This window comes from Spirochaetota bacterium (assembly GCA_017999915.1).
Classification (GTDB): domain Bacteria; phylum Spirochaetota; class UBA4802; order UBA4802; family UBA5550; genus RBG-16-49-21.
Genome location: JAGNKX010000003.1, coordinates 1 through 115343 on the forward strand (window position 1 = coordinate 1; position 115343 = coordinate 115343).

The following is a 115343-nucleotide window of genomic DNA, read 5'->3' on the forward strand; positions in this document are numbered from 1 at the left end:
TAGTAATGACGCTTAAAATATTTGGGGTAAAAAAGAAGGGGCGCGACTAAAATAAAAAACTTCTGAACATGTCAGGAGTTACCTGTGGGCGCTACTGGACTTGAACCAGTGACCCTCTGCTTGTAAGTTGTCCAATCAGAATTTTAGTAGTGTATGTCGTGATTCGTTGCAATGCGTTGATATGTTTTGCAATGAAAAGATAAACAAATTTCAGAAACTAAACCAATATCAGGGAAGGTCGTTGCTTTACGTTGCTATGAATGGTATTGAGTATGATCCGGCGGACAAAAAAGAGGTCAAAGAATGGATGATAATATTATCGATGTCAGACGACATAAATTTAAAAAAATAAAGGGTCAATTTGTTAAAGTACCCCACGTACTATTGAAATGGTGGTCGCCGTGGATGGAGAGGCAGTGTAAGGGGTCAAGCATGGCCTATATCCAAATGTTCACATTTATAAACAGGGATAGAAATAATCCTTTCTTTGGGTATGCTTATCCAACGCATAAGGAACTGAAGAGAAGAATGGCTATAAAAAGCGACAAGAAGATATGGCAGATAATGAAGTTTTTGGTCAGCATCCATTTTCTTGATAGGAAAAAAAGTGGGAGAAAATACTATTACAGGGTAAATGAAGTACCTGAGCCCACGAAGGAGGTTTTAGAATTACATGACGAGCTTAAAAGACTACGGGTGGCGGAAAGAGAGCAACAGTTCGAAAGAGTGAAAGCTATACGGGAAGCAATGCCAATTGATGAGGACTTTCTTTATGGGAAAACAAAATGAGGCGCTGAGACTTTCCATAAAGAACAAGCCGGGATAGATCATTTTCCGAAATACATTTCCATTATTTTTAATACCTTTCCCTTTGTGAATGATTTGTTTTCTTTTTCCCCAAAAATTGATTTCCTGGTCTTATACCCATTGTTTTCCTGAATTTATACAAAATATATAAAAGGGATTATATAAAAGAAATAAAAAAAGAAAAAAATGTGAGGGGGGTCTAATATCCCCATTATCTAAAATAAAAACGTATATGATGCGTTATGCGAAATAGAAAGGCACCCACACCTTTAATTTGTATATGCGGGGAGTTTCGGGCAAACAACATTTACAAAGCGGTGGCAGTTCACCGTTAGTAACTTTTTCTTGACAGAATTCATCATCTGTGCTATGTGATAAGAGGTTATGGGAAAAGTTAAGCTGACTAAAAAAATGTACAAGTGTGCGGCCTTACTAAAACCGGGTACGACCAATACCTTGATTTTAAAGAGCCAATGGGGTTGCAATTTCTGGACGGCACAATCCCGCTTGAAAAGATTGAAGAGTCTGAAAGTCATTGAAACAGAAATAGCACACGACCCCGTGACCGGCAGATTTTCCGGGATCGATATTATAAGAATCAATCCCTTCACCGAAAGAGGAGCTGACACAGAGGATGATTGAGCATTTGGAAATGGAGCTGGCGTCGATAAACCGATCCATTCGGCACCTTGCCGAGGTATTAGATGACAGGTCGCGGTTTGCCAAGAATGAGTGGGTAAGGAATCAAATGCGGATCATTACAATGGACATAAAAGAATTGATGGGCGTCAGGCATGACCTGTTGAAGCAAATTAAAAATGCGAAGGTGGAAGGAGGATGAGCAAGTTTTAGTAACAGGTAATAATCTGCTATAAGCAGAAGACATAACGATAGATTCAAAGGCGGAGTAGCACCCGCCGAATCAATCGGAGCAATCGGTCGCAGAAATAGACCACGCATATCAGGTGGTCTTGACTTTGATTTCGGGCGACCGATTGCTCAAGGAAAAGACCGTGCTACCCTGTATGCGTGGTCTTTTTATTTCGGAAAGGGAATATTGAAGCAAAGATAATTGAAGGAGCTCGGGTCATGAAAACAAGTGTAAAGTTAATCATCATGGTGATTTCAATGTTTATTGCAGTTGCTTTACTTACGAACTTTTCTCTGTCACTTAGTCTAGGGCTTTGGAGCCCGGCGGAATATGAAAAGTGTTTTGGCGGATGTGTTGATTCGATACAGAAGTATTTGCTGGAATTAGGTCTGACTAAAAAAGAAGTAATGGAAGTGACACGGGATTGTGCCATTAGGGAAAAATGCTCGAACATTTGTCAGGGGGCCTTAGAGTTGAAACAGTTGAGAAAAGAGGGTCATGGTGTTGAAAAAATAATAGAGTAAACTCCAATGTGGATCATGTAGTGGTTTTATTATTAAAAGAGGTATTTCGACAATGAAAAATCAATCCAGCAACGACCAAATTAATAAGTCAGGAATTTTTATTATAAGAATTATTCAATGGATTCTTGTGATATTTTGTTTATTTTTGGGTATTGGTTTTATTGCCGATGGACTGATAATATCAACGATCGTCACGTTCGCTTTATTACTATTTATTTTGCCTGCGATCGAAAGATTTTATAAAGCAAAACTGCCGTTCTTGCAACCATTCTATCGAAGATTTATAATTGGGGTTATTATTTTTATTGCTGGGTTAGGAATAGAGGCTAAAACAACAGGTTATGAGGCTGTCAAGCTTACGCTTGATAAAGAACCTGCTGAAATTATTTTTATGCCTGAGTATGTTTTTTCGGGTCAAGTCGGCGGCAATGAAACGCGATTAACTATGAATGGAAAAAAAATAGAAAGTTCCAATGGCAAATTCAGAATAACTGTCCCCTTAATAAAGGGCGAGAATAAATTTTATTTTATTTTAGAAGGTTATAGCCGCAACAACAGAAAGGGCATTGAGAAGATTGAAAAGTCATATAAAATAAAATATCTTACAACAGATGAATATTTTGAGAGCATTTATAATGCGGCTGAAAAGAGTTTTAGAAATAAGGAATATAATGAAGCGTTGAAAATTCTTACGAAAATTTCACAAAATTCAAAATACAATGAATCAGGTATTAAATTAAGAAAAATGATAGAGAAAGAAATTGAAAAAAATGAAAGTGTATCAAATGCAAAAATAATTCATGATGATAAGGTATGTGATGAAGTTGACTTGTATAAATCAATCAAGACCCTGAAGGATGCGTCAGGCCATGAGATGGGACATTCATGGGTTGAGAGACGCCTAAGCATCAATGAATGCAATAATAAAGAGATTATGTTTAGGGTGTTGGAAAAATATTATCGGGAAAAAATCGGTAAAGAGTATGGGAAACAACTAATATTTTTCTACACAACAAGATTTGCTAAGGCATGGAATTCAAATCAATTTTGTTGGATCGGGAGTATTCGGAGAATACCTGTTGGCAACGAGAAAATTCAATTGATATTCCAAACTGATTACGATGCCCAAACGAAAATGTACAATAACCAGCATGATAAATTTGTCGATGCTGATTAAAAAATTTACAAAAATATTTGCCGGTTTTAAGGAGTTTTAGTATATTTACTACATAACATTTCTTATGTAGTAAATAATAATGGGCAAAAAAGACGACAAAATTCCGGTAATTAGAGCGGCTGACATTCGGGTACAAAAGAAATCCCCGTTTAGAAATAAGGCCCTGAGCAAAAATTCTATTATCACTTACAGCGCTGCTGTAAAGGGGTTTGATAAGTTTGTAAAAGATATTCACGCCGATTATAACGTCGTCACAATCGATCAGTGGTTGAAGAAGTATCGGAACCCCAACACTTATAACCTGAAATTACAGGCCCTCAAAGAGTATATATTAAAGCAATATGAAGATGAACCACCGGAAGTTAAAATGAAGCTGGTGGAGGCCCTTGAATCAATAAAAAGACGGAAGCCACAAAAGGCAGTTATGGAAGATGACTATCTTTCCATTGAGAAGGTCGAGGAACTGGCGAGCCTTGCAAAGCCGCTAACTGCCTGTTTCATCCTGGCGTTGTTTTGGACCGGGTGCAGGGTATCTGAGCTAACCAATATCAAAATAATCGATTGTAGGGCAAATGGGAAGGTCTCAATAAGGATCAGACAGGGGAAGGGGAACAAAGAGCGCGAAGTTTATATGCCAAGAACCGTTTATGATCGCATCAGGGAAGAGTTTCAAGGAAAGGAATACCTCTTTGAAACCAGGGCAGGAACTCCTTATCACAGGCGAAATGTATCAAAAACAATCGCAAAAGAAGCGCGGGAAAAGATGGAGCTTGATATTTCTGCTCATACCCTGAGACATTCAAAGGCCATGTATTTAAAAAATGTGAGGGGTCTGTCAGCCGATCAGATCGCAAAAGCATTGGGGCATAGTAGCCCATTGACGACATTGCAGCATTATTTTCATGGCACACCGACGGCGGAGGAACAGGGTATTGAGTAGTAAAATTTCGTATATATGGGGAAGAAAGGTAACAGGTATGACATCCCTGAGCGGGTATGAAAATGGCATAAGGAGAATTAAGAAAGGTATAAGCTTTTCAATGAAAAATGAGTGAAAAAGCACAGTCTTTTAGGAGGCAAGAAAAATCAATTCTGAGCACTCTTGAATAGCCTTTGAATTTTAGGAAAGCCGAGACAGACCAAGCAGTATCGACGAAGTAGAACTCTCACTTTCCAATTTATCTTATTGTGAGGTAAGTTGTGAAAACTATTTCGTCGTGCAGTGACCTACCAGTTAATTCTCAAAAGAACAATTACTTACTTGTAGAGTCGGAACAGAAACCGGAAAAGATTTTTGTCACCTCAAGACAATTATCTGAAATGATCGGTATGCCGGTTTATACGATTCGCCAGAAAGCGCGGGAAGGTGTTTTCCCGGTGTATGGGGTGACAGAGAAAGGTTATTTATTTAAGGTTGCCGAGATTGTAAAAATCATCGAGGGTACTAAAATTAAGTTGAAATCAGGGGGCAACGTTGTGAAGATGCAAGAGCAACGTTGCAATGACCTTCCCGGTGGCAAGGGAGGTCAATAATGCCTTTTCTAGAACATAAGAATCAAAATCGGACTCATGGTAGAACGCGGTATCGTTTTTATTTGCAGCATAATAATAAAAAGTACCGTAATACGGTTGTAGTTTATCGGACAACCGTTGAAAGGGTTTACCATGAGTGGGTAAGGTCAATCATGGACGGCACGATTGTCAATCGTGACCGGAAGCTCTTTGAAATAATCGATTTATATTTGGCTTATATTGCAGAACGGAAGCCAGAGAAATATTTTAAATTGCATCGGAAAGAATTAACGCTTTTTGGACAATTCTTTCGGGACATTCATGAGGATGTAAAGGTCATTGAAATTAAACGTGCCCATATTAAAGATTTCAAAGAATGGCGCAGAAAGCATTCGCTTGTTCTTCACAAGAGGGAAATATCAGTCCGTGCGGTAAACGAATCAGTCAGCGTCCTGTCTGTCTTTTTCAACTGGTGCATTGATCGAGAGTATTACACCCGGTCGAATCCCGCCTCGCGGTGCAAAGATTCGGAAGATAATTTTAGGCTTGTCATTCTGAACCCGGCTCAGATTGCTGAGCTGCTCAGCAAGGCAAAGGACTGTAAAGATGGTTGGCTGTATACAGGGGTCGTGCTCGCTCTTTTTGCCGGGTTAAGAAAGAAAGAAGTTTTAGAGCTGCAATGGGGGGATATAGACCCGTATCAAGGTGTCATTAATCTCCGTGCAGTGGCGACAAAGAGCAAGAAGCAAAGGACGATTCCGCTCCCTGGGTTTCTTGAAAATCATCTATCAGGGATCGAGAGGGAAGGTGAGTGGGTTCTCATGGATCACGGCACAAGGGTCAGGGCGGATCGATTCTGGTACAAGTGGGAACGGTTTCGGGATTCCCTGTCATTCGCAACCCTTCCCAATGGGTTGACATTGACGTTTCATGACCTCAGGCACGTGTATGCCCAATCGCTCAGGGACGCAGGGGTCAACCTAGGAGACATCCAAGCCTATATGGGGCATTCGTCAGTCGAATTGACTATCAGGAGGTACGCACAGCGCGGTGGAGAAGATGGGAGGGCAAAGGTAGACAGATTGACCGAAGTCTATCATGTACACTAGGGGCTGAGCGGACAAAAAAGTGGACAACCAAAGGTATGAGAGGCTTTTTAGTGATGGGTCTGAAACTGTAACCCCTGAATTTATCAAGGGTTATCTGTGGGCGCTACTGGACTTGAACCAGTGACCCTCTGCTTGTAAGGCAGAAGTTTTCTCTCGTAACCCCTGAAAAAATCAAGGGTTACGATTTTCTTGTGACATTCTTGTGACGCGATTTAGAAAAGCAGGAGGTAAATTGTCAATTTACCTTGGGCTCAATGATATTGACGATACGGTTTACCTTGGAAACCCCGTCGAATCCACCTGCCTGTGCATATCGCATGTGTGTCACTACTGGCGAACTGTGTCCGAGAAAGTGCTGTACGTCATCCAGACTGACTCCCGAGTCACGCATAAGCCCTGCATAAATGTGTCGTAAGTCATGCACGGTTAAGCGATCAACTGTTAAATTGTCCTTGAAAGACAAGGTTTCTCGAAACTCTTTGAAATGTCTCTTTAGCGTAGAGTCTGAGATAGTAATCACTTTTTCGGATGTATGTTCGAGTTTGATAAGATAATCGAACAGCAGATCAGGCATAGGGATAGATCGCATTTTTTTCGATTTTGAATTTTCGGCACGAATTTCAATGTGCCTGGTCTCAAAATCAATATCATCCCATTTTAATCGCATCATTTCTCTTTTCCGTAAGCCTGTAAAAACACCAAGCATTACGACAGTATGAAGACCCCCGAATTGTACAGACTTTTTAAGGAGTTCGACAATCTGCGCTCCATTAAGTCTGACATGGCGAAAATTTTGTTCATTTTTTCTCAATTGAGTGCAGGGGCTTACTTTATTGTAATACTCATGCCGTATGCACCACGAAAAAAACGAACTCAAAATGTTCAGGTCTTTATTCAGTGTAGATCGAGAGACTTTTCCATTTCGCCCTTCTTGCTCAGCCCGCCATGCGAGATAGCGTTCGATATGGCATCGCTTGATTTCGATCAGATATTCGTTTTGAAAGAACTTTTTAAGCCTGTTGGCAAAAAAGACAACTTCGGTCTTGTACTGTTTGTTAGACTTATGTACCCGGACAAATTCTTGCAGGTAACGTTCGAACAATTCGAATAGTAAATTGTCTCCGCCACTACTTCCCGCCTGGCACATTTCGACCCATTCAGCGAATTTGCGGGGTGCTTCAATGCTTCGACAAACAACTCGTTCCCGAAAACGTTGACCATTGTAACTTGCATCGAAGTAGTATTTTGTTTTACCAGCAGGTACTCCTTTTTGGTTATGATCTTTATAGTAAGGCATAATCTCATTTCCTCCTTGGCGAGATTACACCATCAGCACCTATATTATAATAGGTATAGTGTTTATCGTCAATCAATTTTACCACTCTCTTTAATACAGTTAATTACTTCTTCTTTATCAAAGAGGAATGTGTTATTTACCTTATAGGCAGGTATTAATTTCCGTCTCGCCATTTTTCTGATAGTGTAGGGTGGTATTGATATTATTTCAGATAATTCATTTGTTTTAATTAATTGTTTTTTATCCATTACTGTACCTCATTTTATGTATTCTAAAGAATTTTTAATATTATTCTCCTGCATCTTCTTCTATTTTTGTTGGACCTTTATTGGATTCGCCAATAATGATGTTATACTCTCTGCATTTTTTATCAATTAAGTCATTAATTGCTTTTTCAATAAGCATCGGAAATGTTAGGGAGTATTTTGTTGTTTCCTGTTCTTTCTGTAATATTTTCGTTAGTGTAAGATAATTATCCATAATTGGACGTAAAACTGATTCTATAAAGCTACCAACACTCACTTTTTCAAATCCAGCAATCTTCAAAATAGTTTTTTTCCAAAATGGATTTAAACGAAATGTTAATAAGTCAGTTTTTTTCTGATTATCAGCGTCTTTGTTTATAACTTTTTTCTCTTTCATATAAACTCCTTATAAAAAAATCCTTGACGATGTATAACTAATGTATTACATTTGTAAACATAAGTTATACAATAAAAAATGTCAACAAAAAAACAGTGAAACTAATGCCATGATTCTAAATTATTATTTTAGGTTTCATAACACTTATCAGAATAATAACATTTTTGGATTCAATTTATTTGAATATACAAAAAATATAGCTGAATTGCCTAAAACAACTGATGAAGACTTTCAGTATGTTGATTTATTGATAAATAAAGAAAATTTTAAAATTCCAGGTGTTGTTATTACTAATCATAGGGGTACAGAAATCATACATGGTTATATTCCAGATAATGATTTTAAGAATTACGGACATGGTTGTATCCTTGATTCCAAGGATGCTGTAATAATAGTATTCGAAGAAAATTATTTGGAGTTGTATATAAGTAATAATAATAGACCGTATGAATTACAACTTTATCAATTACTTGTCAACGGTGATCTTGATAATGAGATTATAAAGTTAAAAAATAATAATATAATTACTATTACATCTTAATAAGATGGAAATAGTAACACTTTTTGCGACGAGGACTATCGAATGTACGATTTAATCAAAATAAGAATGTATACTAAAGAACCAGTATATAAAAGACTACCTAACATTATAACAGAATCAGATCCGTATGGTAGGATATCATATAAAACAAATATCAATCATTTGAGTTTCAGGCAAAATGACAACGAGATTTCTATAAATGGTAGTTTCCCCAAGTATTACTATAATACTAATGCTTGTGTATTAAACAGAGTAGATACAAAATTTATGATAGAACAATTGAGTGATTATTTATCAGTTAATATTGGTAAAGCAAATGTATGTCAGATTGAAATAACTAATAACTTAATTATGAAATATTCTATCGGCTTATATTTGGATTCCCTGGGCAGTTTGAGGTATTTTAAATGCATGAATATGGAAAATGAAACAAAGTATTATATCAATTCATTGCAAAAAGTTACTTTCTATGATAAAACTAAAGAACTAAAAAACAAACGTAAAATAGTACCAGAGATTTATTACGGAAGAAATGTATTGCGATATGAAATGCGAATAAAAAAGCGAATGAGCAATTATTTTAATATGAATGAGATAAAGATGGAAGATTTGTATTCATTTGAATTTTACAGTAAAGCGTTAAGTGCATGGCAAAGTACATATTTTGATATTGAAAAGGTAAAGAAGGTAAAACCAAATAATAAATACTTAACAAACGCAAAGAACTTAGAGATTTATTTGGCCGCTGAAGGTTTAAAAGCATTAGGATATAATGAAGTGCAATCTATAATTATGTTACATAAGATAGAAACTTCGAAATCAAACCATCACAGATTGATGAAAAAATTGAAATCTATTGCTGAAACACCATTTTGTACTGAAACAAAGGACGTGATTCAGGAGTTAGATAAAAAAATTAAATATTGTGCTGAGTCTTACATATAATTTAATATCATACAATTAGGAGGATGAAGAGATGATGGAAAAAAAATATTATGCGGTAGCAAAAGGGCGGAAACCAGGAATCTATAAAAAATGGTATGATGCCAAGTTGCAAGTTGATGGATATTCCGGTGCAATTTATAAGGGCTTTCCCAAATATGACTTAGCAAGGGAATGGATTAATAGATATAGAGGCAGCAATAAAAAAGTTATACAACCAGGTGTAATGTCAGTTGAGAACATTGAAGAAGTTACGACTTCCGTTGATGGTAAAATTATCATATATGCTGATGGCTCATGTAAGAATAATCCAGGACCTGGAGGTTATGGAATTATCCAGATTGCAAATGGAGAAGAGAAAGAGATTACAGGTGGTTATCGATATACTACTAACAATAGAATGGAATTGATGGCAGTTATTGTTGCTCTTGAAAATATTGATAATAAAGATTTTCCAGTAATAATATATACTGATTCCCAATATGTAGTAAATAGTATAAACAAAGGGTGGGCTAAAAAATGGAAAGCAAATAATTGGATAAAAAAAGATGGAAATCCTGCTTTAAATCGTGATCTTTGGGAAAAACTACTATTGATACTAAATAATCTCGATGTTTCATTTTATTGGATAATGGGGCATGCAGGTAATCCGATAAATGAAAAATGTGATAAATTAGCCATGATGGCTGCAAGAAAGAGTGAACTACTTGAAGATGTAGGTTATGTAGGATGATCGATAATCTTGAATTATGGACCACAATGCAATTGATATGTCATTATTTGTCATACATCAATTATTATATTTTTTCTAATTCAATAAAAAATCAGAATTCGATGCAGAAAATACGAATGTGAAATAGAATGATAGAATTAATCTAAAAAATATATAAATATTACTGAAGGTATTGACGATTTCATTTTAAATGATTATTATATATTGTTAACGCCGATTTGATCACAGCTTGCAGGCGTTCAAAAATATTGCTAAAGCGTGAGGCAAAACATGATACAAACAATCCTCTCCAACCATCTTCAAAGTTTTACCACATAATAACCTTTTTCTTGGTGTGTTCTTTTTGTTTATACATATCAAAGAGTAGAAATTGATTAAGTATCAGTTCTCATTCTTTGCGTCATAACATTAAGACACCTATCGCTTTAAATTGATAAATCCGGCAATAACCGGAACAGGCGAGCTATGCAGTAAAAGGAGCATCATTCAAGATGAGCATATTGAATGGCAAAGTAATATTATTTCATAATGAACGTCATGTGATCGTAATAAAGCATTCACTCAATAGTTTTGAAGAAAAAGTGCTTAATATTGAGATGGCAGATATTGATAAAGCCCTTCGTGAAGGCATCGATATCATTCTCGATGTCTTTAAAGATTCCAAGGGACACTTTATCATTATTTCCAAATCAAAGAAATTCGGCATTCAACTCGATTGGCGGAGAGACACATTCAACACCGAAGATAGGCGCAATCATGGTTATACCGCAACAACGCTTGATTCCGAAACGCAGAAGGAAGTGTATCGCCATGATACAAAGATATTCGTTGAAGACTTTGAAAAGCATGGAATCGCACAGTGGTTTGAAACCACTGACATAGATAAGATGATCGAGCAAACGGGATACTACGCAATCGAGATAAGCGAATGCCCTGGCTATAAGCGCTACATCAAGGAAGGAAAATTGTACGCAAACTTTGAGATCATTGAAGTGGAATAGGAGATTAGATATGAAAAGAACTATATCGCTATATAATCCTCAATCCTATCAACAGCAAGTCTCTAAAAAATATCGTGGGTCATATACAAAGCGTATGTACAACGAACACCAACAATATTGCGAAGATAAGTACATTGTTCCCGAATATTCTGAATCAGTCATATTCAGGCAATTCAATGAAGATTCGTTATCACGAATATGGCAACATGGACAAAAGGGATTTATCCTTGTATCGGCATTTCGGGGAGAGAATTCATTGGAAGAAAATTTAAAACGCCATGATAAACTGAAGGATATTGTTCAAAAAAGATTAGGAGGCTTTTCAGTGCTGGATGGCGTATGGATAGAAAACAGGGGAAAACCAGATGAAAAGCGTGTGTCTGAACTTTCATTGTTCATACCATATAATCAAAAAATGTCACCCGATGAATTTGTTGATTTCGCGGAAGAATTAAGAACCAAATTCGAACCCAATCAAGATGCTGTTGTTGTGCGTGATCCATCGAAGGAATTCTCTCATTTGATGATAATAAAAAAAGATGGAAGTGTTGAAATCCAAAAGGGAATATTTCTGCCTGATCAAGTCGCAGAGGCGTATTCACGATTCAAAACAGGCAATCATGCGGGAAGAACATTTGTGTTTGAGGGATTTGAAGTTCCTGGAAGCATGTTTTCGTACTATTTCATGAGAACACAAGGACATATTATTTTATAGGAAGGAAAACTGTACGCAAACTTTGAGATCATTGAAGTGGAATAATGGAGAACACCATGAAAGAATTTAAAGATTATATTGAAAAAGCACAAAACGAATCCAATGAAGAACAACCCTATCTTGAAAGTGGTCGTGCGCGTATGCTTCAGGTATTGAACGGAGTTGCGCCTAAAATATTCACCTTGGGTATCATAACCGCAGAGAATCCAATGGGAATGGCATTATCAAAAGAGGAAAATGAAAATCGAAATGAAGAATTATATAGTATGTTGCGTAGCGGATTCTTTGGAGTTAAACAGCATAAAGGAATGTATGGAAATCTCGAAAATCCATTCATGATATATAATATAACATTTGGTATATTGATTAAATACGCCAAAGAATACCATCAGGAGCAATTCATCTTTGGAGAAAAGCATTATAATAAAGAAAATCTGCCATATATGAAATTCTCTTTATATGAACAAGGACATCATATGGCAAACGGAAAGAAAATCGGAGATAACAAATTTAAAGTTATTTCAGAACGATATTTTTACAGGGATGAAAAAAACGCCAAAGACTATTATTCCGAATACAAAGGAAAGAAATTTGTTATACCGTTTTACGATAGTGATAATGGCTTCATACACGCTAAACGAATACATGGAAAATTTGGAAGATTATCATATGCTGAAGATGAATTGGATAACGAATTTCAAAAATATTGCGCGGAGGAAATTAATTATCTAATAGAAGATTCACTAAGAACTGTTGGATATACCTCATATAGCAAACGGGGGCAGATCAAAAATAAACTGGATGCTTTCCTGAAATTGTTAGATGAGAGATAGTTGAAGTGGAGTAGGAGGAGAAAATGAAAACCAAAAAACAAAAAGAAGTATTAAATCGCATCTATAAACGATGGGAAAAAGTTGCAGAGAATCCTCCCAACTCTGATGGCGATGTATATTTTATTGTGGAGAGTGATTTCGGACTTCATGGCGGAAGAGTTCTTCCAAACGGAAAACAATATTGGACAAATAAAGAATATCAACGGAAGAAATAATAATAGGATAACTATTATAGCCAGTATGGAGTTTGTAAATTAAACGAATCGAAAATAGTCAATATTTTTTGAAGAAGACTACTGAGATAAACAATATGTCATCAAAAAAAGCAAATCATCTACAGCAAGAAATTAGAAATATATTTCATGATGTAAAGTTTAATAAAGGCCAGATAGTTTTTAAAGAATCATCAATAAAATCAGAGGAGCAATTAGTGTTGTCTAAGGAAATTAACCGGCAAATAGCTTGTTATCTTATGCATGGTTATGAAGGCGGATATGCCAATTACATGTCCAAGGAAAGAATCAAAATGCTTATTAGAAATTATATTGATGTTAGAAGTAGAATAAAATGAATATGTTTAAAAAATATTCAGAAAAAGATGAATTTAAATAGGAGGAAATATCATGTCGAGATTTAAAAAGTATTTTAAAAAAACACAAATCGATATGAGAAACAATACAATTCAATTGGGATCACCCGAATATCTTCAAACTCATACCACGAAGCGTATTCTCAATGAAGAATGGGCATTCAATACCACAATGTCGAGAATGATGAGTTATGTTAATGAAAATGGATTATGTTTACTATCGGCGTTTCGTAATGACAAAGACAAAAATCAAAATATGAAACGTCATGTTATGATGAAGGAGCAATTCAGAAGGAAAAACGTGAAAGTTGTTGAAGTGGACGGAGTGTTTATTGAAAACAAAGGACAAGCCTCTGAAAAACACGTAGAGGAATTGTTTCTCGCTGCACCATTCTTCCCTGAAAATTGGAGCGATGAATATTCCGAAGAGGATAAAAACATTGCCGGAAGACTCATTTCAAATATATCCTTCGCGTCAACAAAAGACATGACTCCATTTGATAAATTCGTAAATTTCTGCATGAAGATAGGAGGCATTTTCAATCAAGACGCTGTTATTATCGCAAAACCTGGAGATGGCGTGTATCTGCAATATCGCACAGGAAATATTGAAAAAATCGGAACACACGCGACACCCGATAAGATAGGCGAGGCATACACGAGGCTGCGATATGGGATCGATTCAGGACGTACTTTTATCTTCGAGGGAACAAGATCGCCTCATAATCATATTGATGCTTACCGTTTGCAAGCCGAAGGGATATTGTTTTGAGATAAATATGAAGGAAAATAAATTCATGTCAAGATTTAAAGAATATTTAAGAAAATTAGGATTCATAGAATATAATGAATCTTCATTATCAAGAATATTAGTTCACAAAATATTCGAACACGATACCGGAACAATTACGGCATACAGAAACGAATATACTCATAAAGAAAATCAGCAACGAACTAAATCGCTGAAATTGAAATTATTGTCACTCAATTACCAGATCACCAGTGTTAAAGGATCATTTATTGAAAACTACAATAAACCTGGAGCAAAGGAAGTAGGCGAACATGTATTTTTTGTATGCGATTGGAAGAATAATAAACAACTCGAAAAACAACTTGTTGAATTAGGCGAGGAGTTTGAACAGGATTCCGTTTTGTATATACCGAAAGGAGGAAAAACATCTTTCCTTATTGGGACTAAAGAAGATGTTTTTCCTGGCTATCATGTGAAAAATGAATATCCCATAATAAAACTCGGCAAAGAAAATGAAATTATGACGCGAGTTAAAGGCAGACCATTCTTTTTTACGGAAGAGATAATCGGGGAATATGTTTGTGCCAACAACACATCACGTGGCTATCATAGTGTTGAGGCACGAAAGCATTGGAGCAAACTCGAAATTAGATAAGGAAAAAATTAAAATAACAAAACAAAAAAATATAATAGGAGTGAGTCATGAACATTAATCGGACAAAATATATTGAAGACTAAAAATATCGTATCGAAATTAATACAGCGAATTTAATACGTTGCGAACCGCAGTTTGCAATGTCAAAATCAAAGGGAAGATTTCGCATTAAAGAATTAAAACGTCAGGGATATGATTTCACATTATTTGAAATTGGAAGCGAAGGGCAATTGTCCCCTGCAAGAAGAAATAGTAACTATACATAAATATTATATAAAATGCCATTTCAAGGTGTGTTTAGATCAAATAATAAGTTTAAGTAGGAGGAAAATGTATGAAAAAGTTTATCACAATCGTTCTCGGCATCGTTCTTCTTTTTGGATGCAACGATAAGAAGAAGTTGAATGACAACCTGGCTATATTGGCTTTGCTTAGTGTGCTTTCCAATCCAACGTCCAATTACAAAGTGTATACGGATATTTCTTTCAGCAAAGTTGGGAATGCAGTTGCAGTTCCAAACCCCACTGCAAAATCAAGCAAGATGTCCATCGGCAATTCTGTACTTCCTTCAAGGGATGTAACAGATGGATTAACAAACACGATTTACATTATGGGAATCAGAGAAGGGGCGGGAACCATAATGCAAGAAATCAAGTATGTTAACAATGAAAAAACTGTAAGAACCTTGATTTTCAATTATGGGGAAACCAAAGATTATTATTCTGGACTCTACGAATTAACAAATATTCCGCCTTACTCAATTCCAACCGTTATTGAAAAGGAAGGAAAAAAATATCTTCTGTTTTATTCTATTACAGTACCGTATACTCTCGAAAACAGAATAGAATATGAAAGAATGTTTGAAGAAGAGCGAGAAAAGTTATTTCACTTCAACATGTGGGAATTGGAATCCGAAACGGAAACAACAGTACAATATAAGCTGATAACAACTTGGGATTTCAGCGCGATTGAAAATTATCTTGTGACTCTTAAAACAACGTATGGCAATTCCATAAGAGATGCATTAGTCTCTTCCCTTGATTACAATCCCGCAAGAAACACGCTGTATTTTGGAATACGTTATTTCCGAAGATATACTGTCGGAGGCGCGGGAAAAGATGAAGACGCTTTTTTTACGTCGAAACTTGACGGAACGACATTTTCAACCCCGACAAAGATAACCGGAGTAATTGATCCTCTTAATGGAATACATTACACGGATGGAATAACTCGTAATATCGAAGACTCAAAAATAAAGTATGGCACATCTTGTTTATCGGGACTTCATCTTTCCAATGACGGAACAAAGGCATATTTCACAGTATTGGGAGAAATGTGCGACCGTGATTATGTGAAAGTAAATGATGTATATTATTTCGATACGACCGATCCCCATTACTACTATTATCCCTATGTAGTTGTTGCGGATGTCGATGTGGATGGAAATATCACGAATCTTCAAAGAATGCCATCCGAAGTAAATGATAAAAACGCTAATTCTCTGACTGATATATCAAACGATGGAGCATATATCTATGTTGGGAAAATGGATATGTCAACCTGTAGCGTTATAGATGATTATGAAGGAATGGCTCCGTATGAGATTATGTATGGATTGAATGCAGTACCATTGAACAGTAACACATATTGGACAGGAAGTATTTGTATTTATAAGTACAACGGAACAAAATGGGAGATTGCAGATACGATAAGCCCCGTTCAATAAATTTAAAAAGAGTATTTTCTCAATAAAATCTCCTCTTGATATTTAATAAATCAAGAGGAGATTCATTAAGAAAGATTTAAGATAATTGCAGCTAAATAGATGTAAATTTTATGAAGTATTAATGATGGGGAGGTAATGTAATATGATCAAATTATTTAAAAAAATTCATGAGCGTGTACAAAATCGAAGAGCTTTATTGCAAGAATGTATGGATTTCTGTGTAAAGCATAATGAATTCATCACCTCAATCGCGAAAGAACCTCAAACTGAGGAAGAAATATTATCCGGATTTCAAAAGCTCCTCGATGCCGGATTATTATTCAAAATTGATTTTTATTACAGTCTGATGGGGCGGGGCTTGCTGCAAAGAGGACTTATTTTAATCAAGGATGGAAATAGAGTATATGATTCGGATGGAAAATTAATTATTGTTGATAAAATGGAATAACAGGACAGGCAATATATGAATTCAGAACCAAGAATTGAAGCATTTTGGATTACCCCTGGCGGAGAAATCATTCCTGTAAGTAAAACTCACATCCAAAAAGTTATAGAAAATCCTTTTTTGTTTCATTTAACTATTAAGGATGTCACTGATAAATATATTGCAGAGAATGAAGAGCTTGGAGTAGAGGGCAGAGCGAGGGAGCAGATTATCAAAGAATTAATTATGAAAAAATATATTAGAATACGATATTATCCCAAAAAAAGTACATGGACTATAAATACCATTGAATCTAATGAAGGAATATTAAAACTGTTAAAATCATGGGCGACTATGATTGTTAATAATGGATTTTCAAGATATGATCTACTAAATATTGATCTGCCTCAAAAGCAGGTCATTGTGTCAATTGATGAGTTATTAAATATGGATTCTATTCTTCTGGAAAGTTAAATAGGTCTTTGGGATGGATGTTCAATTTTTGGGAAATCTTTAAGAGTGTTTTTAGGGTAATATTTCTTTTGCCGTTTTCTATGCGTTGAAAATACTTATATTCAATAATGTCAGCCATATTTTCTTGTGTCAGACCGGCATTTTCACGATGCTTTTTAATCTGCTCACCAAGGCTTTTTAAAAATATCTGAAATTCTTTATCCGTTTTCATCCAGATATTTATTGCATATTATGATTGACTTTAACACCGTACTATATTACGGTGATTGGCGAATAACAGGGGGATGAGCGATGAAAATAAAAGATACTGAATTATTAGAAATTAACGATGATATTTTTAAGTTTTCTTTGAATAATGTGGATTGTTCTGTTCTATGGTTAAAATCGGGCTTGAGTGGTTTGTATTCCGATTGGATTCATGTATTCTTGCCAAAGATAAGTAAAATGAAATTACATGTAATTTCTGGTAGTCATATTTATGAAGGGTTGCCAGAAGAAATATTCTTGCATCCAGATCATCGTTTTTTTGAAATCTCTCCAGGATTTAATAAACTTAAATATTTGTATATATTTCCAAATAGTGAAAATACGTGGATTGATACCAAAACCATAAACACCATTCCGGAGTTAATTAACAACGCCCTGAATACGATAACAAAAACAACTATTAAGGATATAGCTTTTAATGGTATCCTGGGTTCTGGTGAACATGGTCACGATAAAAATGTAGATGATGAAATTGCAAAGAATATGATTTCATATATTAAGGATTGGTTGAATAAAAATAAAACATCGATAGAAAAAATATATCTTGTTAATAAAGTTGGCAGAGGATTTAATTTGGAATAATTAATATAAGATAAAGAAAAGATCGTTTTTAATCGTAAACGATTAGTTAGCCACGGATGGGAATGATTTGCAGTTATAACTTATAATAAAAATTTGATTTAATCTGACAGTCTCATCATTTAATTCATTCTGTTCCATTTCCACAATAAAATAATAAAAAGGTGTACTTCGTTTTCCATGGTTTATCAACTAAAAATTCAACTTTAACAGGATCACTTGATTTTCCATAATTTTTTATCTTAGTCTCTATTTTATCATCATATGAATTAATTTTCTGATATTTATCTATATTTATATTTAATTTCCATGGTACAATATACTTTTCAAACTGCTTTTTTTCATCTTGCCAATCTTGAATTATCAATATAAATAATTTTATTTTATTATATTTTGCATTTTTTCTTTTTACAATGTCGTTTTTAATTTTCTCAATATTCATTTTATTTTTAAAATCACCAGGGTATTGATATTTAATTTCAATCAAGAAATTATCATCATTATTCTTAGTGATAATTGATAAATCGACTGCTTGCCCATATTTCCCTCTGGGATATTCAGAAATAACTAAATAATTATTGTTTGATAATTCTTTATCTAATAGACTTACCAATAAATCCCTAATATGACGCTCTTGTTTAAGATTAAAAAACAACCTATTGATTTCTTTGATTCCATTAGTAAAATCAGTATTATCTTTATTTATGACTTTATTAATTGCCGTTTGAATTGATTTTATAAAATCCATCGATTATCTCCAATTAATATATTATTATATCACAATATGTTAATGCTTCACAATTAATTCATCCAATTAGTAATCCAATGTTCCAATATCATCACCATAGCCAATGTATCCAGCTCACAGTATTTTAAAAGTCCTTTAATTATATGACGACATTCAAGATCACTTACTTCAGAAAACTGCATCCGAGCATAAGCCATCATTGCAGTCCCGCCGTCTGCAATGAATTCATCTGAAATAAATAAATCCAATGAATCATCACCTATTCCTTCAAATATCGAGGGAAGCAATTTATATGGATCAACAATCTCGCCTTTAGCATTTGTCCGTACCCATCTCCAATCAGATGGATAATTCCTTGATGTGAAACCCGCTGGTATAGAATCAATAGGATTATTGTACTTCTCTTTTAAAAAGTCACAAGTACTAATAATTGCCGGGAATACAGCCTTTATTGAATTGGAGCCTTTTGTTGCTGGGTGATAATAATACTTTTTTACAAGTTCCAGCATATCCACCATATTCCTATCGCCTATCCATTTATCGTTGTTTTTATCGGACGATTGAGAGATGGTTTTAATCCAATGACATAATTCATTTTTATCAGGCTCGTCGGATCTTTGTAACTGACGGTATATATGATTAAGGATTGTATTCTCATGGCTGGCATAGCGAAAAATTGTTCCACTATCACTGCTTAAATCGGATTTCAATGCCCGAACAAAATCAAAGTTTGGGAATTTACCCCTTTCAGTATTAATATATTCTCCTATATGCTCTATGGAACCATCTTTATTGATTATATGATGGGAGAATTGAAATGCTATTGTCTCATAGGGCTTCATTCCTGAATTAAAGGGGATGGCCACAGCTGAGGTTTCAAAATCAATACAGTGGAGGGGATATTCCCAAGAATCCATCTCTTCCTTGAATCCATCTTTATCAAAATAAGGTGAAGGATCATTTTCCTGTATTTTTCTGATCTGAAGCCATTGGCGATTTTGTGTGTCGAGTCTACGTTGCTTATTATTCTCTGATTTTATAATGTCATTTTTACCAACATCCTTCATAAATACGGTGTTTTTATTCAATAAAGCATCCTTTCCTCTGAAATTCCAAATGTTAAATATCAGCGGTTGATCCAGCTCCTGTGGCTTAAGCCCAAATGCCCTTTGAAGACATTCTTTGAATCCATCTTTGTATTGCAATGCATCATCTTCACTGTTGCAGTGGAACTCACAATTTCCACATATTGAGGAAACTTTTGGATCAATACGTTTATCCTCGTTATAGGTTGCTGATAAGTAATCGATCCATTTGCTGAATTCTTTGTCACGTTTTTCTTTTGAATCACTGTTGTGAAATATTAGATCAATTATATCATCCACTCTTACTTTAGTCAATAATTCATTGCCGAAGGATGTTTTTGATATATCGCCTACAGTTTTTATATTTATCCTGTCTTGTTTTTTATTAATAATAAACCGCTGATTTAGTCCATCAACATTTGCTGTTGAATTCTTATTTGCCATCATCAGAAATGATCTAATCTTAAATTCAGGATAAGCTTTACTGATTACATATTTTTGGAAGGCTACATCATAAAGATAGGGACTCCATTTTCTTAAAATATATTTGCCATCTTTATCCAGAAAATTTCCATCTTCATCACTGCCATATGACTTTGATTTTACTTCAATTAGATCAATACCTGAACCATTCTTTATAATGATGTCTGTTCGGATAAAGAGGTTCTCATATTTGAATGCCCCTTCAAAAATAACAACTGAATCATTTTGCAACAACTCGATTGTCTTTGTCAGTGGTTTATTATATCCAGCATAATCAGAAAGATCAATGCCCTCTGGATAATAACACTTAGCCAAGGCTCCAACTTGATAGCCACCTTCTGCCAGAGCCTCAAGAAAGGCATCATCCAGCTTTGCATTGGAATACTCTTTTTTCTTGGCATAATATAGCTTAGTCTCACATTCACAGGCAGTTTTAAATAATGATTTTGTTAAATACCTTGGAGAATCCATTTCAAAGACCTAATATAGCAATCCCATTGCTTGCAATTTAATCTCATCATTATAATACTTTTTTAGTGAAATCCATCGTTTCCAGTCAGGATCATAAGCATACCACTCATTATCATCACAAAAACAGAGATAAACTGCATACTCGTCTTTAAAATGATCCATATGGAATGTTTCTTTAAGACAAGTTACTTCTGTATAGAATGAGAAATTTCTAAGTTTATGTTTGATAATATTGATGTTATCTTTACAATAAAATGAACGTCCAAATAACTTTGTATCTTTAGCTATATCGGGAACCTTTTCAATTATTCGGTTATAAAATAATAATCGTCCATTTTCCTCATAACCCACTATCAAAGCAAAGTGGTTTGGTTTCTTTTCATCTTCTGATGGAGAATATATATCAATCAACATCATGATTGTCAAGTTGTATAAACACTATGGCTTAATATCCAGTGAAAACAATTTATCAGCCAAATATCTAATACAATATCGTGATTGCTTTGCTTCTTCAATCGTTATGAAACCATTAGAAAGTCGTTCGTCAATGAACATTTGCATTCCATAGATACTATCTAATAACTCTGTTAATCGTTCTGATTCTTTGTTCATTGTTGATCTCCATTTGGATGAGTATTTATATCATTTTTTCAATTTAAAATATTTTAATATTATTTTGAATTCTTGTAAATACCCATAAGATTCTTTAATAATTTTATCATTTTAATTAATAGATACCCGACTCCATGATCAGAATAAATAAGAACAACAAAAATATTATTCAAGTTGGAAAACATTGGAGGTTCATAAAATTTAATTGTTTGGTAAGTCACGTTTATGTTTTATACCTTTGACCGACATGGCAATTCATGATGACATTCCCGTTTATTTCAAGCAGACCAATGTATCTGGAGTAATCAGATGAATATATTTAATAGTTTCTATTTACAATATATCAGGTAGTTAATTATAAGATACACCTTTAAGGTCTATCTTCTGGTTTATCGCACGGAGAAGCACCCGAAGATCAAAGTCTGATTTATGAACAGATCCAACAATATAAGAATAAGAAATAAAATGTCGCCATATCATAAAAGTCAGAGCAGTATAAAAAAGTAATATATCTATCAATATAAAACAAATGGAGCCCAGAAATAAGGATGATGGTAATACTTATCGGATCCCATAAATTATTTATGACAGTCGCTGGCAGATTAAGTAATAGGTTTTACAATTTGACCGTTTGTTATTTTGAAATTAATACAGTTCAAAATTTTGGATAAAAGAGGATCAGTATCGAGTAATTTTACTACTTTCGTTAAATACTCCTAATATAAAGAAAAAAATGCATTATATACATCATTTATATTCGTATTTGTTATACCATGGTATAAACGCAAATATGCAGTATAATCTTAAACAATATTGATTGCCATCCCCAGAAACAATTCAATATCATTTGGAATCATATCATTGCCTGGTACTTTGTACGGACCCATCAAATGATTTTCCTGAAATCGTGAAATCGTGTTTTCACTTAATGCAGAAATCAAATTATCAAGATCTTTCTGATTAACCGAATCTTGTCTCTGGTTGATTTTTTCAGTGACAAATTTTTCAATAATAAAAAAGGCATATTTAGCCTTTCTAATTTTCGCTTCAGCAAGGATGGAAGCAATACTATAAACTAATTGGTATCGCAATTCAAGATGTTTTATTGTAAATTTCTTCTGGAAAATCGCCTTTAATAATTCCTCAATTCTTGCGGGTACATTTGAATTTTCGCCATTCCATATATCTAATTGCTTTTGCAGTAAATATTCTTTTATAAGTTTATTTGAAAATGGCTCATCAACCTTAGCTTCAATACCGATTACAATTTTATCTTTATTCAATTGACCAATTATCAACAAATCATGTTTTCGACCGCTACCATATTTATCAAAACGTGTTTCAAATTCAGGAGAAACCATGATGAAATCTATCTTTGATTCAAAATATTGATTTATTAAATTATTAATTAATTCACCTTGTTTAGTAAAATCAGTAATCCAGGCCCGCCCCAACTCTTTAGCGTTCCGTCCATCTTTCCAATGTTCATCTTTTGCCGGCGGACATTTGGTTTCCCAATCCTTCAGGCTATTGATTATATCACTTTCATTTAAATCCTTACAAATAATCATACCATCCCCCAATATTAAAAATTATTTATACCAAAACCCTCGCACTCCAATTATCACAATACTACAGCAGCAATGTCCAGGGCACTTCATGGTGCGCCACAGAACTATTTTCTCTATATGCCACCCATCATGAAACCGAATCTCATGCGTTTCCTCAATGGTACACCTTTGGGGGGCAAATAAATTAAATTACGATAAATATATCTTCTATATTTGTGTTTTGATTTTCAATAAGCCAATTTCTTATAGAGAGCTTTAATTTATTTGTTATCAACTCTTTAACATTGATAGGAAAGCCTGCCTTATCTGTTTCACCCCATTCACCACTTATAGATATTTGCTTTATCTGATGCTTGTATACACGAGTCAAACAGTCATTAATTAAATCCTGGATACCATCAATATCTTTATCAAGAGGAATGTATCTTTCATTATTAAATAAGTATATATATTTTAGTTTTGAAAAACCTGGTTCTATATAATATAATCCATAGTGAGGATGGGCATTGATATTTTTAGGAAAGGAAATATCCTCATCATCAACATTGATTATTTCTGAACATTCCCGACCCTTGATTTTTGGTAAAAATTCATTTACCCATTGGTAATATGTTTTATTAAAATTCATTCTCAATAATAGGGCCATACAATCAGTATTAATTATACTAAATCGATAAATATCATCATGGATTTCTATTATATTGGTTTTATTTATAGTTTGAATTGTAAGTGGGTTAATGTTTTCGATATTACAACCTTTTGGTTTATCTGTCCTTGATTTTACCAAAGATTTTAAACCAGACTTGATAAAATGATAAGCATTATTAGTTTCTTTTGTATCACGATCAATAAGATTACTGTTTTGCCTATTTTTCATTCTCATGTAATCTTCGATTGAAATGGTTCCATCTTTGCCGCAAGATTGTCTGCTAAAACTCTCATTGAAATCATAATTTATGAATTTATCATAATAATCCTGAATTTCAATATCATTTCTCTTTGATTTATCCCAAAGGGTCTTGCTTACGTTTAATATTGATGTAGCCGGTGCGTTAAAAATAGTATATCTAATTTTATCATTTAGTTCTGGTTTCATAAGAACTACTTCATCTATATTCCTGACAATTCCCAGTTTGATATGATATTTTAATATATCATTAATGTATTCAATTTTCCCACCCTCTCCATGGATGATTATCCATTTAGTCAATATTTTCTGAAGTGTCATTTGATTATGTATTACAGAATAAAATTATTATTTCATCATAAGTAAAAGAGTCAACATGGAATGATTCAGGCTAATGAGAAAATTAGCAACTGAAACATTCTTCAAAAAAACACTTCAACTCCATTGATATAGGAGATTCCGGAATTTCGTTGAATAAATATTCATAAGACATCCAATGGAGGCTTAATTTTTCCGTTCTTTCTTCGATCATTTCTGGATAAAACCATTTATAATCCTTATCATTCTTAGCCAAACAGGACCTTTTGATATCATCAATGATATGGTTTGAGTTCTCCATATATTCCTGAAACTTGTATTGATATAATCGAGATTTATTTGTTGGGTTAATAAATATCTCTGGGGTTACGAGAGTAATAAAGATTTTATCAACGTAGGTGCCATTACGCTGGAATGATAAAGCAGCTTCTATTGCCCTTGCCAACTGATTTCTGTGAATGTCATTTGCGATACCATAAGAAATATCAGAGTACCATTTCATATCACAGAAACAGACCCATGAATTTTCAGCAATATCAAGCTCGATCAGCCTTTGTATATCATTTCTTAATGAAATATTACCAAGCGCCAAATCAATATGAAACCGTCCTTCATTTAATCGCGGACTTATCGGAATTGGTTTGAACCATAATTTATTATAGTGGAAGGAATTGTTTTTATTTGATGTAAGAATATCTGTAATTTTTTCAACGCCCGCTTCACCTATTATTGAATAGCCGCAAACAAGCAAGAAGGTTAATATTTGTTCATCACGTGAATCAATATCTATTGGATATATTTCATGTAGAGAATAATTCTCTATTTTATCTATCATGTTATCCCAATTGGAAAAGCCGAAATATGCATAACTACTAATATCATGCTTGTATTTTCTCAATAATTCAATTAACTTCATTTCTTGTATCACTCATGCTTGCATCAATAATATGTTATCAATCCTCAATTCCAGGCATTTACAAATTAAGGCGTTAATGTTCCGACACAGGCTTTACCAGCGGGCATGCGATAACCACTTCAGTCCCATCACTATTGTATCCGGTCATTCTTTGAATATATACCAGCTTGTAATCGCATAGCACATGTCCCGGATTGTATGAGATATGATAGTCGCAGACTATACATTCTTCCAACCTCTTCATTCTCGTAAAGAGCGGTAAATAAGGGTCATATGTTACCCACGTTATGCAGTTTAATACACCACCCTTATGGGAAAGAGCTGAGGATTCTATGGGTACAATCTTTGTATGGGGAAGCGCTTTTTTGAATGCGGATAATGCGATATCATCGCTATCTATACCGTAGATTGGAATCAGAATGCTTGAACCCAAATGAAAATAATTGATATGATTACCGAAAGAACTTGGAACGCCTTCAGATGATTCATCGATGAATAACCCATTAGGAATATCTATAAATTCTAAAGCATTATCCGATTCCATTTGGATTTGTTTTTTAACGCCATCGATGTACTTGTTTTCTTCGATACAAATTTCCGGATAACGTGAAACAACCAATTTGTCTTCGCCAATAAATCGAATCAAACCGTCAACATGTCCTGTTGCATCACCTGGTTCCTCATCTATAAACATCAATTTATTGATACCAAGCATCTGGTAAAATAATTCTTGAATACCTTTTTTTGAAAAACCTTCGTTATCAGCAATAATCCTATTTGTCACTATCGCCATCCCATTGCCATTATGGGTAATATTCCCCAAATCCCAAACCAGCGGAAATCGGATATTCTCGTCATTGGACAATCCCGCCAGCATCTTACCGGCATTATCGCTCGGGTCGGCTTCATCAGAATCCAGATATGCCGGACTATATTTTGCTTTTAAATATATACTTTTGCCTGAATCGTCAACGGCGCAAAGAGGCGACCAATCCCGAATCCAAATATCATAGGCTTTTCCACCATTGATAAAAGGTATTTCAACAAAGGAAATCGCTCTATTGATGTCATTCTCTATTAGGATTTTATTTATATCATTCCGAAGTTCTCTGTTACTGATTATTAAAGATATACCCACCGTTTCAGGAATATGCTTTATAAAATTAACATAGAATGGGACCAGATGATTCCTATTGGCGATTCCTCCAGGCCATACAAGAAATAATTCTTTCGGGATAGACCAATCAGGGATAAGCATATAATTAAATTTGGTAATCAGCATAAGATAACCTTCGCAACTTTACTGTCGGTCCTTAATCCATTCAAAATAGTTACAGCCTATCCTTTCTTTGCCTTCTCCATATCCTTCTATCGAGTAACTGCCGCCATTAAAATCTATTGATGTGTAAATTTCACCTTCTTTGAAGAACTTGTCACTATCATGTGGACAGGTCGATTCAGCGCACCCGCATCCAATATATTTTAGTTTTCTTATGCACGGACGAACGCTGAATAAATCGTTTGTGAAGGATGGGTCAATATGCGCTATAATTCTCTTTACTGTTCGTGCTTTTAAAACAGGGCAGTCAGCCAGGGCTTGTGCCAATATGAGATGGAATTTATCTTCCTTCTCAAATCCTTCATAATGATCTCGATCTGCCATTTTCCTTTTACCTCCAGATTCCGACGTGATTCTTTGGGGGGATTTATATCAAATAAAAATAAGTTAAATTATATAAGATTCGCCATCTTTGAGTCTTATGATGTTATGATGCCCCAATATATTATACTGATCAGGACGAAAAGTATGGATTGGAATAAGAGACTTCGGTTTTATGGCTTCAACGACATGTTTTAATGTATCAATACTCGCATGGCCGCTCGTATGCAAGATATATCGTTGAATCTCATTATTGTTCAAGAATTCCATCATTTTTTCCATTGATTTATCTTTAAGATAACCTTCCCACATTGAATAAATGAATAGCGCGCCATTCAGGCAATTCATTTTCTTTAATGAATTAATCATCGATCCCCTGATTGTCATCATGATTTTCCCAGGCATGCTCATGATTTCTTCAGATGATATCTTATAGCACGCCATGGCTTTAATGAATTCTTCTTTTTCGTCAACAGGGAGTCTATCGAGATAGTTCCCGACAAAGAAGATTCTAATATTGCGGAATGATTTTGAGGGATATGGTATTTTCGCGAATTTACTCAATTTCAACAGGATATATGCGGTATAAACATCAATAACAAACAATCTTTTTGTTGAAGATGCTGCTTTATAAAAGCCAACAAGACGATCGATATTTTGTGGAGAAAAATATAAGAATACCATACCCTGAGTATTTTTTGATAACTCTATACCTTTATCCTCAATATCCTCCTCGGTTAATACTTTTCCTGATTCTCGCCCCATCATAGTCCCTTCAAGCAGCATTGTATCCGCTCCTTTCCCAACATTTTTCACAAACTGTGGTAAGGCATACTTTTTTCTTCCATGATGCCTGAAATCGCCGGAATAGATCATTTTTTTCCCATCGGCCTCAATTAAAAATGCATAAGAATCAAAGGCTGAATGGTCCATGATAAAAGGGGTAATCTTAAAATTTCCGCAGGTGAATGATTTGTTTTTTAAAAAATAATTAGGATTTCCGATTAGTATCTTTGTATGTGCATGCTGTTTCCCAAAGATAGATGTAATTCTTATTAGTTCACCAGTCGCCTTTCCCAAATATACCGGCAATTCGTTGGATAAATATCTATAAAGACCGTAATGGTCAGCATGTGGATGGGAAATTATTAATCCATCTAATGGAGTAGATTCCTTATCCCATTTATAGATACCATTTATTTTAGGAAGGACTTCATTTATTAACAACTCCTGGTCAGGAATATCGTTGTAGTCATTAATGTTGAACCGCGTCCCATCTTTGTTGACAAGAGGTATGCCTATGTCTATAACAATACGGCTGCCATTACTTTCGAGCTCAACACAGGAGCCGCCAATTTCATGGGTGCCGCGGTGAATGGTGAGATTCATTTTACTTCTTTCCAATCAATACTATGAGGCGACAGCAATTGTGGCTTATAAATCAAAGAGTCATTTTTCTGTTTAGAGAAATCTTCATTTTTTAATTCTGCAAAAACAATATCGATACTTTTTTTTATAAAAATTTCTCTTTTTATTTCTTTAATACTATCAAATAACTCATCATCTTGTCTCCAATAATCCCAATAGTATTTATTTGCTGCGAATATTGATAATGCATTCACTCCAACTATATCATGTATATAGTCATACCTACTATTATTTTCAAGTAATGCATTTTCATGTAACTTTAATTGATTATTATATTTGGCTAAGTTATAGTTATAAAATAATAACTCTCCGAATCCTTTTAATGGACATTCTCCAGTTTGATCATTACCATTTTTTATTTTTAACTCAACAATAACATATTGTTTATCAATTTTTCCAAGTAAATCAAGAGATGGGCGTCTTGGACTCCCTCCTGGAATTACTGGAACCTCCATATCAATCCATTTAATCTCTTTTCCACAAAAATTCGATGACCCCTTTAAAAATATTGCTCTTTGATAAGCCTTTTCTTTATTATCACCTGTTTCTAATTTATACCTTTTAGGTGATCCACTATTAGTAAAATCTGATTTTTCATTTGCCAATAATTCAATAGATTCAATAAATTCTTGAATAAAGGATTGTTTATAGGCATAGTCGCCCTTGTTCCATTTTATTAATGCTGTTTTTGAAAAATATTTTGCTTTGGTAGAATTTTCATTATTTTGATTCATATTATTTCCTTACACTTAATTTACAATAATGCCCCACCAATGTCAGATAGCATTTTATACATTTAACCAAGCGAATACTAAATGTAATATTGTAAAAAACAAGGACTTATTGACTTTCAATTAATGTAATATACTGAATATAAAAATATCGGGAATAATTTTTTAGGTCAAAAATATATTTTTTCTTCAAGTTAGAACTTAGAGGTTGATGTCTTACTTGAGATATTATTTTAATTAATACAGTTAATAAACACATATAAAAAAAGGATGGCAAATAGTTGAAAGATTTAAGAAAAAATGAGAGCGGTAAATGAATCAGGTTTATTGGTCAAAGCAGAACTTGGTTTTGTGAGAACTAATTTTTCGGGTCCAGTTATTTTAGCTCAACCTGACCATGATTGTGCTATTATATTCCAAGGTGATCAAAATAATATAAAAGCTGTGGCGTTATTTGAAGTGGAAGGGGATAAAATTACTCGATTTGATCTATATATTCCATAATTATTTCAAATCGAAGGTACTGATTTCTATCCTAAATAAAAAACTTAATTTTCAACAATACACACCCATGCTCTCCTTCAGCATCTTGACCATGAGATCCCGTACATCCTTTGGCTCGAGTATTTCAACTTCCTTGCCATACATGAAAAGCTGTTTGCACAGGTATAGACCATCGGAAACATCGAATCGTGCTTCATAATAGTTGCCTTCATCAAAGAAGGTAATCTTCGGCTCCACGATGCCCAGAAACTGCTCCATGGAGATCGCCACATCCTGGGTATACCGAATACGCACATTATATTTTTCACCCAGAAAAGAGCCCAAGGTATCTCGAAACAATTCATCTACCGGCGGCGCCGTTTCATTGAAGGATTCATCCAGGACCTTGAGCTTCTCGAAGCGGTTAATGATGAGAATCGGATTATAATCTTTATCGCCATTAATACGGTGACCGTAGAGGTACAGGTTGTTATTCCTGAGAACCAGATGGAAAGGATTCATGACGCAGTGAATATAGCGGCCGTCGTTGGTCGTGTAATCGAAGGAGATGCGTTTTTTTTCCTTGATGGCAAAGTAGATGCGTGCAAGAACCCAAAGGCAGTCATTGGGACGCCTCTTCATGAGCTGTCGCAGGATGACTTCACGGGATGAATCAGTTGCCACGAAGAGGCAGTAGATATTCAGTAGACGGGCAAGCATCTCTTCGTCCAGGGGCGCTGAAAGCTCAATCCGGTGAGCGCCTTTTTCAATATCAACGTCGATTCCAAGCTCCTCAATTATGTTTTTGTTTATATAGTCCCGGATGTTCTTGTCGCTTAACGCTATGTTTTCGTCCCGGGAAAGAGTATCGGCCAGGCTGTTGCCGTTCCAATCCTTGGGATCCTGGTTGTTCTGCAGAAGGGCTATTATATGCAGATATCTTTTAATAACCGCGAGCTTTTTCTCAGGATCGGGAATAATTATGTTATTTTCCATAAAACACCTGTAATTTGTGAAGATAGACGATGAATGTATATGTTTATAATCGGTATTTAAACACTGATTTGTAAACAAAATGCCACATGATCCATGGATAATAAAATCATGGTATATCAAATATTTGGATAAGGGTAAACCTTCAGGGTATATCTTTTTCAATACGGATAATCTATTTTGCTATTATCACCCGCAGGCATATCCGCCCATCGGAGGTCCCCCGGGGAAATATTTTTAGTATATGGGAGGTAACCCATGAACAAAGTTCACATCAACGGTCGTCTTATCAAGGATCCAGCCCTTAAGGAGCTGGAAAACAACAATGCTGTCTGCACGTTTTTCATTGCCAATGACGTGCATTTCGGCGCAAACAAGAAGACCGGGTTTTACAAGGTGACTGCCTGGGGGCACCAGGCCCGCATCATCTCGGAACATTCCAAAACCGGATCGGAGCTCTTCATCACTGGACGGCTTGAGCAGTACCGATATGAAGACGAGAAGGGTGAGACTGTGTACGACAACAGCATAGTTGTCGAGCAGTTCGATTTTGGGGCGAGGGCCGCTGCGGTCGAGAAATCAGCCTAATTGTGTGTCATCCATGAGAGCCTCCTCTCTATAAAAGAGAGGAGGCGGTATTTATTATTGTCAGATAATCATGAAAAAGGAAGAATTAAACATAACTCACAATAACGGAATGGAATCATGAAGCGATATATTGTCTTTGTATTTATCATTATGTTTATCTGCCCCTTCGTTTTACAAGCCGGCGGGCAAAATGCCAGGGTGCTATATGTAATCGACGGCGATACCCTGAAGATCATATATGACGGCAAAAAGCAATCCATTCGGCTCATTGGCATAGACGCCCCTGAGTCGAAGAAAAACAAAAAGGCCTTTAAAGACTCGCGTCGCAGCGCCGAGGATATCAACGCCATTGTGTCCCAGGGCAGGGTGGCAAAGAAGTATGTCAAAGGCCTGGTTAAAAAAGGTGATAGAATAAAAATACAGTTCGATGTTGAAAAGAGAGACAAATACCGCAGGCTCCTGGGATATGTGTATCTTCCCGATGGGCGAATGCTCAACGATGTTATTATCCGTAACGGATACGCGAGTCCGCTGACGATTCCACCCAATGTCAAATATAGAAAGAGGTTCCTGGGGTCATACCAGTATGCCAGGAAGCACCGGTTAGGTTTGTGGAAATAAAGATATAACCAATAATCATTGGGAAGGGGGATGCCCTATGATGGAATTTAACAGCTTATTAACGATAGAATGCGACTGCATGATTGAAAGCCCTCACTGCTGGGGAGAGTTTCTTCTATACATTACCGAAGACGAGACCAAGGCAATGGGCCTTGAAAAGCTGGGAGAGTGGGGTTGGGATTTATCAGACCCTGATTATCATGTCTGTCCGTACTGTAGTAAGGGTCTCAATAAAGAGGATGTAATTCCACCAAAGGTGAGGAGAATAAAATAAAAAAGGGGGGATCAATAATGGCAATAAAGAAAAATAGCGAAAGCATATGGACACCGCCGATTGTGAAGAATCGGCCTGAAGGTGTAAAACCGAATTTTGACGATACCATGGAGCGGATGAACGAGATGAGGCGGCGTATGTTCGGCGGTCTCTGGGGGGCTGTTATCGGCGACGCCCTGGGGGTCCCGGTGGAATTTAAAAGCCGGGATGAAGTAAGGCGTGACCCGGTAACGGGGATGCGGGGCTACGGCACCTTTCATCTGCCGGCTGGCTCCTGGTCGGACGATTCGTCGCTCCTGCTCTGTACGGCCGACAGCCTGGCCCGCGGCTATGATCTGAAAGACATTGCTGACAGGTTCATGAAGTGGATGACAGGGGGCCTGTGGACGCCGTACGGCAGCGCCTTCGATATCGGAAACGCCACAGCCCATGCAATAAAGAGGCTTCAGCGCGGAATTTCACCGGAATTATCAGGGGGCGATACTGAAAGAGATAACGGAAACGGATCGCTTATGCGCATCATTCCAGTGGCGGTATGCTTTTACACTTTTGGGATCGATGAGTTCATTCAGCGTATCCACGCCATATCCTCAATAACCCATCGGCACCCGCGTTCCCTCATGGCCTGCGGCATCTATTGCCTCATTGCCCGAAACCTTATCGAGGGGAAAACAGCCATGGATGCTTACCGAGAGGCGATAGACCTGGCATCGGATATATATGACAGGGATCCCTTCAGGCAGGAGCTGCGCCATTTTCGGCGGATCCTTGGCGGCAAGATCGGGTCGCTGCCGGAAGAAGCAATCAACTCTTCCGGGTATGTGATCGATACGCTGGAAGCTTCCCTGTGGTGTCTCTTGAACACCGAATCGTACAGCGAAGCGGTGCTTAGGGCCGTGAACCTGGGGCATGATACTGATACGACCGGGTGTGTGACTGGCGGGCTGGCGGGTATATGTTATGGAATTCAGGGGATCCCGGAAGAATGGATTAATGTCATAGTGCGCAGGGATGATATTGCTGGTTTATTTGATATGCTTATAACCTCAAATAATATCTAAACAAACGTATAGGTCAACATGTGTCATGGGTCCTGTGATATATTATAATTAAAGGTAGTCGGAACAAGTTAAGTGAAATTCGGGAACCTGTCAACTACGGGTTCCTTCCTGATCGGTTTAAAAATTTTCCAGGAGGCAGTCGTGACTGAAATCAGAGAAATGCTCGAAACTTACCAGAGGCTCTACCAGGAGCTCGATGAGATCGGAGGACCGGAGAAAAACGGCGAGCTCTTCGAAACGATAATATACATGGAGGAGGATATCCTCAAGGCTGTTGATCTCCCTCCGGCGCAGAAGTACCGTTCACTGCTCTGGGAGAAAGACATGGATGATATTATATCGAAACTGGAGGAGGCACGGGAAGAGTACGATAGCCGGCCGATTCACGATCCGACCCTCATAATCATGGACGCCATTTTCAGGCATATCGACGAACCTGAAAACATACTGCCCATGGTGGGTTTTTCCCATCACACGTACCAGATATTCCTATTCAGCGGGAAGCTCCTCTCCTCGGAAGACCTGTCTGAAATAGAAAAGATAATAGCGGAGATGAAGAGAGCAGAGGAACACCTCAATGACCTGGGGCTGCTCTCTGAGGGCGGGACCAGGGAATATCCGGACCTGTATCGGAAGCTTATAGACTTGGGTTTTGAATATCTTGATGAATTCCTGATGCATAACGATAAGTTCGACCTTAACGATGAAGACATGGATGTGCGGCAATTCTTCCTTCGGGGAATATTAAACGCCAGGAAAGGGAATAAAGATGATGCAATCAGGGATTTTAGCTCTGCCCTGAAACTTAGACCTGACAAGGCGGTTATCTATTATAACCGCGCGCTGGCTTATGAGAGTGAAAAAGATCTTATTAAGGCCTTTGAAGATTATTCAAAAGCCATTGAGATAGATCCTGAATATTACATGGCATTGTGCAACAGAGGCATATTGCTGGCCTTTGCGGACCAGTACGACAAGGCCCTGGAAGATTTTAACCAAGCCATAGAGGCCAGGCCTGATATGCCGTTTGCGTATATCAACCGTGGGAACCTGTACGCCGAGTTGGCAAAGTTCGAGCTCTCCATTGAGGATTTTACCAAGGCAATCGCTCTTGATCCCGATATTGCATACCTTTATTGCAACCGGGGAATCAGCTTTTATCGTCTCGGTAAAAAGGAGAAGGCCCTCGAAGACCTGGAAAAATCCGCTTCCATGGGCCATGACCTGGCAAAGAAGGCCCTGGATGAATTGTTTCCTACGGAAGGCGCCAGTCATTGATTTGGATCAGTCTGAAATAATGTTGAAGAATGTATAAAGATCTATTAATAAACTATTTACACAGAGGTTATTATGAGAGAAATGAATGTTGATGTAACTTTTAATGAAGTGAAGAATATATCAATTTGCAGGTTGCAAAAGGGATACAGCCTCACCATCAATAAGGAAACCATAGAACTCATCAATACAACAAATTTTGAATGGCGCATTGCCCAGGGGATGTCCCCCACATTATATCATATGTATTTCGGCAACGAGAGCGGGGATAAGGATGAGTTAAATTTCCACATTACGTTTAATGAGCCCTGTTATGTAAAAATTTCTAACGGACATCCCCGCTGCTATGTGCACATAGAACTCGTTCAGGAGTAATCATGGAAGCCTACTGGCAAATGATAATGGATATCACGGGCTGTCATATCACTCCCCATGGTTTGTATATTCCCGGGAATCCATACAAGTTCATCCTGTGGAATGAGCTACTGCTTATCATACTGTCTTTCGCCATGACGATTGTGTGGCTCAAGAACCGGGCCTTGAGACGCCAGCTCGCCCGGGAGCGTCTAAGAGCGTACAAACATGGATATAAGCCTGTTAATCATATATATGATAGAATTGCTCATTGTCATGTACACTTCGAAATAGTAAAGAAAATCATCGGGGAATATAATCTTATCTGGTTGAAATATATTGATTTTCAAGGGAATGTTACTGAACGGACCATCGAATTCCATGAACTATTTCAAAAAGATGGGCACTGGTATATCGAGGGTTTCTGCCTGCTCCGCTGCGAGGCAAGGTCCTTTCGGGTGGACAGGATAATTGAAATAAAGCCGGTTATTGATGATGCAAATGGACAACATTTACCCGAATATCTTGGTGAAAATATTTTAAATGATGATATTCCCTGGTCCCATATATGAAAGAAACGAATATATATTTTTTTCTAAGGAGTTAACTTTATGAGCTCAAACAATTATCCAAAACCCGATCGATCTGATCATTATCCTCAAAAGGATGCGCATCGTAAATATTATCCGGAACTTGATTTAAGTTCTTCCGAGAAAATATTCAATGATGGAAGACCTTATATTGTTGAGGATTGGGTTGATAAAGAGATGGAGATAGTTTGCATGACATGTTTTTATTCTACAATAGGAATAGAGAACTGGGACAGTAATCAGCATAAGGATTACCTTAACCGGCATAATCTCCTGTCCAATCAGGAAGAAAAGTATAAAAATAGCGATCCCGGAATCAAGAAAATTATGGATAATTCCGGAAATGAGATGTGGTCTGTAACGTCTATAGTGTCTGAATGGTAGCAATAAAATCAGGCAAGAACTTCATAATATGTGAAGCCCAAAAAAAATGATAACCTCTACCTTGACGGTATATCAAATTCCTGTCTGCTGATTTGTAATGGTAATAAAAGATAAATAAATATTGTATGGTCATTATCACTAATATTTTATCCATAATATCCCTTGAAGTGAATCCGGTGCGCTAAATATATTTGAGAAGGGGATGATTATGAAATTATCGGAACTTAAGCATTTCACTGCATTTATTGATGTGTTGTTTGATTTCTTCAAGGAAAACAACATTACTTCGTGCCTGTATCAACTGGATGATTTTGATGCCATGAAAAAGAAACTTCATGACGCGGATGTGCATGAACAAACTTATCTGGGCAATTTCAGGCAATTTAACATTAGTTTGCGTTTATGTGCGGATGAATGCGAGGATGCTGTATATTATTTTTTATTCAGCGATAGAAACCCCGGCAATGAGGGCCAGTCTGGCCTTGTTAATCAGTTGCTTATTGAAGCATGGGGAAATGAATACCGGATAATGATAGAGATTATAGATAATAAATATCCTCCATTTGTTAGAGACTTTCTTAATGCATCAGGACAACTGAGAATAGCTTATATCAGCGGGGATGATGAACTGGCAACGATTGATGAAAATGAAATCATGTCCATGGGGGATTTGATGAATTTCCTGCAGAAGAATAATGTCCGGAAAGATGTAAAATGGATAGAGGTAGATTGATTCACGGTAAGAAATTATTTGAATTGCCGCAGAAAGATATTGGGGATTTCAGTCATATATTAAGTGGCAATGTAATCTTCTTAATAATAACGAACTAAGGATAAGAAATGACGATATGCTCAGTAATAACAGCAAGAAATTATTAAAACTTATCAATGATAAAGAGATTAACTCGCGTCGATATAAAGCAATTGTGTTGATTAAAGGAAACCAGGTAATTCTTGATGGTAGGGTCGTTGACATACTGAACAGTAATGAAAAAGTAAATGTATTGATGAAGGATTATTTTTTCAATGAATATGGCTCTGAAGATCTTGATGAGATATTGGTGAACCTGCTTCCTGAAATAATAAAACATTTAGATTGAAGAGTGCCCTGTGAAGAAACAAATAACGTTTGGTGATGATGATATCAAATGAATTTTCAGTCAGATAGAAATTCCATCATTAACTGTAATTGCAAAATTACCGTAAGACTCTATATGCTATAAGGTGACAAAAAATCGAAAATATTAATATTAATTTACATATAGATTCTTTGATAATTTATTCAAATTTATATTGACATTTTAACCAATAATTGTAAGATAAATAAACTTCATTTCTGAAATGCTGACAAAATCGATTTTCATATCACCCACCCGTGAGCGGGCCAGGGATTTTGCGCGACAGTATGATGGTAAAGGCTTTTTGCAGACCTTCACCCTCCAGGAGTATGTCTATACGACATTTGCTTCCTCCGGCAAGAACCTTGCCTTCCGCCAGGCAGGCGGAATAGAAGAAAGCCTGCTTCTGGAAGAAGCTCTGAAGGGCATCGAAGTAAAGCATTTCGGATTTCTGAAGAACGATTTCGAATCATATACAAATACCGCAGCGGCAATCCTGCAGTTCTTTTACATGGTCAAATCGAACCATGTCGATATAAAGCATTTCAAGTACCCTCCAGAAAAACTGCATGATCTGGAACGGCTTTTCGATGCCTTTGAAAAAGCCAAAAGAAAAAGGAACCTGGTGGATTATGCTGATATACAGCTTTTCGTTCTGGATAGGATCAGGAGCGGTAATGCCCTGAACGGTTATGAAACCATTTATTATGATAAATTCGAGCAATCCGGCATTCACCTCTGGGGCAGCGGCATTGAAAATGAAATTTACGAAGAGATCAGGAAGCATCCGAAAGCTGTAATATCAGAAAAAGACAGGACAAACCGGCTCAGGAATATCCATGTAAACAGGGTGTTCAGCCGCTACAATGAAATCGAAGAGGCAGCCCGGATTGCAAAAACAATCCTGATCACAACCGGCTGTGATCTCAATGATATTGTCATTGCCGCGGGCAGGCTGGATAAATATCTTCTGAGTTTCGAACAGGTATTTGCGAAATACGAACTTCCGGTTTTTGTAACACAGGGCATGCCGCTCTATCATTTCCCGGTATTTCAGGATCTCATAGATTATCTCGGGAAGGGTAAAAGCCTTGAGGAAGCGCGGAAGATGCTCATGGCCCGGTACCATTCCATCAGGAAAATGCTCGATGATCCTTTCCTGGCGGGGATCCATGATTCCACGAAGGGGAGCCTCAGAGCCATCGAAAATCTTATCGCCCACCTGCGCAGCCTGTCGAAGCTGGAGATCCGCAAAAAGGACCTGGCCCGTTTTGTCAACGAGTCCCTGCGGGGGGAATTCGTGTATCATAAAAAGCCCGGCATCCATGTGCAGGAGCTGAACCAGCTCGTGCACCGGCAGTTCGAGCATGTAATCCTCATCGGTGTCGATTCTGAAAATATTCCGCTGGTCCCTTCCGGCAACTTCCTCTACGGACCCCGTGATATGGTATCAGTCTTTGGCCAGAACAACTCCTGGCTCTTGAGCGCATTTCATATCGATGAAGTATTCACCAATAATACAAACGTGTATGTGGTAAAGGCAGGCAATGAGGACAGGATGGAGCTTAAATTTGCCCGTTTGCTTGTTGATAGGGTCCCTGATATTGAAAAACTCGATCCATATATAATTCCCGATAACATCAAATACCGAGTGTTGAACAAGGAAGATATTCTCTCGCAGCAGGAGCCTGTACGGGTCAGGCTTGATGATAATGCCGAGAAATTCATTGCGTCACTCATATCTCCTGAATTCACAGCTTATGACGGAATCGTTGCAAATTTTAATAAAGAAATGCCGTATTTTTCTGTTTCGCAGTTCAACACCTATGCGAAATGCCCCCTCCAGTATTTTTTCAGCACAGTGCTGAAGCTTAAGGAGCCTTCAACAACCGAGGGTTTTGACCCCATGCAGATGGGAACCATAGCCCATGCCTGCTTCGAAATGTTCGGCCGGGGAGTCATTGACGGGAGCATCAGGATGCCGGCGTCTCTTAACGCCGTGATAAAGAAGAAGATGAAGTCCATTGCCGAAGCCGCGTTCAGGGAGATTATTAAAGAGGATAACATCGAAGAGTCCATTGAACATCGTGTGCAGCTATACGAACTCACGAAGGGCCTTGACGGGGAGCCGGAGAATGATAAGGACAGGGGTGTGCTCCTGAAATTCCTTGATTACGTCTATAATGAGAATAACACATACGGCTACATGCTCCGCAATATCCATGAGGTGGAATATAAATTCGAGCCTTCAGAGTTCGACATTGAAGGAATTCCGATGAAGGGATTCATTGATCGAGTGGATATTGCCGATGACCGGGTGATCCTCATTGATTACAAGCCAACGAAAAAAGTCGATGATGATGTGCGGGATAATCTCCTGGGAAAAATGACCTCGTTCAAGGAATTTCAGCTTCCTGTATATTCCTTATTGGCAAATAAGCGTTTCAACAAGGATGGCTCCAGAGCTGTTGAATCTTTTCTCCTGACATTCAAAGATAAAGGTGGCGAGTTTTCCAGGGTGAGTTACAAGAATGGTGTTTTCTCCTTTGAAAAGAAAACGACAGGCAGAAATGGTAATACCGAAGTCCTGGATGACCCGGATTATGAAAAGAACATGAAAAATGAAATCAAGAATATAGTAGCCAATATCAGAAAAGGCGATTTCAGATTTTCCCTTGATGAAGATGCATGCGAGTGGTGCGGGTTTGTTAGGATATGCAGAAAGGAAGTGAGAATTGATTGTCTCACAAATTTGATCCATGAGGTATCACATGAAGAATTGGAAAGTTAATTGGAATCAAATTGTACATTTTTCAAAATTTAAAAATGGTTATGAAGGTCTATTAAATCACCATGGTATTTATTTGTTTGTTTATCCAACTAAAAATGGGTGTCAAATCTATTATGTTGGAAAAACTAATAATTTTAATAAAAGAATTCAAGAACATTATAAAAGATATATAAACGCAACATACTGGTTGCCCAGTAAGATTGAGTATTTCGACGACGATATTTATAAAATACATAGATTGAAATCGAAAGATGAATATTTGAAATACTATTCCCGTCCAGATGGTTCTAAAAGTTTAAAAAAAGTAGGTGAATATATAGTAAATAAAACTCTAATCATATTATCGAATGTTGATGAAGAGCCTGATTGTGTAAATTTAGCATTAATAGAATCATTAATAATAATGGGGATACAGAAAAAATGCAACTTACCTGTAATGGGTTGGATGGGTGATTCCGCTTTAAAGTTTACATCTGACAATGTATCTGTAACAAATAATTTTGATTCAAAAGAAATCAAAGATATTTTATCATTAAGTCTCCCAGAGAAAATAATCTATCAACTATCTATAAGGAACTAACTTTTTTAAGTGAGAAGACCTTAATAAGTAATTTTAATTTAACATGTCACGCTACAATATAACAGAAAACATCTCAATATCCGCCGGAGCAGGCACAGGGAAGACCTTTACCCTTGCCCGGCGTTATGTGAATCTGTTATTGGGCTTCGAGTTTTTCAATGACGCCTATTCTGATAAGAACAAGTTTAATGAAAAGAACGCCATTGGCCGGAAGGCCATGCCCCACGAAATCGTCACCATGACATACACCGAGGCAGCGGCATCGGAGATGAGGGACAGGATCAATGGGCTTATATCAGAGATAATTAATGCGACCGAAGGCAAACCAGGTAAAGATGAGACTATCATCAATGCCCTGGCGCATTATTCAAAAGCCGTTGATTTTGTACAGAAGGTCTTGAAAGAATGCCAGGTCGACATGATCTATTCCCACATATCAACTATCCATTCCTTCTCACTGGGCATTGTCAGGGCCTATTCGGATCTGATGGCCCTTGACCTTTCTCCGGAAGTAATAAGTGAAGATGAGAGAAATATCCTCTTCAATGAAACACTCCATTCGGTTATAACAGCCCATGAAGATACTTTTTTTGAAATAATTGACGATATCGGCACATTCAAGCTCAATGCTGTGGCCCGAAAATATATGTCTGACGCTAAATTCAGACGGACCGTAAAGAATTTCATTGACAGATCCCTCACACTGAAGGCGATTCATGAGCTTTATGCAAGGTTCGTTGTTACCATGAACATGAATCTCTTTCAGGATGCCATCCGTTTGCTTGATGAACTGGAAGAATACGCTAAAAATCCCGAAAACTACAAAAAATACAGGGCATTCTTCATCGAATGTATTGAATCCGTAATTGACCCGGACAAAGGATTTCCTGAAACAGTGAGGATATTCAATGTGCTCGATGATGGAAAGGAATTGAGGGATGAATTTCAGAATGGCTGCCTGGCAAAGATAATGAAGCTCAGGCATCCCCATGATGATAATGCTGAAGCTGCATTTAATAAGGCCCTGAGCAAGGTTCATTTCCTGCTGGAACAGGTTTATAAGAAGTACATGGAAAGCCTTAAGGCAATGAACCGGATCGATTTTGATATAATTATAAATACCGCCTATGAGCTCATCATGGAGGGAAAGGCCAGGCCGGACATCAGGTATTTCATGATCGACGAATTCCAGGATACCAACGAGGTCCAGTGGGACATGTTCAGCAAACTTGCCGGGCTGAATAATGCCAACGTATTCCTGGTAGGTGACGAGAAGCAGTCCATTTACTCCTTCCAGGGGGCCGAGGTGCAGGTGTTCCGCAAGGCCTGCAGTGATATCAGGGCAACATCAATCCCTCTCGCGGTGAATTTCCGAAGCGAAAAGGTGATTCTCGATTTCGTGAATGACTGCTGCGGGCCGATCATGACCGCTGAGAAGGTTCCGGGGAAAATCATTGTGAAAAATCCGGCACTCCGGGACCTGATGAAAAAAGTTGAGTCCCTCCGCATGGATTCAGCCGGGCCGATCTGCTATAATCCCCTGGAGCCTGAGTCGAAGAGGAAGGCAAGGCATGATGGCACCGTAACGTGGCTTACTACGCCTCCATTTGATCCTGGTGAAGCATCAGAAGAGGACATTCCGGAAAACGACAAGTTGGAGTATAAAAATATCGCCCGGTTTATTAATAAGATAAGCCGCGGGGATCTCGAAGAATACAGGGATATAACTGACCTGATAAGACAGGACAAAAAAGCCATAGCGATACTATTTGATTCCGGAGCGGGAATGGACATGCTCAAAGAAGAGCTCCTTGCCCGGGGTATTGTCCCCACCGTGCGCGCTGACGGCAACCTGTATGAGGCGAAGGAAGTGCAGGAGATATTCCTGGCATTGAGGCTTATCTCTGGTTTTTACGACAAAACGGAATGGAAATATATCAAAAAGTTTTTTCTTGCCGGTGCACTTCGGAGCAGCGTGTTCCGCCTTGATGATGGCGACGTATTCGATATATTTGCGAGGGAGGACGTTGATCTGGTTCGGGAACTGGTCCGCGACCTGGCGCAGGCAAAAGACGTGATGTCCATATCGGATCTCATTGCTTACATCATTGACCGATATGATCTAAAGACAGTATACCGCCACCTCGATGACTATGAACAGCGCGCGGCAAACCTCGAAAAGCTGATACAGGTTGCGCAGAAGTTTGAAGCTGACAATGGCACTGACCTGAAAAGATTCGTGGAGGAGCTGGAGCGCCTGATTTTCATTGGCGGCTCTGAAGAAGGCACGGCCCTGTATGAGGCGCCGGGTCGGAACAGCGTACGGCTTTCCACGATACATTCGGTTAAGGGCCTTGAATATCCCATGGTGATATTCGTGCAGTGCCTTAAAAACCTGAAAAGTCAGCAGGGGAGGGAGATATTCAAGCATGCGTCGGTGCTCATGGATGACGGGTTTCATTCCACGATGGGCTTTATCACATCAGCCGGAAGGCCGGTGTCATATAGTATGGCGAATGCCGTATCCGGCATCCAGCACATGGAGGAGAAAAAGCGGCTTCTGTACGTGGCCCTCACCAGGGCGGAGAAGCACCTTGTCATATCAGTGCCGCCACTGGAAGATGAAGTCTCTGAAAACAGTTATCTTGGTTTTCTGACCACTCAATATCGGGAAAATTTTATCAACATTATAAATGATGCACTCTTAAATACAAAACAGTTGAACAGGATGCAAATACATAAAGCCGTCGGTAATTCAACATTCCTTGTCATAGATCAAAATGACTCTCCGGTTGATAGTATAGATGACCGGAGTATTCCCATTATTGAACTGCCTGAGCCGGTTCATTTTAAATCAATCGATAGTGTCGAGTCTGTTACCGGAAAAATCAGCTCCGATTCATGGATTCTATCCGATGATGATTCCTCTACGGTGGGCACGGCTTTTCATGAGCTGGCGGCACTCTGCTTTGATGAGCTTGACGATAAAAAAAAGAACCGGGTAAATATTAAGAATCTTTGCTCCAAATATCAGCTTGATGACGATGCGGAACAGTGGCTGGTGAAATATGCGGAGAATCTTGCTTCATCGGAGATCTATCAGGAGATTAAAAATTCTGATGAGCGGTACATGGAGTTCGGCTATACCAGGAAGAATGAGAAGGGTGAGGTTGTCTCCGGTGTTATTGACCTGGTGTATCGGCACCAGGGTAAGCTGAAGATTGTGGATTATAAGACAACATCTCTGGGGAAGAAGAGGCCGGAAGAAGTGGTCCGGGAGAATAGGTATGACTTGCAACTGGAGGAGTATGCGAAGGCTGTGGAGGAGAGGATGGGTGAAAAGGTGATTGAAAGGGTTCTGGTGTTTGTAGGGCAGGGGGCGCTAATACAAGTGGAATAGAAATATTCGGTGAAAAAGCAGGCAAGTCATCGGTATATAAATGATTAATGCCTTGATTAGTATCACATAACATCATGGTATAATGTTCGTGGATACTATTATGTTAGACAAAATCCACTATACTAATACATTGTTAATATTCTTGACAGATAATAAATAAGTGAATAAGAAATAAGTATACTCAATATAAGGAATAAATGATGACCAAAGAAATATCAAACAAAGCTTTATTTAATGCTGCCCAAGCTAATGATTGTAAGAAGATAGAAGAATTAATTAACCAAGGTGTTGATCTTAATGTTATAGATAATCATGGAGAAACAGCACTAATGTATGCGTGTTGGAGCAGTAGCTATACTGCAGCAAAATATTTGATTGAAAATGGAGCTAATATTAATGTGGTTTCAAATAATGGGAAAACTGCTTTGAATTGCATTAATGCAGATAATTCGGGAAGTAATGACACTAAAGATTATAAAAATGAATTTGATTTGATTAAGCTTCTTATCGAAAAAGGAGCAGATGTCAATGCTGAAAATAATTCAGGAGATACTATTTTAAATATTGCTGTTGAATATGGTAAAATTGAATTATTTAATTATTTAATTGAAAAAGGAGCTAAGATTAATAATAGAACATTGATAAAAGCGTCTTCTGAAAAAGGAAATATTGAAATTATTAAAACTTTAATTAAAAAAGGAGCAGATGTCAATTCGAAATTTGAGTCAGGATGCAACGCATTATACGAAGCTGTAACTGGAAATAGAATAGATATAGTGAAATATTTAATTGATAATGGTGCTGAAATCAATCCCTACCAAGAACATCATTTTGTACCATTGTCGGCTGCTGTATATTTTGACAATTTAGATATGGTTAAATATTTGATAGAACATGGCGCCAACATCAATTCGAAAAATGAAAATGGTCAAACAGCACTTGTGATGGCAAGAAAATTTGGTAACGATGCAATTGTTAATTATTTGATAGAACATGGCGCCAAAAAAATTGATGTTGATGCTGAAATGATTAAGTTTTTGAAGAAAAAAGTTGCTTGGTTAAAAAATGCCACTGTTGATGATTTTATTGAGCAATGTAAAGATAACTGGGTTGCTGCATATATGTTGGGTAATATGGGGGACGTGAAAGCTGTCGAACCATTAATTGATTCTCTTGATTATGATATTGATGAAAGAGAACCTCAGTTCATACTTAAAAATATAGCTATTATATATTCTCTTGGAAAATTAAAAGATAGGAGAGCAGTTGACCCATTAATTAAAATCATTAATACATATTCATATGAAATCAGGTGGATGGCCGCATGGGCACTTGGCGAAATCGGGGATAAACAATGCGTGAAGGCCTTGAAAAAGGCACTTGAAAATGATGAATACAATTCGGTATGGTCTTCCGGCACCTCAATAACAGGAGATATTAGCTGTGGTGATAATCTAATTGAATTATTCTACGATGAAGATTTTCAAAAAAATTATTTTAAAGATAAAGGCGTCATCACAAAATTTCTTCAAGACTACATTCATGATTCGTATATATTTAATAAAAATATTTCACCCATTGAGGTCGCGTTAAAAAAAATGTCAAAATGATCATTATAAAGGTTATAATCAGTTATTTGAAATAGTCATGATAGACAGAGTTTATTAAATTTAAATTTGTTCACTTATACATTTGCCATATAACTAATCCAATGCTGGTATAGGGTATGTCGCCCAATAAAGGGCAGGGCTTTTATTGTGGTTTTGGATTGGTGATATTGTTTTTCTGTATTATAACCGTAATTCGTTTGTTGATTGTTATATGAAATCGCACCGCCCAACGGGTTCAGGGCACCGCCATCCGTGGCGGCGTTGATTAAAATATAAATTATTACTTCTATGATGGAGGTGATCATGAATTTATCTGAAATAAAAATCTCATCATACCGGAGTATAGTAAACCAACGTATTATTATAAATAATAACTGTATATGTTTTATTGGCCCCAACGAATCTGGTAAATCGAATTTATTAAATGCTATCAGATTCTTAGATACAAGTTATTCAGCAGATATAAAAGATAAATCAAAAATCAATGATGAACTGCCAAAAGTTCACTTTATTTTCAATTTAACAGATGATGAATCAAAAGAGGTCAACAAACATATTACTGATCACATTAATACTCTAACGATCTTACCTGAAGATCAATTGATTAAGCATTTTAAAATTATTAATTATTCTGTAACGAAATATATGGCTAAAGAAAAAGATACTTATAAGCGTTTCAAGAGCCATAGTGGAACATACGAAATAAATATATCAGATAATTATTATAAAATTAAAGACAATACAACGATTCCTGCTGAGATAATGATAAAACACAAAGATATTGATTATCCGCTTTCAACAATTAAAATTATACATAAAGACCTTATACCAGAAGATCAGATTAATAATTTCGAAGAAGCAGACATTGATTATGTAAGAAAAGTTATAGATAGTCAATTAAATCCTTATCTTGATAAAGCAATTCCTAATGTTATTTATTGGGAATATGATAAAAAATATCTACTGCCATCAGAAATAACTTATGATGAATTAATTAAAAATGATGATCCTTATACAAATTCAGCTCCACTTTATAATATTTTTTTACTATCAAATAGATTAATAATTAATGATGAAGAAGAATTGATTGAAAAAATCAATGCTTGGAAACTTGACTCAAGCTTACGTAGAAGAGATTCACATATATTAACTGAGGATATTAATAAATACATTAAAGGAATATGGAATGATTATGATCAACTATTAAATATTGATTTAGAAGAAGCGCAAATTACGATCCATGTTACTGATCCAAGTAGTTCTATTAGTAATTATTATGATATGGAATCTCGCTCGCAAGGATTTAAAACATTTATTTCATTTATTTTAACAATCGCTGCTGAAGCAGAGAGTAAAATAATCTCAAACTTTATCTTAGTTCTTGATGAGCCAGAAACACATTTACATCCAAGTGGTGTACGTTTTATGAAAGAAGAACTAATAAAGCTTTCAAGTAATAATTATGTTTTTTATGCTACCCATTCTATTTTTATGATTGATAGAAGCAATTTGAAAAGGAATATTATTGTAAAAAAAGATAGAGAAATAACAAGATTACTACCTGTTGAAAGGAATAATATTATTCAAGAATCCGTCATTTATGAAGCACTTGGGACAAGTGTTGATGAGTTTTCAATTAGCAATAAAAATGTTGTATTTGAAGGTACAACAGATTTATACCTTTTCAACTCGTTTATTGAACATTGTGTACCTAAAAGAGAAAATACATTTTCTGATTATGAGCTACTTGATGGTGGCGGGACTAAAAATATTTCAACATTTTTTAGAAGTAAAATAATTCCTCGTGATTCAGAATGGATTCTTATATTAGACTATGATAGCCCTGGAAGAAATTTAAAAAGTGAACTTGAAAAACATGATTCGAATCTTAGGAACAATTTAAAATTTCACTATTATTCAACTATTACTGATCAAGAGCTCGAAGATATATTGCCACAAGACATTATAATTTCAACAATTTCTGAAGTAATTAGTAGTTTTGGACCCATTGAAATACAACAAAAATTTACTATTATTGGAAATAGAACAATTTCGAGTTTAATTAATGAGTTTAAAAATATTAACAAGATCGATAAGCAACATAATTTTGAAGAACTATTTAAAAATGTTTTGCATCAAAAGTTAACTTTAATCATTGAGCAAATTTCAAAAGAATCTAATTTTGATAAACGTAGGGATTTATTTAAGAAGTTACTTCCAAAATATTATGAATTTATAACACCACTATTATTGAATTATGGCATAACGATTGATTATAATTAACAGCCTACGTTATTCGTGGCTTTGGCTGACTGGTTGGTTTCAAGTCGGTGCGACTTCATATAACAAAGCATAGCCGCTCCGCTCCTCGGCGGGCTTAGGCCGCCTGCAGTGCTCGGCCTCGCGCTTATCCCACCAGCTGCGGCGCGGTTTGGGGGAGGTTAAAACGCGCCTTGCTGGCGGGGCGCTCGGCAACCTGGCTTCGCCAGGTTCGGCTATGCTTGAAATGTTGTGCGAAACGACCATATGGCCTTTTTGCCCGCCCTCCGTGGCGGGCTATAATATAACAAATCTATATAGTTAGAAATAGATTTAAACTATATAATTTAATAATCAAGTGGAGATATTCAATGAAGATCTATTTATCGCTTATTATTTTTATTGGTTTATGTATTTTTCAGGTAGAAGTTTTTTCAAAAGGTGAAATGGATGGCAAATGGATGTATATAGGTGCCACTAAATCTAATGATGATACTACTATGTTCTATATTGATCCTGAATCTATAGAAAAACCATCAGAAGACACTATTCTTTTTTCAATGAGAATGCGTACAGCTTTAGAAGAAAGTATTTACCAAATGCAAATATTTTTATATAAAGAAGGTTGGGTAGCTAAATCATTAAAAGGATTAATTGCCAATACTATTACTGGTCAAATTAAAGAAATAAATTCAACCGATATGCAAATTATTCCTGAAGACTCAATTCTAAAAAAGATTGTTGATGAGGCATTAAAAATAAATGGAAATAAGAAAAAAGTAAGAATACCAAAAATGGATGAAATTAAAACATCTCCTTCGCGTACAAGAGACAAAATGAGATAATATTATTATCTCTTGGGGTATAATCATCGTGTCTTGCTACGATTATTTATTGAAAATATTATTCCAGGATTCCCCGAAGCTTGCAACGGGGAGGTTTATCTATTATAAGTTCTGGAATTTATTTAATTTAATCGCTCGGGAAATTGAAAAATTATAACTTGAATTATTAATTTATATACTTTTAAAATGAAAAAAGACCTTTTGCAAGTTTTTAAATATTCTATTATTGGAGAATTATATGGCACTTTCAAATAAATGTCCTAACTGTGGTGAGAAAGGTTTATCAGTGGGTTTAATTAAATGTAAAAAATGTGGTTCAGTTTTTTGTACTAAATGTAATGCTGCAAAAGTACTTGGATCTAAATGTCCGAAATGTGGTGGAGAAGGTGAATTGATTAAAAGGTGACAAAATTTATTCAATAAATATTTTTATAAATATTGGTGACCTGTAATGATCTCTGATCGACAAACTAATACGGTTTATATTTCTGAAAAAACAAAATTACATTTCCCAAAATTTGTCAGTCAATTGGAAGATTACGTTACCAGTCATAAATATTCTTTTAAAATCCTTATTGAAACAAGAGATTATTTTTGTCGAGATTACATGCCTATTCAAGTCGATAAAAAAGATTTCGTTCAATTTATTTTCAATCCATCATATTACTGTAGCCATAATAATTCAAAATATAAATTAAAATCAACATCATTAACAAATCAGGTTCTTGCCGTATTAGAAAATAAAATCATCAAACCTAAATATAGTAAAATAATTCTTGATGGTGGCAATGTTGTCAAGTCTTCTCAAAAAGTTATTTTAACAAATAAAGTGATTGAAGATAATTCTTATCAGTTTAAAAATATAAACGCTATAATTAATGAGCTTGAAAGTATATTCCAATCTGAAATTATTATAATTCCTAAATATCCAGAACAATTTGAGTCAACGGGACATGCTGATGGGTTAGTTCGTTTTATAAATGAAAAGCAAGTTTTTATTAATCGAGTAAACCAAAATCAACAAGTTGATTTAGAATTATATGATAAACTAACAAAACTGCTTTTGTCAAAAAACCTGGACATAATAGAATTACCATTTTACGATAGTGGTAATGAATCGGCAGAAGGTTTATATATTAATTATTTACAAGTTGGTACTTTTGTTGTATTTCCAAAATTTAATAATGATATATTCGACAAAGAAGCTGAAAAAGTATTTATACAAATATTCGGTTCAGATAATGTAGTAGGTATAAATTCGGGTGGACTCGCAAAATATGGTGGAGTTCTCAATTGTGCAACTTGGACAATATATGATTCACAATAGAATTGAATACAATTTATAGCATTTAGAATTGATAATTAATCCCGCATTCGCCTTCCTTGGCTCATGCGGTTCAACTTATATTTATTAGGTCGCTTCGACCAACAATGCATAACCGTTCCGCTCCTCGCTCGCTAAGGCTCGCTGCGGTGCTCGGCCTCGCGCTTATCCTGCCAGCTGCGGCGCGGTTTTGGGGAAGCTAAAACACGCCTGGCTTGCGGGGCACTCGGCACATGGCGGCTATGCTTGAGACGTTAGACGACATACATAAAAATGGAGATCCTTTTTAATATATGAATGGTGTTTATAGAATAGTAAATATTAAAAATGGGAAGTCATACATTGGGCAATCCAAAGATATTTATAGAAGATGGAAACAGCATACATCAGCATTAACTGTTTATAGTAATGAGACAATTCTTAGAAAAGCATTTGTTAAGTATGGTATGCTTCAACAAGTTTTTAAAGAAGGACAATATGGGTGTTTTCGTTTTGAAATTATTGAAGAATGCAGCCCCAATGAGTTACTTGAACGTGAATATTATTATATTGATCTTGAAAAACCAGCATATAATTTAATGTTTTTACCGCCAAATGAATTAGTAAAGTTGGATTCGAAAAGAAGAAAACACGCTGGTAAATATTATATTCAATATCATAATTATGATGTTGAAAAACATTTTCCCGGTATAGATGAAAATAATTTGGGAATTCCTATTTCTGATATTTCTCATTATATAAGTTCACGAAAAAATCTCGCGGCATATTTGGATGGTGCAAATGTCGTACTTGTTATTGGTATTTCAATAAACAATAATAAATTATATTATATATGGACGAGAACAAATGTTGATGATCTTGAATTTATTAAAGAAGAAAATAATTCTTATAATATTATTGGATTTCAGGAATTTATTAAACCTGTATGTTTAAATAGGATTGAAGGATTTAGGCCATTCCAGAAGCGGTTAGGCAATTTTGCATATGGGTTATCATCGATCAATGGTTATGATTTTACAAAAATAATAATTGATATTTGTGAAAAACAACAAGTACATTATGCTATGCCATGCAAGGATTATTTAGATTTATATAAAAAAGAATTTATATGCTCGTCGTATAATAAACCATAGCATATCATTCCATGCGGGGATAACAAATAACCACGCATGTAGATTCGGCACTCGTGCTTGTCCCGACATCTGCGACGCGGTTTTGGAGAAGTTAGTGCACGCCTTGCAGGCGGGGCGTTCGGTACACTGATCTTCAGCCGGCGCCGGCTATGATTGAGACGTTATATACCATTGCAAGCCAAGCTAAACGGGGTACCCGCCATCAGTGGTGGGAGCGAAGGATGAATAAAAGGGTAGAAAATATATTTTACTTAAATATAAGAGTTATTCGTATATATCAATAATGAGGTATTAAATGCAGAATTTACTAAATGATTTAACCGAGTTGCTTTCTAAAGACGAAAGACTATCTGCCGAAGGAAAGTTATTAAAAAATAAAGTAATAGAACTCGCCCTGGCCATGGATTCTTCACTTATAAAGCTCTTATTGAAAAATGAAAAGATAAAAAAACACTTTTTTACGGAAGTTGATGGCATACTGGTTTTTGACAAAATAAATTTTCAAAAGTTTGTTTCAAATAAAGAATTTCTTCCAGACAGCTACACTGCGTTTAAAAATAAAATTGGTATTGTCAATGAGAATGGTGAATATTTTTCAAAAAGTCAAGAAGTTGTATTAGCTTGGCCTTATAAGGATTGTATTTTAGAAGGTGGTCAAACAAAAGAGGACCAAGAACGAGAAGAAATATTTTGGAATGAAACTCTTGCACCTGATGAAATTGAAAGACTATGCGCACCTAAAGTTATAACAAATTTTAGTCGTTATTCAGGGAAAAAAGGTATAGTACTTACTTCAAATGATAAATTTGAAATATTGAATGAAAATTTATTATTGAAAGGTAATAATTTATTATCATTATGTTCTTTAAAGAAATTATATTCTGGTAAAATAAAATGTATATATATTGATCCACCATACAACCCCGATAGTAATGCAAATACATTCATTTATAATAATAGTTTTAATGAATCAACTTGGCTTACATTTATGAAAAATCGAATAGAAGTGGCCAAGGAGTTACTCTCTAAAGATGGTGTATTTATTATTGCAATAGATGATAATGAATTTTTAGAACTTGGCGTGCTTGTAAAAGAATTATTTCCAAATCATGAATTACATATAATAACAATAGTACATAATCCAAGAGGAGTACAAGGTTCAAATTTTTCTTACACACATGAGTATGCGTTTTTTATTATCCCCAAAGGCAGTATAAGCATTGGAGAACGTAAAATTGATGAATCAGAGATTTATTGGTCTAACCTAAGAAACTGGGGTGGCGAATCACTAAGAGAAGATGCCAGAAACTGTTTTTATCCAGTCATTATTGAAAATGAAGAAATCATTGGCTTTGGTGATGTGCTGGACAATAATATTCACCCTAAACAGACCGAAAAAAAAGGCAATAAATACTACATATACCCTATTGATACAAACGGAGTAGAACGGAAATGGAGATATGCTCGTCAAAGTGTAGAAGAAATAAAAAATTTATTACGTGTAAAAAAATCGAAAAATGGATATGAAATTGAAATTGGCAAAGATTTCGGAACTTATAAAACCGTATGGGTAGATTCAAGATATGACGCAAATGAATATGGGACAAAAATTGTTAGTTCTTTAGTACCCAATAATCGATTTAATTTTCCAAAGTCATTATATAATGTTTACGATTGTCTCCATGCAGTTGTTTCAAAAGATAAAGATGCAATTGTTTTAGATTTTTTTGGCGGAAGCGGCACAACTGCTCATGCTGTCCTTGATTTGAATGAAGCAGATAATGGAAATCGGAAGTTTATTATTTGCGAACAAATGGATTATGTAGAAACGATTACAAGGGAAAGAATAAATTCTGTTATAAAGAATAAGAAGACTGGTTCGTTCATCTACTGCGAACTTATGGAATTAAATGAAGCATACATAAATAAAATCAAAAAAGCTAATTCAACTAAAGAGCTTCTCTCAATTTGGGATGAAATGCAGAAAAAAGCATTCATCAGCTATAAAGTTGACTCAAAGAGCATAAATGAAAATATTTCTGACTTCAAAGAATTTTCTTTAAAAGACCAGAAAAACTTCCTCATAGAGATTCTGGATAAAAACCAAATGTATGTTAATTACAGTGAAATTGATGATAATGATTATAATGTTTCCGAAACTGATAAAAAGCTGAATAAAATGTTCTATGGCGAGGTGTGACTATGCCTCAAACATTAGAACAAAAAATCACCGCATATATTGAACTTGGTAATTCACTACCGGAAATTCCGATATTTCTAAAAAACAATCTTAATGCAAATTTTGAATTACGCCCTTATCAAATAGAAGCATTTGGTAGGTTTTTGTATTATTTAGGCAATGATAAATTGAAACAAAAACCGTCTCAACTCCTCTTTCACATGGCCACTGGAAGCGGTAAAACACTTATTATGGCAGGGGCAATAATTTATCTATACAATCAAGGTTACCGCAATTTTCTGTTTTTTGTAAACAGTACAAATATCATAAATAAGACCCGTGATAATTTCTTAAATCCTCTTTCTTCAAAATACCTATTTTCTGAAACCATATCATTTGGAGACAAGAAAGTAGCCGTTCGTGAAGTTGATAATTTCCAAGTTGTAAACGATGAAGGCATCAATATCGTTTTTTCAACAATCCAGGGGCTTCATTCACGACTGAACACACCAAGAGAAAACTCTCTGACCTATGATGATTTTGAAAATAAGAAAATAGTTTTGTTATCTGACGAGGCCCACCATATTAATGTTGATACCAAGAGAGGGAAACTGACAAAGGAAGAACAAGACGAAATAGTATCATGGGAAGGAACTGTTAACAGGATATTTCGTGCCAGCCCGGATAATATACTTCTTGAATTTACTGCCACTATTGATATGGCAAATCCAGATATTACAGCAAAATACTCTGATAAAATCATTTTTGACTATCCGCTAAAACAATTCAGAAAAGACGGTTATTCAAAAGAAGTTAAGGTATTACAATCCGATATACCTTTAATCCAACGCGCATTACAGGCTTTTATATTAAGTCAATATAGGCGGAAAGTATTTGAGAAATACAAAAAATCAATAAAGCCTGTTTTGCTTTTTAAGTCTAAAACAATAGCCGAAAGTAAAGAATTCTATGCTGAATTCATTGAAAAGATTAAAACATTAAAAAAATCGGATATTGCCCCCATACAAAAAACCAATGACCCTGCTTTGAAAAAATGTTTTGAATACTTCAAGGCGAACAATATCACTATTGAAAACCTCATCGAAGAATTGAAGAACGATTTTTCAGAGGAAAAATGTATAGAGATAAACAGCAAAGAAGATAGTGAAGAAAAGCAGATTGCAGTGAACACCCTTGAAGATGAACATAATGAATATCGTGCTGTATTCGCTGTTGATAAACTGAATGAGGGATGGGATGTCCTAAACCTTTTTGATATTGTACGCTTGTACAATACAAGAGATGCAAAAGCAGGCAAGCCGGGGAATACTACAATATCTGAGGCACAATTAATTGGTCGTGGCGCAAGATACTGCCCTTTCCAACTATCAAACAATCAACCTAAATTCCAGAGAAAATTTGATGATGATATTACCCATGAACTTCGTATTTGTGAAGAACTATACTATCACAGCGCTCATAATCCAGATTATATTAAAGAATTAAATACTGCATTGCAAGAGATCGGCATAAAGGCAAAGGAATCGAAAGAAATACAATTACAGTTAAAATTTGATTTTAAGGAATCAAGTTTTTATAAAAAAGGCTTAGTATTTATCAATAATCAAATCCCTCATGATAGAAGCGGTTTGTTCGCACTTCCTAATACAATTACTGAACATCGGTTTCATGTAAATCTACAAACAGGAGCTATTCAATCAACCGCAATATTCGAGTCTCCCGATACAAAGGCTATTGATAAAAAGCAGCATGATTACAATCTTATTGATTTTGGTATACCTATTATCCGAAAAGCGCTCGCGCGGCTTGATTATTATCAATTTAATAATTTAAAATCTTATCTTCCTAATGTTAATTCAATTACGGAGTTTATTACTTCCAATAACTATCTTGGCAAGATAACTCTTGAAGTTGAAGGACAAAAAGATAAAATTGACAGCCTGTCACCTGATGATAAATTATATATTGCCACAGAAGTTCTTTATCGAATCAGTGAAAACCTTCAATCAGAGAAAATTGAATATAAAGGCACTGAAGAATTTAAACCTTATGATGTATCAAAAGTATTCAAAGATAAAACTCTTAATATCTACGTTAAAGAAGGTGGTGATCAGGAATACGGTGTAGCACAAAGTCAAACAACAAATACCGAATTACAAATCGATTTAAGTAAAAAAGACTGGTATGTATTCAATGATAATTATGGCACTTCAGAAGAGAAGTATTTGGTAAAATATATAGACAAGACATATGATACCTTAAAGAAAAAATATAATGAAATTTATCTTGTCCGTAATGAGAAACACTTCCAGTTGTTTAACTTTGATGATGGTACCCCTGTAGAACCTGACTTTATTCTTTTTCTTAGAAAGAAGGGATCAGGCATATCCGTCTACTACCAAATATTTATTGAACCGAAAGGGAGTCAATTGCTTCAAAAGGATGCATGGAAGCAAACATTTCTACTATCATTAAAAACAAAAAATAAAATACACATCCTGAATAAAACTAAAAAGTACAATATCTGGGGTATGCCTTTTTATAATGAAACATTAACGAAAAGTGATTTTGAAAATGCTTTTAAAGAAATCATTCAGTGATTGATGCGTCCATCTCCGCCGTCTATGCGGCTGTAAAGAATAATCCCAAAGGAGTAAATCATTTGACCACTTGCTTAAAACTCGCAATAACCAAAATCGGTGACCTGTTATTGCACGACAAAATCACGCAAGATAAAGACGGTAACACCCTTACTGACATTAATTTGGTGATACCGAATTATCAGCGTCCATATAAATGGACGGCAAAAAATGTAATTCAACTGCTGGACGACATTATTGATGCCAAAAACGAAAATAAAGAAACCTACCGAGTAGGGACACTTATCCTCCACCAAGAGGGAGAATCAACATATAACATCGTCGACGGGCAACAGCGAACTATTACCTTTTCGTTGCTACTTAAGGCTCTTGGTGCTCATTCAATTAGTTTTTTAGAACAGCCCCTTGTAAATAATCAACATAATACTCATAATATACCCAACAACTTCCGCACACTGGAAAGACGTGCAAATACTATCATCGATGACAAGGATAAAAAAGAACTGCTGAATTACATCAAAAACAACTGTGAACTCATCGTTGTCATTACAGAAAACATATCCGAAGCCTTTCAGTTCTTTGATTCGCAAAATGCTCGTGGCAAAAAGCTTTACCCCCATGATTTGCTGAAGGCTTATCATCTTCGTGAGATGAAAGATTTGGATGTAGTGGAAACCGAGAAGGTTGTAAAAAGTTGGGAGGATTTGGACCAAAAAAAACTATCGTCACTATTCAGTGAATATCTTTATCGCGTGAAAGAATGGACGAAGGGTAATAAAGCTTGGGAACTCACCGAACATAATATACACAAATTCAAGGGTATCACCCGGAAGGACAACTTCCCTTACGCCCAATTCTACAAAGGGGCATTTGCCTACGCCGATATGGTCAATAATTCCGCAATGCCTTTTGTTTCAGGTATACGGAATATTAAACCGTTTCAGTTGGATACGCCAATTGTGGCGGGTAAACCGTTTTTTGACTATGCAAAACACTACTTTGAAATTCTTAAAGATATTCAGAACAACGACAAATATGAGGGCTATTTTATCAATGATAATGATATCGTAAAAACTCTTGACCTGAGAACATACAAGAATGGTGTTGGCAACCGAATCACTCGCTTGTTGTTTGACACGGCGATTTTGCTATATGTTGATAGGTTCTGCCCCGAACGACCTTTAAAAACGGATTCGGAAATGTTAGATCAATTTGTGGTTTTTGCCTTTGTCTGGGCTTATTCGCTTAGGGCACAGTATTATAATGTCGGTTGGCTATCGGCGCAAAACTACATTATGGGAAACGATGTTACGAACTCTTTCAATCTATACAAAATCATCATCGAAGCAGATTCACCGGTTTCACTTTTAAGCGCACTTTCCGACAGGGTGAGTCCGTTGCCCAACAGCGCTATAAAGGCGAAAAATGACAATAGAGAAGATAAGGACGAAGACGGCATTTATCAAAACTTTCTTCACTATTTCAACAGCAATAAATTCTTGGAAGGCGAAAATGAAAACTGAAACTCTGCCGCTCAAAGAGCTATCCATCGATAAAATCTATAATGGCGACAAAGCAACCTATGAAGTTCCAATATATCAGAGAAACTATGCGTGGGAAAAAGATGAGATTTCCGCACTGATTCAGGATGTCTACGATGCGTACACCGCAGAAAAACAATCCCGTGAAAAAAAAATCTATTATATCGGTACATTGGTGTCCTTCCATAAAGGTGACCAAGTCTATGAAGTGATTGACGGCCAACAGCGGCTAACCACAATTAATCTCGTGTTGGGTGCATTGGGCATCTCCCTCCAAAACAAACTGACTTATCGGGCTCGTAAAAAATCGAACAACACTATTCAGAGCATTCCTCGTTTTGAAATCGAAGAAAAAGACGATGGCATCATCAATGGGTATAATTATGCCAAAAACGCCATTAATGAGATAGTTCCGAAAACCTGCCAAGACGAATTCAAAAACTTTTTTCAGAAGAGTGTTCATCTGATTCACTACCAAGTGCCGAAAGACATAGACTTAAACCACTACTTTGAAATCATGAATTCCAGAGGCGAGCAACTGGAAAAACACGAAATTATAAAGGCGCGCCTTATCGAAAAACTAAATGACGCGGACAAGGCAAAGTTCAGTCGCCTTTGGGAATTTTGCAGCGAGATGAATGTCTATATACAACAAAAATATAATGAAGAAGAAATATTCGGGCAGTCTCTATTCGATTTTAAAGTTTCAAACTTTGATTCTTTACCGAAGGTGGATGAAAACACCAATACACTGAAAATCAGCGACCTTATCAATTATAAAAGAGCAGATAAACAGCAGGACAAAGATGATAAAATCGATACGTTCCAGCCGATTATGGACTTTTCAAACTTCTTGCTTATTGTGTTAAAACTAACCCGTATTGATGATAGCGGCTTTGATCCTACGAGTTTTAATCTCGACGATAAAGATTTGATTCATGAATTTGATAAGTTGCAGGTTGAGCAGGTTGATGATGAGTTTGTTAAGAGGTTCGGCTTTAACTTGTTGAAGGCAAAATATCTTCTGGACAACTATCTCGTGCATCACTCGAATGAAGATGACACTATTGAGAACAACCCTTGGAAGCTGCAATATTGGCAAAAAGACGGCAAAAAAGGGTATCTGAAAAATCTTGACAGCGAAAGCGATCGTCATCAAAAATTGGTTCAGTTGCTTTCGATGTTTGAGGTATCATTTACGGCAAGGCAAAGGAAAAATTATCTCTTCTATTGCTTGCTGTATCTGTTCCGTTCTAACGACAGGGATATTAGCATGTATTGCGAATTCATATCAGGGTTGGCGGAAAAATACTTCACAGAAGTGTATTTGGTGGCTGCGAACCTTAACGAAATTAATACGCCTAAACCCGGTAGTTTCGATAAAACTATCCTAAGTGACAATCCACTCATTATTACGCCAAGCAAGGGCAATTTTGATTTTACTGCAATTTATGGAGATGGCACTGAAAAATCAAAGGGTATTCCGTTGTTTGTTTTCAACTATCTTGACTATAAATTGTGGGCAAAATATACTGATAAGCTTCGCGGCGAAAAGACAAAAGAAGGCAGTAAAGAACGAAAGGAATTTTTTGACACACTTGGATGTGGTGATTTTGGGCTGAAAGTATTCGAACAGTTTTATTTTTCGAGAACGCGCAGGAGTTTGGAGCATTACTACCCGCAAGCCAATGCAAATGGAGAAAATGGTGCGCCGAATGAAGAACAAATAAACTGCCTGGGTAACTACGCCATGATTGGTAGCGAGGCGAATAGTTCCGGTTCAAATTGGAGCCCGAAAACCAAGCTCGACCATTACTTGGATGCTTCCGGAAAGATTAAGCAGGTCAGTGTGGCATCAATCAAGTTTATGATTATGATGCAAAAATGCAAAGACAATCAAAATACTCGTGAAGCGGGGCAGGAATGGAATTTTGATGACATAAAAGCGCATCAAGAAAAAATGTTAGAAGTATTATTTGGTGGATCAAAATAAAATTCCTGCAGAGATTGGCAGTAGATGATGAGCAGTTTATGAAGCTTAATGGCTTAGCTAATCAACTTTACCCCCACCAGAGATGGGGGTAAAGTTGATTTTATGGTATAACAAGGCTTGAGATTATTTGGGAGGTGGTGTAATGGGGGAAAAAATTGAACCATCAGTATTTATGAAAGCACTTGATTGGTGTTATGATAAAGCAATAAACGGTGGTGGTGTTTTGGTAACTGCGAATGATTTAGCAAAGGAATATTTAGAAAAAAACAAAAACAATATTGATGCTGCTAAATCATTAATAAAATGGCAAATAGCCAAATGTGCCACATCGGGATTCATAACTGGTCTTGGAGGAATAATTACTTTACCAGTTGCTATCCCCGCAAATATATCAAGTGTTCTTTATGTTCAATTACGAATGATTGCGGCAATTGCTATAATGGGTGGCTATGATCCAAAATCTGATAAAGTTAAGACATTTGTTTATTTATGTCTAACTGGAAGTTCGGTAAATGATATTTTGAAAACAACCGGTATTAATATAGGGTCGAAAGTTGCACTAAATGCGATAAAAAATATTAGTGGTACAGTATTAAGGGAAATTAATAAAAAAGTTGGTTTTAAATTGCTTACAAAATTTGGGCAAACAGGCGTAGTAAATTTAGGTAAAACAATTCCTTTGATTGGTGGAATTATTGGAGGTTTATTCGATGCCGGCTCTACAAAAATTATTGGAAAAAAATCCATTGATGTTTTTCTTAAATAGCAGCCCGGTAATATTTGTATCATAGTCGCAATGAGATTATAGTCGATAAAATCGGCCTTCGCCCCAATTGCTTACAGTAGGAACACTACTGATTACCATGGATAAAATGCACCTTGTATTCGACGGGCATTGGGAAATCAAGATGAAGGACTTCTTTAAAATTGGCAGGTATGACGGTGTTATAAAATTGATTAATTGTTTTGTAGATTTTATGAAGAAACATAAATGGTGTTTGATTAGTAATAGCAGCCACATGCTGCCGGGGGGTGATTCATGGCTGGTAATGATAAAAACATGTTGCGGTCTCTATTGATAATACTAATACCGCTCAAACTCTCATTTTTTTTATTCGCGGCTATTATCGGCGTTATGGGTTTTACCTTTGAAGTCCTTACTCAGAGCAAGATTTCGAAGGTCATCAGCACTGTGTTGTTTTTACCAGCGGTAATCATGTACAGGATTATATCCAGGAGCAGAACCGGGTCGGAAGGATCAAAATAGAAAACGAAATGATATACAATTAATTTGGGATTAATAGGATGAAATTTCATATTGATGAAATATCACATCTGGCTCAGGAAAAAACTAAATATATAAAAAAACTCGATATTATAAAAGATAAAACAGTCGAGATACGTATTTCATATATTCCAATAGCACTGGAATTGAAATATTATAATTTCAATAATGGGATTATGGTTTTTGAAATTACTGGTAATAAGATTAAAAGAGGATTGGTGCGGGCAACTACTGGATTATTTTTAAAAAAATACCATGGCATTTTTTCACGGATCCTGTCAGTCTCGGATAATACGGTATTTTTCAAAATAAATGATTTTCTTAATAATGAAATCCCCGTTGTAAAAGGAATCCTAATATCAGGATTTGATATTGTCGGAAAAGAAGTAATATTGCATATAATTAAAAAAGATAAAAGAAAAAAATAGATGCCCCATCTCCACCCTCCATCCCTTGATTTACTTAATACCCCTTCAGAGGCGGAAAAGGAGGTGTTCGGCCGCATGGCTGCATTGGACAACTCCTACCATATCTTCCATTCCGTCACATGGAAAGACTCCCGTGATGGTGAATGTGATATTATCATTTTTCATGAACTGAAGGGTTTTATCGCCCTTGAGGTAAAGGGAGGAGAGATAAAGAATGATGGCGTGAAATGGACATCAAAGAGCCAGAAGGGGATCGTCCACGAAATCCATAATCCGGTGAAACAGGCCCGTGACGCGGTTTACGCGGTGCGGCGTACCTGGGAAGACAAGTACGGAACAGTGTTGCCGGGGCATTACTCCTGGGCGGTCTGTTTTCCCGACTGTCCCTGGGAGAAATCATGCCGTACCCTTGAACTGCCCGAGCATGCAGTACTGTCATCGAAGGGTATGGATGATGTGAAATCATGGGTGGAGCTTCAATTTGCCGATATGGAGAAGAATCATGGTTCAAAAATCATTTCATCAATTGATAAACAACGATTTTTGGATCTTTTCGGAAATACTGTATCGATGAAGCTCTCCCTGAACCGGGCCATTGTGCGCCAGGAGGAAGAGCTCCGTATCACGGACCGGATGCAGGACTACCTGCTGGACCTCTTTGACGACAAGGCGCGGATCGGTTTCCAGGGCGCTGCCGGCACGGGCAAAACCTGGATTGCCATGAAAAAGTCTCGGCGGCTGGCGGAGGAGGGCAAATCTGTTCTATTCCTCACATATAATCGCCAGGTGAATGATTTTGTATTCGAATCCCTTGAGGATGTTGCATCCATAACAGTTAAAACCTTCCATGCCTTTGCCCAAGGGATTATCCGGGAATATCTCAAAGATCACATGGTTGATCCGGGATGCCAGAAGTGCTTTTTTGACTGCATTAATGATTTAGCAAAGCAGGTGGGAGAAAACACTAAAAAGGAAAGCGAAAAAAGCAGCGGGAAAAAGGAACCAACCATAGACAATAAACTCAATGGCGCCCTGCATTTTTTGAGAATCATCCCTGTAAATATGACCTGTACCGACATACTTAAGGACCATGGGGAGAAATTGCCTGCGGCTGTGCGGGAGGTAATGAAATACCTTTTACCGGATGGGAAAGGTGGCTTCTTTGAAGACCGGGTGCCCCTTGCGGTTATGTCGATTTTTGAGGCTGACCAGGGAATTCGTGAGCGGTATCATTATGATGCCCTTATCATAGATGAAGCCCAGGATTTTCATACGTCTTGGTGTGAATGCCTCAAGTACCTGTTTCTGCAATATGGCGACCGCATCTGCTATATCTTTTACGATGACAACCAGACAATCTTCACCAATAACGAGGAGTTGCCGGTTACTGATCTTATAGCATCGGCGGGACTGGAAGATCACATCTTCAGATTGCGGGATAATCTGAGAAACACGGCATCAATCCACGATTTTGCCGTGGCAAAGACCGGTAAGGGGGCTACGGCGCGTCCCTTCGAGATCCCTGGCTTAAAGCCGGAGGTGGCGACAGTTAAGGGTGATAACGCAGCCCGGTCGTCTGTGGCTGCTATTCTGAAAGATCTTATTGAGATCCATGGCATCAGCAAGGACCGCATCGTTATACTTTCCAATAGGAACATGGATAAATCGATATTTTCAGAAATACCGGATGCAGGCGGTTATAACATAACTGAGGGTTCAGTAGCCAAGGGCGGAGTGCGATTTCGTACTATCCACAAGTTTAAAGGCCTTGAGGCGGATGTTGTTATTCTTGTGGCTCATCACCGGGAGCAGGATAGAGAGGTGCGATATATATCAGATGAATTGTTTTACGTGGGATATACCAGAGCTAAGCATTTGTTGTGGGTCGTGAATGTTATGTAATAGATTGGTATTAAGAGATTTTTCCATAATCAAAGAAAGCTTGAAATAATGGATTGCTGCAGACTACTGATTGCAATATGTGTGATACTTTCATAAAAAAATCTATACTATTTCCCTTCCGAGTATAAGAAATATTAACATGTACATTCTATCTTAACAATAGTTTAAACCATTTTGTATTGTTGTACATTCTTGTTACCTCCATGATTTGTAAAAAACAAAAAAGTTTGTCCGCAAATATTTTTGTCTGAAAAATATTATATTTTTCTTACAAAATAGCTTGATAGTAAATAAATTCGTTGTGACGTTTTTGTGACGTGCCCCCTCTTTAAAGAGCAACAAGATGCAACAAGGAGCAATAATTGTGCTGATGGTGTAGTCTCTGAAGATGATTTTGTGGTTAATTAATTTTTTCTGTACAGCAATTTGATGCAATACAGAGCAACATGAAGCAATAAGAGAGAGAAATGTGGGCGCTACTGGACTTGAACCAGTGACCCTCTGCTTGTAAGGCAGATGCTCTTCCAGCTGAGCTAAGCGCCCTATTATTATTTTGCTGTTTTACCGTTCAATTTGCTTGCGCGAAAGGCGAGGGTTGTCCGGGCCGGTACTTCAATATCTTTGCCCGCTATGGGTGAAAACACCTTGCGGGCTTTTTTCTCTGACTTGTAGAATGTGCCGAATCCGCGGATTTCGATCTTATCGCCTTTGAGCGCGCACTCTTTGATCTTTTCAATGAAATTGTCAACGATATAGAGGACTTCCTTTTTCTTCAAACCGCTCTGCCTGGTAAGGCGGTCCACTATATCGGACTTTGTCATGGAGCGGCTCCTATGACTGGGCTTTCGCCAACGCGTTCACTCGCTTCGCTATTCTCGATTTCTTCCGAGCCGCGGTCTTCTTGTGGACGACACCGACTCCGGCCGCCTTGTCTATGGTTGATGCGAACTTGACATACAGGTCCCTGAGCGCTTCCGGGCTCTGTTTTGCCTCCACCGCTTTCTCGACTTTCTTGGAGGCCGTGCGGATAGAGGATTTGACCTGGGCGTTACGGGCCCGCCGTTTTTCGTTCTGCTTGTTACGTTTTTCCTGGGATTTGATGTTTGCCACTGTTTTTCCCTTACAAATAGTATAGTAAGCCAGCGAATATGGCTGGTTTTCAAAATATAATTTCGAAAGGCAAATATGTCGATACCATGGGAAACTGTCAAGAATATTACAGAATTAATTGTTGTGAATCCTTATTTTATTCCCTCCGCACTCCGATGGAGACATGAAGGATTTACTCTCGATTTTTATTTAATATTGAATCCAGCCCATTCGTTACCCTTTTAAAGGATGATATTTTATGACGATTAAAGATATTACCAACAAGCCTACATCGGGTGACAGGAGGGGCGGATTGTGATCGGCGTAATGTCAAAATAACTTGACTTATAGTACTATTAATAGTACTATATATAATATTATTAATAAGGCGGTATGTCATGGCGCAGATAATTACTGCAAATGAGCTGAAAACGAAAGGAGTCTCAATTCTGGATGAGGAATCTTCCGGTGATTCAGAGGTGATCATCACGGTCAGGGGTAAAAGCAAATATGTCGTGATGCCGATTGAAAAGTATAATTATTTAAGGGAATGCGAGCTGGATGCGGCATTATATGAGGTTAAAAAAGATCTGAAGGACGGAAAGTATAAAAAGGAATCAGTGGAAAAACATATAAAGAGAATAACCCGTGGCTGATATTATTTATACGGAGAGCTATAATAAAAGGGCGTCAAGATTCTTAAAAAAGCACCCGGATATTATCAGCCAGTATGAAAAAACATTAAAACTACTTGAGGCTAATCCGCATCATCCCTCTCTGAGATTACATAAGCTACAGGGTAAATTATCTCAATTATACTCTGTTTCAATAAATATAACTTACAGGATATGCATTTATTTCATAATTGAGGATGACAAAATCATACCTATCGATATCGGTACTCATGATGAAGTGTATTAAAAGCCGCGGTCTGGATGCCACAGGGGGAAATCTTTTCATAAGTACGGTAAATTATAATTAAGATAATTCAATTAAAAAATTATGGTCTCAAAACATCCGCCCGCAGGGCGGATACTGAAGGATATCGATGCCTGAGGCCGCTCAAGACCCGCGGCATGGAGGCCGCGGGAGGCGCGAGTCTGCACGAGGCTGCATACGAGCGCCGAGCAGTGAAAGGTAAATCTTAGGGTAAAGACCAGCCTCCGCCGGCGCCTGAGGCGGCGGGGAGAGAGGGAGCGCGAGGGTGAGAGGGCGAGCAGTCCTCTTGCCCTCGCAAAAAAACCATAACGGGTCCCGGTAAAAGCTATCCTGCTTCAGGATAAAATATATTAATCACTCCGTAATCAGCATCCTGAAGAGCTGCTTCGCATAATAATACACCTTGCATTTCGACGTGCCGTCGGTGGACTTCATTAGATAGCAGAGCACCTTGGTCTTGTCGGTGTTATATGAATAGATGAAGAAGTTCCTGTCCTGCTGCACCAGGGGCTGGCCGAACTGTCTGGTCAGGTTGGCCTGTATCTCTTTTTCCGTTTTTGGGTCGACGTTTCCCCAGTTTTCCATGATAGTGTAGAGCTTGTCGTTGACGAAAAGATAATCTATCACGGGCTTCGACTGGATGCGCAGGATTATGATCTTGTCGATGAGCTTGTTGTCGATGGCCGTGATGTAGCTCAGGATCTTGTTCTTGTACTTCGGTTTGTCCTTGGGCGTGAACTGGGTAGATTCCCTGTCCGACGGAAGGCTCTTCTTGACCTTCAGGAGCTGGGTGCCCCATTCATACTTCAGGGGCGCTCCCGCAAGGGAAGCGGAGGCGAACATCAGCGCTGTCATCAGTGTGATTGCGCAAAAGAGGGATCCTTGCTTTTTCATTGTTTCCTTGGCACTATGGGATTGTACGGCAACTCTATAGGGTCAAAGAATATTTGTCAATTAATTATATATAGAAGCCAGGCCGGGTTGGGGATGCTAACCCTGCGAGATTCTCTCCTGAAAAACTTCATTACTATCAAGATGAATACATTATAATCGGCAAAAAATGGATTGGTAAACTTCAGTAAAAATTGTTAATTCGGAAACCCTCTCCATTTGATGGAGAGGCGCCAAACAGGATGTTTCAGTGCCGAACGCGGACAGGATGTCGAAAAAGCGTTCGGCGTGCGCGGAGCGCGGGTGAGGCCTGACAATGGGGGCAGGGGGGTGTGGCTCTGCAGGAGGCGAGGAACGCAAGGGGGGTGACGTTTAGTATGCGGAGCAATGGGGACAGACGATATAAATTAATTATTTGAAATATTTATACGGGTATATTAGCTTTGTATATGGATGGGGCGCCGGGGAACAATGTTTTTCCGGTGGAGTGTCAGAAGCCCTGCCATGGGCGGTATAGATGGTTATTATACACAATTGTGCGAATCCCGCCGCTTTCCGTGAAATCATGGAGGAGGTGCAATAAAATGAAAAAGATTCTATGCGTCGCTCTGTTCCTGGTTATGGTCGGGTCGGTCGGTCTCTATTCCGAGACGGGTTACCGCATAAAGGGATTGATCATCAATTCCTCCGATACATTCATCGAGGTGAAAAAAGGCCGAAAGGAAGTGGTACTCCACTGGACGGAAAATTCAAAGATTCTCAAGGACGGGCAGGCGGCTGAACGCGGGACCGTGAATATCTGCCAGAAGGTCGAGGCCACCTACGTCAAGAAGGACGGCAAAAAAGAGCTGGTCTCCCTGGACATTCTGAGCGAAGGCTATTGCACTAAATAAATGGTTAAGCGCATTCATATGATCGGCATCTGCGGCGTCGCCATGGGGACCCTGGCGCAGATGCTCCATGACCGGGGATTCGAGGTTTCCGGGTCGGACCAGAACATCTATCCCCCCATGAGCGATATCCTCAACAGGAGCGGCATGAAGCTGTACGGCGGCTTCAGCGCGGCCAACGTGGGCAATCCGGACCTGGTCATCATCGGCAATGCCGTGAGCAGGGGGAACCCGGAGGCGGAGCGCGTGCTGAACGAGCGGATTCCCTACCTCTCCATGTCCCAGGCCCTGTTCCAGTTTTTCCTCCATGACCGAGAGGTAATCGCCGTGTCCGGCACCCACGGCAAAAGCACCACCACGGCCCTGCTGGCGCACCTCCTGGTGTCGGCCGGGGCGGACCCGTCCTTTTTCGTGGGCGGGGTCACGCGCAATTATGAGTCCAATTACCGCCTGGGCGCGGGTAAATTCTTCGTCATAGAGGGGGACGAGTACGATTCCGCCTTTTTCGAGAAGGTGCCGAAGTTCGTGTACTACCGGCCGCACCACCTGGTGCTCACCTCCCTGGAGTTCGATCACGCCGATATCTTCCGCGACCTGGGGGAGATCGAAACATGGTTCCGGCGCCTGGTGAACATGATTCCCGCCAACGGCAATATCGTGTATTCCTCGGCCTACGGCAACCTGAAAGAGATCGTTTCAAAATCCCTGTCGCAGCGTTTTTCCTACGGCAAGGCCGGGGCCGATTTCGCCTATGCCGTAAGGGGCTATAGGGGCGATTTCTCGGAGCTCGATATCACCGCTCCGGGAGAGAACTTTCCCCTTAAGACCAGGCTCTTCGGGGATTTCAACTTTGACAATTGCATGGCCGCCGTGGCCATGGCGCGTCTCCTCGGCATCGGCGTGGAGGCCATCCGCGCGGGCCTTGAGTCGTTCCAGGGAGTGAAGCGCCGCCAGGAGCTCATCTACGACGGCAACCGCATCAAGGTGTATGATGATTTTGCCCACCATCCCACGGCGATAAAGTATGTTCTCGATACCATGCGGGAGCGCTACCCCGATGCCCGCCTCTGGGCCCTGTACGAGCCGCGGTCTGCCACGTCCCGGCGGAACGTGTTCCAGGAGGTGCTGCCGGCGTCCTTCAGGGCCGCGGACGACATTCTCATCAAGATGCCCTACGAGGGATCGGCCATAAAGGACGGGGACAAGCTCGATCCGGATATGCTTCTCCGCGACATCAGGGCCTTCAATGAAAACGCCCGTCTCTTCGGTGACGTGGATTCAATGCTGGAGCATATAGCCCTGACCATGGACACGGACATTGAGAACGTCATCGTCCTCATGTCCAACGGCGGCTTTGACGGCATTTACGGGAAAATTGCGCCGGCATTGGACACGGCGGCCGCTGCCGGGGCGGATGTGAAGAATTGAAAAATAATTACTATTGCGTATCCCCCCTCCCTTGAGGGGAGGGGTAGGGGGAGGGTGAATATAATTGAGCATGATATAGAAAGTAAATATGTATCGTGTTTATTACCCCCACCTCAATCCTCCCCCATCAAGGGGGAGGAGGTGATTCTGCAGAAAGAAATATTTTCTGGAATAAAAATTTACTTTATGATGGTACTGCCATGAAACGTCTGATACTTCTCGCTATCGCCATCGCGCTATTGTCCGGGCCCCTCATGGCCAAGGACCGCTACGCCCTCATCAAGCTCGAGGGTAGCGTGAACCCCATCATGGCCCAGCATATCGCGGAGTCCATGAAAACGGCCCGGAAGGACGGGGTGAAGTTCATCGTTGTGCAGCTGGACACTCCCGGCGGCATGGTGGACTCCATGCGAGAGATCATCAAGGCCATCATGGCCTCGGAAGTGCCGGTGGTGGTCTATACCTATCCCAAGGGAGCCCAGGCGGCCTCGGCCGGCGGCTACATCATGCTGGCGGCCCACGTAGCCGTGATGGCGCCGGGCACGGAGATCGGCGCCATGCATCCGGTGAGCCCCATGCTCAATTTCATGCCCCGGGACGAAAAGGGTGACCCCTCCGGGGTAATGGAGAAGAAGGTGCTCAACGACATGGTGGCCTACGCGAAGAGCCTGGCGCAGAAGCGGAACCGCAACGTGGCCTGGGCCGAGCGCGCCGTGAGGCAGGCGGCATCCAGCACTTACCTTGAGGCCCAGCGCGAGAAAGTCATCGATTTTGTAGCGGAGGATATGGCCGATCTCTTGAAGAAGCTCGATGGCCGGACCGTATCGGTCAATGAAAGGAACGTGGTGATCAGGACCGCGGGCTGCACGGCCGCGGAGTATTCCATGGACTGGCTGAAGAGATTCCTCAACTTTTTCGCAGATCCCCAGATCGTGCTTTTTCTCCTGATCATCGCCGTGGTCGGCATCGGCTTCGAGATCAAGAGCCCGGGCCTGATCGCGCCGGGCGTTATCGGCGCCATATCCCTCTTCCTCTTCTTCATGGCCCTGAGGATCCTTCCGGTCAACGTCGCCGGTATCATCCTGATCGTCCTGGCCATAGTCCTGTTCATCCTTGAATTGAAGATTACGAGCTATGGGCTCCTCACCATCGGTGGCATAGCCTCCTTCGTGTTCGGGGCCATGATACTGTTCGACTCTCCCCTTCCAGGAGGTTCCGTGCCCATGACAACGATATTGGCGATGGTGGTGGTGCTGCTGGCTTTCATGTTCATCGTGGTGAGGGCGGTGATCAACGTGCACCGCGCCCAGGTGACCACGGGCCGCGAGGGGATCATCGGCGAGACCGGCTCTGCGCTGGAGGATTTCGACGGCGAGGGCCGGGGCATGGTCAAGGTCCATGGGGAGCTATGGAAGGCTCTCGCGGACGAGTCGATCAGGAGCGGCGAGGGAATTGTCGTCACCGACGTGGACGGGATGACGCTGAAGGTGAAGAAGAAATGAAAGCGGGGTCACGTGACCCCGCCTGACTGAATCGATACATATATCATCACAAATAAGGAGGACTCACATGCTAGAGGGAATAAGCTTCATAATGTTTCTCGTTATTTTCGGAGTATTTCTGCTTATCGCTTCCATTAAAATTGTCAAGGAATACGAGCGGGCCGTCGTGTTCAGGCTGGGCAGGCTCCTCAAGTCCGCAAAGGGCCCGGGCATCATCATCATCATCCCCGTTATCGACCGGTGGGTGCGGGTGAACCTGCGCCTTATCGCCATGGAGGTACCGCCCCAGGACATTATAACCAAGGACAACGTGTCCGTGAAGGTGAACGCCGTGGTCTATTTCAGGGTCATAGAGCCGAATCGCGCCATCACCGAGGTGGACGACTACATGTACGCCACGTCCCAGCTTTCCCAGACGACGCTGCGGAGCATACTGGGACAGGTGGAGCTGGACGATCTCCTTTCCGCCCGCGACCGGATCAACGCCGAGCTCCAGAAGGTGCTGGACACCCATACAGAGCCGTGGGGCATCAAGGTGGCCAACGTGGACGTCAAGAACGTGGACCTTCCCCAGGAGATGCAGCGGGCCCTGGCGAAGCAGGCCGAGGCGGAGCGGGAGCGCCGTTCCAAGGTCATCGGCGCGGAGGGCGAATTCCAGGCCGCGCAGAAGATGGTCGACGCCGCCGCCCTGATGGAGGCCCACCCCATGTCGCTGCAGCTGCGCTATCTGCAAACGCTGCGGGAAATATCTGCGGAGAAGAATTCCACAACGCTTTTCCCGATCCCGATAGATTTGATTGACTTGTTCTTGAAAAAGAAATAGTTGTTACGCTCCTCCACTTAACGGGGAAAACCCTCCCCCTTGAGGGGGGAGGGCAGGGTGGGGGTGAAAAAGCATTTAGTATCACCCTCCCCTATCCCCTCCCATCAAGGGAGGGGGATATTATCGCGCATATAAACAGGAGTTTTTAATGATCACGCGTGAACTTGTAAAAACATGGATAGTCCAGATCAGGAGCAACTTCCTCCTCCTGGCCGTCATTCTTTCCCTGCTAGGCCTCGCCCTGGCGGGCCTCTGGATGAAGAAGACCGGCGTCGGGTCCTTCAGCGTCATCGAGGCTATAGTACTTGTCCTGGGGGTCGTGCTGACCCACGTGTCCGTGAACCTCTTCAACGAGTACTCCGATTCCCAGACCGGTATTGACGATAACACCCGGCGGACACCCTTCAGCGGCGGCACCGGCATGATCCAGGCAGGAAAGACCACTCCCCTGGCGGTGAGCACCGCCGCCTGGCAGACCCTTTTCTGGGCCTTCATCATCGGCCTCTACTTCACCATCATGTCCCACTGGATGGTGATGGTCATCATGTTCGTCGGGGCCCTGTCCATCGTCTTCTACACGACCCACTTTGCCAAGGTGCTCTTGGGTGAATTCATCGCGGGGCTGAGCCTGGGATCTCTGGTGGTCATCGGCGCTTTCGTCGCCATGACCGGCGGATCGGCGGCTACTATCTGTGATCTCTTTCCCGGCGAGGTGATCATCCTGTCAATCCCTCCGGGAATACTGACGTCCCTGCTCCTCTATCTGAACGAGTTCCCCGATGCCGACGTGGACAAGGAGGGAGGGCGTTTCCACCTGGTCATACTCCTTGGCAGGAAAAGGGCCTCGTACCTCTATGTGGCCGGCCTGGTCCTGACCTATGTGTTTATCATCGCCGCGCCCATCGCGGGACTTTCATCATGGTGGGTCCTCCTTGGGTGCGCCACCATTCCCCTGGCTGTAAAGGCCGGGATGATGGCCCTGAAGCACGCCGAGGACATACCGAAGCTTGTTCCCGCCCTGGGGATCAATGTCATGGTGGTCCTGATAACCGACCTTCTCCTGGCAGTGGCGGTCGTCCTTGAAATGATCTTTTGCGTTTAAGGCTTGATGGGGAGCGCAGGCCTGTGGAATGAGAACTCAGGCGTTAACGGCCGTGGCCGGTGAAGCTTCCCCTGCAGTCGGTCATGAAGGCGTCACAGAAGAATTCCCTGCACCCCTGGGGCCTGTTCTCGTATATGGTGCAGAGGCCGCCGGGGCTCAGGTTGGGGCAAGCGGCCGCGGTGGCTCCCGAGGGCAGGCGCAGGGGCGCTCTCTCCCCGGACATAGGGAGCCTGCCGCAGCACTGCATCAGCTTTTCTTCAATACCGCACTCTTCACAGAATGACATAGGGACGCCTCGGGGCGGAAAAAGGGTCAGGGGACATGCTTGTGCGAGGTCCCGTTGGTGCAGAAGCTTTTATAACGGATCTTGGCCATGTCGTATATCTTCTTCACCAGCTCGCCGGGATTTGACCGGTATTCTTCCATGCGGTGGGTGACCAGCTGCTTGACCTGGTTGATGTTGATGGAGGAGCCGGCGAAGACCACCTCTATCTCGCGCTCCACCGACTTATAGCTCACGCCGGAATGCTCAATGCGCTGGCCGATGATGTTGTTCTGGAGATTGCGGTGGTGTATCTCGATGTCGATGAGCTCCGGCGATTTTTCCCGAGCCGCGGAATAGACCACCAGGGAGGGCATGAACTCCTCGAACTCCTCGGACATGAGGAGGTCGTTGAGGATGCCGTTGAAGTTGAACAGGACCAGCAGCGATACCAGCGATGAACCGTAGATGGTTATCTTCGATTCAGGAATGATGTTGTCAAAGGGATTGAAGGCGATCGAGTTGACCTGCGAGAAGGTCTTGACGCCGGCCTCGCCGCGCCCCATGTACACGACCTCGTCGTTTTTAAGATTGTTTTCGTGGAGAAACTTCTCTATGACCAGGCTCTTGCGGTCGCCGGATATGAACCGGTTGACGTCCCCGGCGTAGATCTCCTTGTCGATCTTGTCCCGCTTTTTCTTGTAGTCCGTGGCAATGAGATTGCCGTCGCTCAGGCCGACGCGCTTGACGAACTCGATGGCGATCTCATAGGGCATTGCCGTCAGCACCAGGGGGTTGTACGGCCTGATGAGCCTGATGAAGGTCTCCGCGCCGGGAAAGAGCCGTGATTTTTCACCAATGACAGAGATGCACGAGGTGGGCACGTCTTTCAACAGGAAGTCGGGGAAGTAGACCGCGAGTTTGAAAAAGGAGAAGGGGACCTCGCCCTCGGAGGAAATCCGCCTGTTGTTGTTGTCCAGGATGTTCTCTATCTTGATCCCCTCGGTGTCGAAGAAGAGCTTGTCGATGAGGGTGCTGTAGTCGCCGATCTCGAGGAAATCGCCGAGACCGATGAAGACTTTTTTCGGCTCCTTCAGAAGGTACGATACTTCCTTGAGATAGTCTTTCTTGTCGAGACTGATTCTCTCGAATCCCTTTTCCCGGGAATGGTTGATGATTAGTTCGTATTTATCGTCTATCATATGGCGTGGCGGCGCGCCGTTTCATTCCGGCATCTATCATAATAATACTGCATCCATACGGGAAGTCAAGCGCTAATAGTCAATACATTTTTTGACATATTGTATGATATCCCCGGTTTGATCGGCCGGCGTTGCGCCAGCGCCGATACTTTGTGCGGGAAAAAAGGAGTCCACATCGGGCCCGATACTACCGATTATAAATATAGAGATCAATAATGTCCCCCGTGAGAGGATTTTTTTAACTTGACAGTATGCGGGTCTTTGGATTATTAAATCATTTCTAGACCTGCAAAACATATAATGTATCAGAATCTATCCGCCGGGAATTCGCATTCGCAGGCATCGGCGCCGGCATCGCGGATTGGGCGGCGGATACATCTGACAAAGAGAAAGAATTTACATTCTTTCATAGCGTAAAAACTTTTTACCTTTTGGATCGATTCATGAAGAGAAAGCTATACCTGTTTTCAGGCGCCGTGGCCCTGTTATCCGTTGTAATATTCATAAGCCTTGCCGGCATGTCCAGAGCCACGACCCTGTTCAAGATCAAGGACTCCGATATCGACGGGGTGACCGACAAGGTTTCCGATGCGCGGATACAGCAATACGGGAAGCAGTTCGCGGGCTGGCTGAACGGCAATGTCCCCGGCGGCATGGTGCCATCGGCGGCGGTCGGCGTCATCCAGGGCGACCGCCTGGTGTTCCACCACGGCGTAAGGGCCGACAGCACCACGCGCTTCGGCATCGCATCCCTCTCGAAGACCTTCACCGCAGTACTTGCCCTACGTCTCCAGGAAAAAAAGATACTCATCCTCGATGATCCTGTCAGCAAGTACCTTCCTGGCGTAGTGATCGAGCGCGCCTCGCTGCATTCACAGCCGGTCTCCGTGAGGCACCTGCTGGCCCATACGTCGGGCGTCCCGTCGTTCAGCGGCAAGCATGTCCTTTACGAAATCAAGGGCAAGAAGCTGGCGGTGCCTGAACAGGTGCACCCGGCCGGCTTCAGCTATTCCTATTCGAACGAGGGTTATGAGCTGATGCTGCACGTAATCGAAGCGGCATCGGGAAAGTCCTATGCCCGGTGCATGAAGGATGAGGTTCTCGATCCCCTGGGGATGTCCTCCAGCACGGCCGAGTTCTCCAACGGGACTGGCGGCATCGTAACCACCATACAGGACCTGGCCAAGTACACCGCCATGCTCATTAATTGCGGCACCTACCGCGGCGTGCAGCTGCTTAATGAAAAGTCTTTCGACGAGCTCATGGCCAAGCCGGTGGAGCTTCCGAATACAAGGGTGGACTATTACTACTCCCTCGGGTGGGAAATGATCACCGTGGGCGGCGCCATCGACAGCTACTACAAGGCGGGCCGCTGGTTCAACCAGGCGTCGGGCCTGCAGGTCTTTCCGAAGAGGAAGATAGCCTTCATATACCTGTGCAATCCCCCCGAACACCTGGGCGATTCCTTCATGTCGTGGCGCCAGGGCCTTACGGGCATGCTCCGCTCCCTGGTGAGAAATATTTCCGGAGATACGACCCTCTGCACGGAATGGCCGTCCCTCACGCCGGTCGAGCTCCGCTGGTATGAAGGCCAGTACCGCAACGTTATCACCGGCGAAAAGGTCAACGTATCCCTCAAGGGCGGGACCCTTTTCAGTAACGGCTTCGGCGGGTACATGCCCCTCAGGACCTTCACCTCCAACCGCTTTCTCATCGACAGCGGCCGCATGCTTCACAACTTTGTCTGGAAGGACCACCGCGTCGTGGGACTGGCTCTCAGGCACGGCTATTATGAGGCTGTTCACCAGTAGAGAGCGAGGGGAAATCCGTGCAAATCATTCAACCGCCTCTTGAACACTGATCTCATATCCCAGTGCCAAATCAATGAAGAGACATAAGCCAACCTGATGCCGCGGTAGAAAAATCCACCGGAATCAAAAATAAAAATTCTTTTTATTTGACAAGCGGCGCGGAATCCTTTTTAATCAGAACCATGGTTGTCCGTCGCTTTCATATTCTCCGGCCATTTTCATTCTATATCCACCTGTGTATCGTTATAATGATATCATCCGCCTGCTTTGTCGAGGAGAAGCAGAAAAAGGAACTGGTCACACCGAAGCAGGACCCGGTAAAAGTCGAGCAGGACAATGCAATCAGGGAGCAGAAAATCAAGGCGGAAAAGCAATCCCTATCCCAGTGGATGTGGGCAAATACCTGGTATCCCATCGTGCCTTCAGCCGCGGCCGCGGTGGTCGATGGGAACGACATAACATACATGGTAACGGTGAGATGCGATCCCTCCACGCCCTTTCTCGCCGCTTCCCTGACCAAGACCTTCACGGCCCTGGCTATCCTGCAGCTGGTCGACCGGGGCCTGGTGTCCTTCAATGACCCCATCAGCAAATACCTGCAGGTGAAATTCGAAAACAGCGAGCTCAATTCAAAACCGATAACTATCTGGCATCTTCTCACACATACGTCCGGCCTGATAGAAGACCCGAGCCCGAAGCATGCGCTGAACAGCTATCCCTTTATGGTGCCGGAGCAGAAGTATCCCACCGGGTTCCGGTTCAACTACTGCAACCAGGGGTATAATCTCCTCGGCTTCATCGTATTCGAGGCGTCGGGGCAGTCGCTGGGTGAATACGTAACGCGGAACATCCTTGTTCCAATGGAGATGAACGATTCAAAGGCGCCTGAAAGCACCAGGGGCGCCGCCGGTATTGAATGCTCCATCAGGGATCTTGCCAGGTACATGATCATGCTCATGCATGGCGGCGTGTACAAGGGAAAAAGAATCATATCGAAGCGCATGTACCGAAAGATCATCAGCGAGACCATTGAAGGCCCGAAATCCCAAAAGAAGGAATACCGGGGGCTCTGCTTCCGTATTTGGTCCATCGACGGCATTGTCTACTCCATGCACCACGCGGCCCACATGCCCAGCGCCGGCGGATTTATGCAGTTCTTTCCGCAGCATAACTGCGGATATGTTTTTATCAGCAATCCGCCCGTGTATGATCGGGAGGAGTATTACGGCTATTATTACGGCCTGAAGAGCAGGTTGGTGCGTTTTTGCAAGGCCCTCATGAATGACGACTTCGATCCCGTAACCTTCGATGCTGACAAGCCGTCGAAGGCGCAGCTCCAGCTGTTCGTGGGCCGGTATCGGCAGTACAGCAATCCCGTCAACGGCTACTATGTCGATGTCGAGCTCCATCCGGGGGGGTACCTGATTGCGACCAAGTCTTACAACGGCTCCCGGGTCGGCCTAATACCTACATCGCTCCATACATTCGTATACATATTCCCCGACCAGAACGAGAAGGGCGAGATCTATGATTTCGTCATGAAAAGCGGAAAGGTCATAGGCCTCGGCGTCAAAGAGGGGTATTATGTTAAGTAGGATGGGATGTTCGATATGATTCTCCGGTTGTTTTTGAACGGCGAGGGGGGAGTAGGTGTTCGATGGTGCGGGGGTAGCCCCAGTAGATTCGCCAGGATATGATGTTGTCGACAACTTCTCTGATAACAACATAATTTTTAAACTGATAGTTATCGGTATTTAAATTTTTTGTTATTTTATTCAGGTATTTTTTCACAGCATATGCAACAATTAGAGAAACAGACATCTTAAAGAACTTCCTCAGATCCAGCAAATACTCGTATTCGTCCATCCTGACCTGGAGATGGACCCTGCGCCAGCTTTCCGGTCCGCTTCGTTCCTGATACCGGATCAGGTTCCCCATCTGCTCGGTGTCCGGTATGCTGTTCATCATTTCCTTGACCAGCTTCATGATCAATTCTGATCTTTTAATACCCCATGATTCGGATACCATGGCTATCATGTTGAATATTTCTCTATGCATATTAATTGTAGTTTCCATTGCGTACTCCATTATCAAGCCGGCTGACTACAAGGGTAACGAACGGCGTGGTGAAAATATTAAATCTTTTACCTGATATTTTAGCAATGAACTTTATTTTTTGCTTGTAACCACCGGGTGGTGCGTACAGATTCTATCCATATTCATATCTGTGAGGAAGGCCATGGAAAAAACGGTATTATATAAAAAGGAAAACGGAATAGCCTTTATTACCCTGAACAGGCCTGAGCGGCGCAACGCCCTCAATCAGGATTTGCTCGCAAACCTTTATAATAGCATTGACGATGTTACCGCGGATATCAATGTCAAGGCGGCGATAATTACCGGTGCCGGGACCGCCTTTTGCTCCGGCCTCGACCTGAAGGCCATAGCCACTGACAACCTCATGGATCCCCGGGGCGACGGAAAGGACCTTGTCGATGTATTTAACGCATGCGCGAAGCCGATTATCGGCGCGGTAAACGGACCGGCGATGACCGGCGGCTTCGAGCTGGCTCTTAATTGCGATTTCCTCATCGCCTCCGAGCAGGCCTCGTTCGCGGACACGCACATCAAGATGGGAATACATCCGGGGTGGGGCATGAGCCAGCTCCTCCAGGAGGCGGTGGGTCAGCGGATGGCAAAGCAGATGTCTCTCACCTGTCAGTTCGTATCCGCCCAGGAGGCGCTCCGTTCAGGCCTCGTGAACGAGGTTGTCGCGGCTGACCGTCTTCTCCCGCGGGCGAAAGAAATCGCCGGTTTCATAGCGCAGCTTAACCCGGATATGCTCCAGACCATGAAGAGCCTGATCGAGTACCGGGATGAATCCACGCTCCACGATGCCCTGGCTCATGAGCGGCGCGGATTCATGAATTTTCTCAAAAAGAACTGGAAGAAGTAAAAAAGTGATATTGCTTGAATGACGGTTCAATATCCCTTCATCTGGGCTTCCCGTATCCTCCGGTAGAGGTTTTCGTCGCTGGTGCCGAACACGATGGCGTTGCTTTTCCACTTTTCGTAATCACGGTGATACTCCGTGATCAGGCCGACGACTTCATAGGAGCGTAACAATCGTATCCTTCCGTCCGGTTCCTGTTGTTCCTTGTATCCGGAATGTATGCAGAACATGACTGCATTATCCACAAGACGAGTGAGGATTCCGATGAAATCGAGGTCCATGAGCTGAACGTCCCGGAAAAACCTGAAGAAGCGCCTGGAAAAGAATTTGACCGGCGCCATGCCTGGCCTTGAGAAGTACACGATGCGGTTCGGCTGGTCAAAGGAATGGAACTTGAATCCGCGGAAGGCAAAGAGCTCGCCGCTGTTTATATAGATTCTGCCCACCATGATGATGAACGTCATCATAAAATAACTCTCGTAATATTTTTCATAGAGCCGCAGGTTTCTCTGTTCCTTCTCCCGTTCCTCTTCCGTCGCGGGAACCGGCCATGGCCTGGTATGGCCTTCAAGAAGCTCATCCAGCGTGAGACCTTTCGGATCGGGCGGCTGGCGAAATCCATATCCCGAGGCGGGTATGCCGGTAAGATCTTCCTTCGTAGCCGCGACCCTGTACCAGTATTTTATCCCTGCTTCAGCAGTGGAATCGACGAATCTTTTCGCGCCGGTCTCGCCGATTGTTTCATAGGGACCGTGCGGAAAAGGGGAGCGCGAGATCGAGAAGGTGCTGCCCGGGGTGGTGCTAGACCAGGTCAGGGAGACCGAGTCTTTTGACGTCCCCCTGGATATCGACAGTGATGACACGGCGGCATTGCCCTTTTCTTCGGGCACGGCATAGGGATGCAGGAAAATCAGTATGATGAGAAAAAACGGTATTCTTTTAGAGAAACCTGTTAAAAAGCGTTTGGACCGCATCCTTCGTTTCCACATGGTACTTGTTTAACTTGAATATCTCCACTTTAAAGTAACCAAAATGTACGGTCTTAATCAAGTTTTCCGGGAGAAGGTGTTTCTGGAATACTTCGACAATCGCCTTTTCAAAGATAACGTTTCTGCAAACGGCGAAATAAAGGGGTATCCCGTTTTCACGGGTCGTGACCTTGTTCCCGTTTTTCAGGCTATTGACAGATATATCGATATCATACTGGATTTTATTTATCAGCTTGTAATTATAGGGAATCAGGGACTGGATAATGACGGCCCTCAAGTTGTTTTCAACGACAAGGCCGGCGGACCAGCTTCCGGCGATGATGGCGTTGGCTGGCAATTCGCGGCCCAGCTCCTTTGAGGCGTTATAGAGCCTGTGCTCGTGGAAGAAGAACCATTTGCCGTACTGGAAGATCTGCAAGGCCAGGATGAGGCTGAGAAGGATCGCGGGAAATTTCGGATTATTAAAGAAGTTAATAAACCGTTTCCTCATCAGTATCGTCACGATGATGGAGGCCAGGCAGAGGACGGCAGCGCCGGCGATGATGACGGTGAGACTGGAAAAATCGCCCTTGATGATGGCAGGATAATATTGATCGACCAGGCGGTTCTTCAGGGACTGGGGAATCGTGTGAATCAGCAGCACGATCCCCGTATAGAGCAGGGTAAAGGCAATAAAAATGTAAAAAAACAGGTTGTGGGGAAACCGCTTCTTCCCTGTGAAGAATGCCGCAATGCCATGATCGGGGAAATCCGCGATGACCCGCGCGGCCAGGGCTATAAGTGGAATGGCCATCAGCAGGTAATAGCGCGACGGGCTGTAATACATGACCGTGGTGAAGAGCAGTCCGAACAAGAGCCAGCTGGCGAGAAACAGGTCCGCCGTGTTGCGTCGTCCGCCGAAGATATATTGATGGATGGAGAACAGGGAGAACAGGATGCCGAAGAAGAAGGTGAAGGGATGGAGGAATATGAATTCCATGTAGATGCCCTTCGCCAGGACGTTCTGGAGCGGATCGAAGGCGGTGAATGGCAAAAAGGTGGCGACGGACTGGCCGAATATCTTATACGACATAAGCAAATAGGCCAGGTTGACTTTAAGCTGGTTCAGGTGCGCGAAGGGAAGATAGATGAGGCAGAAGGCCGCTATAAAGATGACGAACACGCCATTCATGGTTCTCTCTGACGCCTTGTACCGGTTGCAGATATAGAGCAGCGCCGCCGGGGCCATGGCGGGAATGAGAAGAAGGAGGTTCCGTTTCACGAAGAAGCCCCCGGCAAAACCGAGAAACCCTATCAGGAAGAAAATCGTGCGGAAAAATGCCTTTTTCGCGGTATAGGTCCCTTCGCTTTCGGCTTCCCGCCGCTCCCTGAAGGGCCTGAAGAATTCGGAGAAACCCAGGACCGACGCCATGATGTAGAATATCAGGTGGGATTCGTACATGCCGAGCCTGTTGAACATCGCCGTGAAGTAGTTGGTGCCAAAGATGATCAGGCCGGTCAGTGCCGTCAGGCGGTCGTAGTTGCGCGTCAGAAAAATGAACAGGATAACCATGGTTGCCGCGGCATAGAGTACCGATAGGAACCTGATCGAGGCATAGCTCGTTCCGAAATGCCTGAAGATCCATGTATGGGGAAGCACTGTCAGGGGGCTCTTCGTGTTCCATCCCTCGTATTCGTCCTCGGGCGTCCATTTCCAGTCGCCGAACAGGACCATGTTGCGGGAGTCATAGGTCTTGAAGCCCTCGTCGGTATAGGTCGCGGCGGACATGGTCAGGTCCTGCGGGGCGTCGGCATTGATATGGACGAACCGCATCAGCGTGAAGAGAACGACAAGAATGGCGGCCACGGCATAGAATTGCCGGCCGGCCGATATCCGTTTCAATACCTGCAGCATAGGGTCCCCCCGCATGTTCTTTAGTAATTGTCAAGGACCATAGGCCCCGACAGGTCAGGTTTGTAATCGCTGTCCGCCGAGGTCTTGTTCTCTTTCTGGTGCATCCCCTGGAAGTTGTATTTTTTAAATACCGTCAGATAGCCATCCACCATCTTTTTCCAGGCGAAGTTCGTGATGGTGAACTGCTTGGCCTGCTCGCCGAATTCTTTCAGGTGGCTCGTATCGGAGAGGATGGCATGTATTTTATCGATCCATGCGGCCTCGTTTTCGGGCGGCACCAGGAAACCGTTCTTGCCGTCGATGACGGCGCATGTTATTCCCTCGAGAGAGGAGGCGATCACCGGCGTGCCGTTCACCGAAGCCTCAAGGGCAACCAGGCCGAAGCCTTCTGCATCGCCCATCACCTTGATATTGGGCATTACGAACATGTCGGAGTGCTTGAGTATCTGGACCATGTCCTCGAAGGGCTGCTTGCCGAGATAGAAGGCCCGGCCCTTGATCTCCTCGCGCTCGAGGGCCTCGCTCACGTCGATCTCGTCCAGGCCGAGTCCCAGGGCCAGCACGAGGAGGTGTGAGATGCGCTTCGGCAGAAGGTTGAGAAAGAAAAGGATCCTCCGGATGTTGGGGTCTGTCGGTCCCACGATGAGGTAGATGATGTTTTTGTCGAGCTGGGGCAGCACCCTGGTCATGAACCAGGAAAAGCCCTTGCGCCGCACGCTCCGGCCGATCGATACGAGTATCTTCTTGTCCTGGAGCGGTATGCCCAGCTTGGCTTCAAGGGTTTTCCTGAAGCCCGGTTTCTTGTTGATGAGGGACATTTCCGTGTCAACGCCGTTGCGCACCACGTAGACCCTGTCCCGATCGAATCCGCGCTTGATGCATTCCTGGGCCGTGGCGTGGCTCACGGCTATGACGCCGTCCAGCTTCTTGAACCTGTTTACCACGTAGCTCTGGTAGATCTTGCTGGGCAGGACGATGTCAAGGCCGTGAAGGGTCATCAGCACCGGGATGGACGTGAATCGTTTCAGGAAGGTGCCGCAGAAGCCCATGAGGCCGTCATTGAGATGAATGATTGAAATATTGGGGTTTTCCTTCAATATCTTTTTCACCTTCATCGGCGCGGTGAGAAGGAACTTCGCCCTGCTTGACTGGTTGTCGTATATCAGCGTATGCACCTTGTGCGTTTTAGCGGCGCCGTTGATGAGCTCATAACTCTGCTTTTCCATCCCTCCGACTGAAGGGGGATACTTATGAGTTATAAACAGGATTTCCATCTTCCAATCCTCCGCTTTTACGAATGATAATGAGGAATGCGATAAAGCCCACGCAGATCCAGAAGAGCTGGCGCGCGCGCCGCAGTATCGAGACCGTGACCCATACGCCGGATCCGGGCACCTGCACGAGCTCAAGCATCAGCTTGCTGGCGTATTCCTCGATGCCGATCTGTCCCGGGACGAAGGCGCCGATTCCCTTGAATACCATGACCCCCACCTCGATGGCGATACATGAGAGGAACGAAGCCTGCAGTCCCAGCAGGTGAAGGATCACGTAGAATTCCGAGGCTCCCATGAGCCAGCTCGCGAACGACAACAGATATGCTATTATGAAATTCGCTTTTTTCGTCTTGTAAAAATCGATCAGCTCCGCGTCTGCTTCGTTCATTTTTCCGACCGTTCCGGGGATTCCTTTCAATTTCGGAAATCTGCGGTTCAGGGCGCCGAGGGCCGCTGCCGGCATGGAAAGGATCCCCTTGCCGCTGCTGAGCCGGTAGAGGAGGTATATCACCAGCGCGAACATCAGGGCGATCATGACAATAAGGGGAATCGTGCCGGCCATAAACTTGAGCTGATCGAAAAAAAGATAGACCCCTATCATTATAAGGGTGAGCGCGGAGAAGAGGACCAGGAACCGCGATATGGTAAGGGACACGATGCTGTCCTTGTAGGGAATGTTCTTTCTCTTTAACAGCAGGGCCTTGAGGGCCTCGCCGGCGATCACGTTGGTTGGATTGATCTGGGCGAGGCTTTCGCCGATCTGGCGTATGATGAAGAGCAGCCCTGTAGAGATGTGACCGGGGAATTTGTAGAACGATAGCTGCCACGCGACGGTGACCATGAGATAGGCGATGAAGGTCACTGCGACGAGAAGGAAGAAGCGTATATTGATGAGCTTCAGCTGATCCCATATGCCGGTCAGGTTTGATTTGGATGCGAACCAGTATATAAGGAAAACTCCGAGAAGGAGGCCGGCGGCCCGTATGGCAATATGGGTCTTGCTTTTCTTCTGCGCCGGTTTCTCCGCCAGGTCAGACGGCAGCTTCATTCAATCCCTCGAGTTGCTTTTTTTTCTCGGCGATGACCGTCTCGTATGACTTGAACAGGTCCCTGCACAGGGTGTCCCACCTCTGTTCCTTTGCGTAGCCCACCGCGTTCCTGCTCATGCGCTTCAGTTCGGCCGGGTTGTTGATGAGATAATCAAGCTTTTCACAGAAAGCATTTACGTTCTTCGGCTCGACCAGGAACCCGGTTTCACCTTCCCTGACGATGCCGCACTGGCCGCCCTTGGCGGCAGCCACGATGGGAAGGCCCGACGCCAGCGCCTCCAGGTTCACGTTGCCGAAGGTTTCGGTGATAGAGGGGAACAGGAAAATGTCGCAGGACGCGTATATCCTGTGGAGGTCGCTGTTGAGGAGCTTCCCCGTGAACACCGCCCCGGGCATGCGCTTCTTCATGTAGCCGCTCTGCGGTCCGTCGCCGGTAATGACCATTTTCACGTTGGGATGGGTTTTACAGAGCTTTTTATAAATGCCGATGATGGTCGTTATTTCCTTTATCCAGAAAAGCCTGCTCACAAAAAGCACCCGGATCGTTCCTTTCCCGCACAGGTCGTCGATATACCTGGTATCGCGCTTCTTCGGATTGAACATGGTCATGTCGATTCCCCGGGCCCATATCATCATGCGGCTGCGCTCGATGCCGAAATCGACCAGGTCTTCCAGCACCGGTTTCACGGGCACGTAGACTATGTCGCAACGGTTATAATAAAACCTGAGTATCGGAGGTACGATGTGTTTTAAAAACCTCAGGAAGGGAAGGTACTTGAAATAATAATCCACGTAAATGGGAAAGTGGGTATGATACATGCTCACCAGCGGCAGATCGTTTTTTTTCGCATAACTTCTCGCATAACGTCCCAGGAATGACGGCGAAGTGAAGTGGATCAGGTCCGGCTTGAATTGTTCGAGGGCGTTTTCAAGGTTTTTATCCAGGTAGGGGAAAGCGAGGGGATACTCCCCGTAGAGGGGCACCTTGATGTAACGGCACAGGACGACCGGGTAGGGAAATTTTGCGAGGTCCGTCGGGGGATAGGGCGTGATAAAGAGAAATTCGAACTTGTCCTTGGGAACCCGCTCGATTATATTGTAAAGCGTGTAGGTCACGCCGTCCAGGTTCTCTTTCAGCACATCCGCGAAGAGGGCAACCCGTATTTTCTTCGTTTTTTTCATAACTGGCGGCATCCGTTGTCGTTTTACAGGCGCTGTGTGATCGCTCTGCTGCGATGCGTTCTCTCGGTGTCGATGCGTGATGCGCGATCGATGGCTCTTTGAAGCCGGAAAAAATCAGCGAGAAGTCTCGCACAGGCCGTCAAAGTAAATTGATAATTTTTCTCTGTCAAGGAATAAGTATTTTATTTTTATGGAGCGATTCTGTCGCCTATCGCGAAAAGAATACACTTGTATCATTAATACAACAGGACAAAAATTATTCGTACCGAAGCGCGTCAATCGGGTTAAGGCTCGACGCTTTTTTCGCGGGGTAGTATCCGAACAGCACGCCAACGACGGCGGAAAATATGAAAGATCCTGCTATGGACAGCAGTGAGAGGACGAAGGGCTGGTTGGCTATGACGGTGTACAATACATAAATTGTAATTCCCAGGGCAATGCCGGTGACGCCGCCGAGGGAGCTTATGATAAGCGCCTCGATGAGAAACTGCATGAGGATGTCGCGGTTCTTGGCGCCGATGGCCATCCGTATGCCGATCTCGTGGGTCCGCTCGCTCACCGAGGCGAGCATGATGTTCATGATCCCGATCCCTCCCACGACAAGGGAAATACAGGCGATCGCGATCGAACCTAATGAAATGTAGTTGGTTATTTCTTCGGTTTTTTGTATGACTTCCTTGCTCGACGAGATTTTATAGTCCTGAAGCTGCTCCGGGGAAAGGTTATATTTCCTCTGCAGCATCGCCATGAGCTCCTCCTTGACCTCGTCGACCTGCGACTCGGAATAGGTGGCCATGTTGATGACGACGAAGCTTTTCACGCCGAAAAGCTTGTTTGCGAGGGTGGAGTAGGGGCCGACGATAAAGTCATCGAAGTCCCTTCCTCCGATCGACATGCCTTTCTCCTTTAAGCAGCCGGTGATCCTGAAGGGTATCCTGTTTATCAGTATGACCTTGCCGATGGGATCTTCGCCTTCGAAGAAAGCCTTTTTAATGCTGTGGCCGATAATGACGATCTTCTTGAACGACCGTATCTCTTCCTCGGTAAAAAAGCTGCCGCTTTCCAGCTCCCAGCTGCCCATGATGAAATAATCGTTGTTGATGCCGTATATCTGGCGGTTTAAATTCTTATTCTTGTATTTAACAGGAAACTCCCAGTTGTTCATCGGCGTCAGGTACTGGACCTGGGGAATGTTTTTCCTGATGTCGTCAAGGTCGCTGTCGTTGAATGGCTTTTTGAATGAAACCATCATGATGGCGTTGCTGCCGAAGCTCTGTATTTTCTCGCGTACGGCTATGCGCATGCTATTGCTGACCCCGAAAAGCACTATGACCGCAAAAACACCGATAATAATGCCCAGGCAGGTGAGAAGGGTTCTCATCTTGTTTCTCTGCAGCGCCCGTATCGCCACGATCGAAAGGTTTTGATAGCTCATGCTCATGTCGGTGTTTTTCCCCGTCCAGTGTCTTGTGGTGTACGGTGCCGCACCGGGGAAGCTTCCGTCAAGGAAAAAATGCGGCTTCCCCGGCATTGCCGGCGCGGGCCCCTGTCCCGCCGGTTACGGGATGAACCTGTACAGGTAGCTTGTTATCCCGCCCCTGGTGTGGAATGTCTTCACCAGCTTGAAATGGCCCGTGGATTCGCCCCTGTCCCTGATCTCCTTGAAGACAAAGGCCTTCCTGTCTATGGCGTTGGGGTCCTTGTAGGGGAGCCGCCGGATGTAGAAATCGTCGACAAACACATAGGTGGCTTTCAGCCCGGCCAGCTCCGGCACCAGTTCCGTGACCGTCGTGCCCTTGATAAAATACGACAGGATAAATTTTTCATCGCCGAAACCGGAATAGTATTTCGGCACGTTGGTTTCCGATATCAGCATCCTGTCGGAATCGACGGCGTTCTCCTTGTACCAGAGGGCCACCTGCTTGAATTCGACGCGGGACATGCCGTGGTGGTCCATGGCGCGCACGCCGTAGTAGACCATCAGGTTGATGAGGATCCCGCAGGCAAGGATGAGGGCGGCGTTGTTGAGAGTGATCTTCTTCCCGGCGCCGATAAGAATAACCACCGCCATCAGGATCGTGAAAAGGGCGGCGAAGGCGCAGTGGGCAGCCGAGTCGTCGCGGCAGATGGCCCCGAAGGAAACGGCACATAGAGCCAGTGCCGCCGCCGCTAAGACGGCCCCGATCGCCGGCTGGGTCTTCGCGGTGAGCCTGGAAAATCTCTCTTTGAGCCATGGCGCGATGCCCTCGGAGATGCCGTAAAACAGGAAGAGCGTCAGTATCCAGAGTATCGGCATGACGTAGCGGTCCTTGGTGTTCTGGTAGACCATGTGGATGAGAAGGAATCCCGCGAAGAAAACGAAAATGTGCGCGAAGTCTTTTCTATTTTGCCTCCACATGAGAATGACGCCCCAGATCAAGCCTGCAATGGTAACAAGGGCCGGGATGACGATGAGAGCAAGGAGACAGATTCGAACCGCCGGGCTTTCGTGAAACCATGCGTGGGTCGCGGTCCACTGGGTGAAGCCGCCGGTCACCAGGAAGCAGTCGACGATGAAGCGGTAGATGTTCGGCCCCCGGTGGGCGATCTCGCTCACGTAGGGATGGCCCTTCGCGCCCAGGACGCTGAGGAGGAGCCAGGCCGCGACGCCGGCCGTTGCGCATGTCCCGAGGATGATGGAGAGAATCCATCTTTTACGGTAAAAGAAGTCCCTGAACATGACGGCCGGGATGATGAACACCGCGTCCCATTTGGTCAGGGCCGCGAAGAACGCCGTGACGTAGGATATCTTCGAATCGCGCAGCGAAAGATACAGTGAGAGGACGATGAGAAGGGAGAGGGTCATTTCCAGCTCCGAGTTTATCGCCATGTACAAAGTGTATATATTGACCCCCAGAAAGAGAAGCGCCGCCAGGGCCGCTTTATCCGAAAGGAACCGCCGGTACACCAGGAATACCAGGATGAGATACGGCGCCAGCAGGAACATGTTGAGGAGAATGGCGGTATGGTAGACCGGGTCTCCGGACGCGACAGGATTGAGGGGGGTCAGCAGGGACAGAAGAAGGGGATACAGGGGAAGGAACTTGAAATTGGTGCCCGGGAAGTTCCCCTTCATGTATTCCAGCACCGGTTCCCTGATATTGCTGATGTAATCTCCCGTGGGAGTTTCAAAGTAGTTGAAATAGAAGATACCATAGGCCACGGACACAAGGATGATCCCCGCGGTGATGATCTTTTTTATCGCCAATTCCGGTGATTTCATTGGTCCGCACCCTCTGCAATTATTTGTCACGGCATAAAAAATGCCGGAAAATCCTACATATCCCCGTCAATGGAAATGTCAAGATACTTCTTTGAAGTCGCTTTGAACGGCTGAAAAAAGGATCCGATCATAATATGCCGGTAAGCCGGCATCTTCCCGTGTTGATCTATCTATTGACAAAGCCCGGGGTAGTGGATATATTACTATTATGGATAATGGTTTTTCCGGTCAACTTTCCGGCGTTGATGCGCGGTTCGATATACCGCTCGTGGCGTTGCAGCGGTTCGATGATCGTAATATGATAAATACGGAAATTTCCGACGAAACCGGCCGTGAATCAAAGGAAAGCAAGAAGAATATACTCTGCAAAGCATGCGGGAAAATGATCACCTCTGACGATGAGGGCATAGTCATAAACGGCTCCCATGACCATGCCTTCATGAACCCCCGCGGCCTGGTCTTTCATATCGGCTGCTTTTCCGGCGCGGACAATTGTCATATCATGGGCGCGCCCACCGGCGAATACACCTGGTTTCCCGGCTTTGTCTGGTGCTATGTGGTCTGCACCGGCTGTCTGTCGCACCTGGGGTGGCATTACCAGTCCGGGGGCGGCGGATTTTATGGACTGATCCTGGACCAGTTGGTGCGGGAGTGAATCACCTTTCCAGGTTAATGTTGAATTGCACTTTTCCGGCCCGTTCCGACGGGGCTGACGGATATTGTTTCTGCACGCTCCACTTGCCGCGGAGGCCCTTCATGAACCGGCTGTAATTCTTGCGAGGGATTTCCACGATGATCTGGCTCTCGCTCCCTGTCTTTTCATCCATTGATTTTCTGATGATACGTCCCTCCAGGGACTGCGCAAGGCCGGCGATGCTATCCGCCTCGTCTTTGACGCGGCCTGCCGGAGCGGTCTGCTGTGTCGCTCCGGCCGAGGCGGCCCTGTCCTTTCTCGCGTTGCCGGGACTTCTTTTCGAGAGGGCCTTCTCGGTTGCGGCATAGTCCGCCTTCCGATCCGTGACGGAATCGTCGAACTCCTGCTCCGCCCGCGCGACCGTGACCTGTTTCAGGTAGAGCGTGATCTCGGCCTGCCCGCCTGCGGATGATTTCATTTCTTCCTTCGCGGGATGCTCCGATACCCTGATATCGGCGGCTACCATGGTCTCGTCGGTGGCGGCGACTTTTTTATCACGCGCTGCATCCTTTTCTTTTTCCCTTGCCTTCACGGCATTGGACGCAACCATGGGCGGTCTTTCGCGGTGCGAAATATGCTTGTCCTCGTGAAGGGCTTTTTCCTCTTCCATGGCCTGGTGTGACGCCGGTTCCTCAGCCTTGTACTGCGCCACCTCTGGCCTGAAGGGCTTGAAGATGATCATCCCGGTCACGGCAATGGCCAGCAGGGCCGCGGCCTCAAGGGGCACCTTGATCTTCAGCGGGTAAAAGAGCTTTTTCACCAGGGATCCCCGGCCCGTCTCGCCGATCCTTGCATGGAGCTGTTCGAGAAAATCGTCCGGCGCCTTCACTGAGGGGAACGCTTCGATTTTCTTCATGTATTTTTTCAGAAACTGCAGCTCTTCCCGGCAATCGGCGCAATTCTTAAGGTGTTCCTTAACAAGGGCGGTGTCGGAAGCTGAAAGGTTTCCCTCAAGGTAATCGGCGAGAAGCAGTTTGATATTATCACACTTCATTAAATGACCTCCCGCAAAGATTCTCTCAGAAGGTGCCTCGCCCGCGCGAGCCTCGATTTGACCGTTCCCAGGTTCACCCCGGTTATATCCGAGACCTCCTCGTAGGAGTTGCCTTCCAGGTCGCGCAGCACGACCAGGACCTTCAGCTCCTCCGGAAGGGCGTCGATGGCCTGGTGGATGAGCCGGGCCTGTTCATTCTTCTCAAAAACGCTGTCAGGATCAAAGGAGCAGTCATGGATGTCCACGGAATCGCTCCCCGCTTCCCCGGGGCTGTCGATGCGGAGCATCTTTTTCCTGATGCGGTTGCCGGCTGACGCGATCCTGTTCCTGCAGGTATTTATGGCGATACGGTACAGCCAGGTGGAAAAGCTTGACTGGAACCGGAAATTTTTCAGATTGTTATACACTTTGATGAACGTCTCCTGAGCGCAATCATTGGCATCGTCATAATCGCTGACGATCCGGAAACAGAGATTGAATATCATGTCCCTGTATTTGTTAACGAGGCGGTCGAAGGCATGGACGTCGTCAGACAGGAACCTCTTGATCAAAACGTCGTCTTCATGTTCCGGCCGATTCGTTGTATTCTCGTTCCTATTCATTAGACACTGTCACATAAAAAAAGATCGTTGAATTTAATTGATTCGGGCAATTATCGTATAATCAATTATGAATTATATGGAGTCAATATAATTTTTCGGATTAACCTGTGGTGCAATGCGGACACCGATAGTTATCGGTGGATCCTTGCTCTGACCCCATCGGGCACCGGCAGGTATCGATCCCGATTTTTGTATTATTGCTTTGACCCCTCTATGATTTCAGGGTCTAAATCTTGCCTGGATAAAATCGAACGGTGCTCCGATCCCCCATCGATCATAATAGTCAAAATAATATATAACTATAAATAATTATGAATATATAAAAATAAAATTGAAAAAAATAGTTTTGAAACCCATCCAGTCGGGATTTCTTGTTGACATTCTAAATACTGTATTGTATTTTATTTAAAGAATGATTGTATACAAGATTCTCATGTAAGCATTCATCAAGTTTGTTGAAATTTATCCTTGAATTCAATTGTTAATACGACTTACTTAACTTATAAGGAAGGGTATTATACGATTGAACGTAACTGCCGGGACTTCGAAAACAGCAGTTAACTAACTAAGCAGTTTAACGGTTGATAACCGATTTAAACCCTCCATATCCTTTTCCCCTCCCTGAAGGATTTAACCCTTCAGGGAGGAAATCTTTTACTTTACCGAAAATTCATTATCATTAACATCATTAACTTAGAAAAAAATATTCTCTTTCTCTTGACTTTTTTAATATAACTGGTTTAGTATTACAATCAGTCAAAGAGTTTTGTTTTCTTCAACTTGCATCGGTCAGGGTATATAAATTTCGTCTTTCGAAATTGTATCATTACCCGCTCTTCCTCAGTGGGGGATGGGGAATACGTTAACCATTTAATATGGCCGAATAATTCGATTAGATTATGTATAGTGGAAGCGTGGCATGCGCGCTACTTTGTCGCGCTATGGATAATTACCATTTTTTCGGAGAGATAGGTGATAATAGTTCTTTTATTTCTCGCGCTGCTGCTGTCCCTTGCGGTTCATTTATCATATCTTGCCAGGTATATCCAGACTCGCAAACCGGAATTGCTTCAGAAATATATCCTTACGACCGTGCTCAACGTGTTCCTTTCCGCGGCGCTTATCTTTGTCGCCCTGTACAAGCCCGAGCAGATTCAAAAAATAAAATTTCCCCTCATGATGTGGATCCTCAACGGTTTCACCATGATGGTAATGGTCATGTCCCAGATCACCATTGCCCGGAGGATCTACGCCCGGTCAAAATTGCCGGAGAACTATCACTATAATTTTTTCGGGAAGAAGGTTTTACATCCCTCTGTGGTCAAACCGGCGGAGGTGGCTGCCTTTTTCGCCACCATACCCCTCTTTCTTTTCACCGGGGCATATTTTTTCGCTAAGCTGATACGGTTTTTTCTTTAATGACATATTCGTCTGAAATGTTCAGGTGGACGACCATTCTGAACATATATTTTTTTTGTAAAATTTTTTTGTGGAAATTTTTTAACAATAATAGTATTATGTATCAAAAATGGTTCCAGAGTAACCATAGTAGCAGAAACTACTTTGATCAGGGGAGGAGGCAACAATGGCTTTAATTACCAAGAATGTCAGAGAACACGCGGAAAAATGCAAGGCCTGTGTTTTGCAGAAGATGAGGGAATATCTGGAAACCAGCATGCAAGGCGGCGGCAAGACCGCTGTCGATAAGGATACCGCCAAGCAGATGCTGAAGTTCACCAATGTCCTGGAAAAAATCGGATGCAATCTCTGCCCGTACAAGGGTGATTTCGAAAAGATATACGGCGTAACCCCTGTCGAATACTTCGTTCAGAAAGAAGTCACAGAGATGAATATCAAATACTAGTATTCATCGCACATCACGACGCAATTGCAGAACACCCGCTTATGGCGGGTGTTCTTATTTTTTTGCGGTGAAGATGAGGGAGCGGGGCGCTTACTCTATCAGTTTCATGTCCTCTTCGGAGTCCGTATCGTAGCGGCGCGGGATCATCATGATTATAATCAGGTTCGTGGTCGCCAGTATGACCGTCATGGTAATGATAATGAGCACCAGCATCTGGTTCTTGATCTTGTCGATGTTTGTCAGGTTAACGCCGATGATAAAGGTCCCCCACTGCTTGCCGTAGAGCCTCACCGGGGCCCCTATGTTCCAGAGGGTCTCGCCGGTGTCCCGCCGGTAGAGCTCCTTGATGGCGCTGTCTCCCTTGTAATTCAGTATTTTTTTTATCCCCTCGTAGGCGGAAAAATTGCGCTGGGACCTGCTGTAAACAACATCCCTGGCGTAATTATTGGTGAGAGGATGGGAATACTTGGAATTATGGATGGGAACGTACCCGTTCTTATCTACCAGTATGGCAAATTCAACTTCCGTATCGAGGAGAAACTGGTCCTCGACGCCCTGTATCCATTTTGAAAAAACATTGGTATAGCGGGTCGTGTATTTCTTCGGGTTTGTGCCGGGAATCTCTATGTAATTCTCGTCGAATATATCATCCTTGGTGAGCATGTTGTTTTTTACCATGAAATACATGATCTCGCTCATGGCCCTGGAGCCGGTCATGGCCTCTATGCGGCACTTTTCGTAGAGCTGGTTTTCAAGGTTGCTGAAAATCTTGCTGATGATCAAATAGCACCCCAGACATGACATAAGGCTGAAGGCTATGGCGAGGATGATTTTTCTTCGTAAACTCATAACGCACTCTGTATTATTAAAAAATAAAGCCGCCCCATATGAATGTTCAACATCAGGCGCAAATATTACATATATTCCATATATTGTCTATTATAATTTTCCCCGGGTGGTATTTTACTGTCACTGTTATACTGCTCACCGTTTCTAGTTAGTTTGGTATCCCGGAAAACAATGGTTTCACATCATTGGAATGTAATTTTTTTGATTAATATTGACAATTCTTATATAGGTGCTATTTTGGGTATTATGATATCAAGGGCAAGGTAAAATACATGTCATTATTCAAACCCAATATTGAAAAGCTCATTAGTGAGAATAATATACCTGGCCTTATCAAGTGCACCACAAAACGAGACCCTGAAATAAGGCTTAAAGCCTTCAATACCCTGATAAACCAGGAAAATAAAACCGACGACATCATTCAGGCGCTGCGGAAAATGAAAAATGACCGCGATGTCCGTGTCAGAAACACCGCCATACTCAAACTGGCCGAAGCGGGTGATGAAGGCATCCTTGACGACCTCCATTCCATCCTGGTCGAAGGCTCCCAAAATGATAAAATCGATGCCCTCCGGATCCTGGCCTACAGGGGCAAGGTCGACGCCCAGACCTCAAGCCTGATAGTCCTGGCCCTGAACGACAAGAAAGGAATGGTCCAGCTTGAGGCGATCCGCACCATGGGCGCCCTGAAGGACCATACGTCCATCGTGCACCTTGAAGAAAAGCTCCATGATACACGGCACCAGATACGCCTGGAAGCGGTCAAGGCCCTTGGCTCGATACAATCCGATGACGCGGTGGAGCTCCTCATCGGCTCCCTTACCGACAACAAGCTGGAGATACGGCGCGCGGCCCGCGAGGTCATGGAGAGCATCGGCTCCGACAGGGCCATCAAGGCCCTAAACGACGCGCCCCTGATGATGATGGTCAAGAGAATGAACGAAGGCGTTTCCTCCAAGGTCGACGCCCTCGCGTATATCGGCAAGCACCGGTTCGGCGCCGCCCTGCCGCTGGTCCATAAGGCGACGAGCGACGAATACAAGAACGTGCGCTTCGAGGCGGTCAAGGCCCTTGCGCAGATACGGGACCGGGGCTCCATCAACACCCTGGCGCGCATGATCAATGACCCGTATTTCGATATCCGCCTGGAGGCGGTGAAGGCCCTGGAACGGATCGTCGATCCGGCGTCGCTGAAACCCCTTGAAAAAGCCAAGGAAGACCTGAACAAGAGCGTCAGGGACGAGGCCAAGAAAGCGTATTACACCATCCAGACCAGGCTTGAAGAGTCGAAAAAGTAATAACGAATTTCCAATGAATGAAATAAAACGGCCGGGAATACCGGCCGTTTTTTTATGGTGCGGGAATCAGATCGCGGTGGATCCTCCATCGACTACTATGGTCTGCCCCGTGATGAAGCTCGATGCTTCTGAGGCGAGGAAGAGTGCCGGATGGACCACCTCCAGGGGCTCGGCGATCCTGCCCATGGGAATCCCTCTCACGACGTGGTCATGGATCTCCTTGTTGGACCAGAAGGGCTTGCTGAAATCGGTGCGCACCATGGCGGGCGCCACGGCGTTGACCTGTATATTGAACGATGCCAGCTCCGCGGCGAGGACCCTGGTCATCATCTCCACGCCTGCCTTGGCGATGCCGTAAATGCCCATGCCGGGCGACGCCTTGCGGCCGGCGATGGAGGATATGCTGACGATTTTTCCTTTTTTCTGCGGCTTCATGATCGCCGCCGCCTTCCTGGAGCAGATGAAGGTCCCCGTAAGGTTTGTTTCGATGATCTTCTGCCACAGCGTCACATCGGTTTCAGCCGTGGACGACGTCATGAGGTTCATGCCGACGTTGTTGATCAGGATGTCGATGCGGGAATGCTTCTTCATCACCTCGTCGAAGAGCAGGTTCACGTCCTCTTCTTTCGCGATATGGGCCGCCACGGTCATGAGGCTGCCTCCTCCTCCCAGGGCGGCCGCGGCCGCATCGAGGTTTTCTTTCTTGCGGCCGCAAATCACGACCATGGCCTTTTCCTCCAGGATTTTCCTGGCCAGCTCAAGGCCGATGCCTCGACTACCGCCGGTTACGACGACAACCTTTCCTTCCAGTCCGTAGGTGATGCCGCTCATATGGTTTCTCCTTGATTGCTATATGATACTATCCTTCCATCACGGAATAAAATAATGGATACAGCCTCTTACGCCGGGGATGGGGCCTGCCGGTTTATCTGGCGTCGGGAGGTCTGTCTAAATCGGCGAACTCGTCCGGATCCGAGGGCGGCACCAGGTATTTCTGGGGAATGATTGCCAGGATTACGAGAAGGGTAAAGCTCAGTATGATGATCATAATGGTCACGGTGATTATGACCATCTGATTTTTTATGATATCGATCCGGTGCAGGGATATCCCCACGAGGTAGGCCCCCCAGTGCTTGCCGCGCAGCCTTACGGGGGCGCCGATATTCCACATGTTTTCTCCCGTATCACGCTCGTAGAAAAAACGCACCGTTCCTTCGCCGCGGTACTGCAGCACCTGCTTGATCTCCGGCTTGTCCGCGAAGTTCCTCTTCGTACGGCTGTAGAAAAGGTTTTTCTCGTGGTCCGGTCCGAGGGGGCGGGAATACTTGGAATTGTGCGTCGGCACATACCCGTTCTTATCGATTGCAATGGAGTATACGACATCCTCATCGTAAAGGAACTCATCCTGGAATTTCTGGATATATTGGTCGAATATGGCGTCGTACTTGGTGCGGTATTTTGTCGGATTGGTGCCTTCAATGGGGGTATAGGCGGTATCCATGATCTGTTCGTCCGTGAGCAGGTTGGTGTGGACCATGAGCTCCATGAAGGTGTTTATCACCTTGGCGCCGACCAGGGCCTCGATGCGGCATTTTTGTAGAAGTTGGTCTTCCGTCTTGTCGAAAATCTTCGATATTATTATAATGGCGCCAACGGACATGACGAGGCATAAACCGATGATTACTATTAGTTTCTTTTTCAAGTCCATAATGTACTCTGAACATTTTTTTTTAATATAAAGTAATACTTATCAAAGGCATTATAACTGGAGCAAGTTTAAAAGTAAATAAAATAATATAATGGCTTAATTAAAATAAGCATTTTCCGGAAAATGATAAACACTGTTTACAGATATGGAGGAGGGGTCAGAGCAACGGCTTAAGGGAGTTAAAAATTAACCGCGACCCTTCGGAATTGACATGGAGCTCGTCGATTGCCACCTTGTTGATATCTATCCCCGGCCTGAAGGGGTCGACAATGGTTACGTTGTCAAACAACAGGGCGGTTTCCCGGTAAATGGCATTATACCGCTCGACGTTTTTCGGGGCATGGGGGCTTTTCCGCATGTATTCGTCAGTCGGGGGGAGGAGCGGAATCAGAATGACCCGGGTGGATATCCTCTTCGCCCGCTCGAAAAATGCGGTAATGTTTTTCCGGAATTGCTCCGGATGCACCTCTGTTACATCGGGGCTCCTGACCCGGTTTTTCTTGACATAGGCTATATAGCGCTGCCTGAGCCGCGGCGGCATGTACCTGCTCACAATTTTGAATTCCAGGCCCATCTTGTTAAAAAGGCGCGGCGCCGCATCGGCCATGCCTATCTGCATGATCACGATGTCGGGCATGTACGATTCCAGGAGGTCCGCTCCGCCGCCGCCCTCGGTGACCAGGCGCGTCGACGTGCTGCCACGGGCGGCTCTGTCCATGATGTCATAGGCGGGAAATTCCCGCTTCAGCATGTGTATCCACGTTTCCTCATAGGATACGCCGTGGCGCGGCATGGACACCGAGTCGGCGACGATGATGATTTTTTTGTGTTTCATGATGTTCCGGTACATCCGAATCTCTAATGCCCTTCTAGATGGCAGGCGGAATGATGTCAAATAGTTTGTTGACAAATGAATATTTTATCTGTAATGCAATCAAGGTATTTCTGTTCCGGAACAAATTGGCTTTACGGGAGAGTCCGATGGAATTGTCCAGAAATGAAACAATCATGAAGTATGCCGGTCTTGTCTACGCCATAATCTTCATCGGCGCGGTCCTGGTCTTTATACTTTTACCGGGCCCGATGCTCGCCGTCATAAATGCCGTATCCCTCACCTTTTTCCCATCGCTGCCCCTGGCCTCCGATTCCGGTAAGTTCTGGCTTTCCCTGGCAGTCTCCATGATGGCCACTATTACCGTATTGTCTTTTCTGATTTTTAAAGACGTCAGGAGGAATTACGCCATGGCCGTCCCCCTGGTAACGGCAAAGTTCACGTCATCGCTGTTCGGCCTCGGCTTTTTCATGGCCGGATTCGCCTGCGCGGAAACAGGGTGGAACACCCTGGCGAACTTGGTCATCTTCTGCTCAGATTTTCCCCTGGGAGCGCTGATGCTGGTCCTCTACCGCCTGGTACAGAAGGAGCGGGCCTGATGGGCAGGACAATAATCGTCGGCGCCGGCATCAACGGCCTTCTCCTGGGCGCTCTCCTTGCCCATGACGGCGAAGAGGTGACGGTCTTCGAGAAAAACGGCCATCCCGGCGGCAGGGCCTTCCTGCACGAGAGCGGCGGCTTTATCATGGATTATGGTGTGCACCTCACGCGGTTCGGCCCGGAGAGCTCCCTGGCGAAGATCATGAAGCACGTAGGCGTTGAGGTCGCCTTCCGCAGGCTGGGGCCATCCTATGTAATTGACCAGAACGGGAAGAGGGTCCTTTTCCCGACCAGCCCCGACGGCATATTTAAAAGCGAAATGTTCACCTTCTTTGAAAAGGTGAAGCTCATCAAGCTGCTTCTCAAAATCAAAAAGGGAGCCTTTAACGAAGGCTACATGGACGTGTCCCTCCGGGACTGGCTGAACCTGAACAGGATCACCGGGGGCGTCCGCCGCTACCTCGAGCTCATCAGCGCGTCGGTAATGGTATGCCCCTTTCTCGAGAAGACCTCGGCCGGGGAGATGTTCCGGAACCTTCACAAGGTCTTCACCACGGGCCACTCCGCTGAATACCTCGCCGGGGGATGGAAGCCGGTGTACCGGGCCCTGATCGATGAGATCGAAAAAAAGGGGTCCATCCATTACGGCGTGAAAGTCGATTCCGTGACCCTGGCAAGGGGCAGGGCCTCCGGCGTCACCGTCGGCCGCAGGAAATACGCGGCCGACCGCGTGGTGCTCAACCTGCCTGTGCAGGAACTATTCGGCATTTTGCCCGAAAGTTCCTTCGACGATGAGTATGTCAAGCTCTGCAAGAACCTGGTGCCCACGTCGGGCATATTCTTCGACCTTGCCCTGAAAAAAAGGGTGGGGGATTATGACGGCCTCCTGTACACGTACGATCCCATGACCTACGGCATGATAACGTCGAACCTGGCCGGGGGACTCGCGCCGGAGGGCTGCCAGGTCCTTACCATGTTCTACCCGACGACGATGGAGGACGTGCGCGACACCAACCTGCGCATGCAGCGGAAAGAGGAGCTGTGGCAGGCAATCAAGAAATATTTTCCGGACATCGAGGACCATATCCTCTGGAAACGGGAATCCTCCCTTAAAATGGTGGATGGCGCGCAGGTCAACACAACCCAGACGGAGCACAGGCGGCCCGGCGCCGCGGTGCCGGGCTTCGCGAACCTTTTTCTCGTGGGCGATTCAATCGCCGCGCCCGGCGCGGGGGGGGACATCGGCAATGAATCGGTCCCGATCACGTATTACGTCATCACCGGCAGAACATTGGGGCAGGGGGGATGGGAAGGCGCGTCACCGGCCTGAAAGGACCCGTTCGACTTCATCGGCGTCATAGTGAAGGTTGAGCCTGCCTGCGAGGGTCTCAAGGATCAGGAGGGGCGGGACCGCGACCTTCGGCGACGAGTAGTTGACGGTCGTGATGGCTTCCGTCATGCGTGCCACGATGGCGCCGGCGCCCGGGTTCAGCACCTTGACGGTTATGAATGCCTCCCGCTTTTTTCCGTTGTAATTGATCTGTACCAGGTCCGTGCACATCGTTTCCTTGTAGCCGTAGTTCGCCTCGATGGACAGGTGCACCATCGAGTTGTCTTCGCCATGCCTGTATATCTTTACGAGTTTCAGTTCCATACTGATCTTATTGCGTCGCCGATATCTCCTCCACCAGGGCGGAGAAGAGGGTTATGATGTCGCTGTTCGATTTGCGCAGGTACGCGCAGAGCTGGCTGGCTATGGCCCTGGTAATGGCCAGGCCGGCCGCGGGATTCTCGTCGCCGAATTTGACGAAATCATCGCGATTGATAACGAGGCACTCGCAGTCGGTCTGGGCCACGACCGAGGCTGAGCGCCGGTCGTTGTCGATGAGGGCGATCTCCCCCACGTTGATGCTTCCCTCGTCGGCGCAGAGGGTCGTTACGGTGTACCGCTCGTCTTGCAGGGTGTTTTTCACGATATCGATTTCGCCGTTCAGGATGATGAAGAGCTCGTCGCCGAACTCTCCCTCGCGGATGATGTATTTCCCTTTCCGGTAATGCCGGCGGCTGCAGATGTTGGCGATCTTTTCAAGCACATCCATGTCATTTTCAAACATGGAGAAGAAGGAAACCTCCCTCAGCTTGTTCAGGATGATGTCGCAGCTATCGGCCTGTCCTTTGGTGCGCTTAAACAACGGCATGTTCTTTACCTTTTTCCGGGAGTTTTAACGTATCATGTGTTCTTCCCTCGATGACAATGGCCCTGCTGTATCTGCCTATCTGATAACCGATCGCCGGGTTGATGACCGGCAGGTTAGCCATGAGCTGCTTTACCACTTTCAGGTTGTCCACGAGCTTTGATATGTCGGGTGTCTTCTGGGCGTCCCTGATCGCCTCGGTCTTGCGGGTGAAGAAGTTGCCCGTGTTCTCGAGTATGCCTATAAGAATGGTCCTGTTCTTCGCCATGAAGAAATCGAAGAGCTCCCCGTAGGTCTTGCCGATGAATTTGCCGGGGATCTCCTGGGTGACGATGGAAACGTCGGCGTTCACGTTCAGGAGCTCGCTGATCACCTGGGATATGCCGCTGCCGGACGACGCGTTTGCGATGATGGAGCGGTTGAACTCCGACGAGAGGATTATCTCGTCGCAGTTGGAGAACCTGAGGTACCGCTCGAATTTTTCGTCAAGGATCTCCGCGCAGGTGTACACGGTCTTTGATATGGATTTTATGGTGATGATGGTCATGACGGTGCGGGAATCCACCTCCTGGACCGAGCCCTGCACGAGGCGGTCGGCGAACACGATGACCCGCCTGGCCTGCTTGAGGTTCGCCCGGTGAAGCACCCGCTCGTCGATGTAGTCGCCGCGGATGAAATTGATATGGGCGAACCTGCTGTCGGACTTGAGGTTCTGGACCTCTTCAGGATCGGCGGTGCTGATCAGCACGAATTCCGACGGCAGGAAATCCTTGTTCTTTTCCATGATGTTTGAAAGGATGTTGGCCATGTCGCGCTTCCACCCGCAGATGATAAAATGGTTTTTAAGATTTATTTCCTTCAATCCCCGACCCTCCTTTAACTGTTGCTCCACCAGGGCCGACGCGATGTTACCGGTGATGACGCCGACCAGAGAAACCCCGAAGAACATCAGGAGAATGCCGGTGAAGCGTCCCGCGTTCGATTTCGGATAGAAATCGCCGTAACCGACCGTGGTGGAGGTCACAAAGGCCCACCACACGGCGTCTTTCAGCGATCGTATATTGCTCGATTTTGACGCATCCTCCACCATTGCGCCGTCGACTTTATTGTAGAATACGTATCTGCTCTCAAAATAGTAGACCGCCACGGAAAGCACGGAAAGAAATATGAAGGCCGCCAGGAACAGCTTGAAGAAGAAGTTGCGGGTCACCTTAAGGAAGAGATATCGTATGGTCTTATTCTGCCAGAAGGCTATGGCGGCTATGGCTTTTTTTATGGAATCGGCGGCGCCGGGCAGAATATATTTGGTTTTTTGCCTGATCGTGTTGTACAGGTTGATGATCGTTAGTTTCAGCATAGTGTGATTGTGCATAAAATATAGATATTTTCATTTCTATTGTCGATATAATTCCTCTAATTATTAATATGGTTTTGGCTGTTTTTAATTAAAATTCATAAATTCGCGCCGGCAGGCGTCCCAGCCCCTGGGGGCCTGCCGGCGTGGGACTTTCGGCTTGACGTTGTTATGTTTTTTCCATTATATTAACAATGCGAAGGGAGGCTCCTATGATATGTCCCCGTTGTAAAAAGACCATGGTACAGGAGAAGGAGGAAGGCGAGGAAATTCTCGTCTGCAGACACTGTGACGGCATATGGCTCCACAAGCACCAGCTCAACAATCTCCTGCAGGAGAGCGGTGGGGATGTCGAGCTCTGCTCGTTCAACACCCTGCCGGATGATGACAGGCGTCCCATCATCAAGTGCCGCCAGTGCCCCGATTCGGTAATGCTGAAGATCCATTTCCTCGAGTATTCCGATATTGTCATCGACCGGTGCCCGACCTGCGGCTCCTACTGGCTTGATAAAAACGAGCTGGCCAACATGCACAAGTATATCAGGCAGGTGGAGGAGGGGAGCAGCCAGGTGAAAGACGTGACCGCCTATGACCTGCTGGCGAAGATCAGCCGGATAGCCTATACGATCTTTCATTGACCGGGTGCGCCGAAAATTCCTTGACGAAATGATCCTTTTCCCGGTGATATCGGCAATCGTGATCACCAGGGGGACGATTGCCGATGGGGAACCTGTACCGGAGAATAACCGGGCTGCCAAGGGATTTCATGCTGTTCATAATGGCGATCGCCCTGATCGGGTTCTCCCAGAGCGCCATCAACTCGGTATTCAACAACTACCTGAACGAAGTATTCCGCATCACCAATAACCAGCGCGGCATGCTCGAGCTGCCACGGGAGCTACCCGGCTTCCTGGTGGTGTTTTTTTCCGCCATGTTCTTTTTCATGAGCACACGGCGCCTTGCCGCCTTCGCCAACGTGCTCGCCGCGCTCGGGATCGCCCTGATCGGACTGATGGCCCCCACCTATTCCATCATGCTGGTATGGCTCCTGGTTTACAGCATGGGGCAGCATATTTTTCTTCCCCTCAACCAGAGCCTGGGCATGGAATTTGCCAGGGAGGGGAACACGGGTAAGCGGCTGGGGCAGCTGACGGGGGCCATGAATATCGCCGCTATCGCGGGGAGTTTCCTCATTTTTATCGGGTTCAAACACCTGCATTTTAATTTCTTCATTTCGTTTATCATCGCTTCGGCCGGGTTTTTCTGCGCATCGGCACTGCTCTTCCTCATGAAGCCCGGAGTGTCCCACCCGGCAAAGACGAAATTCACCCTGAGAAGGGAATATCAACTCTTTTACTGGCTCAATATACTCTTCGGCACGCGGAAGCAGATATTCCTCACCTTCGCTCCCTGGGTGCTGATCAAGGTATTCAACCAGAAAACGGAGATGGTCGCCACGCTTCTCACCGTCGGCGGCGTTGCCGGCATTTTTTTCAACCCCCTCCTGGGCAAGGCCATAGACCGCCTCGGCGAGCGGCGCATCCTCATGGGCGAGGCCGTCCTCCTGGTCTTCGTGTGCGCCGGATACGGATTTTCGAAAGACCTGCTCGGCGAGACCCCGGCCCTCTTCATCGCCTTTGCATGCTTCGTGGCGGACCAGTTGCTTATGTCGGTTGGTATGGCCCGGGCGACATATTTAAAGAAGATAGCGGTGAGACCCGAGGACGTCCCCCAGACCCTGACCATGGGAGTGAGCATCGATCATATATTTTCAATCTCGATAGCCCTGGTGGGCGGGGTGATCTGGGACGCGCTGGGATATCAGTATGTGTTTTTGATCGGGGCAGTCATCGCGCTGGTGAATTTATTTGCCGCGTCCCGCGTCAGGATAGACGTCTCACGGCAGGCCGGGGAGAAAGAGGTCCCGCCGGCGCAGGTAACAGAGGACTGAGAGATGAAGCTTGTTGCAAATCTGATTCTTCTTTCCGGGGTTAAAGGGCGAAGCCCGAGCGAACAGGATGTTCGCCTGCCGGCATGAAACAGGATGTTTCAATAAAGCCGGCCTTACAAGCCCCCCGCAGGGGCTTCCCTGCGAGCGCGAGACGCAGTTTCGCTATAATTCTCTTTATATTATTCTTGACTTGTAGTTTAATCCATGTAACTTAAGGATGCATATATCATCAGACTAATAGAATAACGATATTTTTAGAATTAATATGACTTTTCCCGCAAAAAAGCTGTCTAACATTAATGGCAGGTTACATACAGAATTAATGCGTGATATTTTCGCGCATCACGAATAAACAGTGAGGGAGTATTACTATGAGATCATTCGTTACACTGACAGCAGCGCTTCTATTGTCGCTGGCCGGATGCGTCACCATGCCCGACCCGGTGCCGGTCAATTACCTTGTGGAAAAGACCCCGGAGCAGGGAAAGATACTTGAAAAGCTGGAGAACGGTATCATCGCCAAGAACCACGAGGTGAAGGCGCTGAAGGACAAGAGCCAGGCCGCCGATCAGAAAGTGAACGTTGAAAAGGGAAGGCTGGGTATCCTGAAAGATGAGAGGAGCCTGCTGGATGAAAAGAAAAAGCAGTACCAGATGGAAAACGACGCGGCTAAAACTGAAGACAACAACAAGCAGATAACCGCAAAGGACGGCGAAATCAAGGCTCAAGAATTGAAAGTTGAGAGCGCGACCGCCTCGTCCGGACTGGCCCGGGCCCAGAAAGAGGTGGGAGAAACGGAGTTGTCCGTCATGGTGGCGGAGCTGAACTATGAAAAGGCGAGGATTGCGCGGGAATACCTGGTGAAGCACCAGGCGGCAAATGCCGCCGACAAGAAGGATCAGCCGTCGCCCGACAAGTATGACGACAAGTACCGCCTCTACCTGGAGAAGCAGCGGGAAGCCCTGGTGGAAAAACGGAATACCAGGGACGAGGCCGCGCTGAAGCTGAAAATCGCTGAAGATAAACTGAAACAGTAAGGACCTGCACCATGAAGACACGGCATATTAATGTTCGGATCATCGCGGCCCTGGCGGCGGCAGCCCTGCTCTGGCTGGCGGCGCCGTCAGGCGTACAGGGCGCCATCCTGTATACGGCTTCGCAGTATAACAAGCTGTATAATGAGAATGTGGCGCTGCAGCTCGAGCTTGATTCGCTCAAGAGGCAATACGGCAATGACAAGGCGAACCTTGAATCGACCATAAGCGACCTGAACAGCAGGATCGCCGGTCTGAACAAGGAGCTGGAGAACCTGCGAAAACAGATGGAAGACGAGAGAAATGGCGCCGCCAACAGGATCAAGGAAATGGAGAAGATGACCGATCTCCTGAAGAAAAAGGGCGGCGACCGGGAAAAGCAGCTTGTCGAGGAGAACCAAAAACTCCAGAAACGCTGCGAAGACGACCTCGCGAAGCTCCGCGACGATCTCGTTAAGGAGCGGCAGAAACACCTCAAGGAGCTGTCGGACCTGAGGAGCGACTACGAGAAAAAGATAGCGGACCTGAAAAAGGAGATAGCCAATCTTAACAACGAGCTTTCGAACCTGCAGAAGCTCACGCAAAAGCAGAAAGAAGAGCTGTCGCGCATGGAGGATCAGGCGAAGGAGCTGGAAAAGCAGCTGGCCGATGAAATCAAGAAGGGCGATATCAAGCTCAAGCGTTTTCACGATAAGCTCATCATCAATATCGACGACAAGATATCCTTTGATTCGGGGAAGGCCGATCTCAAGAAAGAGGTCATGCCCGCCCTGGGAAAGATATCCGCCATACTGAACGATTTTCCCGAGTACAAGATCGTGATCGAGGGACATACGGATAACGTCCCGATAAGCACCAGCAGGTTCAGGGACAACTGGCAGCTGTCAACCGAGCGCGCCCTGTCGGTCCTGAACTACATCCTCAGGGAAAAGCGGCTGAATGTTTCCCGCTTCAGCGCGGCCGGATACGGGGAATTCAATCCCATCGTACCCAACGATACGCCGGCAAACCGCGCCCTCAACCGCAGGGTCGACATTGTCGTGGTACCCCGCCTTTCCGGCAAATGACGCTTTTTTCTTGACTGTGGAGCGGATGCCGGTATAGTTAACCCGGAGCCGGCTGAAGAAGCCCCTCCGGGCCTGCGTGACGCAGACCGGCTCACTACCCCGCTCAGGTCAAGGCATGGGCAATCAGGAAGAAATAAAGAAAATCGAGCGCCGCGCCCGCTCCCTGCTTACCACCAAGGACATCCCGCAGAACAAGCAGGATGTGGTGCGCACCCTCATGAATAACAGGCAGCTGAAGCCGCGGGAAAAATACCAGGCCATTATCGAGCTGGTCCAGTCCTGTCCCGACAAGAAATCGGTCCTTTACCAGGATGAGGCGGTCAAGCCCGAGCCGGCCAAAAAGAAAAAGGGATCGCCGTCAAAGGCCGTGGAAAGCAAGTCGGTTCCGGAGCTGTTCGCGCCGACTGAAACGTCATACTATGTTGATCATCTCTACCGCAAGTACGGCGAATCCAGGCTTTTTAAGAAGCGCATCCTGGTCCATCGCAACAACCGCATCGGCATCGGTTTTCGCAGGCGTCTTGTCCCGACAAAGCAGCTGCTGAAGGTCATGAATTACCTGGCGGGGGTCCAGAGCGGCATAACGGGCAGGCTCGTCGTACTCACCATGGAAATCATCAAGGATCCGAGCGTGTCGGATCCCCTGGTGTTTAACCACCTCCGCCTCGTGCGGAAATGGCTAGTCGAAACGCCCCTGATAAACCTGAAGTATGATGTCATAAAATGGATGGAGCGCCCCCAGTTCGAGCGGGAGCTGAAATCATGGGTTTCCTGGTTTTTTTCGTTCCTGAGGCTGGATGGCGATCTGCGGGAGCGGATAATAACCGATGTGGAGACGCGTCTGCGGGCGCAGGACGATCTCCGCAAGGATGACCTGATCGACGGCGAACCGGACGCGTCCCGGCGGGAAAAGGAGAAGCGGAACCTCGAAAAAGAAAAGCAGGTGTTTGAATACATGATGCTTTTCAGGTCGTTCTTGCCGATCAACGCGAAACAGGATTCCCTTTTGTCGAGGCGGCTGAAAGAGGAATTCGGCTTCGGCGGTTTCACGGAGCTGGTACTCGCGATGGAGGAGGCGCTGGCGTTCCAGAGGCCTGTCAGCCAGGAGGAGATCGTCGCTTATTACAGGATCGAAGCGCCCTTCGTGAATGTCGTGGCCTGGGACTACAGCGAGGATTACCTGGTCACCGTCGGGAAGGACCCTGAATCCCTGCAGAAAAAAAAGAAGGATTCACTGCGGAAAGTCGCCGAGCCCTTTGAAACCCTGGCCAGGCTGCTTCGGCACGACGACGGCGGACGGAACATTCTCATCAAGGCCGTGGAGGACCAGTGGCGGTACATCGATAAAAAGCATCATGATCCGAAGACGATGTACAATGATAATTTCATCGGCTTCCTTGACGCGCTGGTCCAGTATTTCAAGAACCTGTACCTGCCGCTCCTTGAAGGCACCACCATAGCCTTCCGTGACATGGGCAGGGTGGAATTAGAGGGATCGCTTTTTTCATTCGATTATTTTCAGAAGCACCTGGCGCTTTTCAACAAAATCCTCGACCAGATGCATTTTTTCAGGACCAATAATCCCACCCTGGCCCTGACCAGGGAAGAGGCCAGGCAGGTAATGAAAAGCCAGACCGGCAAGCAGGCGGAAACCGGCCGCTTCATCCGCTCCATCGGCGATTGCTTTTACCTGATCGGCAGGGAGCTGCAGACGGTGTTTGACCAGCACCGCCGGTGGGCCGCCGGCAGGAGCAGCCTGGCCGGCGTCGAGCCGGCCCGGGACCCCCTCAAGAACCGTATCGCGGATGACGCCGGCGAGCGGGGAAGGCCGATCCCGTTCCACGACTGCATGATCATGGAAGTGAAGAACGGCACCGCCCTGTCCAAGGAATTGACGGGTAAACGTGTAATGGAGGATTCCCTCTTCGACGGCATCTTCGTGCGCATGAACGCTTTTGCCTACCAGGCGGCCTATGAATGCATGAGCGAGCGCCTGGCCTCCGACCTTGACGAGAGAAAGGCACTTTTGAAAAAAATAGAAGACGCGCCTGCATAAAATGTTCTTGCCTAAAATCGCCGTATACTGTCCCTCGCATCTATTGTCAAACGACCGCCTGTAATAATTATGCAGTTAATACCGAAAGCATTAGGCAGCCTGTGGAAGAGCTTCCTCCGCCGTGTTGGAAATGAAGGAGGATACAGGGATATCCTGGTGATCGCCATACCGCTCATTTTTACCACCGGCTCATGGGCCCTTCAGAACTTCATAGACCGGATGTTTCTCAACTGGTATTCCACAGAGGCCATGGCCGCGTCAATGCCAGCGGGGATGCTGAATTTTACCCTGGTAAGCCTGTTCATGGGGACGGTGAGCTATGTAAGCACCTTCGTGGCCCAGTATTACGGTTCGGAACAGAATAAAATGATGGGTAAGGTGCTCTGGCAGGCGCTGTATATTTCCATCATTTCAGGCGTCATATTCATGCTCTTCTATCCCATCGCGGACGATATATTCGCCCTGGTGGGGCACGCGGACGAAGTGCGAGAATATGAAACGGTGTATTTCCGGATTCTCTGCTTCGGGGCTGTGCCCCTGATCGCCTCATCGGCGATGTCCGGTTTTTTTTCCGGCATCGGCAAGACATGGATCATCATGATCGCCAATTTCGCGGCCACCGCGGAGAACATCATCATGGATTACCTGCTGATATTCGGAAATTTCGGCTTTCCCCGGATGGGAATCGAGGGCGCCGCCGTGGCCACGGCGCTATCGTCCTGCATATCTTTAATTATATACGCGATTATCATGTTTCGACCATCGTATAATACATTATTCAACACGGTTGGCGGATGGCGGCCGGACCGGCTCCTTCTTAAACGCCTTTTGCGGTTCGGCCTGCCCAACGGGGTGCAGTTTTTTCTCGATATGACGGGGATTACGCTGTTTGTTTTGATCATCGGCCGGCTCGGGACGGACAGCCTTGCGGCCACCAATATAGCCTTCAATGTGAATACTATCGCCTTCATGCCCATGATCGGTCTCGGTATCACGGTGTCGGTACTGGTGGGCCAGTACCTGGGGATGAATAATCCGGGCCACGCGGAATACAGCGTCTATTCCGGTCTGCATATGGCGGTCGCCTACATGGGGACCATTGCCCTCCTGTACGTGTTTGCCCCGGACCTTTTTATCTGTTTTTACGCCGCCGGCACCGATCCGGAAAAATTCAAGGCAACCGCGGACCTGGCAAAGGTGCTGCTTCGTTTTGTGGCTCTCTATTGCATATTTGACGCCATGAATATCATATTTGCGTCGGCCATCAAGGGCGCGGGGGATACTCATTTCGTTATGAAAGCCATAATTATTCTCTCCCTGTGCGGATTGGTCGTTCCCACCGGCGCGGCCCTGTTTATTTTTAATCTCGGTATTTACACCGGATGGACAATTCTAACGGCATATGTTTTGCTTCTCGGCATTACATTTATGTGCCGCTTCATGGGAGGGCGATGGAAGACAATGCGGGTTATAGAGGAAGTTCCCGTGACCCTGCCGCCTTCAATGCCGGAGGGACTGGCGGGCAAGATAGAGGTATGAGATTAAATCAATTGAATCACTTTTCTTCGCCGGGCGTGACCGGGTCGGTTTTCGGAGGGGCTCCGTTTTTTTTATCTAAATCGGCTTCTTGTTGGGCCAAGCGTCTCTTCTCTTCCTTCTCGACACGCCACAGGTACATCCGTTCAGCCGTGCTGCCGGTCATTTGCTGCGCCAGTTCATCGATGATTTCGTTCACCTGGAGGAGTTTCATGCGGGTATCTTCATCGAAATATTGGATATAGTCCGTTTTCAGCTCGAAAACGAGCTGGCCGACCTGCATAATTTTAAAAGAAAGTTCTGCAGACAGCTTCATTTCCATCTTCTGTTTCTGAGATTGGAACAGTGACATTAAAGATTATCCTCCACGGAATCAATAATAGACTTATTGCAAAACTTGAGTTTCGCTGCAAGTCTGACTGTTATTGTTGTTCTCTTGTCGAATATCGTCAACAAATTAATCATAAATCATAAGATATATATTTTAAGAGGTGGCGGCAACAAAATCGTCTTAAATAATATATCCCATTTTTTGCTATAGAACAAGGGAGCCTGGAAAAACAAAATTTATCCCATGCCTTTATTTTGTTTTCCAATGGAACGGGAAGTGAAGGCCCTTGTGATGTTGATATAGAGAAAATTATTATTAAAAAAAGTTACCGTATATTGATCAATTGCAATAGAACTGGATTAATGATTGTTTTTTTATTATTATGGGTATAAAAGGTATTTAGTATGCGATAGGGGCAAAATCCCTCCATGAACAGTTGATCCTGTTATAAGGTGAAACCTATGAACAAGCGCAGGCCTGTACTATTCATCATGATGTTCCTTTTGTCGTGCGGCTTGGTTGATTCGGAAGCAAAGGTGAAAACATCGAACCTGGCCGGGTCATGGTATCCGTCCGACGCGGGGCAGCTGAAGGAGCAGATCGATACCCTCCTGGCGGGGGCGCAGCCCCGCAGAATTGACAGGGAGCCCCTTGCGCTTATCATGCCCCACGCCGGGTATGTGTATTCTGGCAAGACAGCTGCACAGGGTTATCGCATAATCGGCGCCGCGGGGAAGCCTGCCATTGCGTCAAGGCTCATAGTCATCCTGGGTCCGTCCCACTACAGCGCCTTCAGGGGCTGCTCCTTGCTGGAAGCGGAGTATTATGAAACGCCCCTGGGCAAGGTAAAATTGAACCGCGAGGCGGCCGAAATCCTTGCCGGAGACGGCCTGTTCAGGAAAAACACCACCGCCTTCGAGCGGGAACATTCCATAGAGATCCATCTTCCCTATCTGCAAAGGATATTCGGCAACAGGCTGAGAAAGGACGTCCAGGTCCTTCCCGTGCTGGTGGGCGACCTCGATGACGCTGACGCGAAAAAGGCCGCGGCCAGGCTTGCCGAGGCAACGGCACGCTCTGACCCCTTTTTTATCATCAGTACCGATTTCACCCATTATGGACCCAATTTCGGTTACGAGCCCTTTAAGAATGCCGGGGGTCAGAGCACCTCTGCCAGGATCAAGGGCCTGGATGACGGAGCCATAGACCTTATTATAAAGAAGGATATCGCCGGTTTTACCGGCTACTGCGAAAAGACCGGGGCCACCATCTGCGGCAGGAACCCCATTCGCATAGCCCTGGCCCTGCCCATTGGCGGCTTCAGGGCGGAGAAGATCGCCTATGACACTTCGGGACGCGTCACCGGCGATTACGCCAATTCCGTGAGCTACGCATCCATCCTTTTGTCCGGACGCCTCGAGGCGTCCCGGTTCGGCGACAGGGAGGAGGCCCTTCTTTCCGACAAGGACCGGCAATTCCTCCTCAGGGCCGCCCGGGACAACATCGCTTCGTGGCTCAAAAAGAGAAGGGGCATACAGATCTTCCCCACGGACGCCCCTCCGGCCCTGCTTGAAAAGCGAGGCGTCTTCGTCACCCTGAAGAAGCATGGCCGGCTGCGGGGATGCATCGGCTACCTGACCGGGATCAAGCCCCTTATCCTGGCGGTACTGGATAATTCCTACAACGCCGCCTTCGAGGACCCGAGATTCGGGCCGGTCACGGAGGATGAGCTCCCGGCGATAACTATCGAAATATCGGTGCTCACCGAGCCTGTGCGGGTGAAGTCAGTGGATGAGATCAAGGTGGGAAGGGACGGCCTCATCATAGAGCGGGGGTTCTACCGAGGGCTCCTTCTGCCCCAGGTGCCGGTGGAGCAGGGATGGGACCGCAGGGCCTTCCTGGATGGAACATGCCAGAAGGCGGGGCTTCCCTCCAATGCGTGGAAGGACAAGGAGACGAAGATATCTCGGTTCCAGGCCGTCGTTTTCGGCGAGGAGAAGCAATGAAAAAAGCGGCGCGTGGGCTGATGGGGCGGCGCGAGTTCCTGGGGCGCTCCGGCCGGGGGATGTGTCTCCTTGCCTTGGGCGCCATGGGCCTCGAAGGCTGCTCTGACACCTACTGCCAGTCAGCCGGGGATTATTATATCAAGCCCGCGAAGATGTGGACCAGGGCCGAGGACGGAGCGGTGCAGTGCCGCCTCTGTCCCAACGGCTGCCGCCTCGACGACGGCGAAAGGGGAATCTGCCGCGTGAGGAAGAATATCAAGGGGAGCCTCTACACACTGGTCTATTCCCGCATAGCGGCTGCCCACATTGACCCCATAGAGAAGAAGCCCTTCTTTCATTTCCTGCCCGGATCCACGGCCTGTTCCGTGGCCACCGCCGGGTGCAACATCTCCTGCCGGTTCTGCCAGAACTGGCAGATCTCCCAGTCGAACCCGGAAGACCTGGACGCGGTGCGGATAACGCCGGAGGACCTTTCGCAACGGGCGCGCACAGCCGGGTCACAGGTGGTGGCTTTTACCTACAACGAGCCCACGGTTCAGTTCGAGTATATCCTTGACGCTTCTGCGGCGGCCCGGAGCAGCGGCCTCAAATCGGTCATCATCTCCAACGGATACATCATGCCCGAGGCGGGTAAGATGCTCGCCCGGGGCCTTGACGCAATAAAGATCGACCTCAAGGCGTTCTCGGAGAACTTCTATGGAACCATCTGCGGCGGCAGGCTCAAGCCGGTGCTGGACAACCTGGTCGCCGTTCATTCGACGGGAAAGTGGATCGAGATAGTCGTGCTTGTCATCCCCACCCTGAACGATTCGGCGGCCGAGATAAGGCGGATGTCGGCGTGGGTGCGGAAGAACCTCTCGCAGGACGTGCCCATGCACTTCACCAGGTTCCGCGCCATGTACAGGATCCAGAACCTGCCCCCCACGCCGGTGTCCACACTGGAGATGTGCCGCGCCATCGCGAAGGAAGAGGGGATCCGCTATCCCTATGTGGGAAACGTCAACGGCCATAAATGGGAGAACACCTACTGCCACCACTGCGGCAAGATGATCATCCAGAGGAGCGGCTTCTTCCACGTGGAGAACAAGGTCAGGGGAGGGGCCTGCCCTTTCTGCAAGACGAGGATACCGGGGGTTTGGGCGTGATCCCGGCGGGGCGGCGCGCCGCCATGGCCATAGCCTTTTTGATGGGCCTGGCCGCCGCCATGGCCCAGGTTATCCTTATCCGCGAGCTCCTGGTTCTCTGCCGCGGCAACGAGCTCATCATCGGCATGATATTCTCCTCCTGGTTCCTCGGTATTTACCTGGGGGCCCGCTTCAATCCCGCGGGAGAGGGCCCGGCTCTGTGGCGGCGCGTGCTCCTCTCACTGGTCATGCTTCCCCTGGCGCTGGCGCTTTCAGTCTACGGCGCCCATGGCCTCGCCATCCTGCTGCCCCGCACCGTGGGAACCTTCTACTCATTTTCAGCGGAGCTGGTCCTGGCCCTCCTTTTCACGGCGCCGGTGAGCTTTTTCGTCGGATTTTTCTTTCCGCCCCTGGTCTCATTGGCCTCCGTCGAGATGAAGGAGGTTTCCGGTGGGACCATGTTTTACGCGGAGTCCCTCGGCTCCTTTGCCGGGGCCATGGTCTTTTCTTTTATTTTGATCACCATCGCCAATCCCCTGGCCATAGCCATGGGCTTGCTGTCAATATCATCGGCAGCGGCGCTCTGGCTGATAAAGGAGAAGAAGCTTATACCCCTGGTCCTGGTGCCCCTGGCCATAATGGTATTTTCAAGCACGATAGAAAAGGGAATCTTCACGGAGGTATGGAACAGGACCCATACTGGAAAGCTTGTCCATTACCAGCGGACCAGGTACCAGACCGTGGCTGTTGAAAGGGCGGCCGAAACGGTGAGCGTGTACGGGGACGGCATCCTCCTCTATACCCTGCCGGACCGGTACGAGTCCCGGGGGCTCTTTCACCTGGTCAATGCCCTGCGGGAAGGCCGTGGGAATGTCCTACTCATGGGATCGGGGCCGGGATCGCTCCTCCACAACCTGCTCAACACCGGCATCGGCAGGCTCCGGTATGTAGAGCACGACCCTGAGCTCTGGGACGCTGTTCGCCCCTTTCTGAAAAAACTCTATCCGCCCGGGAACGGCAGCGTTCTCTCGGTGGTGCGCCGGGACCTGCGCCATTACCTGACCGGTACGCCGGAGCGCTTTGACATGATCATCAACCTCCCGCCGGCGCCGGAGAACATCATGGTGAATCGCTTCTACACCAGGGAGTTCTACGGCCTCTGCAAAAAGCGCCTGGCGACAAACGGCATTTTCATAACGGCCCTTCACGGGTTCAGCAATTACATGGCCCCTGACACGCGGAACTACATAGCTTCCATGTACCGGGCCTTCGCGGCTGAATTCCCCGATCATCTCCGGACGTCCGGCGAGACAATCTATCTTATAGGCGCCGCGGGGAAGGGGGTCCTGCCCGATGGTGGCGAGGCACTCATCGGCCGGTACGGGAAGAAGCTGCCTCTCGCCGGCGGGCCCTACGAGGAGGAGATCACCGGGAATTTTTCCCCTGAGGAGTTCCGGGCCTATTTCGAGAAGTCCCAGCTCGATTATTTCGGGAGGGTCATGGCGCCCCTTCTGAAAACCATCGATGAAAACAGGGACCTGCAGCCCGGGGCATACTGGAAGAACATCATTCTCTCCGCCTTCAGGGAAGGGTCGGTCATGCGCGGCCTGATCGGGGCAGGGCCGGTCCTCCTGGTCTTCATGATAATACTCAGCGCCATCGCTCTCATGGACGTGAAGCGGCGCCACGGAATGGAGCGCCTCACCGAGGGATTCGTGATCTATTCCACCGGCCTTATCAGCATGTCCCTGATGCTCATCATGATCGTGCTCTACCAGAATGCCCATGGCATGGTCTATTTCCGCATATCCCTGATAAACACGGTGTTCATGGCGGGCCTCACGGCCGGGAGCTTCTCCTCCACCCGGAGGAGCGGCCTCGGGCTCCGCCTGCTGCTGCCAGGGATCGCCGTTGCGGCGGCCATGATCCTTGCCTCAACGTGGATATGGGCTGACCCGCTTTTCTGGTTCCTTCTCACGCTCTTTTCATTTATTTGCGGCGCGGTCTTTCCGGCGCTGTTCAGAACAGCTGGGCCGGGGTCGCCCCTGGCCACGGCGTCCGTGCTGGACTCGATGGATCATTTTGGCGCCATCGCCGGGTCGCTCCTCACGGTCATGGTGTTTCTCCCCATGGCCGGTATCCGGGGGACGCTGATTCTGGTCATGGTGATTGCCGTGCCTGCGATTATCTTATCATTTGTAATGCCCCGGACCAGGGCAAGGCTTTAACCGGGACCCGGGTGGGGTTGTGCGAGGAGGCCATAGCCCCGGGTTTAAACCCGGGGCTATGGCCTCCTCGCGCTTCTCTTTCCCCCACTCGCTCAATCGCCGCGACGGGCTAACTTTTGATGCTTGTTGTGGTTTCTAGTATTATCTGATTTTCACTGTTTGTGTTGTTTTTTCGCTTTAAGGCGTTGACTATATGAGTTTTCCCCCTTTCGCTCCGGAAGGGCGCCGGCTTCTTTTCGCCATCCGTGGCGAAGCCGGCATTGCAACATCCGTGTTGGGAACACCTGCGGCATCCTCGCGACGCCGTGCCTCCTGCACGGCGACTCTATGTGGCTAATGATAAAAAAGGGTCTGATACATAAATGTGAAGCAGGTTGTGTGGAAGAGGGAAGAATATACCTGTTATGTGAAATTAGCTTGACTGGATAGACCGCACGGAGTGGGATTTAAAGTGAGTCCTTCGGGGGGATTCCTGAATTAAAATTTTTACAATTTAAGCAAAAGATATTAATTATATTTTTATAAGAGTTATATCCAACTTTCCGCAAATGATCGTTTGCTGTAGCATCCATGGACAGGTTGGTGCGGCAGGAAGGGTGAGAATATAATTTGTTCAGTAAAATATTTTATAGTTAATTATAAATAAAATTCGGATACGAATAATTATATGCTTTTAATTCCTAATTTTTCGAAGGGAATTATAACGGCGACCTTTATATCACCGTAAAAAGTATATTGCACAAAATATTTACTATGGCATCATGAAGTTCCTGGAGGAACAGAAAATGAGCGATGAAGATCATACTATACACGATTTTGATATTGCATTAATTTGCGAATATTTTTCCAGTATGGATCGTCAAGGCCCGGGAAGCAAGGAAGCGACAATAAAAGCATTGAGCTTTATTGATAATCTAAACGAAAAATCAAAAATTGTCGATCTCGGGTGTGGTACTGGTGATCAAACTATGGTTTTGGCTCAAAACACTCCAGGGAATATTACAGCCATTGATTTATTCCCTGGTTTTATCGACAAACTTAATGACAATGCACAAAAATTGAATCTTCAAGGCAGGGTTAAAGGCGTTATTGGTTCAATGGATAAACTTGATTTTCAATTAAATGAGTTAGACCTTATCTGGAGTGAAGGGGCAATATATAATATCGGTTTTGAAAAAGGGATGAAATATTGGAACAAATTTTTGAAAAAAGACGGCCATGTTGCTGTTACCGAAGCGTCATGGTTTACAGAAGAACGGCCAAAAGAAATATTTGATTTTTGGAATGATGCATATCCAGAAATAGACACCATTCCAAAAAAAATTGCTCAAATGCAAAAAGCAGGCTATGTTGTCATGGCATCATTCATATTGCCTGAAGTTTGCTGGACTGAAAATTTCTTTAAACCAGAAATATCAGCACAAAAAGCATTCTTAGATAAATACAAAGGCAACAAATCAGCCGAAGAATTTATAAAATATGAAAAACATCATGCATTGCTTTATGATAAATACAAAGACTATTATGGGTATGTATTTTATATTGGGAAGAAAATATAGAAGCCAAGCCTGCATCCGTGCTGACGGCTTATTCGGCCTCACCCAGTGTCGGATACGCAGGAAACGTCAGCTGAAATGGCGCGATTATATTAGTCTGGAATTATTTAATAAATGATTTTTGAAAAGATAACATCAACTGATATTCAATTTATCAAAGAATTTCAACTTGAAGGATGGCCTGAAATAAT

General features: G+C 43.8%; 115 protein-coding genes and 2 tRNA genes (1 of these 117 running past the window's edge). 75 read left to right on the forward strand and 42 right to left on the reverse strand.

The genetic code is table 11. From position 1 onward, the window contains the following. The first annotated feature begins 303 nt into the window (after positions 1-303). The 7 genes from KA369_05615 to KA369_05645 all read left to right on the forward strand — a co-directional run bounded on the left by KA369_05615 (position 304) and on the right by KA369_05645 (position 6000). A complete protein-coding gene (locus KA369_05615; protein MBP7735434.1) occupies positions 304-789 on the forward strand; it encodes a hypothetical protein in 486 nt (161 codons plus the stop codon). Positions 790-1191: 402 nt separating this feature from the next. Continuing rightward, positions 1192-1449, forward strand: coding sequence for a hypothetical protein (locus KA369_05620; protein ID MBP7735435.1), 258 nt, complete (start codon positions 1192-1194; stop codon positions 1447-1449). Between the two features lie 447 nt (positions 1450-1896). Next, positions 1897-2202, forward strand: coding sequence for a hypothetical protein (locus KA369_05625; GenBank protein MBP7735436.1), 306 nt, complete (start codon positions 1897-1899; stop codon positions 2200-2202). A gap of 52 nt (positions 2203-2254) precedes the next feature. After that, positions 2255-3379 carry a hypothetical protein gene (locus KA369_05630; GenBank protein ID MBP7735437.1) on the forward strand — a complete coding sequence of 375 codons (1125 nt, stop codon included), beginning with the start codon at positions 2255-2257 and terminating at the stop codon, positions 3377-3379. A gap of 79 nt (positions 3380-3458) precedes the next feature. Continuing rightward, positions 3459-4319 carry a tyrosine-type recombinase/integrase gene (locus tag KA369_05635; GenBank protein ID MBP7735438.1) on the forward strand — a complete coding sequence of 287 codons (861 nt, stop codon included), beginning with the start codon at positions 3459-3461 and terminating at the stop codon, positions 4317-4319. Between the two features lie 260 nt (positions 4320-4579). Continuing rightward, positions 4580-4912, forward strand: coding sequence for a hypothetical protein (locus KA369_05640; GenBank protein MBP7735439.1), 333 nt, complete (start codon positions 4580-4582; stop codon positions 4910-4912). 152 nt (positions 4913-5064) lie between these two features. Further along, positions 5065-6000, forward strand: coding sequence for a site-specific integrase (locus KA369_05645; protein ID MBP7735440.1), 936 nt, complete (start codon positions 5065-5067; stop codon positions 5998-6000). A 97-nt stretch (positions 6001-6097) separates the two neighbouring features. On the opposite strand, the gene KA369_05650 is transcribed toward KA369_05645, so the two are convergent. The 4 genes from KA369_05650 to KA369_05665 form a co-directional block, all read right to left on the reverse strand. Beyond that, positions 6098-6171: transfer RNA gene (locus tag KA369_05650), tRNA-Val, on the reverse strand. Between the two features lie 64 nt (positions 6172-6235). Next, the gene (locus KA369_05655; protein MBP7735441.1) at positions 6236-7297 is read right to left on the reverse strand and encodes a site-specific integrase; all 1062 of its coding nucleotides are present in this window, start codon (positions 7295-7297) and stop codon (positions 6236-6238) included. Positions 7298-7365: 68 nt separating this feature from the next. Beyond that, positions 7366-7545: a helix-turn-helix domain-containing protein gene (locus tag KA369_05660; GenBank protein MBP7735442.1), complete on the reverse strand. Its 180-nt coding sequence runs from the start codon at positions 7543-7545 to the stop codon at positions 7366-7368. A gap of 40 nt (positions 7546-7585) precedes the next feature. Then, positions 7586-7939, reverse strand: coding sequence for a hypothetical protein (locus KA369_05665; GenBank protein ID MBP7735443.1), 354 nt, complete (start codon positions 7937-7939; stop codon positions 7586-7588). A gap of 109 nt (positions 7940-8048) precedes the next feature. Between KA369_05665 and KA369_05670 the strand changes: the two genes are divergently transcribed. The 13 genes from KA369_05670 (at position 8049) to KA369_05730 (ending at position 17323) form a co-directional block, all read left to right on the forward strand. Next, on the forward strand, positions 8049-8480 hold the full coding sequence (locus KA369_05670; GenBank protein ID MBP7735444.1) for a hypothetical protein: 432 nt from the start codon (positions 8049-8051) through the stop codon (positions 8478-8480). A 42-nt stretch (positions 8481-8522) separates the two neighbouring features. Next, positions 8523-9425: a hypothetical protein gene (locus KA369_05675; protein MBP7735445.1), complete on the forward strand. Its 903-nt coding sequence runs from the start codon at positions 8523-8525 to the stop codon at positions 9423-9425. 34 nt (positions 9426-9459) lie between these two features. Further along, positions 9460-10155, forward strand: a complete 696-nt coding sequence (gene rnhA / locus KA369_05680; GenBank protein MBP7735446.1) for a ribonuclease HI — start codon at positions 9460-9462, stop codon at positions 10153-10155. Between the two features lie 491 nt (positions 10156-10646). Further along, a complete protein-coding gene (locus tag KA369_05685) occupies positions 10647-11156 on the forward strand; it encodes a hypothetical protein (GenBank protein MBP7735447.1) in 510 nt (169 codons plus the stop codon). 10 nt (positions 11157-11166) lie between these two features. Then, on the forward strand, positions 11167-11871 hold the full coding sequence (locus KA369_05690; protein MBP7735448.1) for a hypothetical protein: 705 nt from the start codon (positions 11167-11169) through the stop codon (positions 11869-11871). Between the two features lie 56 nt (positions 11872-11927). Then, on the forward strand, positions 11928-12704 hold the full coding sequence (locus KA369_05695; GenBank protein MBP7735449.1) for a DUF3293 domain-containing protein: 777 nt from the start codon (positions 11928-11930) through the stop codon (positions 12702-12704). A gap of 23 nt (positions 12705-12727) precedes the next feature. Next, on the forward strand, positions 12728-12919 hold the full coding sequence (locus KA369_05700; protein ID MBP7735450.1) for a hypothetical protein: 192 nt from the start codon (positions 12728-12730) through the stop codon (positions 12917-12919). Positions 12920-13014: 95 nt separating this feature from the next. Then, complete coding sequence (locus KA369_05705) at positions 13015-13275, forward strand: hypothetical protein (protein MBP7735451.1); 261 nt, start codon at positions 13015-13017, stop codon at positions 13273-13275. A gap of 52 nt (positions 13276-13327) precedes the next feature. Next, the gene (locus tag KA369_05710) at positions 13328-14065 is read left to right on the forward strand and encodes a hypothetical protein (protein MBP7735452.1); all 738 of its coding nucleotides are present in this window, start codon (positions 13328-13330) and stop codon (positions 14063-14065) included. A 7-nt stretch (positions 14066-14072) separates the two neighbouring features. Beyond that, positions 14073-14699 carry a hypothetical protein gene (locus KA369_05715; GenBank protein MBP7735453.1) on the forward strand — a complete coding sequence of 209 codons (627 nt, stop codon included), beginning with the start codon at positions 14073-14075 and terminating at the stop codon, positions 14697-14699. Between the two features lie 334 nt (positions 14700-15033). Then, positions 15034-16425: a hypothetical protein gene (locus tag KA369_05720; protein ID MBP7735454.1), complete on the forward strand. Its 1392-nt coding sequence runs from the start codon at positions 15034-15036 to the stop codon at positions 16423-16425. Between the two features lie 142 nt (positions 16426-16567). Further along, positions 16568-16873, forward strand: a complete 306-nt coding sequence (locus tag KA369_05725; protein MBP7735455.1) for a hypothetical protein — start codon at positions 16568-16570, stop codon at positions 16871-16873. 15 nt (positions 16874-16888) lie between these two features. Beyond that, complete coding sequence (locus KA369_05730; GenBank protein MBP7735456.1) at positions 16889-17323, forward strand: hypothetical protein; 435 nt, start codon at positions 16889-16891, stop codon at positions 17321-17323. Here the strand turns inward: KA369_05730 and KA369_05735 are convergent. After that, positions 17304-17534: a helix-turn-helix transcriptional regulator gene (locus KA369_05735; GenBank protein ID MBP7735457.1), complete on the reverse strand. Its 231-nt coding sequence runs from the start codon at positions 17532-17534 to the stop codon at positions 17304-17306. The two genes, KA369_05730 and KA369_05735, sit on opposite strands and share 20 nt — an antisense overlap. Before the next feature lie 80 nt (positions 17535-17614). On the opposite strand from KA369_05735, the gene KA369_05740 reads away from it, so the two are divergent. Further along, positions 17615-18172: a hypothetical protein gene (locus tag KA369_05740; GenBank protein MBP7735458.1), complete on the forward strand. Its 558-nt coding sequence runs from the start codon at positions 17615-17617 to the stop codon at positions 18170-18172. Positions 18173-18296: 124 nt separating this feature from the next. Here KA369_05740 and KA369_05745 read toward each other — a convergent pair whose 3' ends face one another. From KA369_05745 to KA369_05795, 11 genes are all read right to left on the reverse strand, one after another. Further along, the gene (locus KA369_05745) at positions 18297-18917 is read right to left on the reverse strand and encodes a hypothetical protein (GenBank protein MBP7735459.1); all 621 of its coding nucleotides are present in this window, start codon (positions 18915-18917) and stop codon (positions 18297-18299) included. Between the two features lie 53 nt (positions 18918-18970). Beyond that, positions 18971-20956: a DUF2779 domain-containing protein gene (locus KA369_05750; GenBank protein ID MBP7735460.1), complete on the reverse strand. Its 1986-nt coding sequence runs from the start codon at positions 20954-20956 to the stop codon at positions 18971-18973. Positions 20957-20965: 9 nt separating this feature from the next. After that, entirely contained in the window at positions 20966-21373 is a 408-nt protein-coding gene (locus tag KA369_05755; protein ID MBP7735461.1) for a hypothetical protein, read from the reverse strand. Positions 21374-21394: 21 nt separating this feature from the next. Further along, positions 21395-21568, reverse strand: a complete 174-nt coding sequence (locus tag KA369_05760; GenBank protein MBP7735462.1) for a hypothetical protein — start codon at positions 21566-21568, stop codon at positions 21395-21397. Between the two features lie 803 nt (positions 21569-22371). Next, a complete protein-coding gene (locus KA369_05765) occupies positions 22372-23139 on the reverse strand; it encodes a hypothetical protein (protein ID MBP7735463.1) in 768 nt (255 codons plus the stop codon). A gap of 184 nt (positions 23140-23323) precedes the next feature. Then, positions 23324-24367 carry a hypothetical protein gene (locus tag KA369_05770; GenBank protein ID MBP7735464.1) on the reverse strand — a complete coding sequence of 348 codons (1044 nt, stop codon included), beginning with the start codon at positions 24365-24367 and terminating at the stop codon, positions 23324-23326. A gap of 82 nt (positions 24368-24449) precedes the next feature. Beyond that, positions 24450-25280, reverse strand: coding sequence for a hypothetical protein (locus KA369_05775; protein ID MBP7735465.1), 831 nt, complete (start codon positions 25278-25280; stop codon positions 24450-24452). 73 nt (positions 25281-25353) lie between these two features. Continuing rightward, positions 25354-26562 (reverse strand): agmatine deiminase family protein, encoded by a 1209-nt coding sequence (locus tag KA369_05780; GenBank protein MBP7735466.1) that lies wholly within the window; start codon positions 26560-26562, stop codon positions 25354-25356. Positions 26563-26580: 18 nt separating this feature from the next. Then, entirely contained in the window at positions 26581-26943 is a 363-nt protein-coding gene (locus KA369_05785; GenBank protein ID MBP7735467.1) for a hypothetical protein, read from the reverse strand. Positions 26944-27006: 63 nt separating this feature from the next. After that, a complete protein-coding gene (locus KA369_05790) occupies positions 27007-28329 on the reverse strand; it encodes an MBL fold metallo-hydrolase (GenBank protein ID MBP7735468.1) in 1323 nt (440 codons plus the stop codon). Continuing rightward, positions 28326-29102: a hypothetical protein gene (locus KA369_05795; protein MBP7735469.1), complete on the reverse strand. Its 777-nt coding sequence runs from the start codon at positions 29100-29102 to the stop codon at positions 28326-28328. The genes KA369_05790 and KA369_05795 overlap by 4 nt, the downstream gene beginning before the upstream one ends. Positions 29103-29399: 297 nt before the next feature. On the opposite strand from KA369_05795, the gene KA369_05800 reads away from it, so the two are divergent. Further along, positions 29400-29603, forward strand: a complete 204-nt coding sequence (locus KA369_05800; GenBank protein ID MBP7735470.1) for a hypothetical protein — start codon at positions 29400-29402, stop codon at positions 29601-29603. Positions 29604-29654: 51 nt separating this feature from the next. Here KA369_05800 and KA369_05805 read toward each other — a convergent pair whose 3' ends face one another. Beyond that, positions 29655-30578 (reverse strand): WYL domain-containing protein, encoded by a 924-nt coding sequence (locus tag KA369_05805; GenBank protein MBP7735471.1) that lies wholly within the window; start codon positions 30576-30578, stop codon positions 29655-29657. Positions 30579-30833: 255 nt separating this feature from the next. Between KA369_05805 and KA369_05810 the strand changes: the two genes are divergently transcribed. The 14 genes from KA369_05810 to KA369_05875 all read left to right on the forward strand — a co-directional run bounded on the left by KA369_05810 (position 30834) and on the right by KA369_05875 (position 45221). After that, positions 30834-31163: a single-stranded DNA-binding protein gene (locus tag KA369_05810; GenBank protein ID MBP7735472.1), complete on the forward strand. Its 330-nt coding sequence runs from the start codon at positions 30834-30836 to the stop codon at positions 31161-31163. A 117-nt stretch (positions 31164-31280) separates the two neighbouring features. Continuing rightward, complete coding sequence (locus tag KA369_05815; GenBank protein ID MBP7735473.1) at positions 31281-31784, forward strand: thermonuclease family protein; 504 nt, start codon at positions 31281-31283, stop codon at positions 31782-31784. Between the two features lie 37 nt (positions 31785-31821). Beyond that, positions 31822-32058, forward strand: a complete 237-nt coding sequence (locus KA369_05820; GenBank protein MBP7735474.1) for a hypothetical protein — start codon at positions 31822-31824, stop codon at positions 32056-32058. Between the two features lie 125 nt (positions 32059-32183). Next, entirely contained in the window at positions 32184-33119 is a 936-nt protein-coding gene (locus KA369_05825) for an ADP-ribosylglycohydrolase family protein (protein ID MBP7735475.1), read from the forward strand. Positions 33120-33260: 141 nt separating this feature from the next. Further along, positions 33261-34397: a tetratricopeptide repeat protein gene (locus tag KA369_05830; protein MBP7735476.1), complete on the forward strand. Its 1137-nt coding sequence runs from the start codon at positions 33261-33263 to the stop codon at positions 34395-34397. A 72-nt stretch (positions 34398-34469) separates the two neighbouring features. Continuing rightward, complete coding sequence (locus tag KA369_05835) at positions 34470-34769, forward strand: hypothetical protein (GenBank protein ID MBP7735477.1); 300 nt, start codon at positions 34470-34472, stop codon at positions 34767-34769. 2 nt (positions 34770-34771) lie between these two features. After that, positions 34772-35320, forward strand: a complete 549-nt coding sequence (locus KA369_05840) for a WYL domain-containing protein (protein ID MBP7735478.1) — start codon at positions 34772-34774, stop codon at positions 35318-35320. Between the two features lie 39 nt (positions 35321-35359). Beyond that, a complete protein-coding gene (locus KA369_05845; protein MBP7735479.1) occupies positions 35360-35722 on the forward strand; it encodes a hypothetical protein in 363 nt (120 codons plus the stop codon). Positions 35723-35930: 208 nt separating this feature from the next. Then, positions 35931-36455 carry a hypothetical protein gene (locus KA369_05850; GenBank protein MBP7735480.1) on the forward strand — a complete coding sequence of 175 codons (525 nt, stop codon included), beginning with the start codon at positions 35931-35933 and terminating at the stop codon, positions 36453-36455. Positions 36456-36570: 115 nt separating this feature from the next. After that, entirely contained in the window at positions 36571-36822 is a 252-nt protein-coding gene (locus tag KA369_05855) for a hypothetical protein (GenBank protein ID MBP7735481.1), read from the forward strand. A gap of 241 nt (positions 36823-37063) precedes the next feature. Beyond that, positions 37064-39631: a PD-(D/E)XK nuclease family protein gene (locus KA369_05860; GenBank protein ID MBP7735482.1), complete on the forward strand. Its 2568-nt coding sequence runs from the start codon at positions 37064-37066 to the stop codon at positions 39629-39631. Continuing rightward, positions 39612-40211: a GIY-YIG nuclease family protein gene (locus tag KA369_05865; GenBank protein MBP7735483.1), complete on the forward strand. Its 600-nt coding sequence runs from the start codon at positions 39612-39614 to the stop codon at positions 40209-40211. The genes KA369_05860 and KA369_05865 overlap by 20 nt, the downstream gene beginning before the upstream one ends. A 43-nt stretch (positions 40212-40254) precedes the next feature. Then, positions 40255-43611: a UvrD-helicase domain-containing protein gene (locus tag KA369_05870; GenBank protein MBP7735484.1), complete on the forward strand. Its 3357-nt coding sequence runs from the start codon at positions 40255-40257 to the stop codon at positions 43609-43611. Between the two features lie 197 nt (positions 43612-43808). Further along, positions 43809-45221: an ankyrin repeat domain-containing protein gene (locus tag KA369_05875; protein ID MBP7735485.1), complete on the forward strand. Its 1413-nt coding sequence runs from the start codon at positions 43809-43811 to the stop codon at positions 45219-45221. A gap of 74 nt (positions 45222-45295) precedes the next feature. On the opposite strand, the gene KA369_05880 is transcribed toward KA369_05875, so the two are convergent. Beyond that, positions 45296-45526 carry a hypothetical protein gene (locus KA369_05880; GenBank protein MBP7735486.1) on the reverse strand — a complete coding sequence of 77 codons (231 nt, stop codon included), beginning with the start codon at positions 45524-45526 and terminating at the stop codon, positions 45296-45298. Between KA369_05880 and KA369_05885 the strand changes: the two genes are divergently transcribed. From KA369_05885 to KA369_05940, 12 genes are all read left to right on the forward strand, one after another. Then, a complete protein-coding gene (locus KA369_05885; protein ID MBP7735487.1) occupies positions 45525-47504 on the forward strand; it encodes an AAA family ATPase in 1980 nt (659 codons plus the stop codon). The two genes, KA369_05880 and KA369_05885, sit on opposite strands and share 2 nt — an antisense overlap. 347 nt (positions 47505-47851) lie before the next feature. Then, complete coding sequence (locus KA369_05890; protein ID MBP7735488.1) at positions 47852-48325, forward strand: hypothetical protein; 474 nt, start codon at positions 47852-47854, stop codon at positions 48323-48325. A 238-nt stretch (positions 48326-48563) separates the two neighbouring features. Next, positions 48564-48731, forward strand: a complete 168-nt coding sequence (locus KA369_05895) for a hypothetical protein (GenBank protein MBP7735489.1) — start codon at positions 48564-48566, stop codon at positions 48729-48731. Positions 48732-48776: 45 nt separating this feature from the next. Continuing rightward, a complete protein-coding gene (locus tag KA369_05900; GenBank protein ID MBP7735490.1) occupies positions 48777-49652 on the forward strand; it encodes an agmatine deiminase family protein in 876 nt (291 codons plus the stop codon). 290 nt (positions 49653-49942) lie between these two features. Beyond that, complete coding sequence (locus tag KA369_05905; protein MBP7735491.1) at positions 49943-50782, forward strand: GIY-YIG nuclease family protein; 840 nt, start codon at positions 49943-49945, stop codon at positions 50780-50782. A 295-nt stretch (positions 50783-51077) separates the two neighbouring features. Further along, on the forward strand, positions 51078-52982 hold the full coding sequence (locus KA369_05910) for a site-specific DNA-methyltransferase (protein MBP7735492.1): 1905 nt from the start codon (positions 51078-51080) through the stop codon (positions 52980-52982). A 2-nt stretch (positions 52983-52984) separates the two neighbouring features. After that, positions 52985-55582, forward strand: a complete 2598-nt coding sequence (locus KA369_05915; GenBank protein MBP7735493.1) for a DEAD/DEAH box helicase family protein — start codon at positions 52985-52987, stop codon at positions 55580-55582. A gap of 62 nt (positions 55583-55644) precedes the next feature. Further along, positions 55645-57105, forward strand: a complete 1461-nt coding sequence (locus tag KA369_05920; protein ID MBP7735494.1) for a DUF262 domain-containing protein — start codon at positions 55645-55647, stop codon at positions 57103-57105. Beyond that, positions 57095-59116: a DUF262 domain-containing protein gene (locus KA369_05925; protein ID MBP7735495.1), complete on the forward strand. Its 2022-nt coding sequence runs from the start codon at positions 57095-57097 to the stop codon at positions 59114-59116. The genes KA369_05920 and KA369_05925 overlap by 11 nt, the downstream gene beginning before the upstream one ends. A gap of 142 nt (positions 59117-59258) precedes the next feature. Then, positions 59259-59882, forward strand: a complete 624-nt coding sequence (locus tag KA369_05930; protein MBP7735496.1) for an EcsC family protein — start codon at positions 59259-59261, stop codon at positions 59880-59882. Positions 59883-60421: 539 nt separating this feature from the next. After that, entirely contained in the window at positions 60422-60829 is a 408-nt protein-coding gene (locus tag KA369_05935; protein MBP7735497.1) for a hypothetical protein, read from the forward strand. A gap of 75 nt (positions 60830-60904) precedes the next feature. Then, positions 60905-62731, forward strand: a complete 1827-nt coding sequence (locus KA369_05940) for an ATP-binding domain-containing protein (GenBank protein ID MBP7735498.1) — start codon at positions 60905-60907, stop codon at positions 62729-62731. Positions 62732-63201: 470 nt separating this feature from the next. Here the strand turns inward: KA369_05940 and KA369_05945 are convergent. The 3 genes from KA369_05945 to KA369_05955 all read right to left on the reverse strand — a co-directional run bounded on the left by KA369_05945 (position 63202) and on the right by KA369_05955 (position 63841). Further along, positions 63202-63274, reverse strand: a tRNA-Val gene (locus KA369_05945). A gap of 5 nt (positions 63275-63279) precedes the next feature. After that, a complete protein-coding gene (locus KA369_05950) occupies positions 63280-63552 on the reverse strand; it encodes an HU family DNA-binding protein (GenBank protein MBP7735499.1) in 273 nt (90 codons plus the stop codon). Positions 63553-63562: 10 nt separating this feature from the next. Next, positions 63563-63841: a 30S ribosomal protein S20 gene (locus tag KA369_05955; protein ID MBP7735500.1), complete on the reverse strand. Its 279-nt coding sequence runs from the start codon at positions 63839-63841 to the stop codon at positions 63563-63565. Between the two features lie 377 nt (positions 63842-64218). On the opposite strand from KA369_05955, the gene KA369_05960 reads away from it, so the two are divergent. Next, positions 64219-64476, forward strand: a complete 258-nt coding sequence (locus tag KA369_05960; protein ID MBP7735501.1) for a type II toxin-antitoxin system Phd/YefM family antitoxin — start codon at positions 64219-64221, stop codon at positions 64474-64476. Further along, a complete protein-coding gene (locus tag KA369_05965; GenBank protein ID MBP7735502.1) occupies positions 64469-64741 on the forward strand; it encodes a type II toxin-antitoxin system RelE/ParE family toxin in 273 nt (90 codons plus the stop codon). The genes KA369_05960 and KA369_05965 overlap by 8 nt, the downstream gene beginning before the upstream one ends. A 372-nt stretch (positions 64742-65113) precedes the next feature. On the opposite strand, the gene KA369_05970 is transcribed toward KA369_05965, so the two are convergent. Beyond that, positions 65114-65653, reverse strand: a complete 540-nt coding sequence (locus KA369_05970) for a hypothetical protein (protein MBP7735503.1) — start codon at positions 65651-65653, stop codon at positions 65114-65116. Between the two features lie 581 nt (positions 65654-66234). On the opposite strand from KA369_05970, the gene KA369_05975 reads away from it, so the two are divergent. The 5 genes from KA369_05975 (at position 66235) to KA369_05995 (ending at position 71395) form a co-directional block, all read left to right on the forward strand. After that, a complete protein-coding gene (locus tag KA369_05975; protein ID MBP7735504.1) occupies positions 66235-66543 on the forward strand; it encodes a hypothetical protein in 309 nt (102 codons plus the stop codon). An 18-nt stretch (positions 66544-66561) separates the two neighbouring features. After that, positions 66562-67968 (forward strand): UDP-N-acetylmuramate:L-alanyl-gamma-D-glutamyl-meso-diaminopimelate ligase, encoded by a 1407-nt coding sequence (mpl, locus tag KA369_05980; protein ID MBP7735505.1) that lies wholly within the window; start codon positions 66562-66564, stop codon positions 67966-67968. Between the two features lie 200 nt (positions 67969-68168). After that, positions 68169-69470: a nodulation protein NfeD gene (locus tag KA369_05985; protein MBP7735506.1), complete on the forward strand. Its 1302-nt coding sequence runs from the start codon at positions 68169-68171 to the stop codon at positions 69468-69470. 67 nt (positions 69471-69537) lie between these two features. Next, complete coding sequence (locus KA369_05990) at positions 69538-70293, forward strand: slipin family protein (protein MBP7735507.1); 756 nt, start codon at positions 69538-69540, stop codon at positions 70291-70293. Between the two features lie 148 nt (positions 70294-70441). Next, entirely contained in the window at positions 70442-71395 is a 954-nt protein-coding gene (locus KA369_05995; protein MBP7735508.1) for a prenyltransferase, read from the forward strand. Between the two features lie 43 nt (positions 71396-71438). On the opposite strand, the gene KA369_06000 is transcribed toward KA369_05995, so the two are convergent. Together KA369_06000 and KA369_06005 are read right to left on the reverse strand one after the other, a co-directional pair. Beyond that, positions 71439-71681, reverse strand: a complete 243-nt coding sequence (locus KA369_06000) for a hypothetical protein (GenBank protein MBP7735509.1) — start codon at positions 71679-71681, stop codon at positions 71439-71441. Positions 71682-71707: 26 nt separating this feature from the next. Continuing rightward, complete coding sequence (locus KA369_06005) at positions 71708-72859, reverse strand: hypothetical protein (GenBank protein MBP7735510.1); 1152 nt, start codon at positions 72857-72859, stop codon at positions 71708-71710. A gap of 443 nt (positions 72860-73302) precedes the next feature. Between KA369_06005 and KA369_06010 the strand changes: the two genes are divergently transcribed. Both KA369_06010 and KA369_06015 read left to right on the forward strand, forming a co-directional pair. Further along, complete coding sequence (locus KA369_06010; protein MBP7735511.1) at positions 73303-74670, forward strand: beta-lactamase family protein; 1368 nt, start codon at positions 73303-73305, stop codon at positions 74668-74670. A 248-nt stretch (positions 74671-74918) separates the two neighbouring features. Continuing rightward, positions 74919-76265, forward strand: a complete 1347-nt coding sequence (locus tag KA369_06015; GenBank protein ID MBP7735512.1) for a serine hydrolase — start codon at positions 74919-74921, stop codon at positions 76263-76265. Here KA369_06015 and KA369_06020 read toward each other — a convergent pair. Continuing rightward, entirely contained in the window at positions 76258-76746 is a 489-nt protein-coding gene (locus KA369_06020; GenBank protein MBP7735513.1) for a hypothetical protein, read from the reverse strand. The genes KA369_06015 and KA369_06020 overlap by 8 nt on opposite strands. Positions 76747-76909: 163 nt before the next feature. On the opposite strand from KA369_06020, the gene KA369_06025 reads away from it, so the two are divergent. After that, positions 76910-77626, forward strand: coding sequence for an enoyl-CoA hydratase (locus KA369_06025; protein ID MBP7735514.1), 717 nt, complete (start codon positions 76910-76912; stop codon positions 77624-77626). Between the two features lie 26 nt (positions 77627-77652). On the opposite strand, the gene KA369_06030 is transcribed toward KA369_06025, so the two are convergent. The 7 genes from KA369_06030 to KA369_06060 form a co-directional block, all read right to left on the reverse strand. Then, complete coding sequence (locus tag KA369_06030) at positions 77653-78597, reverse strand: hypothetical protein (GenBank protein ID MBP7735515.1); 945 nt, start codon at positions 78595-78597, stop codon at positions 77653-77655. Continuing rightward, a complete protein-coding gene (locus KA369_06035; protein ID MBP7735516.1) occupies positions 78563-80506 on the reverse strand; it encodes a hypothetical protein in 1944 nt (647 codons plus the stop codon). The genes KA369_06030 and KA369_06035 overlap by 35 nt, the downstream gene beginning before the upstream one ends. Before the next feature lie 20 nt (positions 80507-80526). Further along, positions 80527-81732: a glycosyltransferase family 4 protein gene (locus KA369_06040; protein ID MBP7735517.1), complete on the reverse strand. Its 1206-nt coding sequence runs from the start codon at positions 81730-81732 to the stop codon at positions 80527-80529. A 22-nt stretch (positions 81733-81754) separates the two neighbouring features. Continuing rightward, on the reverse strand, positions 81755-82828 hold the full coding sequence (locus KA369_06045) for a flippase-like domain-containing protein (GenBank protein ID MBP7735518.1): 1074 nt from the start codon (positions 82826-82828) through the stop codon (positions 81755-81757). Further along, positions 82812-84011 carry a glycosyltransferase family 1 protein gene (locus KA369_06050; protein MBP7735519.1) on the reverse strand — a complete coding sequence of 400 codons (1200 nt, stop codon included), beginning with the start codon at positions 84009-84011 and terminating at the stop codon, positions 82812-82814. Before KA369_06050 ends, KA369_06045 begins: the two co-directional genes overlap by 17 nt. Positions 84012-84267: 256 nt before the next feature. Beyond that, entirely contained in the window at positions 84268-85542 is a 1275-nt protein-coding gene (locus KA369_06055) for an ABC transporter permease (GenBank protein MBP7735520.1), read from the reverse strand. A gap of 27 nt (positions 85543-85569) precedes the next feature. Continuing rightward, positions 85570-87273: a hypothetical protein gene (locus tag KA369_06060; GenBank protein MBP7735521.1), complete on the reverse strand. Its 1704-nt coding sequence runs from the start codon at positions 87271-87273 to the stop codon at positions 85570-85572. Between the two features lie 298 nt (positions 87274-87571). Between KA369_06060 and KA369_06065 the strand changes: the two genes are divergently transcribed. Next, positions 87572-87928, forward strand: a complete 357-nt coding sequence (locus KA369_06065) for a hypothetical protein (protein ID MBP7735522.1) — start codon at positions 87572-87574, stop codon at positions 87926-87928. 1 nt (position 87929) lies between these two features. Here KA369_06065 and KA369_06070 read toward each other — a convergent pair whose 3' ends face one another. Both KA369_06070 and KA369_06075 read right to left on the reverse strand, forming a co-directional pair. After that, a complete protein-coding gene (locus KA369_06070; GenBank protein MBP7735523.1) occupies positions 87930-88961 on the reverse strand; it encodes a zf-HC2 domain-containing protein in 1032 nt (343 codons plus the stop codon). Continuing rightward, a complete protein-coding gene (locus KA369_06075) occupies positions 88961-89563 on the reverse strand; it encodes a sigma-70 family RNA polymerase sigma factor (GenBank protein ID MBP7735524.1) in 603 nt (200 codons plus the stop codon). Before KA369_06075 ends, KA369_06070 begins: the two co-directional genes overlap by 1 nt. Positions 89564-90535: 972 nt before the next feature. Here KA369_06075 and KA369_06080 point away from each other — a divergent pair. Both KA369_06080 and KA369_06085 read left to right on the forward strand, forming a co-directional pair. Further along, positions 90536-90982, forward strand: a complete 447-nt coding sequence (locus KA369_06080; GenBank protein MBP7735525.1) for a hypothetical protein — start codon at positions 90536-90538, stop codon at positions 90980-90982. Between the two features lie 166 nt (positions 90983-91148). Next, entirely contained in the window at positions 91149-91427 is a 279-nt protein-coding gene (locus KA369_06085) for a hypothetical protein (protein ID MBP7735526.1), read from the forward strand. A 90-nt stretch (positions 91428-91517) separates the two neighbouring features. Here the strand turns inward: KA369_06085 and KA369_06090 are convergent, their stop codons facing one another. Next, on the reverse strand, positions 91518-92276 hold the full coding sequence (locus KA369_06090; GenBank protein MBP7735527.1) for a hypothetical protein: 759 nt from the start codon (positions 92274-92276) through the stop codon (positions 91518-91520). 272 nt (positions 92277-92548) lie between these two features. Between KA369_06090 and KA369_06095 the strand changes: the two genes are divergently transcribed. Further along, on the forward strand, positions 92549-93574 hold the full coding sequence (locus KA369_06095) for a HEAT repeat domain-containing protein (protein MBP7735528.1): 1026 nt from the start codon (positions 92549-92551) through the stop codon (positions 93572-93574). A 66-nt stretch (positions 93575-93640) separates the two neighbouring features. Here KA369_06095 and KA369_06100 read toward each other — a convergent pair whose 3' ends face one another. The 3 genes from KA369_06100 to KA369_06110 form a co-directional block, all read right to left on the reverse strand. Continuing rightward, entirely contained in the window at positions 93641-94405 is a 765-nt protein-coding gene (locus KA369_06100; protein ID MBP7735529.1) for an SDR family oxidoreductase, read from the reverse strand. A 94-nt stretch (positions 94406-94499) separates the two neighbouring features. Further along, positions 94500-95282 (reverse strand): hypothetical protein, encoded by a 783-nt coding sequence (locus KA369_06105; GenBank protein MBP7735530.1) that lies wholly within the window; start codon positions 95280-95282, stop codon positions 94500-94502. A gap of 157 nt (positions 95283-95439) precedes the next feature. Beyond that, positions 95440-96117, reverse strand: a complete 678-nt coding sequence (locus KA369_06110; protein MBP7735531.1) for an SGNH/GDSL hydrolase family protein — start codon at positions 96115-96117, stop codon at positions 95440-95442. Positions 96118-96263: 146 nt separating this feature from the next. Between KA369_06110 and KA369_06115 the strand changes: the two genes are divergently transcribed. Beyond that, on the forward strand, positions 96264-96713 hold the full coding sequence (locus tag KA369_06115) for a hypothetical protein (protein ID MBP7735532.1): 450 nt from the start codon (positions 96264-96266) through the stop codon (positions 96711-96713). After that, positions 96713-98044, forward strand: coding sequence for an NAD(P)/FAD-dependent oxidoreductase (locus tag KA369_06120; GenBank protein MBP7735533.1), 1332 nt, complete (start codon positions 96713-96715; stop codon positions 98042-98044). Before KA369_06115 ends, KA369_06120 begins: the two co-directional genes overlap by 1 nt. Here KA369_06120 and KA369_06125 read toward each other — a convergent pair. From KA369_06125 to KA369_06135, 3 genes are read right to left on the reverse strand one after another with little or no spacing between them, the layout of a single operon-like run. Then, entirely contained in the window at positions 98033-98368 is a 336-nt protein-coding gene (locus tag KA369_06125) for a hypothetical protein (protein MBP7735534.1), read from the reverse strand. The two genes, KA369_06120 and KA369_06125, sit on opposite strands and share 12 nt — an antisense overlap. A gap of 7 nt (positions 98369-98375) precedes the next feature. Further along, the gene (locus KA369_06130; protein MBP7735535.1) at positions 98376-98912 is read right to left on the reverse strand and encodes a cyclic nucleotide-binding domain-containing protein; all 537 of its coding nucleotides are present in this window, start codon (positions 98910-98912) and stop codon (positions 98376-98378) included. Continuing rightward, positions 98899-100266, reverse strand: a complete 1368-nt coding sequence (locus tag KA369_06135) for an NAD-binding protein (GenBank protein MBP7735536.1) — start codon at positions 100264-100266, stop codon at positions 98899-98901. The genes KA369_06130 and KA369_06135 overlap by 14 nt, the downstream gene beginning before the upstream one ends. A gap of 209 nt (positions 100267-100475) precedes the next feature. Between KA369_06135 and KA369_06140 the strand changes: the two genes are divergently transcribed. The 6 genes from KA369_06140 (at position 100476) to KA369_06165 (ending at position 107910) form a co-directional block, all read left to right on the forward strand. Then, positions 100476-100901, forward strand: coding sequence for a zf-TFIIB domain-containing protein (locus KA369_06140; protein ID MBP7735537.1), 426 nt, complete (start codon positions 100476-100478; stop codon positions 100899-100901). A gap of 83 nt (positions 100902-100984) precedes the next feature. Continuing rightward, positions 100985-102214, forward strand: a complete 1230-nt coding sequence (locus KA369_06145) for an MFS transporter (protein ID MBP7735538.1) — start codon at positions 100985-100987, stop codon at positions 102212-102214. Between the two features lie 371 nt (positions 102215-102585). Next, the gene (locus tag KA369_06150) at positions 102586-103251 is read left to right on the forward strand and encodes a hypothetical protein (protein ID MBP7735539.1); all 666 of its coding nucleotides are present in this window, start codon (positions 102586-102588) and stop codon (positions 103249-103251) included. Between the two features lie 11 nt (positions 103252-103262). Continuing rightward, positions 103263-104315 carry an OmpA family protein gene (locus tag KA369_06155; GenBank protein ID MBP7735540.1) on the forward strand — a complete coding sequence of 351 codons (1053 nt, stop codon included), beginning with the start codon at positions 103263-103265 and terminating at the stop codon, positions 104313-104315. 115 nt (positions 104316-104430) lie between these two features. Then, on the forward strand, positions 104431-106371 hold the full coding sequence (locus KA369_06160; GenBank protein ID MBP7735541.1) for a hypothetical protein: 1941 nt from the start codon (positions 104431-104433) through the stop codon (positions 106369-106371). A gap of 69 nt (positions 106372-106440) precedes the next feature. Next, positions 106441-107910 (forward strand): MATE family efflux transporter, encoded by a 1470-nt coding sequence (locus tag KA369_06165; protein ID MBP7735542.1) that lies wholly within the window; start codon positions 106441-106443, stop codon positions 107908-107910. Between the two features lie 16 nt (positions 107911-107926). On the opposite strand, the gene KA369_06170 is transcribed toward KA369_06165, so the two are convergent. After that, complete coding sequence (locus KA369_06170) at positions 107927-108259, reverse strand: hypothetical protein (protein MBP7735543.1); 333 nt, start codon at positions 108257-108259, stop codon at positions 107927-107929. 440 nt (positions 108260-108699) lie between these two features. Here KA369_06170 and amrB point away from each other — a divergent pair, with 440 nt between their 5' ends. The 5 genes from amrB to KA369_06195 form a co-directional block, all read left to right on the forward strand. Further along, a complete protein-coding gene (amrB, locus tag KA369_06175) occupies positions 108700-110244 on the forward strand; it encodes an AmmeMemoRadiSam system protein B (GenBank protein MBP7735544.1) in 1545 nt (514 codons plus the stop codon). Further along, entirely contained in the window at positions 110241-111389 is a 1149-nt protein-coding gene (gene amrS / locus KA369_06180; GenBank protein MBP7735545.1) for an AmmeMemoRadiSam system radical SAM enzyme, read from the forward strand. Before amrB ends, amrS begins: the two co-directional genes overlap by 4 nt. Beyond that, complete coding sequence (locus KA369_06185) at positions 111380-113596, forward strand: hypothetical protein (protein ID MBP7735546.1); 2217 nt, start codon at positions 111380-111382, stop codon at positions 113594-113596. Before amrS ends, KA369_06185 begins: the two co-directional genes overlap by 10 nt. A gap of 785 nt (positions 113597-114381) precedes the next feature. Then, positions 114382-115155 (forward strand): class I SAM-dependent methyltransferase, encoded by a 774-nt coding sequence (locus KA369_06190; protein MBP7735547.1) that lies wholly within the window; start codon positions 114382-114384, stop codon positions 115153-115155. A 111-nt stretch (positions 115156-115266) separates the two neighbouring features. After that, positions 115267-115343, forward strand: the 5' end (the start) of a protein-coding gene (locus tag KA369_06195; protein MBP7735548.1) for a GNAT family N-acetyltransferase. The gene runs 721 nt beyond the window's last position; the window shows 77 of its 798 coding nt (coding positions 1-77); its start codon is at positions 115267-115269; the stop codon falls past the right edge of the window.

Bases quoted from the DNA above. Each gene is read 5' to 3' on its own strand.
- KA369_05615 (MBP7735434.1), top strand. From the start codon at position 304: ATGGATGATAATATTATCGATGTCAGACGACATAAATTTAAAAAAATA.
- KA369_05620 (MBP7735435.1), top strand. From the start codon at position 1,192: ATGGGAAAAGTTAAGCTGACTAAAAAAATGTACAAGTGTGCGGCCTTA.
- KA369_05625 (MBP7735436.1), top strand. From the start codon at position 1,897: ATGAAAACAAGTGTAAAGTTAATCATCATGGTGATTTCAATGTTTATT.
- KA369_05630 (MBP7735437.1), top strand. From the start codon at position 2,255: ATGAAAAATCAATCCAGCAACGACCAAATTAATAAGTCAGGAATTTTT.
- KA369_05635 (MBP7735438.1), top strand. From the start codon at position 3,459: ATGGGCAAAAAAGACGACAAAATTCCGGTAATTAGAGCGGCTGACATT.
- KA369_05645 (MBP7735440.1), top strand. From the start codon at position 5,065: ATGGACGGCACGATTGTCAATCGTGACCGGAAGCTCTTTGAAATAATC.
- KA369_05655 (MBP7735441.1), bottom strand. From the start codon at position 7,297: ATGCCTTACTATAAAGATCATAACCAAAAAGGAGTACCTGCTGGTAAA.
- KA369_05660 (MBP7735442.1), bottom strand. From the start codon at position 7,545: ATGGATAAAAAACAATTAATTAAAACAAATGAATTATCTGAAATAATA.
- KA369_05665 (MBP7735443.1), bottom strand. From the start codon at position 7,939: ATGAAAGAGAAAAAAGTTATAAACAAAGACGCTGATAATCAGAAAAAA.
- KA369_05670 (MBP7735444.1), top strand. From the start codon at position 8,049: ATGATTCTAAATTATTATTTTAGGTTTCATAACACTTATCAGAATAAT.
- KA369_05675 (MBP7735445.1), top strand. From the start codon at position 8,523: ATGTACGATTTAATCAAAATAAGAATGTATACTAAAGAACCAGTATAT.
- rnhA (MBP7735446.1), top strand. From the start codon at position 9,460: ATGGAAAAAAAATATTATGCGGTAGCAAAAGGGCGGAAACCAGGAATC.
- KA369_05685 (MBP7735447.1), top strand. From the start codon at position 10,647: ATGAGCATATTGAATGGCAAAGTAATATTATTTCATAATGAACGTCAT.
- KA369_05690 (MBP7735448.1), top strand. From the start codon at position 11,167: ATGAAAAGAACTATATCGCTATATAATCCTCAATCCTATCAACAGCAA.
- KA369_05695 (MBP7735449.1), top strand. From the start codon at position 11,928: ATGAAAGAATTTAAAGATTATATTGAAAAAGCACAAAACGAATCCAAT.
- KA369_05700 (MBP7735450.1), top strand. From the start codon at position 12,728: ATGAAAACCAAAAAACAAAAAGAAGTATTAAATCGCATCTATAAACGA.
- KA369_05705 (MBP7735451.1), top strand. From the start codon at position 13,015: ATGTCATCAAAAAAAGCAAATCATCTACAGCAAGAAATTAGAAATATA.
- KA369_05710 (MBP7735452.1), top strand. From the start codon at position 13,328: ATGTCGAGATTTAAAAAGTATTTTAAAAAAACACAAATCGATATGAGA.
- KA369_05715 (MBP7735453.1), top strand. From the start codon at position 14,073: ATGAAGGAAAATAAATTCATGTCAAGATTTAAAGAATATTTAAGAAAA.
- KA369_05720 (MBP7735454.1), top strand. From the start codon at position 15,034: ATGAAAAAGTTTATCACAATCGTTCTCGGCATCGTTCTTCTTTTTGGA.
- KA369_05725 (MBP7735455.1), top strand. From the start codon at position 16,568: ATGATCAAATTATTTAAAAAAATTCATGAGCGTGTACAAAATCGAAGA.
- KA369_05730 (MBP7735456.1), top strand. From the start codon at position 16,889: ATGAATTCAGAACCAAGAATTGAAGCATTTTGGATTACCCCTGGCGGA.
- KA369_05735 (MBP7735457.1), bottom strand. From the start codon at position 17,534: ATGAAAACGGATAAAGAATTTCAGATATTTTTAAAAAGCCTTGGTGAG.
- KA369_05740 (MBP7735458.1), top strand. From the start codon at position 17,615: ATGAAAATAAAAGATACTGAATTATTAGAAATTAACGATGATATTTTT.
- KA369_05745 (MBP7735459.1), bottom strand. From the start codon at position 18,917: ATGGATTTTATAAAATCAATTCAAACGGCAATTAATAAAGTCATAAAT.
- KA369_05750 (MBP7735460.1), bottom strand. From the start codon at position 20,956: ATGGATTCTCCAAGGTATTTAACAAAATCATTATTTAAAACTGCCTGT.
- KA369_05755 (MBP7735461.1), bottom strand. From the start codon at position 21,373: ATGATGTTGATTGATATATATTCTCCATCAGAAGATGAAAAGAAACCA.
- KA369_05760 (MBP7735462.1), bottom strand. From the start codon at position 21,568: ATGAACAAAGAATCAGAACGATTAACAGAGTTATTAGATAGTATCTAT.
- KA369_05765 (MBP7735463.1), bottom strand. From the start codon at position 23,139: ATGATTATTTGTAAGGATTTAAATGAAAGTGATATAATCAATAGCCTG.
- KA369_05770 (MBP7735464.1), bottom strand. From the start codon at position 24,367: ATGACACTTCAGAAAATATTGACTAAATGGATAATCATCCATGGAGAG.
- KA369_05775 (MBP7735465.1), bottom strand. From the start codon at position 25,280: ATGAAGTTAATTGAATTATTGAGAAAATACAAGCATGATATTAGTAGT.
- KA369_05780 (MBP7735466.1), bottom strand. From the start codon at position 26,562: ATGCTGATTACCAAATTTAATTATATGCTTATCCCTGATTGGTCTATC.
- KA369_05785 (MBP7735467.1), bottom strand. From the start codon at position 26,943: ATGGCAGATCGAGATCATTATGAAGGATTTGAGAAGGAAGATAAATTC.
- KA369_05790 (MBP7735468.1), bottom strand. From the start codon at position 28,329: ATGAATCTCACCATTCACCGCGGCACCCATGAAATTGGCGGCTCCTGT.
- KA369_05795 (MBP7735469.1), bottom strand. From the start codon at position 29,102: ATGAATCAAAATAATGAAAATTCTACCAAAGCAAAATATTTTTCAAAA.
- KA369_05800 (MBP7735470.1), top strand. From the start codon at position 29,400: ATGAGAGCGGTAAATGAATCAGGTTTATTGGTCAAAGCAGAACTTGGT.
- KA369_05805 (MBP7735471.1), bottom strand. From the start codon at position 30,578: ATGGAAAATAACATAATTATTCCCGATCCTGAGAAAAAGCTCGCGGTT.
- KA369_05810 (MBP7735472.1), top strand. From the start codon at position 30,834: ATGAACAAAGTTCACATCAACGGTCGTCTTATCAAGGATCCAGCCCTT.
- KA369_05815 (MBP7735473.1), top strand. From the start codon at position 31,281: ATGAAGCGATATATTGTCTTTGTATTTATCATTATGTTTATCTGCCCC.
- KA369_05820 (MBP7735474.1), top strand. From the start codon at position 31,822: ATGATGGAATTTAACAGCTTATTAACGATAGAATGCGACTGCATGATT.
- KA369_05825 (MBP7735475.1), top strand. From the start codon at position 32,184: ATGAGGCGGCGTATGTTCGGCGGTCTCTGGGGGGCTGTTATCGGCGAC.
- KA369_05835 (MBP7735477.1), top strand. From the start codon at position 34,470: ATGAGAGAAATGAATGTTGATGTAACTTTTAATGAAGTGAAGAATATA.
- KA369_05840 (MBP7735478.1), top strand. From the start codon at position 34,772: ATGGAAGCCTACTGGCAAATGATAATGGATATCACGGGCTGTCATATC.
- KA369_05845 (MBP7735479.1), top strand. From the start codon at position 35,360: ATGAGCTCAAACAATTATCCAAAACCCGATCGATCTGATCATTATCCT.
- KA369_05850 (MBP7735480.1), top strand. From the start codon at position 35,931: ATGAAATTATCGGAACTTAAGCATTTCACTGCATTTATTGATGTGTTG.
- KA369_05855 (MBP7735481.1), top strand. From the start codon at position 36,571: ATGCTCAGTAATAACAGCAAGAAATTATTAAAACTTATCAATGATAAA.
- KA369_05860 (MBP7735482.1), top strand. From the start codon at position 37,064: ATGCTGACAAAATCGATTTTCATATCACCCACCCGTGAGCGGGCCAGG.
- KA369_05865 (MBP7735483.1), top strand. From the start codon at position 39,612: ATGAAGAATTGGAAAGTTAATTGGAATCAAATTGTACATTTTTCAAAA.
- KA369_05870 (MBP7735484.1), top strand. From the start codon at position 40,255: ATGTCACGCTACAATATAACAGAAAACATCTCAATATCCGCCGGAGCA.
- KA369_05875 (MBP7735485.1), top strand. From the start codon at position 43,809: ATGATGACCAAAGAAATATCAAACAAAGCTTTATTTAATGCTGCCCAA.
- KA369_05885 (MBP7735487.1), top strand. From the start codon at position 45,525: ATGAATTTATCTGAAATAAAAATCTCATCATACCGGAGTATAGTAAAC.
- KA369_05880 (MBP7735486.1), bottom strand. From the start codon at position 45,526: ATGATCACCTCCATCATAGAAGTAATAATTTATATTTTAATCAACGCC.
- KA369_05890 (MBP7735488.1), top strand. From the start codon at position 47,852: ATGAAGATCTATTTATCGCTTATTATTTTTATTGGTTTATGTATTTTT.
- KA369_05895 (MBP7735489.1), top strand. From the start codon at position 48,564: ATGGCACTTTCAAATAAATGTCCTAACTGTGGTGAGAAAGGTTTATCA.
- KA369_05900 (MBP7735490.1), top strand. From the start codon at position 48,777: ATGATCTCTGATCGACAAACTAATACGGTTTATATTTCTGAAAAAACA.
- KA369_05905 (MBP7735491.1), top strand. From the start codon at position 49,943: ATGAATGGTGTTTATAGAATAGTAAATATTAAAAATGGGAAGTCATAC.
- KA369_05910 (MBP7735492.1), top strand. From the start codon at position 51,078: ATGCAGAATTTACTAAATGATTTAACCGAGTTGCTTTCTAAAGACGAA.
- KA369_05915 (MBP7735493.1), top strand. From the start codon at position 52,985: ATGCCTCAAACATTAGAACAAAAAATCACCGCATATATTGAACTTGGT.
- KA369_05925 (MBP7735495.1), top strand. From the start codon at position 57,095: ATGAAAACTGAAACTCTGCCGCTCAAAGAGCTATCCATCGATAAAATC.
- KA369_05930 (MBP7735496.1), top strand. From the start codon at position 59,259: ATGGGGGAAAAAATTGAACCATCAGTATTTATGAAAGCACTTGATTGG.
- KA369_05935 (MBP7735497.1), top strand. From the start codon at position 60,422: ATGAAATTTCATATTGATGAAATATCACATCTGGCTCAGGAAAAAACT.
- KA369_05940 (MBP7735498.1), top strand. From the start codon at position 60,905: ATGGCTGCATTGGACAACTCCTACCATATCTTCCATTCCGTCACATGG.
- KA369_05950 (MBP7735499.1), bottom strand. From the start codon at position 63,552: ATGACAAAGTCCGATATAGTGGACCGCCTTACCAGGCAGAGCGGTTTG.
- KA369_05960 (MBP7735501.1), top strand. From the start codon at position 64,219: ATGGCGCAGATAATTACTGCAAATGAGCTGAAAACGAAAGGAGTCTCA.
- KA369_05970 (MBP7735503.1), bottom strand. From the start codon at position 65,653: ATGAAAAAGCAAGGATCCCTCTTTTGCGCAATCACACTGATGACAGCG.
- KA369_05975 (MBP7735504.1), top strand. From the start codon at position 66,235: ATGAAAAAGATTCTATGCGTCGCTCTGTTCCTGGTTATGGTCGGGTCG.
- mpl (MBP7735505.1), top strand. From the start codon at position 66,562: ATGATCGGCATCTGCGGCGTCGCCATGGGGACCCTGGCGCAGATGCTC.
- KA369_05985 (MBP7735506.1), top strand. From the start codon at position 68,169: ATGAAACGTCTGATACTTCTCGCTATCGCCATCGCGCTATTGTCCGGG.
- KA369_05990 (MBP7735507.1), top strand. From the start codon at position 69,538: ATGCTAGAGGGAATAAGCTTCATAATGTTTCTCGTTATTTTCGGAGTA.
- KA369_05995 (MBP7735508.1), top strand. From the start codon at position 70,442: ATGATCACGCGTGAACTTGTAAAAACATGGATAGTCCAGATCAGGAGC.
- KA369_06000 (MBP7735509.1), bottom strand. From the start codon at position 71,681: ATGTCATTCTGTGAAGAGTGCGGTATTGAAGAAAAGCTGATGCAGTGC.
- KA369_06005 (MBP7735510.1), bottom strand. From the start codon at position 72,859: ATGATAGACGATAAATACGAACTAATCATCAACCATTCCCGGGAAAAG.
- KA369_06010 (MBP7735511.1), top strand. From the start codon at position 73,303: ATGAAGAGAAAGCTATACCTGTTTTCAGGCGCCGTGGCCCTGTTATCC.
- KA369_06015 (MBP7735512.1), top strand. From the start codon at position 74,919: ATGATATCATCCGCCTGCTTTGTCGAGGAGAAGCAGAAAAAGGAACTG.
- KA369_06020 (MBP7735513.1), bottom strand. From the start codon at position 76,746: ATGGAAACTACAATTAATATGCATAGAGAAATATTCAACATGATAGCC.
- KA369_06025 (MBP7735514.1), top strand. From the start codon at position 76,910: ATGGAAAAAACGGTATTATATAAAAAGGAAAACGGAATAGCCTTTATT.
- KA369_06030 (MBP7735515.1), bottom strand. From the start codon at position 78,597: ATGCGGTCCAAACGCTTTTTAACAGGTTTCTCTAAAAGAATACCGTTT.
- KA369_06035 (MBP7735516.1), bottom strand. From the start codon at position 80,506: ATGCTGCAGGTATTGAAACGGATATCGGCCGGCCGGCAATTCTATGCC.
- KA369_06040 (MBP7735517.1), bottom strand. From the start codon at position 81,732: ATGGAAAAGCAGAGTTATGAGCTCATCAACGGCGCCGCTAAAACGCAC.
- KA369_06045 (MBP7735518.1), bottom strand. From the start codon at position 82,828: ATGAAGCTGCCGTCTGACCTGGCGGAGAAACCGGCGCAGAAGAAAAGC.
- KA369_06050 (MBP7735519.1), bottom strand. From the start codon at position 84,011: ATGAAAAAAACGAAGAAAATACGGGTTGCCCTCTTCGCGGATGTGCTG.
- KA369_06055 (MBP7735520.1), bottom strand. From the start codon at position 85,542: ATGCCGGGGAAGCCGCATTTTTTCCTTGACGGAAGCTTCCCCGGTGCG.
- KA369_06060 (MBP7735521.1), bottom strand. From the start codon at position 87,273: ATGAAATCACCGGAATTGGCGATAAAAAAGATCATCACCGCGGGGATC.
- KA369_06065 (MBP7735522.1), top strand. From the start codon at position 87,572: ATGATAAATACGGAAATTTCCGACGAAACCGGCCGTGAATCAAAGGAA.
- KA369_06070 (MBP7735523.1), bottom strand. From the start codon at position 88,961: ATGAAGTGTGATAATATCAAACTGCTTCTCGCCGATTACCTTGAGGGA.
- KA369_06075 (MBP7735524.1), bottom strand. From the start codon at position 89,563: ATGAATAGGAACGAGAATACAACGAATCGGCCGGAACATGAAGACGAC.
- KA369_06085 (MBP7735526.1), top strand. From the start codon at position 91,149: ATGGCTTTAATTACCAAGAATGTCAGAGAACACGCGGAAAAATGCAAG.
- KA369_06090 (MBP7735527.1), bottom strand. From the start codon at position 92,276: ATGAGTTTACGAAGAAAAATCATCCTCGCCATAGCCTTCAGCCTTATG.
- KA369_06095 (MBP7735528.1), top strand. From the start codon at position 92,549: ATGTCATTATTCAAACCCAATATTGAAAAGCTCATTAGTGAGAATAAT.
- KA369_06100 (MBP7735529.1), bottom strand. From the start codon at position 94,405: ATGAGCGGCATCACCTACGGACTGGAAGGAAAGGTTGTCGTCGTAACC.
- KA369_06105 (MBP7735530.1), bottom strand. From the start codon at position 95,282: ATGGACTTGAAAAAGAAACTAATAGTAATCATCGGTTTATGCCTCGTC.
- KA369_06110 (MBP7735531.1), bottom strand. From the start codon at position 96,117: ATGAAACACAAAAAAATCATCATCGTCGCCGACTCGGTGTCCATGCCG.
- KA369_06115 (MBP7735532.1), top strand. From the start codon at position 96,264: ATGGAATTGTCCAGAAATGAAACAATCATGAAGTATGCCGGTCTTGTC.
- KA369_06120 (MBP7735533.1), top strand. From the start codon at position 96,713: ATGGGCAGGACAATAATCGTCGGCGCCGGCATCAACGGCCTTCTCCTG.
- KA369_06125 (MBP7735534.1), bottom strand. From the start codon at position 98,368: ATGGAACTGAAACTCGTAAAGATATACAGGCATGGCGAAGACAACTCG.
- KA369_06130 (MBP7735535.1), bottom strand. From the start codon at position 98,912: ATGCCGTTGTTTAAGCGCACCAAAGGACAGGCCGATAGCTGCGACATC.
- KA369_06135 (MBP7735536.1), bottom strand. From the start codon at position 100,266: ATGCTGAAACTAACGATCATCAACCTGTACAACACGATCAGGCAAAAA.
- KA369_06140 (MBP7735537.1), top strand. From the start codon at position 100,476: ATGATATGTCCCCGTTGTAAAAAGACCATGGTACAGGAGAAGGAGGAA.
- KA369_06145 (MBP7735538.1), top strand. From the start codon at position 100,985: ATGGGGAACCTGTACCGGAGAATAACCGGGCTGCCAAGGGATTTCATG.
- KA369_06150 (MBP7735539.1), top strand. From the start codon at position 102,586: ATGAGATCATTCGTTACACTGACAGCAGCGCTTCTATTGTCGCTGGCC.
- KA369_06155 (MBP7735540.1), top strand. From the start codon at position 103,263: ATGAAGACACGGCATATTAATGTTCGGATCATCGCGGCCCTGGCGGCG.
- KA369_06160 (MBP7735541.1), top strand. From the start codon at position 104,431: ATGGGCAATCAGGAAGAAATAAAGAAAATCGAGCGCCGCGCCCGCTCC.
- KA369_06165 (MBP7735542.1), top strand. From the start codon at position 106,441: ATGCAGTTAATACCGAAAGCATTAGGCAGCCTGTGGAAGAGCTTCCTC.
- KA369_06170 (MBP7735543.1), bottom strand. From the start codon at position 108,259: ATGTCACTGTTCCAATCTCAGAAACAGAAGATGGAAATGAAGCTGTCT.
- amrB (MBP7735544.1), top strand. From the start codon at position 108,700: ATGAACAAGCGCAGGCCTGTACTATTCATCATGATGTTCCTTTTGTCG.
- amrS (MBP7735545.1), top strand. From the start codon at position 110,241: ATGAAAAAAGCGGCGCGTGGGCTGATGGGGCGGCGCGAGTTCCTGGGG.
- KA369_06190 (MBP7735547.1), top strand. From the start codon at position 114,382: ATGAGCGATGAAGATCATACTATACACGATTTTGATATTGCATTAATT.